At 39.0% G+C, this 115343-nt stretch carries 106 protein-coding genes, 5 pseudogenes and 1 riboswitch (1 of these 112 running past the window's edge); of the genes and pseudogenes, 42 read left to right on the plus strand and 69 right to left on the minus strand.

All coding sequences use genetic code 11. The features are described from left to right. On the plus strand, positions 1-322 hold a 322-nt coding region (locus AAHB12_RS03725), incomplete at its 5' end, for a hypothetical protein (protein ID WP_342044335.1). 443 nt (positions 323-765) lie between these two features. On the opposite strand, the gene AAHB12_RS03730 is transcribed toward AAHB12_RS03725, so the two are convergent. Together AAHB12_RS03730 and AAHB12_RS03735 are read right to left on the minus strand one after the other, a co-directional pair. Next, entirely contained in the window at positions 766-1380 is a 615-nt protein-coding gene (locus AAHB12_RS03730; RefSeq protein WP_342044336.1) for a recombinase family protein, read from the minus strand. Positions 1381-1800: 420 nt separating this feature from the next. Continuing rightward, positions 1801-2010 carry a DUF3903 domain-containing protein gene (locus tag AAHB12_RS03735; protein ID WP_342044337.1) on the minus strand — a complete coding sequence of 70 codons (210 nt, stop codon included), beginning with the start codon at positions 2008-2010 and terminating at the stop codon, positions 1801-1803. 585 nt (positions 2011-2595) lie between these two features. Here AAHB12_RS03735 and AAHB12_RS03740 point away from each other — a divergent pair. Next, a protein-coding gene (locus AAHB12_RS03740; protein WP_342044338.1) for an IS3 family transposase occupies positions 2596-3716 on the plus strand; the annotation gives its coding sequence in 2 pieces (ribosomal slippage) (positions 2596-2845 and positions 2845-3716; 1122 coding nt in all). Positions 3717-3972: 256 nt separating this feature from the next. Here the strand turns inward: AAHB12_RS03740 and AAHB12_RS03745 are convergent. The 5 genes and pseudogenes from AAHB12_RS03745 to AAHB12_RS03765 form a co-directional block, all read right to left on the minus strand. Continuing rightward, a complete protein-coding gene (locus AAHB12_RS03745; protein ID WP_342044339.1) occupies positions 3973-4809 on the minus strand; it encodes an alpha/beta fold hydrolase in 837 nt (278 codons plus the stop codon). A 406-nt stretch (positions 4810-5215) separates the two neighbouring features. Continuing rightward, positions 5216-5421: pseudogene (locus tag AAHB12_RS03750) on the minus strand (alpha/beta hydrolase); the annotation flags it as partial. 5 nt (positions 5422-5426) lie between these two features. Continuing rightward, entirely contained in the window at positions 5427-6368 is a 942-nt protein-coding gene (locus AAHB12_RS03755) for a ring-cleaving dioxygenase (protein WP_342044340.1), read from the minus strand. A 551-nt stretch (positions 6369-6919) separates the two neighbouring features. Further along, positions 6920-7366, minus strand: coding sequence for a MarR family winged helix-turn-helix transcriptional regulator (locus AAHB12_RS03760; RefSeq protein ID WP_342044341.1), 447 nt, complete (start codon positions 7364-7366; stop codon positions 6920-6922). A 129-nt stretch (positions 7367-7495) separates the two neighbouring features. Continuing rightward, positions 7496-8023 (minus strand): annotated as a pseudogene (locus AAHB12_RS03765) (low temperature requirement protein A); the annotation flags it as partial. A gap of 253 nt (positions 8024-8276) precedes the next feature. On the opposite strand from AAHB12_RS03765, the gene ycaC reads away from it, so the two are divergent. The 4 genes from ycaC to AAHB12_RS03785 all read left to right on the plus strand — a co-directional run bounded on the left by ycaC (position 8277) and on the right by AAHB12_RS03785 (position 12196). Further along, complete coding sequence (ycaC, locus tag AAHB12_RS03770) at positions 8277-8921, plus strand: isochorismate family cysteine hydrolase YcaC (RefSeq protein WP_342044342.1); 645 nt, start codon at positions 8277-8279, stop codon at positions 8919-8921. 191 nt (positions 8922-9112) lie between these two features. After that, positions 9113-9757: a hydrolase gene (locus AAHB12_RS03775; protein WP_342044343.1), complete on the plus strand. Its 645-nt coding sequence runs from the start codon at positions 9113-9115 to the stop codon at positions 9755-9757. After that, positions 9754-10347, plus strand: coding sequence for an antibiotic biosynthesis monooxygenase (locus AAHB12_RS03780; protein ID WP_342044344.1), 594 nt, complete (start codon positions 9754-9756; stop codon positions 10345-10347). The genes AAHB12_RS03775 and AAHB12_RS03780 overlap by 4 nt, the downstream gene beginning before the upstream one ends. Before the next feature lie 13 nt (positions 10348-10360). Further along, complete coding sequence (locus AAHB12_RS03785; RefSeq protein WP_342044345.1) at positions 10361-12196, plus strand: amidohydrolase; 1836 nt, start codon at positions 10361-10363, stop codon at positions 12194-12196. A 94-nt stretch (positions 12197-12290) separates the two neighbouring features. Here the strand turns inward: AAHB12_RS03785 and AAHB12_RS03790 are convergent. Continuing rightward, positions 12291-12374: pseudogene (locus AAHB12_RS03790) on the minus strand (IS6 family transposase); the annotation flags it as partial. A gap of 201 nt (positions 12375-12575) precedes the next feature. Between AAHB12_RS03790 and AAHB12_RS03795 the strand changes: the two are divergent. After that, on the plus strand, positions 12576-12896 hold the full coding sequence (locus AAHB12_RS03795) for a hypothetical protein (RefSeq protein WP_342044346.1): 321 nt from the start codon (positions 12576-12578) through the stop codon (positions 12894-12896). Positions 12897-13322: 426 nt separating this feature from the next. Here AAHB12_RS03795 and AAHB12_RS03800 read toward each other — a convergent pair whose 3' ends face one another. Together AAHB12_RS03800 and AAHB12_RS03805 are read right to left on the minus strand one after the other, a co-directional pair. Then, positions 13323-14324 carry a helix-turn-helix domain-containing protein gene (locus AAHB12_RS03800; RefSeq protein ID WP_342044347.1) on the minus strand — a complete coding sequence of 334 codons (1002 nt, stop codon included), beginning with the start codon at positions 14322-14324 and terminating at the stop codon, positions 13323-13325. A 345-nt stretch (positions 14325-14669) separates the two neighbouring features. Further along, positions 14670-15002, minus strand: coding sequence for a hypothetical protein (locus tag AAHB12_RS03805; RefSeq protein ID WP_342044348.1), 333 nt, complete (start codon positions 15000-15002; stop codon positions 14670-14672). Between the two features lie 965 nt (positions 15003-15967). Between AAHB12_RS03805 and AAHB12_RS03810 the strand changes: the two genes are divergently transcribed. From AAHB12_RS03810 to AAHB12_RS03820, 3 genes are all read left to right on the plus strand, one after another. Beyond that, entirely contained in the window at positions 15968-17368 is a 1401-nt protein-coding gene (locus tag AAHB12_RS03810) for a DUF1565 domain-containing protein (protein ID WP_342044349.1), read from the plus strand. Between the two features lie 320 nt (positions 17369-17688). Beyond that, positions 17689-18036: a PadR family transcriptional regulator gene (locus tag AAHB12_RS03815; protein WP_342044350.1), complete on the plus strand. Its 348-nt coding sequence runs from the start codon at positions 17689-17691 to the stop codon at positions 18034-18036. Next, complete coding sequence (locus tag AAHB12_RS03820; protein ID WP_342044481.1) at positions 18023-19048, plus strand: HAAS signaling domain-containing protein; 1026 nt, start codon at positions 18023-18025, stop codon at positions 19046-19048. Before AAHB12_RS03815 ends, AAHB12_RS03820 begins: the two co-directional genes overlap by 14 nt. 170 nt (positions 19049-19218) lie before the next feature. On the opposite strand, the gene AAHB12_RS03825 is transcribed toward AAHB12_RS03820, so the two are convergent. Together AAHB12_RS03825 and AAHB12_RS03830 are read right to left on the minus strand one after the other, a co-directional pair. Further along, entirely contained in the window at positions 19219-19596 is a 378-nt protein-coding gene (locus tag AAHB12_RS03825; protein WP_342044351.1) for a PH domain-containing protein, read from the minus strand. A gap of 481 nt (positions 19597-20077) precedes the next feature. Continuing rightward, entirely contained in the window at positions 20078-21406 is a 1329-nt protein-coding gene (locus tag AAHB12_RS03830; protein ID WP_342044352.1) for an RNA-guided endonuclease InsQ/TnpB family protein, read from the minus strand. A 716-nt stretch (positions 21407-22122) separates the two neighbouring features. Here AAHB12_RS03830 and AAHB12_RS03835 point away from each other — a divergent pair. Further along, complete coding sequence (locus AAHB12_RS03835; protein ID WP_342044353.1) at positions 22123-22278, plus strand: hypothetical protein; 156 nt, start codon at positions 22123-22125, stop codon at positions 22276-22278. A gap of 89 nt (positions 22279-22367) precedes the next feature. Here the strand turns inward: AAHB12_RS03835 and AAHB12_RS03840 are convergent, their stop codons facing one another. Next, a complete protein-coding gene (locus AAHB12_RS03840) occupies positions 22368-22538 on the minus strand; it encodes a hypothetical protein (protein ID WP_342044354.1) in 171 nt (56 codons plus the stop codon). 290 nt (positions 22539-22828) lie between these two features. Here AAHB12_RS03840 and AAHB12_RS03845 point away from each other — a divergent pair, with 290 nt between their 5' ends. After that, complete coding sequence (locus tag AAHB12_RS03845; protein WP_342044355.1) at positions 22829-23350, plus strand: hypothetical protein; 522 nt, start codon at positions 22829-22831, stop codon at positions 23348-23350. 193 nt (positions 23351-23543) lie between these two features. Here the strand turns inward: AAHB12_RS03845 and AAHB12_RS03850 are convergent, their stop codons facing one another. The 3 genes from AAHB12_RS03850 to AAHB12_RS03860 form a co-directional block, all read right to left on the minus strand. Further along, entirely contained in the window at positions 23544-23813 is a 270-nt protein-coding gene (locus AAHB12_RS03850) for a hydrolase (RefSeq protein WP_342044356.1), read from the minus strand. Positions 23814-24270: 457 nt separating this feature from the next. Beyond that, positions 24271-25986, minus strand: coding sequence for an IS200/IS605 family accessory protein TnpB-related protein (locus AAHB12_RS03855; RefSeq protein ID WP_342044357.1), 1716 nt, complete (start codon positions 25984-25986; stop codon positions 24271-24273). A 226-nt stretch (positions 25987-26212) separates the two neighbouring features. Beyond that, on the minus strand, positions 26213-26398 hold the full coding sequence (locus AAHB12_RS03860) for a hypothetical protein (RefSeq protein WP_342044358.1): 186 nt from the start codon (positions 26396-26398) through the stop codon (positions 26213-26215). Positions 26399-26540: 142 nt separating this feature from the next. On the opposite strand from AAHB12_RS03860, the gene AAHB12_RS03865 reads away from it, so the two are divergent. Further along, positions 26541-26717, plus strand: coding sequence for a hypothetical protein (locus tag AAHB12_RS03865; RefSeq protein ID WP_342044359.1), 177 nt, complete (start codon positions 26541-26543; stop codon positions 26715-26717). A 542-nt stretch (positions 26718-27259) separates the two neighbouring features. Here AAHB12_RS03865 and AAHB12_RS03870 read toward each other — a convergent pair. The 5 genes from AAHB12_RS03870 to AAHB12_RS03890 form a co-directional block, all read right to left on the minus strand. Beyond that, positions 27260-27724, minus strand: coding sequence for a VanZ family protein (locus AAHB12_RS03870; protein ID WP_342044360.1), 465 nt, complete (start codon positions 27722-27724; stop codon positions 27260-27262). A 678-nt stretch (positions 27725-28402) separates the two neighbouring features. Next, positions 28403-29758, minus strand: a complete 1356-nt coding sequence (locus tag AAHB12_RS03875; protein ID WP_342044361.1) for an FAD-binding oxidoreductase — start codon at positions 29756-29758, stop codon at positions 28403-28405. 376 nt (positions 29759-30134) lie between these two features. Further along, positions 30135-31214 (minus strand): nitric oxide synthase oxygenase, encoded by a 1080-nt coding sequence (locus AAHB12_RS03880; RefSeq protein ID WP_342044362.1) that lies wholly within the window; start codon positions 31212-31214, stop codon positions 30135-30137. Between the two features lie 153 nt (positions 31215-31367). Then, positions 31368-32219, minus strand: coding sequence for a GH25 family lysozyme (locus AAHB12_RS03885; RefSeq protein ID WP_342044363.1), 852 nt, complete (start codon positions 32217-32219; stop codon positions 31368-31370). Next, the gene (locus tag AAHB12_RS03890) at positions 32219-32428 is read right to left on the minus strand and encodes a hypothetical protein (RefSeq protein ID WP_129728727.1); all 210 of its coding nucleotides are present in this window, start codon (positions 32426-32428) and stop codon (positions 32219-32221) included. The genes AAHB12_RS03885 and AAHB12_RS03890 overlap by 1 nt, the downstream gene beginning before the upstream one ends. A gap of 174 nt (positions 32429-32602) precedes the next feature. On the opposite strand from AAHB12_RS03890, the gene AAHB12_RS03895 reads away from it, so the two are divergent. Beyond that, positions 32603-33124: a CBO0543 family protein gene (locus AAHB12_RS03895; RefSeq protein WP_342044364.1), complete on the plus strand. Its 522-nt coding sequence runs from the start codon at positions 32603-32605 to the stop codon at positions 33122-33124. A 484-nt stretch (positions 33125-33608) separates the two neighbouring features. Next, a complete protein-coding gene (locus AAHB12_RS03900; RefSeq protein WP_342044365.1) occupies positions 33609-34118 on the plus strand; it encodes a hypothetical protein in 510 nt (169 codons plus the stop codon). Positions 34119-34280: 162 nt separating this feature from the next. Here AAHB12_RS03900 and AAHB12_RS03905 read toward each other — a convergent pair whose 3' ends face one another. The 4 genes from AAHB12_RS03905 to AAHB12_RS03920 all read right to left on the minus strand — a co-directional run bounded on the left by AAHB12_RS03905 (position 34281) and on the right by AAHB12_RS03920 (position 40753). Next, positions 34281-34556: an ArsR/SmtB family transcription factor gene (locus AAHB12_RS03905; RefSeq protein WP_342044366.1), complete on the minus strand. Its 276-nt coding sequence runs from the start codon at positions 34554-34556 to the stop codon at positions 34281-34283. 383 nt (positions 34557-34939) lie between these two features. Continuing rightward, entirely contained in the window at positions 34940-35749 is an 810-nt protein-coding gene (locus tag AAHB12_RS03910; protein ID WP_342044367.1) for an N-acetylmuramoyl-L-alanine amidase family protein, read from the minus strand. Between the two features lie 364 nt (positions 35750-36113). Further along, positions 36114-37391, minus strand: a complete 1278-nt coding sequence (locus tag AAHB12_RS03915; RefSeq protein WP_342044368.1) for a glycosyl hydrolase family 18 protein — start codon at positions 37389-37391, stop codon at positions 36114-36116. Positions 37392-37666: 275 nt separating this feature from the next. Next, the gene (locus AAHB12_RS03920) at positions 37667-40753 is read right to left on the minus strand and encodes an efflux RND transporter permease subunit (protein WP_342044369.1); all 3087 of its coding nucleotides are present in this window, start codon (positions 40751-40753) and stop codon (positions 37667-37669) included. Between the two features lie 94 nt (positions 40754-40847). Between AAHB12_RS03920 and AAHB12_RS03925 the strand changes: the two genes are divergently transcribed. Further along, positions 40848-41681: a TetR/AcrR family transcriptional regulator gene (locus AAHB12_RS03925; protein ID WP_342044370.1), complete on the plus strand. Its 834-nt coding sequence runs from the start codon at positions 40848-40850 to the stop codon at positions 41679-41681. A gap of 378 nt (positions 41682-42059) precedes the next feature. Here the strand turns inward: AAHB12_RS03925 and AAHB12_RS03930 are convergent, their stop codons facing one another. Both AAHB12_RS03930 and AAHB12_RS03935 read right to left on the minus strand, forming a co-directional pair. Next, positions 42060-42668, minus strand: a complete 609-nt coding sequence (locus tag AAHB12_RS03930; protein WP_129728735.1) for a GH25 family lysozyme — start codon at positions 42666-42668, stop codon at positions 42060-42062. After that, positions 42668-42877 (minus strand): hypothetical protein, encoded by a 210-nt coding sequence (locus tag AAHB12_RS03935; RefSeq protein ID WP_342044371.1) that lies wholly within the window; start codon positions 42875-42877, stop codon positions 42668-42670. Before AAHB12_RS03935 ends, AAHB12_RS03930 begins: the two co-directional genes overlap by 1 nt. A gap of 245 nt (positions 42878-43122) precedes the next feature. Between AAHB12_RS03935 and AAHB12_RS03940 the strand changes: the two genes are divergently transcribed. Continuing rightward, the gene (locus tag AAHB12_RS03940) at positions 43123-43365 is read left to right on the plus strand and encodes a hypothetical protein (protein ID WP_342044372.1); all 243 of its coding nucleotides are present in this window, start codon (positions 43123-43125) and stop codon (positions 43363-43365) included. Between the two features lie 132 nt (positions 43366-43497). Then, positions 43498-44343, plus strand: coding sequence for an ion channel (locus AAHB12_RS03945; RefSeq protein WP_342044373.1), 846 nt, complete (start codon positions 43498-43500; stop codon positions 44341-44343). Between the two features lie 462 nt (positions 44344-44805). On the opposite strand, the gene AAHB12_RS03950 is transcribed toward AAHB12_RS03945, so the two are convergent. The 13 genes from AAHB12_RS03950 to AAHB12_RS04010 form a co-directional block, all read right to left on the minus strand. Next, positions 44806-45330, minus strand: coding sequence for a KdsC family phosphatase (locus AAHB12_RS03950; protein WP_342044374.1), 525 nt, complete (start codon positions 45328-45330; stop codon positions 44806-44808). 381 nt (positions 45331-45711) lie between these two features. Then, positions 45712-46629, minus strand: a complete 918-nt coding sequence (locus AAHB12_RS03955; protein ID WP_342044375.1) for an IS200/IS605 family accessory protein TnpB-related protein — start codon at positions 46627-46629, stop codon at positions 45712-45714. A 305-nt stretch (positions 46630-46934) separates the two neighbouring features. Then, positions 46935-47198: a 2-dehydropantoate 2-reductase N-terminal domain-containing protein gene (locus AAHB12_RS03960; RefSeq protein ID WP_446715513.1), complete on the minus strand. Its 264-nt coding sequence runs from the start codon at positions 47196-47198 to the stop codon at positions 46935-46937. Positions 47199-47231: 33 nt separating this feature from the next. Beyond that, entirely contained in the window at positions 47232-48260 is a 1029-nt protein-coding gene (locus AAHB12_RS03965; RefSeq protein ID WP_342044376.1) for an ABC transporter substrate-binding protein, read from the minus strand. A 121-nt stretch (positions 48261-48381) separates the two neighbouring features. Further along, on the minus strand, positions 48382-49149 hold the full coding sequence (locus tag AAHB12_RS03970) for a class II aldolase/adducin family protein (RefSeq protein WP_129728743.1): 768 nt from the start codon (positions 49147-49149) through the stop codon (positions 48382-48384). A gap of 314 nt (positions 49150-49463) precedes the next feature. Then, positions 49464-50438, minus strand: coding sequence for an aliphatic sulfonate ABC transporter substrate-binding protein (locus AAHB12_RS03975; protein ID WP_342044377.1), 975 nt, complete (start codon positions 50436-50438; stop codon positions 49464-49466). Positions 50439-50451: 13 nt separating this feature from the next. Beyond that, positions 50452-51207 carry an enoyl-CoA hydratase/isomerase family protein gene (locus AAHB12_RS03980; protein WP_342044378.1) on the minus strand — a complete coding sequence of 252 codons (756 nt, stop codon included), beginning with the start codon at positions 51205-51207 and terminating at the stop codon, positions 50452-50454. A gap of 49 nt (positions 51208-51256) precedes the next feature. Beyond that, positions 51257-51640, minus strand: a complete 384-nt coding sequence (locus AAHB12_RS03985) for a hypothetical protein (RefSeq protein ID WP_129728746.1) — start codon at positions 51638-51640, stop codon at positions 51257-51259. A 36-nt stretch (positions 51641-51676) separates the two neighbouring features. Then, on the minus strand, positions 51677-52447 hold the full coding sequence (locus AAHB12_RS03990; protein ID WP_129728747.1) for an ATP-binding cassette domain-containing protein: 771 nt from the start codon (positions 52445-52447) through the stop codon (positions 51677-51679). A gap of 17 nt (positions 52448-52464) precedes the next feature. Continuing rightward, a complete protein-coding gene (gene ssuC / locus AAHB12_RS03995; RefSeq protein WP_129728748.1) occupies positions 52465-53247 on the minus strand; it encodes an aliphatic sulfonate ABC transporter permease SsuC in 783 nt (260 codons plus the stop codon). Between the two features lie 42 nt (positions 53248-53289). Then, on the minus strand, positions 53290-54375 hold the full coding sequence (locus tag AAHB12_RS04000; RefSeq protein ID WP_342044379.1) for an LLM class flavin-dependent oxidoreductase: 1086 nt from the start codon (positions 54373-54375) through the stop codon (positions 53290-53292). 84 nt (positions 54376-54459) lie between these two features. Continuing rightward, complete coding sequence (locus AAHB12_RS04005; RefSeq protein WP_342044380.1) at positions 54460-55647, minus strand: CaiB/BaiF CoA transferase family protein; 1188 nt, start codon at positions 55645-55647, stop codon at positions 54460-54462. Positions 55648-55815: 168 nt separating this feature from the next. After that, positions 55816-56703 (minus strand): LysR family transcriptional regulator, encoded by an 888-nt coding sequence (locus AAHB12_RS04010; protein ID WP_129728751.1) that lies wholly within the window; start codon positions 56701-56703, stop codon positions 55816-55818. A 410-nt stretch (positions 56704-57113) separates the two neighbouring features. Here AAHB12_RS04010 and AAHB12_RS04015 point away from each other — a divergent pair, with 410 nt between their 5' ends. Together AAHB12_RS04015 and AAHB12_RS04020 are read left to right on the plus strand one after the other, a co-directional pair. Beyond that, complete coding sequence (locus tag AAHB12_RS04015) at positions 57114-58232, plus strand: LLM class flavin-dependent oxidoreductase (protein WP_342044381.1); 1119 nt, start codon at positions 57114-57116, stop codon at positions 58230-58232. Positions 58233-58370: 138 nt separating this feature from the next. Continuing rightward, on the plus strand, positions 58371-58955 hold the full coding sequence (locus tag AAHB12_RS04020) for a cysteine dioxygenase family protein (RefSeq protein ID WP_342044382.1): 585 nt from the start codon (positions 58371-58373) through the stop codon (positions 58953-58955). Between the two features lie 221 nt (positions 58956-59176). Here the strand turns inward: AAHB12_RS04020 and AAHB12_RS04025 are convergent, their stop codons facing one another. After that, positions 59177-59959 carry a TIM barrel protein gene (locus tag AAHB12_RS04025; protein ID WP_129728754.1) on the minus strand — a complete coding sequence of 261 codons (783 nt, stop codon included), beginning with the start codon at positions 59957-59959 and terminating at the stop codon, positions 59177-59179. Between the two features lie 266 nt (positions 59960-60225). Here AAHB12_RS04025 and AAHB12_RS04030 point away from each other — a divergent pair, with 266 nt between their 5' ends. Beyond that, complete coding sequence (locus AAHB12_RS04030; protein WP_129728755.1) at positions 60226-60474, plus strand: HPr family phosphocarrier protein; 249 nt, start codon at positions 60226-60228, stop codon at positions 60472-60474. A 157-nt stretch (positions 60475-60631) separates the two neighbouring features. Here the strand turns inward: AAHB12_RS04030 and AAHB12_RS04035 are convergent, their stop codons facing one another. Next, positions 60632-61828 carry a phosphoglycerate dehydrogenase gene (locus AAHB12_RS04035; RefSeq protein WP_129728756.1) on the minus strand — a complete coding sequence of 399 codons (1197 nt, stop codon included), beginning with the start codon at positions 61826-61828 and terminating at the stop codon, positions 60632-60634. A gap of 182 nt (positions 61829-62010) precedes the next feature. After that, positions 62011-62089: riboswitch (ZMP/ZTP riboswitch) on the minus strand. A gap of 220 nt (positions 62090-62309) precedes the next feature. Between AAHB12_RS04035 and AAHB12_RS04040 the strand changes: the two genes are divergently transcribed. Further along, the gene (locus tag AAHB12_RS04040) at positions 62310-62891 is read left to right on the plus strand and encodes a TetR/AcrR family transcriptional regulator (RefSeq protein ID WP_342044383.1); all 582 of its coding nucleotides are present in this window, start codon (positions 62310-62312) and stop codon (positions 62889-62891) included. 861 nt (positions 62892-63752) lie between these two features. Here the strand turns inward: AAHB12_RS04040 and AAHB12_RS04045 are convergent. Further along, positions 63753-63959 carry an aspartyl-phosphate phosphatase Spo0E family protein gene (locus AAHB12_RS04045; protein WP_342044384.1) on the minus strand — a complete coding sequence of 69 codons (207 nt, stop codon included), beginning with the start codon at positions 63957-63959 and terminating at the stop codon, positions 63753-63755. 836 nt (positions 63960-64795) lie between these two features. Further along, positions 64796-65722: a LysR family transcriptional regulator gene (locus tag AAHB12_RS04050; RefSeq protein ID WP_342044385.1), complete on the minus strand. Its 927-nt coding sequence runs from the start codon at positions 65720-65722 to the stop codon at positions 64796-64798. Between the two features lie 293 nt (positions 65723-66015). On the opposite strand from AAHB12_RS04050, the gene AAHB12_RS04055 reads away from it, so the two are divergent. From AAHB12_RS04055 to AAHB12_RS04070, 4 genes are all read left to right on the plus strand, one after another. Continuing rightward, positions 66016-66717 (plus strand): CoA transferase subunit A, encoded by a 702-nt coding sequence (locus AAHB12_RS04055; protein WP_342044386.1) that lies wholly within the window; start codon positions 66016-66018, stop codon positions 66715-66717. Between the two features lie 68 nt (positions 66718-66785). Then, positions 66786-67439, plus strand: a complete 654-nt coding sequence (locus AAHB12_RS04060; protein ID WP_342044387.1) for a 3-oxoacid CoA-transferase subunit B — start codon at positions 66786-66788, stop codon at positions 67437-67439. A gap of 73 nt (positions 67440-67512) precedes the next feature. After that, on the plus strand, positions 67513-68625 hold the full coding sequence (locus tag AAHB12_RS04065; protein WP_342044388.1) for a citrate synthase/methylcitrate synthase: 1113 nt from the start codon (positions 67513-67515) through the stop codon (positions 68623-68625). A 70-nt stretch (positions 68626-68695) separates the two neighbouring features. Next, positions 68696-68989, plus strand: coding sequence for a hypothetical protein (locus AAHB12_RS04070; RefSeq protein WP_129728763.1), 294 nt, complete (start codon positions 68696-68698; stop codon positions 68987-68989). 603 nt (positions 68990-69592) lie between these two features. Here the strand turns inward: AAHB12_RS04070 and AAHB12_RS04075 are convergent. The 8 genes from AAHB12_RS04075 to AAHB12_RS04110 form a co-directional block, all read right to left on the minus strand. Next, positions 69593-70540: an ABC transporter permease gene (locus AAHB12_RS04075; RefSeq protein WP_342044389.1), complete on the minus strand. Its 948-nt coding sequence runs from the start codon at positions 70538-70540 to the stop codon at positions 69593-69595. Further along, complete coding sequence (locus tag AAHB12_RS04080; RefSeq protein WP_246040267.1) at positions 70533-71450, minus strand: ABC transporter ATP-binding protein; 918 nt, start codon at positions 71448-71450, stop codon at positions 70533-70535. The genes AAHB12_RS04075 and AAHB12_RS04080 overlap by 8 nt, the downstream gene beginning before the upstream one ends. Positions 71451-71682: 232 nt before the next feature. After that, positions 71683-72828 carry an ABC transporter permease gene (locus tag AAHB12_RS04085; protein ID WP_342044390.1) on the minus strand — a complete coding sequence of 382 codons (1146 nt, stop codon included), beginning with the start codon at positions 72826-72828 and terminating at the stop codon, positions 71683-71685. A 1-nt stretch (position 72829) separates the two neighbouring features. Continuing rightward, on the minus strand, positions 72830-73954 hold the full coding sequence (locus AAHB12_RS04090) for an ABC transporter permease (protein ID WP_342044391.1): 1125 nt from the start codon (positions 73952-73954) through the stop codon (positions 72830-72832). A gap of 72 nt (positions 73955-74026) precedes the next feature. Continuing rightward, positions 74027-74962 (minus strand): ABC transporter ATP-binding protein, encoded by a 936-nt coding sequence (locus AAHB12_RS04095; protein ID WP_342044392.1) that lies wholly within the window; start codon positions 74960-74962, stop codon positions 74027-74029. A gap of 121 nt (positions 74963-75083) precedes the next feature. Continuing rightward, on the minus strand, positions 75084-76184 hold the full coding sequence (locus AAHB12_RS04100) for a sensor histidine kinase (protein WP_342044393.1): 1101 nt from the start codon (positions 76182-76184) through the stop codon (positions 75084-75086). A gap of 14 nt (positions 76185-76198) precedes the next feature. Beyond that, the gene (locus AAHB12_RS04105; protein WP_342044394.1) at positions 76199-76837 is read right to left on the minus strand and encodes a response regulator transcription factor; all 639 of its coding nucleotides are present in this window, start codon (positions 76835-76837) and stop codon (positions 76199-76201) included. 390 nt (positions 76838-77227) lie between these two features. Further along, positions 77228-78154, minus strand: a complete 927-nt coding sequence (locus AAHB12_RS04110) for a DMT family transporter (protein WP_342044395.1) — start codon at positions 78152-78154, stop codon at positions 77228-77230. A 469-nt stretch (positions 78155-78623) separates the two neighbouring features. Here AAHB12_RS04110 and AAHB12_RS04115 point away from each other — a divergent pair, with 469 nt between their 5' ends. The 4 genes and pseudogenes from AAHB12_RS04115 (at position 78624) to AAHB12_RS04130 (ending at position 81378) form a co-directional block, all read left to right on the plus strand. Continuing rightward, positions 78624-78827 (plus strand): DUF3311 domain-containing protein, encoded by a 204-nt coding sequence (locus tag AAHB12_RS04115; RefSeq protein ID WP_342044396.1) that lies wholly within the window; start codon positions 78624-78626, stop codon positions 78825-78827. Next, positions 78827-80322, plus strand: a pseudogene (locus AAHB12_RS04120) (sodium:solute symporter family protein); the annotation flags it as partial. The gene AAHB12_RS04115 and the pseudogene AAHB12_RS04120, both read left to right, overlap by 1 nt. 97 nt (positions 80323-80419) lie before the next feature. Further along, complete coding sequence (locus AAHB12_RS04125) at positions 80420-80626, plus strand: capping complex subunit for YIEGIA (protein ID WP_129728774.1); 207 nt, start codon at positions 80420-80422, stop codon at positions 80624-80626. 134 nt (positions 80627-80760) lie between these two features. Then, entirely contained in the window at positions 80761-81378 is a 618-nt protein-coding gene (locus AAHB12_RS04130; protein WP_342044398.1) for a YitT family protein, read from the plus strand. 11 nt (positions 81379-81389) lie between these two features. Here AAHB12_RS04130 and cysC read toward each other — a convergent pair whose 3' ends face one another. From cysC to AAHB12_RS04150, 4 genes are all read right to left on the minus strand, one after another. Continuing rightward, complete coding sequence (cysC, locus tag AAHB12_RS04135; RefSeq protein WP_342044399.1) at positions 81390-81980, minus strand: adenylyl-sulfate kinase; 591 nt, start codon at positions 81978-81980, stop codon at positions 81390-81392. Positions 81981-82001: 21 nt separating this feature from the next. Further along, a complete protein-coding gene (gene sat / locus AAHB12_RS04140) occupies positions 82002-83156 on the minus strand; it encodes a sulfate adenylyltransferase (RefSeq protein WP_129728777.1) in 1155 nt (384 codons plus the stop codon). A gap of 169 nt (positions 83157-83325) precedes the next feature. Next, positions 83326-83874 (minus strand): histidine phosphatase family protein, encoded by a 549-nt coding sequence (locus tag AAHB12_RS04145; protein WP_129728778.1) that lies wholly within the window; start codon positions 83872-83874, stop codon positions 83326-83328. Beyond that, entirely contained in the window at positions 83859-84626 is a 768-nt protein-coding gene (locus AAHB12_RS04150) for a phosphosulfolactate synthase (RefSeq protein ID WP_342044400.1), read from the minus strand. Before AAHB12_RS04150 ends, AAHB12_RS04145 begins: the two co-directional genes overlap by 16 nt. A 448-nt stretch (positions 84627-85074) precedes the next feature. Here AAHB12_RS04150 and AAHB12_RS04155 point away from each other — a divergent pair, with 448 nt between their 5' ends. The 6 genes and pseudogenes from AAHB12_RS04155 to AAHB12_RS04180 all read left to right on the plus strand — a co-directional run bounded on the left by AAHB12_RS04155 (position 85075) and on the right by AAHB12_RS04180 (position 89773). Then, positions 85075-86298 carry an MFS transporter gene (locus tag AAHB12_RS04155; RefSeq protein ID WP_342044482.1) on the plus strand — a complete coding sequence of 408 codons (1224 nt, stop codon included), beginning with the start codon at positions 85075-85077 and terminating at the stop codon, positions 86296-86298. Between the two features lie 14 nt (positions 86299-86312). After that, positions 86313-86591 carry a hypothetical protein gene (locus tag AAHB12_RS04160; RefSeq protein WP_342044401.1) on the plus strand — a complete coding sequence of 93 codons (279 nt, stop codon included), beginning with the start codon at positions 86313-86315 and terminating at the stop codon, positions 86589-86591. A gap of 22 nt (positions 86592-86613) precedes the next feature. After that, a complete protein-coding gene (locus AAHB12_RS04165; protein ID WP_342044402.1) occupies positions 86614-87525 on the plus strand; it encodes a YIEGIA domain-containing protein in 912 nt (303 codons plus the stop codon). Positions 87526-87976: 451 nt separating this feature from the next. Next, complete coding sequence (locus AAHB12_RS04170) at positions 87977-88744, plus strand: sulfite exporter TauE/SafE family protein (protein ID WP_342044403.1); 768 nt, start codon at positions 87977-87979, stop codon at positions 88742-88744. Positions 88745-88920: 176 nt separating this feature from the next. After that, positions 88921-89397: pseudogene (locus AAHB12_RS04175) on the plus strand (spore germination protein); the annotation flags it as partial. A gap of 91 nt (positions 89398-89488) precedes the next feature. Continuing rightward, on the plus strand, positions 89489-89773 hold the full coding sequence (locus AAHB12_RS04180) for a hypothetical protein (RefSeq protein ID WP_342044404.1): 285 nt from the start codon (positions 89489-89491) through the stop codon (positions 89771-89773). Between the two features lie 195 nt (positions 89774-89968). Here AAHB12_RS04180 and AAHB12_RS04185 read toward each other — a convergent pair whose 3' ends face one another. Next, positions 89969-90604, minus strand: a complete 636-nt coding sequence (locus AAHB12_RS04185; protein WP_342044405.1) for a FusB/FusC family EF-G-binding protein — start codon at positions 90602-90604, stop codon at positions 89969-89971. A 368-nt stretch (positions 90605-90972) separates the two neighbouring features. Beyond that, positions 90973-91236, minus strand: a complete 264-nt coding sequence (locus tag AAHB12_RS04190; RefSeq protein ID WP_342044406.1) for a CD3324 family protein — start codon at positions 91234-91236, stop codon at positions 90973-90975. Positions 91237-92109: 873 nt separating this feature from the next. Between AAHB12_RS04190 and AAHB12_RS04195 the strand changes: the two genes are divergently transcribed. Next, positions 92110-93279 (plus strand): glucose-1-phosphate adenylyltransferase, encoded by a 1170-nt coding sequence (locus AAHB12_RS04195; protein ID WP_342044483.1) that lies wholly within the window; start codon positions 92110-92112, stop codon positions 93277-93279. Positions 93280-93685: 406 nt separating this feature from the next. After that, positions 93686-95263: a phytoene desaturase family protein gene (locus AAHB12_RS04200; RefSeq protein ID WP_342044407.1), complete on the plus strand. Its 1578-nt coding sequence runs from the start codon at positions 93686-93688 to the stop codon at positions 95261-95263. A gap of 122 nt (positions 95264-95385) precedes the next feature. Here the strand turns inward: AAHB12_RS04200 and AAHB12_RS04205 are convergent, their stop codons facing one another. The 4 genes from AAHB12_RS04205 to thrC all read right to left on the minus strand — a co-directional run bounded on the left by AAHB12_RS04205 (position 95386) and on the right by thrC (position 100694). Continuing rightward, positions 95386-96510 carry a Ger(x)C family spore germination protein gene (locus tag AAHB12_RS04205; RefSeq protein WP_342044408.1) on the minus strand — a complete coding sequence of 375 codons (1125 nt, stop codon included), beginning with the start codon at positions 96508-96510 and terminating at the stop codon, positions 95386-95388. Continuing rightward, the gene (locus AAHB12_RS04210; protein ID WP_342044409.1) at positions 96507-97601 is read right to left on the minus strand and encodes a GerAB/ArcD/ProY family transporter; all 1095 of its coding nucleotides are present in this window, start codon (positions 97599-97601) and stop codon (positions 96507-96509) included. The genes AAHB12_RS04205 and AAHB12_RS04210 overlap by 4 nt, the downstream gene beginning before the upstream one ends. 2 nt (positions 97602-97603) lie before the next feature. Then, positions 97604-98944, minus strand: coding sequence for a spore germination protein (locus AAHB12_RS04215; protein ID WP_342044410.1), 1341 nt, complete (start codon positions 98942-98944; stop codon positions 97604-97606). A 346-nt stretch (positions 98945-99290) separates the two neighbouring features. After that, entirely contained in the window at positions 99291-100694 is a 1404-nt protein-coding gene (gene thrC / locus AAHB12_RS04220) for a threonine synthase (protein ID WP_342044411.1), read from the minus strand. A gap of 393 nt (positions 100695-101087) precedes the next feature. Here thrC and AAHB12_RS04225 point away from each other — a divergent pair, with 393 nt between their 5' ends. Together AAHB12_RS04225 and AAHB12_RS04230 are read left to right on the plus strand one after the other, a co-directional pair. After that, on the plus strand, positions 101088-101654 hold the full coding sequence (locus AAHB12_RS04225) for an NUDIX hydrolase (protein WP_342044412.1): 567 nt from the start codon (positions 101088-101090) through the stop codon (positions 101652-101654). 527 nt (positions 101655-102181) lie between these two features. After that, positions 102182-104452 carry a beta-glucosidase family protein gene (locus tag AAHB12_RS04230; protein WP_342044413.1) on the plus strand — a complete coding sequence of 757 codons (2271 nt, stop codon included), beginning with the start codon at positions 102182-102184 and terminating at the stop codon, positions 104450-104452. Between the two features lie 219 nt (positions 104453-104671). Here the strand turns inward: AAHB12_RS04230 and gndA are convergent, their stop codons facing one another. From gndA to tkt, 3 genes are all read right to left on the minus strand, one after another. Continuing rightward, on the minus strand, positions 104672-106081 hold the full coding sequence (gene gndA, locus AAHB12_RS04235) for an NADP-dependent phosphogluconate dehydrogenase (protein ID WP_129728794.1): 1410 nt from the start codon (positions 106079-106081) through the stop codon (positions 104672-104674). 117 nt (positions 106082-106198) lie between these two features. Then, positions 106199-106867 (minus strand): fructose-6-phosphate aldolase, encoded by a 669-nt coding sequence (fsa, locus tag AAHB12_RS04240; RefSeq protein ID WP_342044414.1) that lies wholly within the window; start codon positions 106865-106867, stop codon positions 106199-106201. A gap of 17 nt (positions 106868-106884) precedes the next feature. Continuing rightward, complete coding sequence (gene tkt, locus AAHB12_RS04245) at positions 106885-108900, minus strand: transketolase (protein ID WP_342044415.1); 2016 nt, start codon at positions 108898-108900, stop codon at positions 106885-106887. A gap of 307 nt (positions 108901-109207) precedes the next feature. On the opposite strand from tkt, the gene AAHB12_RS04250 reads away from it, so the two are divergent. Then, positions 109208-110053, plus strand: coding sequence for a MurR/RpiR family transcriptional regulator (locus tag AAHB12_RS04250; protein ID WP_129728797.1), 846 nt, complete (start codon positions 109208-109210; stop codon positions 110051-110053). A 103-nt stretch (positions 110054-110156) separates the two neighbouring features. Here the strand turns inward: AAHB12_RS04250 and AAHB12_RS04255 are convergent, their stop codons facing one another. From AAHB12_RS04255 to AAHB12_RS04270, 4 genes are all read right to left on the minus strand, one after another. Beyond that, positions 110157-111509 (minus strand): GntP family permease, encoded by a 1353-nt coding sequence (locus AAHB12_RS04255; protein ID WP_129728798.1) that lies wholly within the window; start codon positions 111507-111509, stop codon positions 110157-110159. A gap of 418 nt (positions 111510-111927) precedes the next feature. Further along, on the minus strand, positions 111928-112203 hold the full coding sequence (locus AAHB12_RS04260) for a hypothetical protein (protein WP_129728799.1): 276 nt from the start codon (positions 112201-112203) through the stop codon (positions 111928-111930). Positions 112204-112582: 379 nt separating this feature from the next. Further along, positions 112583-114217, minus strand: a complete 1635-nt coding sequence (locus tag AAHB12_RS04265) for a GMC family oxidoreductase (RefSeq protein WP_342044416.1) — start codon at positions 114215-114217, stop codon at positions 112583-112585. 306 nt (positions 114218-114523) lie between these two features. Then, positions 114524-115012, minus strand: coding sequence for a hypothetical protein (locus tag AAHB12_RS04270; protein ID WP_342044417.1), 489 nt, complete (start codon positions 115010-115012; stop codon positions 114524-114526). A 320-nt stretch (positions 115013-115332) separates the two neighbouring features. Between AAHB12_RS04270 and AAHB12_RS04275 the strand changes: the two genes are divergently transcribed. Further along, positions 115333-115343 carry the start of a DoxX family protein gene (locus AAHB12_RS04275; protein ID WP_342044418.1) on the plus strand. 397 nt of this gene lie beyond the right edge of the window, so only the first 11 of its 408 coding nucleotides appear in the window; its start codon is at positions 115333-115335; its stop codon lies beyond the right edge, outside the window.

Raw genomic sequence — 115343 nt, forward strand, 5'->3', positions numbered from 1 at the left:
TTCGGATGTTACGGATGTTTCGGTTGTTGCTGATGTTGCGGATGTTGCGGATGCTGCGGATGTTGCGGATATTGCGGATGTTGCGGATGTTGCGGATGTTGCGGATATTGCGGATGTTGCGGATATTGCGGATGTTGCGGATGATAACCCGTATGATACGGATAATAATGATGATATGGATGGTAACCAACTTGATATGGATATTGTTGGTACGGATAATGTGATTGATAACCGCCTTGGTAAGGATAGACCATTTATATCCCCCTTTCTCCAAGCTTCTCAATCAAGATATGTGCCCCTTATTAAAAAGGTACTAGGGTAAACGCCTGATGTATTTAAAGAACTTCCAATTAGCATCCTTATTAACACTATGTGGAATGCCTAGACGGCAATATAACGCCTGTCATTAACCCTTGCGTGAGTGACCGCAGTCCTCGCCTTAGGATGTCGAATCGTCCTAATTGACGATAAATACAACTAAGCTTTCAAGATTTCGGGTTCTCACTTGTTTTACGACGGTAGTGTCTTTGCATTTATTGGAAATCAGTAATGCCTATAGCCCCTCGCCAGTTGTTATTTAATCGTTACCAACATAAATTTAGGTAATAAGATTCATAGTATAGAAGATACTCATTAGGGTTGTGAGATTTGATACTCATGTGCACACTTCACTAGGCAAGTTTCAACATGGATATGGGATTGATTTTATGATAGGGTGCCCCCCTCTGATAACTACTAAGAATGGAAAAATGAAAGGCGAACCTTCTATAGGCACGCCAGTTGTTCCTCATATTCTTTTACTAACTTATAGAATGTTGTCCGCTTCAAATTAGCTCTTCTCATCGCTTCTGTCGCAGTGATCCGTTGTGCTTTCCATTCCTTATATACCATAATAAAAGCATCGGATATTTCGGCTTTTGGCCTACCGAACTTTATTCCATTTTTCAGGGCAACATCTATCCCCTCTCTCTGACGTTTCTTGATCCGTTCTCGCTCTTCTTCCGCCAACCACGATAATATCTGTAGCACTAAATCGGAAATAAACGTACCTAAGCTGTCCTGGTATTTCGTTGTGTCCAACAAAGGCATGTCTAGCACTACGATGTCCGCTTTGATATTCTTCGTAATGTCTGTCCATTCGTTCAAGATTTCCTCTTTGTTTCTGCCAAATCGATCTAAGGAATGAATGTATAGAACGTCTCCCACTCGTAGATGATGCTTTAGCGACTGGTACTGTTCCCGATTGAAGTCCTTACCGCTTTGCCTGTCGATAAAAATGTCTCTACGGCTGATACTAATCTCTTTCATTGCTTGCAACTGTCTCGCTTTGTTCTGATCCTTTGCGCTAACACGGATGTATCCGAATTTGCGATTTTCCATTTTCCGTTCTCCTCCCGATCATTGGTATGTATCCTCAGTATACCGGGAGTGTTCGTAAATGTATATTTAATTAACGAACATTCGTAAAATCCATTTGATATGTTTGTGAACAAAATAAAAAACGGTGGAATGCGTACTCAACCGTTAGTTGTAAACTGTTCGTTTAGGTATACCTTTTGGAACGGTTGAACATTTTATAAAACTATATACTCTCTATGATTCTTAAAGGTCCGGAATATATTTTAGAAACGTCCCAACCCTTAGAGACATCTCTCTTGCTGTAATACTGGTATAAAAAGGATAGAAGGTGTTAAAATCGATAAAACTGTGTTCCAACAAAAAGGAACACGGTCTTTTTTTGTTCAATGTAAACTAATGTGTAAAGGATAACTATTAAGAATATAAAAGAATCAAAATTACTTAGATCCCCATAATAATTGGTTCTGGAGCATTATCTACGCTTGAAGAAGAATTCAATTCAATGGATGTTGCAGAACCAAAACGACGATGAAGTTCCTGTTTAACTTTGTCTATAGCAAAGAATTCCGAAGAGGCATACACTGTAATACATTCACCTACAACTCGATTCCCAATGGCCATCGTGTATTCAACGTGATAGGGAGAAATCATTTGTTTCATCCTTCCTTCTACTTGTCTTTGCTACAGCATACGAAGGAAGAGTTTGAGATATTCCACTAGGTTGGTAGTTTCTATTACTCTCTTTCTTTCTTGATTCAAACGTTCTATTAAGTAATGTATGACCTTTGTTTCAAGAGGACTATCCTTTACCTCGTGCTATGTGTCGAGGATGGCCAGTCTTACTTTCATCTCGAAAGCCCCTTTTCTTATGCGGAAAGAGGGCATGACGGTATGACAGTCTTGTATGATAATCCTACTTCGTCCTTGGTTACATGGTCTTTAGCTACTACAAAGGGGATTCCCTATAAGTAACCACTAACAAGCAGGGGATGCCCTTATAGTCTCCTTTTTCTCAGGAGTAAGTGTTCGGGCATTGCTAAGAAGGCATCAATGGTGTGCTGGGAATCCCTACTTGTATATAGAAGTAAGCCATAAAAGAAAGGGGGGTATGACGGTATAACAATCGTGTATAAGAGTAGAGGAGTTATGAAGCTCTTAGTGGATAGGCTACACTTAGTTGGACAGAAAAGTTAAGGTCAAGTAGACTAAATCTAATACGAATTAGGAGAATCTACGATGACAAAAAGAGAAAGAAGAAAGTTTACAGATGAATTCAAACATCAGATGGTCCAGCTATATTTAAACGGCAAGCCAAGAAAAGATATTATTCGTGAGTATGACCTTACACCTTCTTCTCTAGATAAGTGGATCAGTCAGAGTCAAGCCACAGGATCCTTTAAGGAAAAGGACAACCTGACAGCGGAAGAAGCTGAGTTAATTCAACTTCGTAAGCAAATTAAGCAACTTCAAATGGAGAACGATATTTTAAAGCAAGCCGCGCTGATAATAGGACGAAAGTAAATGTGATCCGTAATAATCAACACAAATACTCGATATCAGCAATGTGCAAAGTCCTACAACTTCCAAGAAGCACGTACTATTATGAAGTGAAAGAACGGGTTTCAGAAGATAATGTGACCTCTGATATCATCGATATTTTTCAAAAGAGCCGTCAGAACTATGGAACACGCAAAGTCAAGGTGGAGCTAAAGAAGCGTGGACACATCGTTTCCAGACGGAGAATTGGGCGGATTATGAATGAACAAGGTCTCGTCTCTACTTATACGGTAGCTCAATTTAAGCCTCAAGCAACGGTTTGTAACGAATCCAATCAGGAGAACACACTGAACCGTAGGTTCCATCAAGAAGAGGAATTGACAGCGGTTGTGAGCGACTTAACATACGTAAGAGTCAATCAAAAATGGCACTATGTATGTGTATTTGTCGATCTCTTTAATCGTGAAATCATTGGTTACAGTGCTGGTCTTCATAAAAATGCCGACTTGGTTTATAGAGCATTTGCATCCATTCAAAAGGATCTCCGCCACATTCAACTGTTTCATACAGACCGTGGAAGTGAGTTTAAAAACAAGCTGATTGATGAAGCACTTGAAACGTTTGGAATCCAGCGTTCTCTTAGTATGAAAGGCTGCCCTTATGATAATGCCGTAGCTGAAGCTACCTTTAAGATTATTAAAACAGAGTTCGTGAAGGGTCACCATTTTGATAGTCTTGAGGATTTATCTAGAGAACTACAAGACTATGTACATTGGTTTAATCACATTCGAATTCATGGAACTCTTGGATATGTAAGCCCCATTCAATACAAACTTGAACACCTTAAGAAAACTGTCTAGTTTAGTGTTGACAATCCATAGATACTATGAAAGAAATGTATGCTCTGCCCTACTTTTTTGGGGAAGCTGGCTCGTCATGTGGGGACGAACCCCCACGTATTACGTGTATAGATATAGATTGAGGGAAGTACCTTATAAGGAAGGTCTCCCCAAAGATTGCGCATAGCGCTACTCTTTGGGGAAACCCTCTAATCGATAAATTTGTGTTATTATTCTTGATACTGCTGTTGAACCGCTTCCGGTAGTTTCTCAAAGATTAGTCTTTTAAAAATGTTAATAACGCTTCATTAAATTCTTTTGCATGAGTTGCGTTTAATCCATGAGGACCACCCTGTATTAGAGCGAGCTTACTACCAGGAATGGAATCATATGTGCGTTTTCCACTTAACTCAAAAGGTACAGTTGCATCAGAGTCACCGTGAATAATAAGAGTAGGTATATTGAACTTTTCCAAGTCCTTTCTAAAATCTGTCTTACTAAAGGCGGTAATACAATCGAGTGTTCCTTTAGGTGATGCACTAGCTGCAATATCCAGATTATATAAACGGAATGGCTCACTAACTAAATCTGTTCGATTACCAGCCGCGAAAAATCCCTTAGTAAATTCGTCAAGAAATGCAAGGCGGTCATTTATCACGCCACTTTTGAATTCCTCAATTGCTGCATCATCTAATGCCCCTTCAGGATGATCCTCTGATTTATATAAATAAGGCGGAACTGCTCCAGCAAAAACAGCCTTTTCAATACGATCTGTTCCATACGTACTAATGTATCGAGCTACCTCACCTCCACCCATAGAAAAACCAACAAGTGTGACAGTTTGAAGATCTAAATGTTCTAATAGTTGATGTAAATCAGAAGCAAAGGTATCATATTCATATCCTTCCCACGGCTGAGATGATTTTCCAAAGCCTCGACGATCATATGTTATAACTCTGTAACCTGCTTCAATAAGAGCTGGTACCTGATATTCCCAAGAACGTCCACTTAAAGGCCAACCATGTATTAAGACAACGGGTTTCCCTGAACCATGGTCCTCATAATAAAGTTCAACTGGATCTTGATTTTCATTACCTACAGTAACTTTTGCCATATAAATTTCCTCCCCATGAATTTTCATTATTAAACCTATATTCTTGCCTCTCTGACCAAAAAAACTCTTTACTCCAAAACATTTAAAATATTTTATTTTGCAAAATGTTTATAGGATTATAATATTCCACACTATCAAAATTGTAAAATTATGTAAAAATAAATATTAAATCAATCAATATATTAGATTATAATTTATTTGTAAATAACATTTAAATCAAGATGTGTAAATTATTGAAAAAGATTGAAGAACTTAAACTGGAAAATCGAATTAGAGATTTCTAAGCAACTCCAAAAAGTTGGAATGAGGAATCACAGCCCTGCCTAATTACATCAAGGCTTATTTGTCGATTTCACTCTGCAAATTTTAAGTTATTTACAAAAAATTCAATTTGTATTACTAAAGTTTAAAAGACCCTACGATACCAGTGAGCCGCAGCTTCAACTTCATCAGCAGTCAATTGATGCACCCTATTTTCCCAATGAATTTCAACTTTTGCATTAGCCTTCTCCAATAAAGATTGAAGTTCGGTAGATTCCATCGGCGAACATATGGGATCATTTTTACCGCAGCAATAAATACTGACTTCCCCGACAAATCAGGAAGAACAATTCAGCTCACAACTTTAATTCTCTTACCTCAAATGGTAATAAACTTTGTTTAATCTGCCCTCTAAACTGTTCATACTGCTCTGGCAACATTAATTTTTCTCCCATCGTCGCTTCGGATTCATCGTGGGCAAATCCTGGAGGATCTGTTGCAATCTCAAAGAGAATTTCCCCGTGTTCTCTAAAGTAAATCGCATTAAAATAGTTTCGATCTCGTACAGGAGTTACCCCATATCCGTTTTCCTCAACATATTTTTTCCATTCCAATTGGTCTTGATCATCCTTTGCTCGCCATGCAATGTGGTGTACAGTTCCAACACCCATTGTCCCGCGTCCTATTGGCGTTAACTTTAAGTCAATGACATTGCCAATTTCTGCTGAAGAACGGTAACGTGCAAAGTCGCCTTCCTTGCCGATTAATTCTAGTCCCAATATGTTTTCTAACAATACAGCCGTTTTGTCAGGATGGGTCGATAACAAAGTAGCACCGCCAAAGCCTTTAATAGCTACCTCAGGTGTTACCCCGCCAAAGGTCCATGTATTTACTTCCCCTTCTTCCCTTTCAACAATTTCCAAGTGTAGCCCATGAGGGTCATCAAATTCCAAGTATTCCTCGCTAAAGCGCTCCTTTACAGTAAAAGGAATATTGAAGGATTCCAGTCTTTTTTTCCAGAACTTCATAGCTCCTTTTGGAACAACATAAGATGTAACGCCTACTTGACCATCACCAATTTTTCCTTGACTAGCTCCTGCCCATGGAAAAAATGTCATGATTGTTCCTGGTTTTCCACCCTCATTACCAAAATAAAGATGGTAGGTACCTGGGTCATCAAAATTGACAGTTTTTTTCACTAAACGTAAACCTAATACACCTGCATAGAAATCAACATTCTCTTGAGGATGACCAACAATTGCAGTAATGTGGTGAATACCCATCGTTGTTTTACTCATTTTATTTTCACTCCTATTTTTATTTCTGGTTAGACATCTAATCTTAAAAAAAGCATCACCAAGTTGTCGATAATTGTATATACGACTCCGAGGATGCTTTTTCCTTTTTATGAAGTTTTTTCCTTTGTGTGAAGTTTTTTACTGTCTATAAATATTGGATCTCTAATTTTATTAAAAACAGAATCATGAAAATTATTCACAATATCTATTATTAATTAAGTTGATTATTATCCATTCGTAAAACATTAAGATAGTAAAGGGGGATATCGCCCAACATTTTGGATATCAAAGTGAGTATTAATGATACATGATTTCCAATTGTTCATTTGAAATAGGTCAGAAGAAGAAAAAAGCTATAGTTGAGGCTGATTATTGTAGTTTTTTACAAGGGAGCCATATCGAATTAGGTATTGCTATTGGAAATAGCAAAAAGATTCACCTTTATTCAATCAGAGAAGTAGATAACTTTGCAACAAAACTACTTTTTATCACTTACAAGACTTTTAGGTTTACAGGCTCTTTTACCATTAGTGCTGATATGTGATTACCTACTATGGTTTTTGAATTTTCCTAAGTAAACCTAGAAGCTGTTTTTTTTCCTTGTAAGTCAAGTTGGAAAATTGTGATGCTTGAAATTGTTCTTGTTTCGAAACAACTTCATAAAAAAACTCTTTTCCTTCCTCAGTCAATGAAAGGTATTTTGTTTTCCATTCCTGTTCCCGATTAATCAATCCCAACTCTTCCATTTTACTTAACAGTTGAGTAATATTGCCTTTCGTAACAAAAAGATTGTTTGCTAGTTCTTGTTGTGACAATCGTCCATGAGAACCCACTTGAACTAAGATATCGAATTGGGCTGCAGTTAGATTCCATTTTTTTAAATGTTGATTGGATTCTCGAATACCCTGGTTATATACTCGTGTTAGTCCGAACCATAACAATAAGCTTAGTCGTTCCTCTTTTTTAGTTGAGGAGCGATTCGTTATGTTTTCTTCCATGATTACCACCTCATTCTTATTTTGTTACAATCAATTTATGGATAAACAGATTTAATGTCAAATGTAAAAATTACTAATATATCCAAATAAACCAGTATTATAGTTTGATACTGGTTTATTTGATGCTTTTTATGTAGTTGTTAATTTAGCATAGATGATAAAAAATAGGGTTAATTGTCCTATTATCACAATATTTGGTACTACTACAATTAAATTAATAACAAAAAAGACTGCTAAAATCCCTAAAAACAAGCATAAATGATAAATTTTCAAACGGTGTTGTTCAAACCTGTATTGATGAAAAACAATTGTAGTTGACAGGAAATAGAGTAATACAGAACCGAAAACAAAATATAGGATAAAAGAATAATGGACCTCATGTAAAAATAATAGTCTAATGGATGCTGCAACCATACTCAAAGACATTAAAATAAACAGATGACCGTAAATAATAATTTGACCGGAAGTTTGTCTAGACTTGTCGAGTTTCTTCTCCATGTTATCGAAATATTGCCACCACATCGAAATAATGAGGATAAATGAAATGATCGCAAAGCTTATTGAATCCCAATTTCCTTGTTTAGGTTGAATGACCACAAGAGTGCTTATAAGAGCTTCCCCAAAGAGAATAATGGAAAATAGACCAAATCTCTCTATTTACAACAATTTATAAATTGGATAGATAAAACTCCTGTTTTAGATTAATAGAAGGAGACAAAGCATTTTTAAAAATTAGTCTAACTGTTTTTTCTGATTTTTAAGAAAACTATTGACCTGTCATAATTTTACAGATAAATTAATATTAACGATTAGTTTAGTTATAAACTGATTACTACAAACGAAGAAATTTATGCTAATTGTCCACTGTCTAAACTTTCTTCGATTACTTAATTTTTAGGAGGAATACATAATGTCTGATCTCTATTCTCGTATTAACAAAGATGATGCTGTCGTTCTTTTAGTGGATCATCAAACTGGCCTTATGTCCGGACTAGTACGTGACTATGGTGTTGATGAATTCAAGAACAATGTTTTGGCTCTTGCTCACACTGCTAAGTTTTTTGATTTACCAGTTATTTTAACAACAAGCTTTGAAAACGGACCTAATGGACCTTTAATGCAAGAATTAGTTGATCTCTTTCCTCACGCACCAAAAATAGCTCGACCTGGACAAATTAACGCATGGGATAATGATGATTTTGTAAAAGCAATCGAAGAAACTGGAAAAAAACAACTTATCATCGCGGGCGTAGTTACGGATGTTTGCGTTGCTTTCCCGGCACTTTCCGCTATAAAAGCTGGGTATGAAGTATTTGCTGTTACTGATGCTTCAGGAACTTTCAGTAAACAAGTTGCAGATGCTGCCAATACGCGTATGGCACATAGTGGCGTGCAACTTATGAACTGGTTCAGCGTAGCGTGCGAATTACAACGCGATTGGCGCAATGATGTCGAAGGTTTTGGCAATTTGCTTGCTAGTAATCTTCCAGGTTATCAAAATATAATTGGAAGCTATAGGGGAGCTCAGCGAGATCTTAGTAAACAAAATGCATAAATTTATTCCTAAGAAATAGATATTTTTTAAAAGTGGATAGCATAAATTTAGCGCTGATTTAATCAGCGCTCCTTTTTAAATAAGAAGTATAGCAAGGCTTTTATTTTTACGATTACAGCTGAAACTAATAGAAAATATAATTGTTTCAAAAAACTTTATTTGAAACAATTTTAAAAAAGGAGTGTTTTATTATGAGTAATTTAGAATTGTTAACTCCGGAGAATAGTGCATTAATTTTGATCGATTTTCAGCCTCAAATGACTTTTGGAGTTGCAAGCATTGACAGACAAACATTGCTTAATAACGTTATGCTGCTTGCTAAATCAGCAAAAGCTTTTAACGTACCTACTATTCTTACTACAGTGGAAACACGCAGCTTTTCTGGTTATTTTTGGCCACAAATTCTTGACATATTCCCAAACCATGAAATTATAGAACGTAGTTCAATGAACTCTTGGGAAGATTCAAAATTTGTTGAGGCAGTTAAAGCAACAGGTAGAAAGAAATTGATATTTGCAGCACTTTGGACTGAAGTTTGCCTTGCATTCCCTGTGCTTGAAGCAATTAAAGCTGGCTATGAAGTTTATGCAGTTGATGATGCTTCAGGTGGTACTAGTTTGACAGCGCATAACGCTGCTATGCGTCGTGTAGAACAAGCTGGAGCAATTCCAGTGACAGCAATTCAAGTTTTACTTGAATACCAACGTGACTGGGCACGCAAAGACACTTATGATGCTGTTATGGAAATTGTAAAAGAACACACTGGCGCTTATGGTCAAGGCGTGGAATACGCATATACTATGGTACATGGCGCGCTTCCAAGCAGGAAAATATGAAACAAGAAAGAGTAACTGTCGGAGAAACTCATACAGGGAACACTATGGATGCTGGCGGTCCAGTAACAACGATTGTTACATGGAAAATTCAAGAAGGTAGAGAAAAACAGTTTGAAACGTGGAGGCATGAAATCGAAGCTGCCGCTACTAAATTTCCAGGGCATTTAGGCGTAAATCTAATAGTCCCCAATAACGGATCCAGAGAGTATACTGTTATTTTTCGCTTTGATACGTATGAGCATCTACGTGCTTGGCAAGAATCAGATATTCGTCGAGATTTGTTAAAAAAGGCAGAACAATTTCAAGCTACTAATCCAACTTACAAAACTGAAAGCAGTTTGGCTTATTGGTTTGTTACTCCGAAAACGCCAGTTCCACCGCCAAAATGGAAAATGTCTATTGTTACCGTTCTTGGTGTATGGCCTCTTAGCTTGTTGGTTCCTAAAGTGATAGGACCTATTATAAAAAATATGCATCCTATTATGTCAGCTTTTTTTGTTTCTGTATGTATAGTGTCCTTGCTATCATGGGTAGTAATGCCGATTCTCGGTAAAATATTTCATCCATGGTTACAGAATAATAGGAAGTAGACGAGGTGTGAACATGAATTTACCGGATATGATCTTATATAACGGAAAAATCACTACCCTTGACCCATCTCAACCTGAGGTATCGGCTATCGCCATAACTGATGGTTTAGTCACTGCAGTAGGTGGAGATGAGCTTCTTGATAGTGCCACAGAAAAAACCAAAAAAATAGACCTTAAGAGAAAGAGAGCTATTCCGGGCTTGAATGACTCTCATATACACGTTATTCGTGGCGGTCTTCATTATAATATGGAATTGCGCTGGGAAGGTGTGCCATCACTTGCTATTGCTCTGGAAATGCTTAGAGAGCAGGCAAGGCGTACACCTGCTCCTCAGTGGGTAAGAGTAGTTGGAGGTTGGTCTGAATTTCAATTTAAAGAAAGACGGATGCCAACTTTGGAAGAGATTAATGCTGTTTCTGAAGACACGCCTGTCTTTGTGCTACATCTTTACGATAGAGCACTTGTAAATCATGCAGGGCTGCGTGCACTGGGATATACAAAAGATACCCCAGACCCTCCGGGCTGTTTAATTGAGCGGGATAAACGAGGTAATCCAACGGGTCTTTTAATTGCCAATCCTAACGCTTCTATTCTTTATTCAAGTTTGGGTAGAGCTCCAGTACTTAATTTTGACGACCAGATTAACTCAACTCGCCATTTTATGCGCGAATTAAATAGATTAGGTATCACAAGTGCCATTGACGCAGGTGGTGGATTCCAAAACTATCCTGATGATTACAAAGTTGTTGAACATTTAGCCGAGAAGAATCAATTAACTTTGCGTATTGCGTATAATCTATTTACGCAAAATCCAAATCATGAATATGAAGACTTTGCTTCATGGGCAAAAATTGTTTCTCCGGGTCAAGGAAATGATAAGTATAAAATGAATGGTGCCGGAGAAATGTTAGTATTCTCGGCAGCCGATTTTGAAAAATTTCAAATGCCGCGGCCCGAACTAGCTACGGTGATGGAAGCTGACTTAAAGAAAGTAATTTCTCTATTGGTGGAAAACCGTTGGCCATTCCGTTTACATGCAACTTATGACGAGTCAATAACACGTTTCTTAAATGTTTTTGAGGAAGTCAACAGAGAAATTCCTTTTAATGGTCTACGCTGGTGGTTTGACCATGCAGAAACAATCTCAGATCGTAGTATGGAACGTGTTAAGGCTTTAAATGGCGGTATTGCCATCCAAGACCGCATGGCTTTCCAAGGTGAATACTTTGTTGATTTATACGGAAAGGAAGCTGCAAAGCGTACTCCTCCGATTTATCGTATGCTAGACCTGGGTATACCTGTTGGCGCCGGTAGTGATGCAACCAGGGTTTCCAGCTATAACCCTTGGGTTGCTCTTTACTGGATGGTTGCCGGAAAAACCATTGGTGGTCTTTCGATATACGATGAAAAGAATAAACTTGACAGAAAAGTAGCCCTGGAGCTATATTCCAAAGGAAGTGCGTGGTTCTCTGGTGATGAAGGTAAAAAGGGAACCCTTGCAGTAGGTCAGTTTGCTGATATTGCTGTATTGTCTGCTGACTACTTTACTGTGCCAGAAGAAGAAATCAAAGACCTTGAATCATTACTCACCATTATGGGTGGGCAGGTTGTTTATGGAAATGATGAATTTAAAAATTTATCACCTGAATTGCCGCCAGCATCACCTGATTGGGCACCGACGGGAGTTTATGGTTATGGTGGTGCTAACCTAGCCCACAATATACTTTCTCACGATGCCCATGATCACAAGTTACATAGTTGCAGTAACCCTCTCCATCAACACACTCATACCGTAATAGGAAAAGATGGAACTAAATGGGGTATTGGTTGTACTTGCTTTGCTTTCTAATAAGGGTTTGGGGCCGAGGACGGACCCAAATAGTAATGGTATTAAGATCATAAGGGTGATATGGGTTCTGGTGCATTCCTAACGGAATCTACTACTATGCGGTAAGGCCGAAGAGTTGATTGATTAACTTGATTTGTTTTTTGACAGACTTCTCTCCTTGCAAAGTCTGTCTTTTTTTATATCCGCTATCTTAATCGCCTATTTTATACCAAGAGATGCAACTACAAAGGGATTCCCTATAAGCAACCACTAACAAGCAGGGGATGCCCTGTTTCCCAGAAGTAAGTGCTCGGGCACTGCTAATATGGCATAGATGACAGGCAGGAACCCCCTACTTACATATAGAAGGAATCCGTAGGAGAAAGGGGGATATGACGGCATGACAGGAAAAGAACTACAGGAGCAAGCCCTCCCAAATCCCCAAGACGCAAACAGTCATGACGTTATGACTCTTGTAGACTCCCTTCTTCGGGAGCAAGAGCAACGGTTTACCTCTCAAATCCAACAACTTATCCAGCAGCAAAAAGAAATGACAACGAAACAAGATGAAAAGCTGAATCAAATTTTGCTTCACTTGGATCGCATAGATCAACGTGAACAGGAACGAAATAGAATGATGCAAGAGGAAAAGGAAGCGCAGATGCAAATAGCGGCAGCCCAGGAAAAAAGGTCATGGTGGCATCGTTTTTTCGGTAAATGACTAGGGAATGGCTAGAGAATCCCTCTTGTTTTTGGCGAACGATTGGGGGATGCCCTTATAGTCCGCCAAACGTAAAAGGAGGTGCCAGTCTGTTGCATATTGAGTGAGAGAGAGCAGGGCCCCCCCTTGTTGTAAGAACGTGTGAGCCATACAGCCCTTCCGAATCGTATTGGCAGCGAATCCGACGGATATACAGGATACATAGGACAAGCAGCTTGGCATAGGATAGGCCTGCCTAGGATCCCCTACACATGACAAAAGGGCCTCTGGAGAAGTAGGAAGCCCTTTTGTCTGTACACCACTAAATTTGTATAGAGATTGCAAGGCATCCCTATGTGTGTATCTTGCTCAAATATCTATTTTTTATGCATCTGTTTGTATAATTAAACGTATGAGTATCGACACATGCAACAGGAACAAAGAATCCTACAGTAACCCTCGAGCCCTTAGTTCCTTTTCAATACAATATTTCACGAAATCCTCGATCGTCATCTCTTCTTCTCTCACCACTTGCGCTACTTTTTCTTTTACATGAGAAGGAATCACAGTGTGTATCGTTTCCAAATCACTGTCTATCATGACTCCTTTATGACGGACAGATACAGTTCCTTCTATTATATTGTGTTGCAGGAGATTGATTTCCACACCATGCTCTTCCCGATTGAATGGCAGTAAGAACGGTTTTACGAATACTTCAATCGTGGCGTCCTCCCGTTCCTTTACCTTCATATTATAAGGACCGACAAACAAGAATAATTGTTCCAGTACCTTATAAATGGGGGAATTCAGCTGACTCGGCTTGACGAACATAAACTGGGCATAGCCTCTTTTATTGATCGCTTTCATGCTCTTTACTTCACCAGATGCCACATACCCCTGTTCCAGTAACTCATCCAACGGTAAGAACGTTCCTCTTTCCGTCTTTGTCCGAACGATCCCCTCTTGTGTAATTTCCATCACCCGGGCGATTTCCTTTGTCGTCGCATGGATAAAGGATTGATAGAGGAACGTATTCGTTTCCTTATGATAGATGGGCGTTTTACTTTCAATCTGATGATGTTCCATATAATCGAGTAGATCTTCTTCTTGTACAAAAGAGATTTGTTTCCCTAAGTAAAACGCTGTAAACGAAGGAATTTTCCCGGTCTTAATCAACTTTTGCGCCGTTGATAGGGATACCCCGAGCATCTCCCCCACATCCTTGTTCGTAAGTCCCGGTTTCCGATACATCTCCCTCACTTTTTCCACCGTCTCTGGTGAAAAGTAATAGGTCCCATCAATGGTCCAGTCGTTCTTATTGATAGGTACAATCTCTTCCCTTTTCACTAAGCTGTAAATCGTTTGTTCGGAGATGTGTAGAAGCTTTGCCATCTCCTTTGTTGAAATGTCTTGGTCTAATGTTTCTTGCGTGTTTGCCTCGATTGTCATCGTACCCTTCCCCTCTCACATTCTCTACTGCTATGACATTTTATAAAATGATTCTCTCGTTTCTACCGTTCATGATCTACAAAACAAATTCGTTGATGTTTTCTATTTGTATAGATATGTAGGTAACACATATAGAATCATGACATCCTAACGGATCGTCTTTCCCTTGAATGAGATCCATTCCACTTCTATATATCTATTATACTACAAATCATTCACCTATCACTAAATACACGTAAAGTATCAGTTTATGTATCAGAAAAGAAATACTGAATGATAGCATGATTAAAATAGTAGAATCACTTTGTATAAGAGGAGTGCACATAATGGGGCGGTTAATTGCAATTATCTTGAAGTTTTTGCACCAGAACCAGAAATAGTTTGGGTAATAAGAATGAATGTTTGCTGTTTAACTTCTTGTTGCGGCTCCTTTTGCGAAAGAGGTATGAATACATCCTGCTTTGTTTCCAGCTGATTGACTGACTCTGGGTTAACTTGTTTTTTGTCTTTAGAGCTTTGTTTAGCTGCATTGGTATTTCCGCTCACAGTTCCACTTGTCCGTACTGTAGAGAAACGAGATTGAACACGTGTTTCATCCTTTGAAAGACAAGGGATTGGAATACCCTTGCATATTCGAATATAACCTCCATGACTTTTATGTCCAACTTGTCTACACAATATTGGATATTCCTTATAGTTTTACGACACGCTCAAAATCATTTAAAATGCTAGAAAATTAATTTTTCTAGCCCCTGTTTCGGAGAAGTCTGTCCTGAAAATAGAGGAATTCATACTAATATTTTACTATTTTCCTGATTTTTCAATACATCTCCATCCTATTATAATAAACACTAGTTAACCGGAACATGCCAATCAAACGGTTCATTACCATTTCCTCTTTATCCATACTATGAACCCATAAAAAATAAGGAGGTGCAGGTTACAAAACATCTTTTGAATAGACTAAATACAGAATCTGACTATAGTTGTCACACTGAGAAACATCCCTTAGGTTATACAACAAGTTTAGAAGCATTTAAGGATATCCACATATAAAGGAAAAGGAGAGAAAATATAAAATGAATAAACCACTATTAACTTTTTTTTGCATCGAAACATCGGCGTGCCATCCTTCCAACAATCGAAAATAAGGTCGTCTCACTAGAAAACAAACGCAAGGGCATGTTTACACTGTCTTACGAGCACGACGGCATCTACATTGTCCCTCTCCACACTGTGAGTCGCATAGCAGATAAACAATCTAAAACTGAGTGACTGCTTGAGATCTTTATGTTCTCTAATTTTCAGGATAAGGAATAGATTATGGAATATTTAGCTTATATGTGTCCCACACACATTTTCATGCACGTCAACCGTAAGCATTGCACCCAGTCGGGATCATTAGAAACCCTTGATATGACGCGGTTTCTCAAACATGAGGAATCGCGTTTTTGTTTAAAAGAGACATTGGGCAATGAGATTAAATCTAACGCTAAAGCATCCGACTTCTTAGGACTTGGATGCTGAACGGATGACAACCGTATAAATAGTTGCTTTAATGAACATATGCGAAAACAAAAAAATCATTGATAGAAGGTGAAAATAGTATTTCGAATCAAAACTAACAATAAGAGGGAATGATTATGAACAAAAAAGTAAGAGCAGTGATGTTACTTTTGATGGTATTTTCTATCGGGATGGTACTGCATGGGAATGTAGTATATAGCGCTCAGAAAAAAGAATTATATGTGTCTCCGATTGGGAACGACAAAAACGTGGGAAGCAAGAAAAAGCCTTTAAAAACTATACAAAAAGCAGTCAATGTAGCAAAACCCGGTACAATTGTTTATGTAAGAAAAGGTGTATACAAAGAACAAGTCGTCATAAAGAAATCTGGACAAAAAAATGCCCCCATCATAATTAAGGCCTATCCAAAAGAGAAGGCGACGATCGATGGGAGAGGTCTTAAGGTGTCATGGGACTATCAGGGCTTAGTATCAATGCATGATAAAAGCTATGTCACCATCGATGGATTTGAAATCAAAAATTACAAAACAAAGAAAGAAGGTTTAGTGCCAATCGGCATCTCAGTCAGCGGGAGTGGAAAAGGAATTCGTATTTTGCGGAATCATATTCATCACATCGAAACGCGTCATAAAAACGGGAATGCGCATGGAATTGCCATATACGGAACAAAAGCACCGCAAGCTATTGAAGATATTTTCATTTCAGGCAACAAACTAGAAGATATGAAACTGGGTGCGAGTGAAACGATGGTGTTAAACGGAAATGTATCGAATTTCAAGGTTACATATAACATCTTAAGACGAAACGATAACATCGGAATCGATATCATCGGATTTGAAGGCGTATCCCCTGTTGAAGCGTTTGATCAGGCAAGAGATGGAATCATCAGCAACAACACGGTCTATCAAATATCCAGTTACGGAAATCCAGCTTACGGAAACCAGTATTCAGCTGGCGGGATCTATGTGGACGGTGGAAAAGAGATCATTATCGAAAAGAATAAGGTGTATAAAAACGATATAGGAATAGAAGCGGCTAGCGAACATGCTGGCAAATCCACAAGTTCTATAACTATACGAAAAAATACGATTTATGAGAATAGAAGTGCAGGTATTGCAATAGGAGGATATGACACGAAAAGAGGAAGTACTATAAACAGCATCATTACCGACAACATCCTGTATAAAAATGATACAAAATATCAAGATGGTGGACAGTTGCTCCTCCAATATAATACAAAACAAAATAGAATCGAAAACAACATCATGGTCGCAGGAGATTCCAATCTCCTTATCAGCAGCCCATTCAAGCAAAACGAAGGCAACAAAATAGACAACAATGTTTATTACTTAGATAGAGGAGAGAAAGAGACGCGTTGGATATGGGAAGCGGAAGAAATTATAGGATTCTCTGCTTATAAAGAGAAAAGTCTCCAGGATGAAAGCAGTGTTTTTAGGAAGCCTGAGTTCGTGGATGAAAGGAAACGCGACTTTCGATTGAACACCAAAGCACAATGATTAAGAGAGCTTTTTGTAGATTCTTAGATACATTGAATTCCGACAATATGCGATCCTGTTAAACATGAATAGGCTATGCCCCGTCCCTTGTTCAGCTAATGGTGCAGATTTGTAGAAGAAAAACAAAAAGGAAACCACATTTTAGACATATCTAATTTGTGGTTTATTTTTATTTCAACTTTTTATGCATCCAACTTCCTAATTTTTTATTATCTTTAAATATTTACCAATTTAAATTGTTTTCATCACAACAATAGTGTATGATACATAGTATAAATCATATACTGTATGACATATAGTATCAAAAATGAGGTGGGTGAATGAGCAATTTATTGAATTCATTAACTACGGAGCTTAGGAGAGGAACGTTGACATTAGCGGTTTTAAGTCAATTACAAACCCCCCAGTATGGATATTCACTTGTTCAGTTATTGGAGGGATCAGGCATTGCCATGGATCAAAGTACCTTATACCCATTGCTTCGCCGATTGGAGAAGCAGGAGTTAGTGTCGAGTAGTTGGGATACATCTGAGAGCAGGCCCCGTAAGTACTATGTTTTAAGTGAATATGGGTTAGAAGTATTTTTGCAGTTAAAAAAGGAATGGATAAAGAGTTCGAAAGAGCTTTATAACTTATTACAAGGGGAGGAAAATGATGAACTTAATTGAGATTTATATTCAGGAAGTTGCTCAGAGGCTGCCCGAAAGGAGTCGTGAGGATATTATACTTGAGTTACGGTCAACCATAGAGGATATGCTGCCTGATGATTATAGTGAAGAAGATGTAAAGGCGGTTCTTGAAAAATTAGGGAGTCCAGTCACATTGGCTAGTGGTTATCGAGATCGGCCAATGCACTTGATTGGTCCACGCTATTTTGATGTCTATGTGACGCTGCTAAAAATGATTTTACCGATTGCCGCTGTCATTTCGTTAATCTCGATGATCGCCGAATATTTTATTGGGTATAGTGGAGAACAAGCGGTTATAAATATTGTTTTGAGTCTTATCGGTGAAGGAGTATGGAGAATCATTGAAGTAGGGATTCAAGTATTCTTTTGGCTAACACTTGTGTTTGCTACTTTAGAAAGAACAGATAAAGGAAAAGATGAGCAGCCATTAACAGCACGCCTTAAAAAATGGACTCCTGATGATTTGAAAAATATCCCTTATATCCCTAAGAAAAAAGCGATTTCAAAGTTTGAAGTATTTGGAGGTTTAATGTGGACTGCGATCTGGGCAACGCTTTATTTTTATGCGCACCGTCTTGTAGGTGTATATAGAGGAGATGGAAACGGACTTGAATTTGTGACTCCAACCTTCAGTCAAGATGTTTTGCTTCGGTATTGGCCAATCGTTGTTATTCTGATCGGTTTAGAAATAGCATTATCCCTTTATAAGTTAATAAAAGGACAATGGACGCAAAGAATGGCAATATGCAATGCTGTCCTCCAGCTAATTGGAACCATTGTATTTATTGTGATATTAGTAAATCCAAATGTGATGAGCGGAGATTTCATTATGTATATGACCGATTTATTTACTACTACCGCGAATCAATTTAAAACGTGGATAGTTGGCAGTGGCATTTTCATCTTTGTGCTATCTGCGGCAATCAATGTATTTGATGGCTTCTGTAAGGCTCGCATTCGTCAATCCAAATCAAACGGGTGCTCGAGTTGAAGAGGAAAATAAAGAAACGGATCATCAAATAATCCCTGATAAAACAATCTTATAGCACCTTTTGATAAAGAAAACTCGCCAATTTTGGCGAGTTTTCTTTATATCATGCTGAAGCCTTTTAGAACTCTAAAGCTAGCTCAGAGGTTTCTTTCCATCTTTTATTCTAATCCCTATTTTAGAACATACGCTGCTAAAACACTTTGCAGCTCATAAATGTTTAAGCTTTTGTTGAATTGCTTTTGAAGCGGTGTCTGGCTTCCAGACAGCCAAATCTTCAACTCTGCGTCTAGGTCAAAGTTCCCAGCTGTTTCAATGCTAAAATGCGTAATGCTACGGTAAGGGACAGAATGATACTCCGTTTTCTTCCCTGTTATCCCTTGTTTATCTACCAAAATCAAGCGCTTATCTGTGAATAAGAACATATCGCGAATCAGCCGATATGCTTTTTCGATTTTCTCGCTGGGAGCCAAAATTTTTTGGAATTCAGCTCGAACTTCTTCAATGTCTACTTCTGCTGCATTCCCCATTAACCCATCTAAAAATCCCATTTTCTATCTCCTCCCTATTCTGTACATTTTATATTATATCGTTATTTCCATATTTTTACAATTTCTTCATAGTCCACTTATAGATGTTCTGAATTATCATCAAACTGATATGAACGAAACTGTCAACAATCAACAGCTACACCCCAAATGTTTTTGTTTGGATTATGGATCCATTGATGGACAGAGTCATCCTTTTTTTAGCTTACCTACCCTAGATCCCTTCACGCTGTGGTAGCTTGGACGTATAGTTATTGAACGTATTCGGCTCGATCCCTAGAACGTTTACTAGCCCTTTCCCCACGTATTGCGTTTACTTGCGGTGAACTACCCACCACTTATCCGCTGCGCGTCTTGAAGTGGGGGCTTCGAAAGACAAACAACATCTTTCTCTTTTATTGCTACTTCACTCACAAACCTAACGGTTCATGTCCATAGCCTTAAATTTGCGGCGTCCCTACCGCTATTTGGAAACTGATACACATTATGCAGACAACACGCCCATTTCTTTCAAAACATGAGTACCGTATTGCTTGAGGTTAAGTGCTGCATTATAATCTCTATCAGTTTTTGTACCACATTCGGTACATCTGTATATCCTTTCGGATAATGTAAGTTTATCTTTCTTATGGCCACAACAATTACAGATTTTACTAGATGCAAAATACTTGTCAGCAATAATGTAATATTTTCCTTTTCTTTCACATTTATATTTTAGCATCGTACGGAACAGCCCAAATCCGTTGTCATGTAACTTTTTCCCTAAACGTAAGCATTGTGCCAGGTTTCGTAAATCGATATCTTCTACCACAACAGCCTGATAATCATTGGTTATCTGATTCGTCATCTTGTGGAGAGTATCTCTTCTTTTATTTTTTACCTTTGCCATAACCTTTTGGTATTTACGTACTTGTTTTTGATAATTCTTACTATATAGGATATTACCGTTTTCATCTGTTTTCGCATGGTTCTTCTTACGAGCAAAGGATTGATTCATACGCCGTTGACGCTTTTCAATGATCTTATGGTATCTTGTATAACCGGCAATGTGACCATTGCTATCTACATAGAGGTGTTCCTGACTATAATCTAAACCTATTACATCATCAGGAGATAGATCCCCTTGAGGTTGAGGTACCTTGAACGGATAATCGATGGACAAGGAGACCATATATCGAGTTCCCTCACGTTTTACCGTCGCCTTTTTAATGACACCATCAGCTGGAACATCTCGATGTAGAATCATAGAAATTCCTTCTTTGAATTTTGGAATACATAAGAAACATTCTCCGTTTTCTTGTCTTATTTTTATATTTCCGTTTGTTTGGTTTGTCGTGTAGCTTAACTTACCTTGCTTTTTACTATGGAATTTAGGTACACCTTTGATGTCTCGAAAAGTAGGAATATAACCCATGGTTTTCACTTTTTTACGTACAAACTTTTTATACTGCATAGGCTTTTTTGCATATTCCTCATTGTATTTCTGAATCGCTGCTTGAAACCTCATTTTTGCATCATTGTAGACAAAAGAATCATTGCTTGTATCTAAATAATCATACTGGGCAGTAATTGTTGTATAAGAAGGAACTTTATAACGAATAAAACCACCTGCAAATCCAATCCCTTCCAAATGTTCATACAAACCAGCTATATATATATTGTAAACCTTTCTCTCACACCCAAATGCTCGTTCTAGGCGTATCGCTTGTTCTTCAGTAGGAACAATAGAAAAACGAAAACCAGAAGTGATCCAACCATCTGGTAAGGATTTTTTTGTTCCTTTTATATGGGTTCCATCTTCCCTAGTTGCCATTTTCAACACCACCTTCCATGTCTTGGTAATCCTATTATAACAAACATGTGTTCGGTCTTCAATAACCAACTACAAAGAAGAGAAAAAAATAGGCTTACGCCTACTGAAAATTCATCCCCCACCTACTCATTTGGGCTACGCCCTTCGCATTCCTTGAGGAAGGGGACTTCTTTTCAGAAAATCTGTTAAATTCTCTTCATGCGGATTTTCTACAAGCACGTATACTTTGTAATGGATATACGATAGGCATCGAAAGATTACGCCTGCTTCGCTATCTGTTAGGCGTTTAAATAACTTTGTCGCTGTGCCCTTATAGATTTTCGTAAAATCCCCCTCTCCTTCACCCGCAGAGCTGCAAGGGATACAGCAATTTTTTGTATATCCTGGCTTCTGTTATCTGTGTTCCTTTCGTTCTTCTACACAGGAAATAACATGTCTTTTCAAATTGACGCTTGTACTAGCGGGCAAGCCCGACACTTGCCTAACGGCTTCGTGTATTTACATTCCCTAAATTTAATCGCTAATACTCGGCGCAGCAAATAGTAATGATCTATGAGCCGATGCGAATAAATCAAGGCAGCACTCCTTATAATATAGGTGCTTTCTCTCTTTTCTTATAGCGCTATGCGGTGCGCTTTTTTACATAATTCTTACGAAATCTTTACATTTAGATGCTAAAATTAGTTAACAGATTAAAAATATCGGGAGGGCTTTGTTTGAAATGTGGAGATATTGTTATTTACAAAGCAAAATGGTATCGGATTCTTTTCGTCTATCGTAACGGTTTGGCGGAAATAGAAGATATGAGCCGTAGGTTTACTGTCGAGCTTGTGTCGCTTTCATCCCTTGAGCCGTTAATGGGTACGCCCTGAGTTAAAGTAATAATGTGGCCGTCCGACTGCCCTTGTTTGGGAATCTCAACTTTTAACAATCCAATAACGCTCATGTATCTAGCTACTCTTTATGATCGATCCTCATTCGCCGCTTGCTTCGTTTCATTCATGATAAGAGAAAGAAGGACCGCTTCTCCATTTATTCTCTTCGCTAGCTTTGTAGCTTCTTCGTATTGTCTTTCGATTACACTTCGTATTGATCCTTGCACAGATTCGTAGACCAAAAGAAAGAAGAGCATGCTTAACTCTCGTATTCTTTACGACCCTACATGCTGTCGCTAGCTACTGCTGTATAACGCTAGGTTCCCGTAGTTCTTTCTGCATACCGCTAGATATGCGCCCCCCTGTTCCGTTGTACATGCGTTATTGTCAAGCGAATTAACTCCTGCTATCAATCAGCGTATGCTTATGTAAGCTTGTATACCGCTTTATATCTGATTACAAGTAATATTGTTTCAAAATATTCAAATTACTATTTATAATGGAAATATGTACACAACTTGGAAACTTGCATTAGGGGGAAGCGCTTATGACCATTATGAAAACTAAAACATTTTGGACAATATTTTGGATTTGTATTGGGGTCGTAATCCTTGGAAGTTTTTACGGGATAACGACTTTATCAAATAGCAAGGACACGGTGGCAGAAGCAACAACGCAAGAAGGAGCATATAAAGACACTCCGACTCAAACAAAGTCAACACCAACGATCGAAGCGGATATGCCAACGGGCTTTGTTTCTTCGAATCATAGTTCGTTGAATGACTTGACGGGTTGGGGTGCTATTGATTCGCCCGATTGGAAAGCCGTTCATGAAAGAGCAAAAGATATTGTTTTAGAACTAAATCAAATGAATTACAACGGGGACGCCGATTTGGTAGCGGATTTCAAAGACATTCGGAAATTGGCGGAAAATCTTAAAACCAACGAAGACAAAGGCGACCTTCGGAAACTTCACCGATATTTCCACGACCTTGACGTTGTAATGAACAATGCTGACGGTGACGGGGCATTTTACGGAATAACGGAATGGGGCGACGCCAACGATTAAAGGATGGAAAAATCCGTTCCTTTTCGTTTTTGATTTCATGAAAAGAAACGGCCTTTGTCCTTGCTTAACAAAAAGCGATATTCGCATATTAGAAGCGCTGCGAATCCTTACGCAAATCTATGTAATTAAGGACGTAGTTTAAGGAAAAATATTAAGGGGCTCCTTCCAAAAGCAAAGGAACCCCTTGGTGGTATTACTCGATACGGAGAGCTTGAATGTCTCGGCAATCTACAAAAATAATAGTACCTGGTTCTTCCTCTTCGTCTCTAAATCTAGCGCAACAAGTATTGTTGTTGAAGTTCTGGAAGATAACATCTTCCAGTACTCTTCCGCCTGATAAAAAAACGTCTACTTCTGTTCCGCGATCTAAATTTCTCAAAACATTACATGCACATTTATTACATCTGCTGCTAGAACCTGAAGAGGCACTATTTTGAGAGCCCCATGAATTATTGTTATACATTATCAAATCCCCCTTTCATATTAATAGAATATGAAAAGGAATATTAAAAAGATTGGACAAGGTGTTTAGGCTATAGCACATTTTTAACTGAAGCAAGTCTTTTATTAATAAAATAAAGGAGGTTCTTATAGCATGGTCAATTGAACTACCTCCACCTACTCGCTAATGCTCCTTGAGGTGGGGGATTCTGTATTTTCTTCCTAGGAAGCGAAATACAGAGCCGTTCAACAGGCTTCTCATAGGGCAAATAGGGAGAGCTCACACTTCCTTGTACGTGACAAAGCCACCAAGGCGACCTTGTCTCACACAAGTAGTTGATAGTTGCTTCTCTTTTTTCACCCTATACGTGTTGCGATGTTCTTGCACCAATGCACCCACCATTCTGGAGCTCAATCCTTCTGGCTTTTGCGGCAAAATGATGGTGATGCAAGAACAGATGATGCCATTCCAAACGAAGTCAGGCTTCCCTTTCTTCTAACCAAACTTTTGGTACATACTTCTGCAAAACATCACGTTCTGCTTGTGTCAGCCCATAATTACAAATCTCTTTGTTGAATAATGGATAAGATTGGCCCGATACATGATAGAATACGTGCGGACGAAGCGCTTTGAATGCTTTTGTCAACACACTCCATTGTTTCCAGTGATGCTTCCCATCCTTATATTCTGTATAAGCTTGCAGCACCTTTGGCACCTGTTCCTTCAGGTTCATGCCGCGTCTGCCAATGACATAAGAAGCTGCTTGATGGATGGAAATATGCATCTGTTTCATATACTTCATCTTCCCAATCTGGCTTGTGAAGGCAGGATTCACCTCAAACACAGCGACTCCCATTTTAGCAGCTCGGCTGTGAATGCTACCCTGCATCTTTTTATAGGCAAACAGGCTCATTCTTCGGTTTTGCTTCCGATTGCGGTAACGGCCGGCAGACTTTGATAGAGTTGTATCTAATACTTCTAAAACAATCGGTTTATTTCTTTGAACCGCGATATCCACCAAACGAATCGCTTCTGCTTCTAGGATTTTTGTCATTTGTCCGCTTCGTTTTCCTTCTAAGGAGAAATAGAGACAAGAGGAGGAAAGTAATTGTCCTTGTCCATTCACATGGGAGAAAGCAATATGATTGTAGTTGAGATCTACACCAATGACACCGTCTGCTTTTGAATAATTGATATGAGGATGTTCTGGTTCTTCTATCATGCATTTGATGATGTAGTACGTACCATGGTCTTCGATGGACCAACCCATTGACTGGCCATCCTTCTTTTTGTTCTGACAGGAAATCTGCGTGGCGATAGATTCTTGCACCTGATCTTGCCCATAAGGAAAATACACATAGGGAAGTACAAGCGCTTGTCCCGTAATACTTTTGACGTGTAAGGTTTGGCTTTGTTCATCATATTGGAACACAAAGTTCCCATACTTCGCATCCTTCCGTCCAGAGAGCGTCATCCTGGCGTTTCTTTTGTAACGGAATGCATGTCTCCACGCCACATGACTCTTTTGATCCTTACACATTGTATATTGCTTACGAAAGAAGGAACGAGAGCCGAACAAAGCCGAAGGAATCTCTCGTCTTAGTTTCTCCTTTTTCTGCTCCTGCCGAAGGAGACGGTGCCGGAGTTGTCCGATTCTTGCCTTGAGACGTTTGAGTTCTTTATCTATATGCCGATGTTCAAACAGGTAGAGGGAGAACCAAACCTGTGTCTCGTTCTTACGATGAAGCGCATATACCGCACCGGAAGCTGTTTGATGCACCCGATACCCCATTCTCTTATGCAATTTCGGTTTTCTATCCACAATCGTTTGCTTCATGTTTCGCAATGCCGTCAGCTTGCCGCGTTCATTTTTTAATTTCTTTTGAATCGATTGCATGACACTGTCTACCTGTTTGACATACAATGCTTGTAGTTCTTTTTGCGATGTACGAAGGGCGTTTGCTTGTTGGACTGCACTATTCGCATAATAGTCGTCCATTTGAAATTGTTTCTTAATCGCAAGATGAAGACTGCCTTCATACGATTTGTTCCCCGTGCGTAGATGTTTTGTCTGCCAAGCATAAGCCGTGCGCATGGCTCCGTTATAGAGACGGAGAGAATGAAAGAGTTCCCGATTCAAATCGTGGGGGATCGTGTGTTTATAGATTCGATTGGAAAAATAACACTTCTTCATTCCTTCCTCCTCCCTTCTGGTTCATTTTGGTAATTATATATTATCAAAGGAACATACGTTTGTCTAGTGGGGTTTTCCTATTCAAACATGCTAGGTGAATCGCCTAGCCGACATTCATCCTCCACTTACCACTGGGCTATGCCCATCACGTGCTTGAAGTGGGGGTCTTCTGTCGGAAAATGATAAAGAGAAACACAAGCTCTACACCTGCGCCGCTTTTTCCGTTCTATTCTTCTTCAATCTCTAAATCCCGCTCGCCTAGTACGTACATTACTCGGCTTTCGATTGTCTGCATCATTCCCGCATGATCCATTAGCGTTTGCAGCTCTTGGTGCGTGATTGTGTAGCCGTCCTTTATCTTCGCATTTATCACCTTAACTGCTACTCTTAATTCGTGAAAATTCTTCTTCATTGTCTCGCTCTCTTATCGTAAGCTACTCGGCTTTTATCCACTTTTTAGCTGGCGTACATCGTATTCGCTAATAGTTTTTCGCTCTTTATCGTCTCTATCGTGGAAGCCTATCGACGCATTGAATGATAAAGGGAATGCGGACTTGGAACAGGATTTAGAGGACATTCGCAAACTAGCGGGCGAACTATCTGAAGTAAACGATATGCAAAAACTTCGGGAACTTCACGAATACTTTCACGACATTGATGTTGTCATGAATGGAAATTACGGTGAAGGGGATTTTTTCGGAATTACAAAATGGGTGACCCCTAACAAATAAAGGACGGAAAAATCCGTTCCTTTTTGTTTTTGATTTCATGAAAAGAAACGGCTTTTGTCCTTGCTTATAGTTCGTCTAGCAGATTTTACTGAAAGAGTATCCCTGCTTCAATTTCCCTTCACATGATTGAGGAAGGGGTGTTCTCGCCTATTTTTTGATAAAACTTCACTCTAGGAGGCTTTTCCTATACGCTTCAGGGTCCCTCCCCGCTTCTTGTAATAGTACCTTCCGTCTTCCTGATCCTTAAAAACGGATATACCAAACCATTTTAGTGGAGTCCACACCGGTTTCAAGTACATGGTTGGCACTTTGATCACCCTTTCGTTCTTCTTTATCCAAAACTGTAATTCTATACTAACTACCTTCTGTGAACACGGTGTGTCTTTCCTGTAAATTTCTTTCAAAACTAGCAGATTGGTGAAGACAGAGGCGTAGTTGCACTTACACTGCTTCCGATTCCGTCGAGTAACCTTCTAGCTGGAAATTTATGCTTTCCTACAGTGTAAAAGAAAAAGAGCCCGATAATAATCGGACTCCTTCTTTTAAGCTGTGATACTCTGGGGCCTTGTCCCCCTCTTTGACTGCCATAAGAATATAATCGAAAGAAGCACGAAGGCTGCAGTCGAATCCAATACCACATCATGCACAGCCGCACCACGGCCTGGAACAAAAGATTGATGCCATTCATCTGAAGCTGCATACACAGCTACAAAAAGCCATGACAGGATGTATCGATTTTTCTTAAAACGAAGTGTGTTCCAGGTTAAGCAAGCTAACATCCCAAATAACACAACATGTGCTGATTTTCTCATAATCTGATTCAGATCATCTGTTGTTAGATAGAACTTCGTATCATTCGTATCTTTATGAGGTGCATGATACGAAGTCTGAACAGTCTCTTGAACTACATCTTTAGTATTTTTACTAGTAAATGATGGTGTAGCAGTAAACAAATAAATCGCCACACACCACAGTATGGTCATTAGCAGCCAAAATCTATTAACCATATAGATTCCCTCCTCTTTACCTTTAAGTTTCATAGCCTAGGCAGAGAAATGTAGTAAATTGTTAAGTGATCCACTTCCACTAAAGCTGTACTCTGTTCAGCTTTAGAACGCTGTCACCGATTGGAGAGCTCTGCCCTTGGAAGAAGACAGAGGCGTAGTTGCCTTATACTTTATTCCTAAAATTTCTCGCTATGTCGAAGTGTCTTTCTGCTAGAAATGTATACTTGCTGAAAGTGTGAAAAAAGCGCTCCTCCCATATTTAGTCACCGATGGCTTGGAACTTTTTATGATAATAAATGATCTTATTTTGAATTTTCTTCCTCAAATTATCATCCAAACACCCTTGTAGGATCAACTCGTTGTGGGCAAGGAGAACTCCGTAATAAATCTTCTTCCATTTCTTGAAATACTTCACGTTATCATCCCCCTAACTCAATGGTAGCATATTGTTTTCTATATAAGGAGGAGACCTTTCAAAAAAAGATTTACAGTTCCTTAACCTTTGTTACAAACCTATATCAGTGTCTTTTGACATCAAAACTCCTCCGCACGCTGATATTTCGGTTGGTGAACCAGAAATGTTCTGGCATCATGGGAGGGCTTTTTTAATACCACGCCCTAGCATAGGGCATAATAAAGCCTCTCTGTCGATAAGTTACAGAGAGGCTTTATGGATCATTAAAACCAAAACCATCTATTAAAAGGCGGGATACTTTGAGGGAATTTAAACACATTAAATGGATCATATTCAGTTTTCACTTCTCGAAGTCTATGAAAATTTTCTCCATAGTACGCTGTTGGCCAATCTCTAATGCACTGATCTGGCCAATTCACGTAATCACCCGTTGTATATGGCGACAAAGCATCCCTTAATGCTTCTATCCAGCGGACATTTTGCCGTTCCTCTGAAGGTTCGTTCCATGTAGCGAGGTATTCCTGGGCGATAATGGCATCTCGGTAATAGAAAGCTGTTTCATTTGGAGCGATCCGGCCTGCCACTCCTCCAAGAGATTGGTGCCAAATGCCAGACTTTTCATTTGGAGCGTTTGCTAAAAAGTCCTTCATTGTTAAGATCGCTTTCATTGGAAAAGGTTTATTCACAAAAGAGCCTGATCGCTTGCGGGGGGCTGGTATGTTTCCACTCGGATCATCAAAGAATCGCACAGCTTCAATGTATGGGACTTCCCTTATCAATATACTTGTTGGCGAACCGGTTGTCGTTAAAGGCCATAGAAGCTGTTCTAATCTTGATGACGTTCCAACAAATTCACCTTGAGCGATAATTTGGTTTGCTTCCTTTGATTTTAGTTCAATTTCTGAAGTAAGGAGTGCTTCCGTTTCAGGTGCCCAATGCTGCCATGCATCAAAGGCAGCTTCGAAATCCTCCCACTCCCATGTAATGGAGAAGATGGATACCGTCGAGATAGGATGAATCCTGAATGTAAAGGATGTAACAACGCCAAAGTTTCCGCCTCCGCCTCCGCGGCAAGCCCAAAATAGATCACTATTGAGATGTTTGTTGGCTTTAATCAGCTTAGCATCTCTATCTCCACACGCTCTTACCATTTCAATTTCAAGCAGATTGTCACAAGTCAGTCCAAACAATCGAGTTAACATACCGATTCCCCCGCCGAGCGTAAGGCCTGCAAGCCCAACGCTGCTTTCGGTTCCTGCAGGGATAGTCGTCCCGTATTCCCATAATATATTATATACCTGCCCCAAATTAGCGCCAGCTTCTATTTTGGCAGTCATTGTTTCAAGATCGACTTTGATTTTGTACATTTCACTGATATCAATTACAAGACCATCATTTACTAATGAAAAATTTTCATAGCTATGCCGGCCGCTCCTTACCCGAAATGGGACATGATTTTCCCTTGCCCATTTCAATGCATTTAATACATCCTCGATCTCCTGACAAAATACAATGATCCTTGGGAACTTTGGGCTGCTTAAGTCATTATTGATTCTTGCCAGCTCATATTCACGATCGTCAGGTGTAACGATTCTCCCGGTAAGCTTTGTCCTTTCCAAAATATAACCCCTTTCTCAGACGATGTAGAGAAGATGTTATATACTATGAAAAACCTTTCGAAAAGACACATGCTGTATAGGGGAGAAATAAGGGATTCGAAATGTCCCGAAGGTTTTGCGGCAGAAGTAATATCCCATGTGTATTTATCATTTGTCGTATGGTTCACCATAACAGGACTAACAGCACAGTTTATCTCCCAGAACAATTCTTCAAACATTTCAGTTGTTACCACTACTTTCTTGAACAGCAAGCACTGTAACTTTAGACAGTCCTACAATTCACCTTCACAAGGATTCTTTGCTTCTGCAAAATCAGGGCTTTGAAACAGTAAGTTACATGATAAAAACCAACATTTTTGTAGCAGGTATTCAAAAGTTAATAAGGTTTAGGCTGATAAAAATAGTTGGGTTTTATAATTTTATTATGATAGGGCTTATGAAAAATATGGGTTGTAGCTGGTGATAAGGGTGGGATGAGCCAAGTCCAATCACCTGAAACGGCCCTTTTATTTTCTATTTCTTTCTCTTCAAATTTTTTAAATTGTTGAGCTGCCGTGTGATGGTCGACGATACTAACACCATCTTCCTTAAAAGAATGCAAAACGGCTGTATTCAGTTCTAAGAGTGCTCTATCCTTCCACAAGGATGTATTAGTTTTCATATCCAATTCCATTAAATTTCCTATTTGGGGAAGCAGATTATATCGCAATTCATCTGCTAGGTTTCTTGCTCCTATCTCAGTGCCCATATACCAGCCATTGAAGGGGGCCGCTGTATATGTAATGCCGCCAATTTCTAGAATCATATCCGAAATCATCGGTACTGCATACCATTTCAAGTTTAAATCTTCAAACCATGTATAATGAGGATGACGAATGGAAACCTCAAGCAGAAGTTTTTCTGGAATCTCGACCAATTTTGGAGGATTCTCATTTATTTGAATGACTAACGGTAAGACATCAAATTTTCCATACTTCGGTTCCCAGCCTAACTTTATACATGTCTCGGTAAAGGCTAAGGAGTGAGGATCTCCTAAAACACCTTGTTCCGTTTGATAGCCTGCATAACGAACTAATTGGTGATTCCAGATACGCACCGTTTTATTAGGCGTTTTCTGTGAAAAAATTGTTATTGTCGGTCGTATACGACCTTGATTAGTTGCAGATTCGATGTGCTCAAATAAAGCTTCAATCATTTCCTCTTCTGAGTGTAAGTGCCTCTTATCAATAACATTTAAATGATCCCAAAATAACCTTCCGATACAACGGTTGCTATTACGCCAAGCTACTTTGGCACCATATTCTAGTTCTGCAGTTGTGTGTTCATAAAAGCCTTGGCTGAGTATCTGGTTATTAATTTCATTCAATCTAGCCTCTTGTTCCTGTTCCGTTTTATTCAATTCCTGATAACAAGAACTAATAAATTCTTTTGCTTCCTGAAGTAAATCGTTAATCAAAATAAATCCTCCTATGATAGATTATGTACTAATAGTATCTATCATAGAGGGATTGCATAAAATTAAACCCTATTTGTTGAAAATATGTTGATAAATTCATTCAACTCAAGTTCTAAATTAGACAAGAAGCCTCTGCGAGAAGGCTTCTTTCTTTTATCTCCAGTCTGCAGCTTCCTCCGGTGTTAGCAGTTTGTTGTAATGGCCATGACTATCTAAAAATGCTTTGCAATCTGCATAATTCTCCATGCCTGTATCGAAGGGACCAATCAGGAAAATGAGAGATCCGTCAGGGCCGCGTTTCACATCAAAATGATGCCCGGTTGTAAACAGATAATTATGCACTTCGCCAAGTGCAGCGCCAGCGAAGCCGCCTGTATAGATATAACGACTCTCTCCAGTTGGCTTGCCGCTAGTTCCGATAAACCATGCAAGAGTTTTATTTCCGACTAGCATATTTAGGTCTACATCTCCACTTACCCCAGCAAGCCTTCCCTTTGCAGTATATTGCCAAAGATCACAAGGCATGTCAGGCTTAAGTCCTGTAGGTTGTCCAATATCATTTGCAGCAAAACGAGGAATCCATAAAAAATCGGCTCTTACTCGATTCATTCCGTATTGTTGGTAAAAGGAATGACCTGTATATAATCCAACCTTCCAACCTGCGGCCTTGCAGGTATCAATGAAGGCTTGTGTAGCAGGGATAAGGTCTGCTGGATTCCTTGTTGTCATTTCTTCGACATCCGCTACTAAAAATTTTGCAGCTTTATCTGCACGAGATATAAAATCCTTCGCTTCTACAATCGCATCATTGATGCTCACGAATCGGCAATATGCATAGTGTCCAAAAGGAATATTATATGTCTTGCAGCCAGCTACAAACTCCTTATATTTTGTATCAATTGTGGTAGATCCGTACTGTACGCGAATAATGGCAAGATCTAGCTCATCCTTTGCCTTGCTCCAATCAACTGAATTATGGTGTGAGAAATCAGCTATTTTTCCCATTATGCAGCATCTCCTCTCGTTGTTTCATGATCAGTCCATACTCCTAACATGATACCTAATATATATACAATATCCTGAAGCTGCCCAAGTTGTCTCTCAAACTCCGCATAACCAAGAGATTTCGCAATCATCCCAACCAACGCAAATAGCGCAACCCATATTTTCCAGTTGCGAAGACGTTTGAACATATTTTCTTTTGTAAGTTTCATGGCAGTCCCCCTGTTTTTATTAGCTGTACATTAACGAAAGAAATGTACTAGCTTGTCCTATACTATGCAAGACAAGGCTAATAAGTTACAGGATAACCGCCCAAGTTCTATGATTAATAACCTTCCTTATTTGGCATAATTAAGTTATTCAAGTAAAGGGCAGGTAGATAGTAGATGCACTTTATATACACTATGTTATTTTTGGCTGCAGCAATAAAATGGGGGGATTGGCGGAACTGGAGAGCTTACTATCCAACAATCCTGTTCTTTATTGGCGGCGACCTCTTAAAGAATGCTGTCCTGTACACTCATCGTATGTGGGAGTATCAGGAAACCGTAATTGGAGAACACATTTTCTTTGGACATCTCGTCATTAACCTCATGGTTATGGCGATTGTATATCCAGCTACAATCTTAATATATCTCGGGAAATACCCGCATATTTGGTGGAAGAGGCTGTTGTGGCAGGCTTTCTGGATCCTTCTTTATGCTACGATCGAATGTATCGATCTTCACTTTGACTTGCTACATCATTATCACGGATGGAATATGTGGTGGTCATTAGCATTTGATGCTGTAATGTTTTCCATGCTGCGGCTTCATCATAAAAACCCGCTTTTAGCTTGGGGCCTTTCAATGATTTGGATGATTGTTTTATGGAATGTCTTTGATGTACCTATGAAAACATTGAAATAGGGTGAACGAAATGGTCTTCCCAATTTTTATAGCCATAACCTTACTACTTATGATTTCTTTTTGTGTTACTTCGAAACGAATGCATATATTTGAGATTTTTTTCCTTTGGATGATCTCTTGGTTAATTACTCACAGCATCGCTTGGATGGTTTTTGTCAATCTTAAATGGTTAAAGCTTTCAACGGATTTAGGAAACTTTTGGACCGAGACTCTTGGCCTGCTTATCCTTTATCCTTTACTCGTTATTTGGTTCTTTGATATTTCAATGCTTATTCATCATAAAGTAAAAAAGTACGCTCTCCTTTTATTAGCCATACTTATAATAGCTTCAGTTGAATTTTGTTTTATTTTGTTAGATACCATTATTGAAAAAAATTGGAATTTTTCTTATTCACTTATCAAGTGGTCTTTTATCGTATCTATGTCATACCTTTTATGGCAGTGGTATCGAAAAACATTATGTAAAGAGGGGCTCATTTAATCCATGTTTATTTTTCCAAAACACTTCGATGAAAATGAATGGTTTATAATCATTATCCTCCTTTTGAGTAGTATTTTATTTAAATTACCTAAAAGATTCCCTGCATCGATGACTATTCTTATCCTATTATTAAGTGTAGCAATCCCTAAGGTTCTTGATCACAGCATCGCTGCTATCTCACCTTATGACTTTTATCGTTTAAATGATTCGGAGAAATATGAAGTATTTGATTTACTGTTAGATGGAGTTTATCTTCCTTTTGGTTATTTATGCGTCTATTTTTATGATATTCTTCTTCCAAGAGGCGTTCAAATTGTCTTTTATATTGTAGTCTGGGCTATATTTGCGGTGTTTTTTGAATACATCAACATAAAATTAGGTGTATTTACCTACCATGGCTGGAAACTGATTTACTCATTCCCGACGTATATAACGGTTATCTCGCTATTCCTCTCCTTTTATGAATGTATCGATTACTGCTATAAGAAGACTAAGAAAACGATCGAGGCTTAATGTTGTTGTTTACAGCAGCTTGTTTCTTCCATCCCTTTCTAAACCAAAAGAGGACACTGAAACAAAAAGCAACTATCCTTTCTGAATCAACGCCCTCATGCTTTCGCTTTTGGCCTATATTAACATGTAAATCTTTCTTGAGAAATAGCTGGTAATGATGCCTTAAGCACCAGCTAACGCATTGAGAATGACTGCTACTCGCGCGTCCTTTATCTCGTAGTAAATCTCCAAGCCTTTACGCGTTCCTGATACGACATTAACAGCCTTTAATTTTGCTAGATGCTGGCTAATTGTACTTTGAGGCATGCCAAATTCTTCATAAAGAGAAGTTACATTTAATGGTCCTTTTTCAATCATAACTTTTATAAGTGCAAGGCGGGTAGGATGAGCTACTACTTTTAACATCTCTGCACTATCCCTAAATTCTTCAATGTTCATCTCGTTACCTCACTTCCCTTTTCATACCTTTCTATCATGATACAACAATATCAAAAAATAATTAAGCGTGTAAATGTTTCCAAACACTTTTTCTAAATATAGAGAAGATTCACTGATTGTCTTCGCCCTTTTCCCCGGACGAAGACAGAGGTGTAGATGCCCTCTAAAACAATAATCTATGAAAAAATAAGAAAAGGCCGCTCTAAAAGGCGGCTTCGCTTAGTTCACTTTAAGTATAACTTTTTGGGATATTTTCTCGCTCCCCCGGTTTGCCTCAGTCTCCAGAATAATCTTCGACACAAAAGGCAAAAAGCGACTTTTGTGTCGAAGAACACACGGAAAGCTTCCATGAATGGGCTTCGTCCGGACCGTGACCGCCTTTCTTATCGCCAGTCTGCAGCTTCTTCAGGCGACAGAAGTTTGTTGTAGTGTCCTTTTGAATCTAAGAAATTTTTGCAGTCCTTAAAATTCTGTTGCGACGTATCAAACGGACCGATTAAGAAGATAATGGAACCGTCTTCCCCGCGCTTGCAATCGAAGCCATCCCCTGTACGGAGCAAGTAATCATGCACTTCTACAAGTGCATTTCCAGCGTATCCCCCAGTATAAATATATACGATTTGAGGCTGTGTGGTTTTCTTCTTCAATCCGAAAAATGCTGCTACTCCCTCTGCGTGAGCACGGGCTGCCCCGATAAGGAAATTCAAATCATTAAACTTTGTAATCTCCACATTATCCATAAATAAGTTTTCTGTCAAAACAGCAATCATGTTTGTTTCACGAAGAACAGCATAGTTAGCAGACTTCTTGCCGCGGTCTACAATGCCATGTTGGCTGTAAAATCCCATCACATGATCGTGTACTGTATTTTGAAAAGCAATTGTACGTGAATCAGATGCACCGCTATAACGGTAAGACTCAAATCCTTTCCCGCCGCCACTATTACAGTGAATGGAAATAAAGGCATCCGCTCCCCATGCGTTCGCGCGACTTGCACGGTCTGATAAGGATACAAACGTATCATCCATGCGTGTCATAGCTGTTTGCACGTTTTCGTATTCTTTCACTAAAATTTGATTCATTTGGCGCGCGATTTCTAGCACAATATTCTTTTCCTGCAATCCATTTCCTACCGCTCCGCTATCTTGTCCTCCATGACCTGCATCGATATAAATCTTAACTATTGACACCATCTCCTATTCTCTTGTTTTACCAGCAATATGAAAAAAGCTCATAGACTGGCTTGTCTTATACTATGTAAAAGACAGCTAACGCGTGATAGGACAGATGGCCAAGTTTTCCAAACTACCAGCATTCATCTCATTTTAATGCGCCGGAAGCATGATAGAGTGTGTAGGATTGCTCTACACTAAAAGAGGACACCAAAGCAGAGAGCAAATATGCTCCCTGAATCAGTGCCCTACGCTTTCAAGCTTGAATTCTATTCATTTCCCGTAGCAAAATTACAGAGCTTTTGTTTCATTGTCTTCCTAAAATTTCCGACTGCATCGAATCATTTCTAGCTGGAAGTTTATCCTTTTCGATAGTGTAAGCACCTTATACCAATTTCTGTACTAAGAAATTCGCATCCTGAACTGCCCACTGTTGTGCAAACTGATTTTCTAGCTTCCAATAGCTGATACCCCGAAGGCCATATTGTCTAACTGTATCAAATTTAGCTTGTATGCTGCGTGCATCCTCAAACCATACTTCATGTTGTTGCCCTGTTTCGTCAGTATATTGAAAGTAGGGAGATTGATAGGTTTCATGGTAATAGATGGTGGCGCCGTACTTTGCGGCCAAGCGAATTGCTTCTTGATGACTAACTACCTTTGCTTGTGTTCCCTTCACCCACGGAATTTTCCAGTCTCTTCCGTATAGAGGGACCCCCATGAGGATTTTATTACGCGGAATGACTGTAATCGCAAAATTTAATATCCGTTGTACCTCGTTAATTGGAGCGATTGCTAATGGCGGCCCGCCAGCCCAGCCCCATTCATAAGTCATGAGGGTCACAAAGTCTAAGATATTCCCTTGAGAAGCATAGTTCTGTGCTTCGTATAGTAATCCCGTTTGCTGATCACTAAGTTTGGGCGGCATTGCTGCGGAAAGGAAGAGTCCTGCTTTGTGTAGTTCAGTTGCCATTTTTTTTAAGAAATCCTCATAGTTTTTACGATCTTCTGGATATACATTTTCAAAATCAAAGCTTAAACCCTTGTAGCCTTTAGCCTTTATTGTTTTAACTATATTTGTAATGAGCGTTTTTTGTAAGTTGGGCTTACGAAGGATCGTTGCTGCAAGATCAGAGCTGAATTTTCCACCTGTAAGATTTGCGAGAACAAGAAGAGGTGCTACATGTTGAGCTTTGGAAGCTGCTAAAATAGATGTATCTTTTATTGTGACAATAGTTCCGTTATCTGTAAAAGCATACGTAAATGGAGAAATATACGTAAGATACCGTCCTACATTTTTGATGTCTTTTCCTGTTTGATCACTAATACTAGTAGTATAAGCATTTACCTCAATCTTTGTCTGGATCCTTTTAGGAATAAGCAAGGTTTGCCCTATATAAATCGGCGAGTAGATAGTAAGGCTGTTTGTTTGTAAAATAGCTTGCACCGTGACCCCGTATCGCTGGGCGATTGCTGGAAGGGTATCGCCCACTTTAATGGTATATTGTATTAAACCAGGCGTAGGAATGACCAGTGATTGACCGACCACTAAATTCCCAGAGCTTCCTAGTTGATTTACCGCAAGTATTTGTTTTATATCAACATTGTAATACTTTGAAAGTGCCCATAAGGTATCTCCCTTTTGTACTACATGTATTTGCACGGACGCTCCTCCTGACATTTTGCTTTTATATACTTTATGATATCCGTAATATAGATATTTTGAATTCCTGCTAAATTCTTGCTTGCATCATTCCCATTATCCTTTTCTCTGTTAACATGAAAGCTGCCTAGGTTTATGGGAAATTCATAAAGAAAAACTCACCGATTGGCAAGCTCTGCCCTCTGGGCGAAGACAGAGACGTAGCTGCACTTACACTGTATTCCTAAAATGCAAGAAAAAGCCCTGCAAGATGCATTCCTTGCAGGGCTGAACAATTAGTTTTCTTCTATTTCTTTACGGTTTTTCTTGAATAGCTTAGATAAAACTTCATAAACGATAGGTACAATAATTAATGTTAATAACGTCGAACTTGTTAAACCACCAATTACTGTAATACCAAGACCTTTCGAGATTAAACCGCCACCGCCTGAGCCCGCTGCTAATGGGATTAACGCGCCAACCGTTGCGATTGCTGTCATTAGAATTGGACGTAGACGCGTTGCGCCAGCTTCCAGAATTGCTTCACGCATGCTCATTCCGTCACGCTCCATATGAATAATGCGGTCTACAAGGACAATGGCATTTGTTACGACAATACCAATTAACATTAATAGACCCATCATGACGGAGACAGAGATTGTTTCACGACCGATTAATAAGCCGACAAATGAACCAATAACCGCAAATGGTAACGAGAACAGGATCGCAAACGGAGCGACACCTTCACGGAATGTGACAACAAGGATAAAGTACACGATTGCCACAGCGGCAGCCATAGCTATACCAAGCTGTGTAAATGTTTCCTTCATGTCTGCCGTTACACCGGCAACATCAACTGTAACACCTTTAGGCAAGTCTAATTTATCGATTGCTTTATCTATCTTCGGTGTGACCTTTGAAACATCATTACCAATGATTGTTCCTGAAACAGTTGCGTAGTATTCACCTTTACTGCGTGCAAGTGTATTTAACGTTGTACCTTTTTCAACCTTCACAAGCTCCGAAAGCGGCATTGTTGCACCAGTTGCTGTCGGTACCTGTGTTGCTAACATATCATCAATTGATTTTGGCTGTGCAGATTGGTCCTGCTGTACAATGACATTTAATGTGTCGCCGTCTTTCTTAACCGTTGTTAACACATTTTGTGTTTTTGCAGGGCTTAACATCGCGGCGATTTGTCCTGTTGTTAAACCATACTTCAGCAATTCAGCTTGTGCTACTTTGAATGTATACTCAACGTAGGCATCTTCTACGCTAGAGGAAACATCTTTTAAACCTTTAACCTTCTTCATTTCTTTTTCTACCGTTTTTACAGATTGATTCAGTTTATCTAAATCTTCACTGTAAAATGTGTACTTAACCTCATTTGAAGAAGCGGACGTAGAAGAGAAGTTTTGGCTCTTCCATTCACCTGTTTGTCCTATGTTTTTTACATACTTTTCAATTTTATCACGAACTTCTGGGAAGTTTTTCATGTCAGGGTCAAAGATGAGATACATCAATGCACCGCCGCCTGCTCCGCCACCCATCATGGCCGCCGTCGAATCGCCATTTTTCGTTACGGATAATTGAACGATATCAATATCATCACGTTTTAGCATCTTTTCTTCGACCACTTTAATATTAGCTAATGTATCCTCCGGCAGCTCACCTGCTTTTGGTGTGTACGTTAAGTACATCACTTTTTCTTCTTCGCTTCCCATAAAGCTAAAACCGATTAATGGTGTTAATGCCAAACTGCCGACTAATAAAACAACAGCAAGCAATGAAGTAATGATTTTATGGTTAAGTGCCTTCTCTAGGACCCCTTTATACCAATTAGATAATGCACCAGCCTCTTTATGGCTGTTTGCTGCTTTTTCGCCGTATAACTTCTTCTTAAATAAGAAGTGAGACAATGCAGGAACAATCGTAATCGCAACAATTAACGAAGCTCCAAGTGCAAACGTCATTGTTAACGCGAATGGTGTGAATAGCTCACCGACCATACCGCCAACGAACATAAGCGGTGCGAATACGGCCACCGTTACTAATGTTGATGAGAGAATCGGCTTGAACATTTCAATTGTCGCTTCGCGTACAAGTGCTCGTCCTGTTAATTTCTCTTCTTTTAAATGCAAACGTCGGTAAATATTTTCAACTACTACGATGGAGTCATCAATTACACGACCAATGGCAACTGTAACCGCCCCGAGCGTCATAATATTTAGCGTAATATTCATCCAGTTTAACAGCATAAATGCCATGAAAATGGAAACTGGAATAGAGATAATGGAAATAATTGTTGATTTAAGATCGCGTAAGAATAGCAGAATAATTAATACAGCGATTAAACCGCCAAATACTGCTTTTTCCACCATCGTTGAAACGGATTTTTCAATTGGTGCACCTTGATCAAGTGTTACATCGATAACAAGATCATCATATTTTGCCTTTTCTTCTTTAACGAGCTTCTTCACTTTGTTTACAACATCAACAGTGTTAGCCTGCTGAGCTTTGACAATTTGAATCGCAATGGCTTCTTTACCATTTGTACGTGAAACCGATTCTACTTTACCAACCACATCAATTGTAGCGATGTCACTTAGCTTCACAAATGGTGATGGATTTGCTGCTGATGGTGTTACAGGAATAAGCATATTCTTTAATTCATCAGCCGTCATGAACTTACCATCGATAGCTACAGCTTGTTCACCTTCTTTAAATTTGTAAAGCCCTAACGAAACAGAGAGGTCACTCGCTTGAATCATTTGCTTTACTTTATCCTCGGTTAAGCCAAGCTCAGCCATTTTGGCTTTGTTATAAGTAAGATCCACTTCCTCAACATGCTGACCTGTCATAGTCGCAGACGCAACACCATCGATTTTCTCGATTTTTGGAAGTAAGCTTTCCTCTACGGTTGACGTTAATTCAACAATATCCTCTTTTGAACTGCTTACACTTAAGGCAACAACCGGCATCATGTTCATGCTAACTGCTGTAGTTTTCGGCTTTTGTGCTCCTTCTGGCAATTCCACGGCATCTAACGCAGATTGCAATGCGCGTTTTGCTTCATCCATATCTACGCCGTATTCATATTCCACTTGAATACTTGCCATGTTAGAATAGGAATTTGAATTAACTGATTTTACGTGTTCAAGATTCTCTGCTGCTTTCTCTAAGGGGATGGACACATCTTCCATTACCTTCCTAGGAGTTGCTCCTGGATAGACATCCGTCACAATTAAGTAAGGGATTGAAATATCCGGAATTGTTTCCATCTTCATGCGTGTACCTGAATAAATACCAGATACAGTGATAATGATTGTAAGTAACCAAACAGCTAGTTTATTCCTTAAGACAAAATTAACTAAGCCTTTCACTGCTACACCTACCTTTAATTGACTTATCTAGATCATTCATTTATAGTAATGACTAATCAGTCATTTGTCAACAATATAACCTGGGAGCGAGAAGATGATTAAAAAACAATTAATTATGGAAAAGGCGCTAGAGCTTTTTGCAAAGCAAGGCTTCGAAGCCACATCCGTTCAACAAATAACTGAGTATTGCGGTATTTCTAAAGGTGCTTTTTATTTATCTTTTAAGTCAAAGGATGAATTGATTTTAGCCCTAATCGATCATTTCATGATCCAACTCACAGCTGATATTGACTATGTGGTCAGAGATACGAGTGATGATCAAAAACTTTTATATGAGTTCTATTACACAGCATTTAATTCTTTTTATAAACATTCTGATTTCGCGAAAATTCTCATTAAAGAGCAAGCACAATCATTTAACCAAGAACTCATCCTCAAATTTCATTACTACGACAGATTGATTGAAAAAAATATCTTAGCGATGATTGAACGTTTATATAGTAAAGAGGCCGATCAGACAAAATATGATATTATGTATTGTATTAAAGGCTTCATGAGTATTTATTCCCATCTATTTTTATTCTATAACGTACCATTGGATTTGGAGCTATTGGCTCGATCGCTTGTGGAAAAAACAAATGTACTGGCAAGACATACAACGATACCATTCATTTCACAAGAGCTGCTCCAAATGTGTAAGCAACCGATGAATGAAGAGGTAACAAAGGAGCAAATTCTTGAAATTATGGAGCAAAAAATAGCAGAAATCGAAGAGGGTATTGAAAAAGAATCGGTAATCCTGCTCAAGCAACAGCTGCTTGAACCGAGCTTTGGACCCGCAATCGTGAAAGGGTTACTAGAAAATATTCGCAATCACCCCCATTGTAAATGGATTGCTTATTTACTTCGTAACCATTATGAATTGTAAGGAGCACTCTGCACATAGGTTGAGGTAGAATAAAGAAAACTCGCCGACTGGCGAGCCCTGCTCTTGGGCGAAGACAGAGGCGTAGTTGCCCTTATACTGTAGTGCTAAAATTTCCGACTACGCCGAATTCACTTCTAGCTGGAAATTTATACTTTCTTACAGTGTCAAAAAGCCCTTCCGTTTGAGGAAAGGGCTTCATTTCTTTATTTCGTTTACCGCATGCTATGGTTCTTTGGTTCTACGATAAATTTGCTTTGCTCTGCATGGCCTTAAGAGCAACTTCTTCATCCTTGAATACCTTTACTCTCAAATTCTTCAAGAGCCTTTGCTTATCAAAAAGCAGTGCTGGAAAGAATGGCTTTGTATAAGGTACTGCCATTAGCTCCCTAGCGGCGCACCAGTAAACCATTCGAGTGGTTTGTCTCCAATAAGTAAATTTAAGTCTACATTCCCGTTTACACCAGCGAGCCTTCCTTTTTCTGTATATTGCCATACATCGCATGCCATATCTGGCTTAGCTCCTGTAGGTTGTCCAATATCAATCGAGGAGTAACGAGGAATCCATAAAAAGTCAGCTATTACTTGGCTCATACCATACTTTTTATAAAAGAAATGTCCTGTATATAAGCCGACCTTCCAGCCGGCAGCCTTGCAAGTGTCAATGAATGCTTGCGTAGCAGGGATAAGATCTGTTGGATTTTTTACTCTCACTTCCTCTACATCTGCTACTAAGAACTTAGCGGCCTTATCTGCACGAGCTATAAAATCTTTCGCCTCTACCACTGCATCATTTACACTCACAAAGCGGCAATATGCATAATGCCCAAATGGTATATTGTAGCTTTTGCATCCAGCTACGAATTGTTTATATTTTGTATCAATGAAAGAAGAGCCATATTGCACACGAATAATAGCAAGATCTAGCTCGTCCTTTGCTTTGCTCCAATCAATCGAATTGTGATGTGAAAAATCAGCTATTTTTCCCATCAAGTATCCTCTCCCTGCACTGTTTCATGGTCAGTCCATAAACCCAGTATAACACCTACCGTATAGATAACCTCCTGAATTTGCCCAAGCTGCCCCTCAAAATCCGCATAGCCAAGGGACTTTGCAATCATCCCAATTAACGCAAATAGCGCAACCCATGCTTTCCAGTTGCGAAGACGTTTAAAAATATTTTCTTTTGTAAGTTTCATAGTGATCCTCCTATTTTGATTAGCGGCACGTTTGTGATATTAAAAAACGTACTAGCTTTGTTCTATATACTATGTCGCATAGGACTAGTGAGAGATAGGACAATCACCTAAGTTTACGATCCTCTTGTTATTTGAGCATGAGCATGTTATTTGTTAATTTCCTATTGAGCGGACGGAGCATATAGTGAATATAAACATATAATTTATAGATAGATACAGAAAGTTGGACAAAGGGGAGAACAAATATGGATTTCTTCTTGGTAGCTATTCTTTATTGGGTCTTGATTGGAGCTTCATTATTTTTACTGTTTTGGGGTGTATGGAAAAAATCGTGGAAGGCATTATTAGCGAGCGGCATTGCGCTTTTATTGCCAGCCCTATCTTTGTATTTCGGAAGTGCAGAGGGGTGGTTTAGATTGGCAGCACTTCCTCCTGTAATTATTGTTATACTTGCTTATTACACAAAAATAACATCAGGCACTGAATAAATATATTTTTAAAATGTCTACTAACGCCAAAACAGCTGTTACAATGCAGCTGTTTTTCCTTTAATAGTTATACTCAACTAAAAAAATTGGGAAGTATAAATATAATCGCTGATTTAGAAGTTAGGGGGAGCTATGATGGGGATTACAATGAAGAAATTATTATATTATCTAGTGAAGTCAAGGAACAAAATCTTTTTGCTTTTTGTCATCTTATACATATTAGTTGCTGCGTATATTGCTCTCTGGCTAGAGCCGCAAACATTCAAATCGTATTTAACCGCTGTTTACTGGGTCTTTACAACGCTTGCTACAGTTGGTTTTGGTGATTATGCCCCGGTTACTCATCTTGGAAAATTATTTACAATCCTTCTTTACATCACTGGTATTGCACTTGTTAGTTCTATTATTGGAAAAATCATTGAATCTGTATATCTTATCGAAAAACTTAAGGTTGGTGGAAATATGAAATATACAGGTAAAAACCATATCATTTTGATTGGATGGAGTGATAAATCTAAATTAGCTATCCAAGAAATTTTAAACTCTGATAAAACAACTGATATTGTGATCATCGATAATATAGAGAAAGCTCCTATAATAGAGGAGCGTCTATTTTATGTTCGAGGGGACGCCACCGATCAAGAAACCTTACTCCGCGCCAATTTCCCTAAGGCAAAAGGCGTTATCATTTTCGCAGATCAAACTACACAGGATAGCTATGCTACCAAAGACCCGTTGCTTGTCGATGGAAAAACATTATTAATCGCCACTGCGATGACCTCGATCGAAGAAAAAAATGGATCTATCAATTCATGTCACTGCCGAGGTAATCAATCAAAAGCATATCGATTTATTCAAGCACGTAAAGGTGGACGAATTTATCCCTACACAAGAAATGATTTCCCATGCAGCAGTAAGCTCTTTGTTTTTCCATGGAGTTACCCGCATGTATTCAGAGCTCATGAGCAGGCAGTGTAGGGAAGGGATGTATGAAGTTCCTAGACAAGCTGAATGGAGAACATATCGTGAGGCTTTCCTGGATCTTCTTAACAAAGGAGCTACACTAGTAGCGGATCACGGTGACCTCCATATAAACCAAAAATTAGATGAACAAATTCCTGATAACGCACAACTTTTTGTTATTTGTGATAAGGAGACCCTTTCTCGACTAAGCTCGTCTCATCCAAAGTAGGAGTTTGCTTTTAAATGTTAGAATCAAAACATACATGAAAAAATGAATTCGTCCAGCTGTCTTCACTTATCAAGAGTGGAGGTCTTTTTGTTGGAACAGATAATCCCACTCGCTTTCGCAGACATAGAATACGTGTGCTATGCAATGAAAAAAACCGCAAAACACAAGCAGAATGCAAGTGTTTTGCGGCTATGAGGCAACGACAGTGCAAGTTTTGTAAAAAACATTATCTTTTCCTTGGAACAGTATTATTGAGTAAAGGTAATCCTTCCATTAAAGTAATGATGTAACAAGGATTTATAATCATATCCTTCAGTTAAAATATGATCAATGAGCTCTCTCACTGCGCCTTCTCCTCCATTTGCTTTTGAAATGAAGCGAGCACTCTCCTTAACCAAAGGTACTGCGTTTTGCGGCGCTGCGGGGTATCCGACGATTTGAAGGATAGGAAGATCATTCAAATCATCTCCCATATAGCATACATTCTCCAAATTTATATTGAAGTCAGCCATAATTTCATTTAATACCTGCACCTTGTCATGAATACCTTGATAAAAAACATCTATTTTCAATTCTTCTGCTCGCTTCTTAACAGCATTGGAGCTTCTGCCGCTAATTAATGCAATCTTTATTCCGCTATGACGAGCAAGATTAATCCCTAACCCGTCCTGTGTATGAAAAGACTTATATTCTTCTCCAGAGCTGCCGTAGTAAAGCTTCCCATCAGTCAGGACACCATCTACATCTAAAACAAGTAATTTTACTTTTTTCATGGGATATCCTCCTACAATTATTATGTCGTTTCTTAGCATGAATTTCAGCATTTCCAGCTACGCAATTGAACTACCCCCACCTACTCACTAACGCTCCTTGAGGTGGGAGATTCTGTATTTTCTTCCTAGGAAGCGAAATACAGAGCCGTTCAACAAGCTTCTCATAGAGCAAATAGGGAGAGCTCACACTTTCTTGTACGTGACAAAATCACCGAGGTTGACCTTGTCTCATACAAGTAGTGATAGCTGCTGCTCTTTTTTCACCCTATACGTGTTGCGATGTTCTTGCACCAATGCACCCACCATTCTGGAGCTGGGTCCTCTGGCCTTTGCGGCAAAATGGTAGTGATACAAGAACAGGCTGTGCCATTCCAAACGAGGTCAGATTTCTGTTTCTTCTAACCAAACTTTTGGTACATACTTCTGCAAAACGTCACGTTCTACTTGGGTCAAGCCATACGCGCAAATTTCTTTGCTGAATAGTGGATCGGATTGGTCTGATACATGATAGAACAAATGCGGGCGAAGTGCTTTGAATCTCCTTGTTAACACACTCCATTGCTTCCAGTGGTGCTCCCCATCCTTACGTTCTGTATAGGCCCGCAATACCTTTGGCACTTGTTCCTTCAGGTTCATACCGCGTCTGCCAATGACATAGGATGCCGCTTGATGGATGGAAACATGCATTTGTTTCATATACTTCATCTTCCCGATCTGGCTTGTGAAGGCAGGATTCACCTCAAACACAGCGACTCCCATTTTGGCAGCCCGGCTGTGAATGCTATCCTGCATCTTTTTATAGGCAAACATGCTCATCCTTCGGTTTTGCTTCCGATTGCGGTAACGTCCCGCAGACTTGGAGAGGGTTGTATCCAATGCCTCTAACACAATCGGCTTATTCCTTTGAACCGCAATATCCACCAAACGAATTGCTTCTGCTTCTAGAAGTTTTGTAATTTGTCCGCTTCGTTTTCCTTCTAAGGAGAAATAGAGACAGGAGGAGGAAAGTAATTGTCCTTGTCCATTCACGTTGGAGAAGGCAATATGATTGTAGTTGACGTCCATACCGATGACACCGTCTACTTTTGAGTGATTGAGATGAGGATGTTCTGGCTCTTCTACGATACATTTGATGATATAGTATGTACCATGGTCCTCGATTGACCAACCCATTGACTGACCATACTTCTTTTTATTTTGACAGGAAAGCTGCGCAGCGATGGATTCCTGCACCCGGTCCTGTCCATAAGGAAAATACACATACGGAAGTACGAGCGCTTGTCCGTTGATGCTTCTCATATGTAAGGTTTTGCTCTGTGCATCATATTGGAACACTTCTGGTTCATTTTGGTAATTACATATTACCAAAAGAACGTACGTTTGTCTAGTTGCATTTCCCTATTCACCAAATATGCTAGGCGATTGCCTAGCCGACATTCATCCCCCACTTACCACTGGGCTACACCCATCACGTGCTTGAAGTGGGGGTCTTCTGTCGGAAAATGATAAAACAAACTCCGCCTATTACCGAATGGTATGAAAAGGCTTAGCGAAGCTTCGTGATCTGTTCAATCCCATTCAACATAGAAATCAGTACCGTATCTTTATGAACAAAGGCATATCACTTGTTCCAAATGATATGCCTTTGTGCCAATGAGAATTACATCAAATGCTCCTGTTTGACCACTGCGGATTGTCTTTGGCTGCAGGGTTACATCTCCATGTGCGCTGTGAACAACTAGCCCTCTTGCACGTAGTTGATCTTCTCTATTTTTTCGAACAAGAAACGTCACATCTTCTCCCTTTTCTGCTAATCTTGCGCCAAAATAGCCCCCTACCGCTCCAGCTCCCACAACTAAGAATTTCATGTGCTTATCACCTCTCCAGTATGTATCCAAATACTACTTATTCTTAAATATATCTTTATCAACTATTTCAGCTACCTTTACCGGCTTCGCAAGTACACCTTCATCCATAAACACATCTGCTACTTTCTGCACCGCGGTAATATCCTGATCTGTCACGTCTCTAACCTCAGCATTTACTCTTCCATTAATTGTTTCTGAGACATCTTTAGGCAATTTTGTTATGTCGGAGTAGATATTGATATATTCTTTTTTATGTTTATTTTCCCATTCCCATGCTTTAGAGATTCTTTTGATCACATCTTCTAAAGCGGCTCTTTTTCCAGGATCCTGTAAGGCTGCATCAGAAGCAGTAATAAATCCTAATCCAGTATTAATATTTTTCCCGCTGCGTAACAGTCTTCCGCCATTTTTCTCTGCAATTGCTAAGTAAGGGTCAAACGTAGCCCACACTTCGATTTCACCAGCCTGAAACGCTGCGGCCGCATCTGTTGGAAGAACAAATTTCACGTTAACATCCTTGGTGGATAGGCCAGCTTCTTTTAAAGCTTCAATGAGCAGATATTGCGCAATACTCCCTTTAGCAGAAGAAACAACAACTGTTTTTCCTTTTAAATCTTCGACCTTTTTAATTGAGGAACCTTTTTGTACTAGTATTCCGACTGCCTCTGGTGAAGACACACTTGTTGCAATAATTTTAATGGGAACATCTGAGGCCGCTGCAGCTAATACTGGTGTATCTCCAGCCGGTGCTGTGTCCACTGATCCTGCTTTCACAGCCTCAAATAAAGGTGCAGCACCTTGAAAACTAGCCCACCTAACCTTATAGGGTGTTCCTTCAAGGACTTTAGAAGCCTCTACTTTTGCTTTCGTCATGCCAGCTTGATCTCCTAACACTAAAGTTACCTTTGAAAGATCCACTGATTCTGTCTTAGCCGTTGTTTGATCAGCAGATCCACAACCAGCTAGTATCGCGATACTCCCGATTGAAGCAATACCGAGCAGCAAAGAACGCTGAACTATGTTTTTGCGCAAAAATTCTCCTAGCCAATGTAGCTTTTGCATATGTACCTTCCCCCTCCTACTACATTAATAGATTTATTGTTTCCTAATCACCGCTTAACTTAGGCATGAATAGGTTCGTATTCATGCCCAAGTTTCTCATATATCGTGTTCAATAAACGTTTTATTGTAAAACATCCGGCTCTTCTTCCAGCAATTTATACCATAATTGTTGGAAATTAAACCATCCGCTGTATGGGCTGCTAACTTGAGAGTGTGTCAATAGAGCCGTTTCATGATCAATGGCAATCGGTTTACCTGCAGCTTCTGCAAGCAATTGTGCATGGCACGCCCGGTCCATGGCGATAAACCAATAAGCGGCCTCATCTACACTATGTCCAACTGTTAGAAGGCCATGATTCCGTAATATGACCCCTTTGTACTGCTGAAGAGCATCTGCAATACGTTCTCCTTCAGTTTTATCAAGTACAACTCCTGTGAAATCATCGAATAATCCATGATCTTGATAAAATACGCATGAATCCTGAGTAAGCGGATCTAAAAGCCTTCCTAAAGCTGACCATGCTTTTCCGTAAAGGGAATGGGAATGAGCCGCTGCAATGACATCCGGTCTCGCTTGGTGTATTTGCGAGTGGATGGCGATAGCTGCTTTGTTAATTGGCCGATCACCAATTACGACATCCCCTTCATGATTTACCAAGTGAAGATCACTTACCTTCATTTTTCCAAAATGTACTCCTAATGGATTGACCCAATAGTGATCCGTCTTCTCCGGATCACGAACAGTAATATGTCCTGCGATACCTTCATTAAATCCAAACTGATTAAATATTCTAAATGCCCCTGCTAATCGCTCCTTGCGATGTTGACGTTCTTCCTCTACAGTATGAAATACTGGCTCTTGGTAAATCGAACTTGTTTTTGTTGGCATGCTTTTTTCCCCTTTTTTATAAGTTTAGTAGTTATCACAATTAAAGATTGAATATTCTGTATTCTTTAGTTATTGTTTTGTTATTTTTCTTACATCCTCGCTTGTATACTCCAAAAGCTTCTTCACACTTTAAGAAAGTATATATTTCTAGCCAGAAGCAAACTCGACGTAGCGGGAAATTTTAGGAACAAGGTGTAAGTGCAACTACGCCTCTGTCTTCGCTCAAAGGCAGGGCTCGCCAATCGGCGAGCTTTCTTTATCAATCCATTAAGTTTCACCTCCTTACATAGATTGTGTTAATATACAACTGCTTCTTATTTAGTTGGAGTCCAAGCAGATTTTGCAACTTGGATTTTCGTGTCAATTAACTTCATTTCAAGTAGATCATCAGCCTGAGTCTGAAGATCACGCACTGCCTGTTCATCCATAAACTGAATATCAGCCGGTTTTTTACTTAATATTTCTTTCCAGGTTGAAACTGGTATTTTTGTCGCTTCAGAAACTAGCTCTGCTGCTTCAGATGGATTTTCATTAATTTCCTTGCCAATCTTTTGAAGCTCTAATACTACTTGTTTAATAGCTTTTGGATGCTCCTTTGTAAAGGCATTACTGCTTATATAAAACGAACGTAACGATACAAAATTTGTTCCAGTCACTAAAACCCGGCCACCTTGGTTTGCGGTTGTTGTGAAATATGGTTCCCATGTAACCCATGCATCTACTTGTCCTTGAGAAAAAGCTATGCTGGCCTCTGGCGGATTGAGGTAAACAGGCTCAACGTCATCAATAGTCATTCCTTCAGATTTTAAAGCTTTTAATAGCAAGTATTGGGAAATTGAGGCTTTGTTGAAGGCTACCTTTTTTCCCTTCAAATCCTTAATTGTTTGTATGGAGGAGCTGTCTTTCACCAAAATCCCTTCAGATTGTGGGACAGAGGGCTCACTTGCAACATAGACAAAGTCCAAGCCTCTAGCTTTACCGAATAAAGAGGGAGAATCTCCTAGCCCTCCGAAATCGATACTTCCGGTACTTAATGCCTCTGCTACAGCAATGCCGGTATTAAATTCATACCACTTCACTTCATAACCTAATTTACCCAGATTTGTTTCTAAGAGCTTTTTCTTCTTTAATAGCAGCATTGGTGCAGATTTTTGATACCCAATCCGTAATACCCCTTTTTCAGCGGTATTACTTGCTCCAGCTGTTTGTTTACTCTCCCCGCAGCCACTTACCACTAGTACAAGAAGAATAAGAGTTGTTAATATATACACTACTCGTTTTTTTATCATCTCACTTTTCACCCTAACTCTTTTTTTTCGCTGTCTGTGTTATGTACGCATTGAATCGCCTATTAAAATCTCCTTCTAGAACGGATTCTCTGGTTAAATCGGTAGCTTCTTTTGGCTGTTCATTGCAAATCTTTTTCAATAATTGAACTGCATGTACTGGAACAGTCAGTACTGTTTCTGCTAGTTTTAGAGCATTTTCTTTTGCCGTTGCTTCATTTTCATACACCTCATGCACAAGTCCGTATTCATACGCTCTTTGCCCATCAATTCTGCTTCCTGATAAAGTTAAAAATCGAGCTCTAGAAGGTCCAATTTCGTGGATTAAACGTTGTGTACCTAGAATCAAACCAAATTGGGGGCCTGGAAATCGAAAGGTTGTTGACTTGCTAGCAATACGAAAATCACATGAAATGGCAAGATCGGCTCCAGCCCCAAATGTATACCCACTCAATACTGAGATTGTAGGAATGGGCAAATGTACAACTTTCTCTAATAAACTAGATATCTTGCTGAAAAATTCACTAGCCTCTTGATTGGTTAGATTTTGAACAAACTTCACATCTACACCAGCACTAAATGAGGTTGCCAATTCACTGCTGAAAATAAGAGCACCTACTTCTTTATCTGTAGAAATTGCATCTAAATAACCAGTTAATTCTTCATATAACTCTAAATGAATCGCGTTAAGATTATGAGGAGAGTTTAAAGATATATTGACAATTTTTTCAACTGAACGTTCGTTGTGAATTGTAACTTTTAAATATTTCATAGTCTCTCCTTAGCAAATGTGGATTGCATATATACCAAATAGATTCACTTTATTGCTTGGCTGGTGCTATAACACTTGGTTCAATTTCATTTAGCGGCAACGCTGCCACTAATTCCAAGCCGTTTTCCTTAATAAGACTTTGCAGTGCTGAAAAGCTTGTATGAGGTTTTACTCGGTAGTACTGAAACTGCTCTTGTCTTGCTAAATCATAGGATAATTCACACAGCATACTCGGCGGGGAGCATAATACTTTCACTCCCTTATTATTGGCCCACTTAATAACAGCGCTCCTTTTTCCAGTAGTTAAGTTATTAGCAGGATTTTCAAAGTCACTTACATGCTCCGTTTCTGTATCGTATAAACGAATAGTTTCTCCTTCAATAATAGGTACAATTGTTTCCTGGTCTCCTGTGATTGCCATTGCAATGATCATCTCGCTCTTCTCCTTTTCATTAAGAAATTTTAGTTTTTATACTGTAGTAACGTCTTCTAAAAGCGGCTGTTGATTTTTTTTCATAACTTGAGATAGTACCTTGCTTTCTAATTTCCCAAAAGCGTTACTTCCTCTTTCACGCGGTCTTGGTAACGTAACACGCATGTCCATAGACACCTGCCCATCCTCAATTAAGATAACGCGATCAGCAAGTGTAATTGCTTCTGCAACATCGTGTGTTACTAGCACAGCTGTAAATTGCTGCTCTTTCCATATTGTTTCTATTAATTCCTGCATCTCAATCCGTGTTAACGCATCAAGCGCACCTAGTGGTTCATCTAATAATAAAAGTTTAGGTTTAGTAGCTAGAGCTCTTGCAAGTGCTACGCGCTGGCGTTGTCCACCTGACAATACCGAAGGCCAATCACTCGCTCTTTCTTCAAGATGAACTTGCTTTAAAGATAATAAAGCTTGTTCCTTCCAGTTATCCTTTAAACCTAAGCCTACCCCGATATTCTCCAAAACCCTTTCCCAAGGAAGGAGACGGGCATCTTGAAACATAAATCGTGCATGTTTATTAATGGAACCTAATCTCTCGCCATTTTGAAATATTTCCCCATCACTTTCTTTTTCTAATCCGGCAATATGTCTTAGTAACGTGCTTTTTCCGCACCCGCTCTTCCCAACAATTGCTACAAATTCGCCGGAGGGTATACTTAAATTGATCCCTTTTAACACTTCAACATTCCCAAATGCTTTTTTTAAGTTTTTTATTTTTAGGTGAATTCCTTTGTCACTAGATTTCAATTTCTTCACCCCTCAGATTAGGATTTTCGATAATTTGGATTCCACTTTAACAACTTAAATTCTAATAACTTCGCCAAAGAGTCAGCGAGTTTTCCTAAAATGGCATATAACAAGATTGCTACAATAATAATGTCGGTCTGCATAAATTCTCGAGCATTCATTGCCATATATCCAATACCTGAATCAGCTGCCACTGTTTCTGCAACAATTAAAGTGAGCCACATAATGCCGAGGGAATAGCGAACTCCCACTAGAACAGAGGGAAGAGCTCCTTTAAAAATGACTCTTAATAGTAATTTATCTCTGCTTAATCCATACACTTTTCCCATTTCAATTAATGATTTGTCTACTGAGATAATACCGTGATAGGTATTTACGTAGATAGGAAAGAAAACGCCAATTGCAACGAGAAAGATTTTAGCTTCTTCTCCTATCCCCAGCCATAGGATTACAAGCGGGATTAAAGCTAAGTGCGGAATATTCCGAAACATCTGAATAGTGGTATCTAAATGCTTTTCGGCAACGGGGGATACCCCATTCACAATACCAAGTATGAGCCCCATGCTCCCTCCGATTGCAAAGCCTATAAATGCTCGATGGAAGCTTACTTTAATGTGTTCTAGTAATTCACCAGTTTGGATCAACTGAATCGCACTATATAAAATATCCACTGGTGCCGGTAAGGTTTTTTTGGAAATAAGTCCAACAGACGAGAACAATTGCCAAAGGACTATTAGTAGTACTGGTAACATCCAGGGTGCTATTCGGTTTTTATAGATATTGGTATTAGCCTTATCCATTCTCTGTCCCTCCCTTTTACTTTTTCATATCGCAGCAAAGCTCTACACCTGAACATGTGCATGACTTTCTTTCAACCTGCTTTGCACCCTTGGGATTACTTCCTTCCCGATTGATTCAATTACTTCTAAATGAGGAAAGCCCCTTAAAAGCACTTTTTCAAACCCTAAATTCACATATTCAACGATTCGATCTGCAATTTGGTCTGGTGTTCCTACTAACGCAATAGAATTGCCGCTTAGTACTTGTGTCAATCCTGCCCAAAGATTAGGTCCAATAACAAAATTATTATCTTTGGCATCCTTCATTAGCGTTTCTAACCTTTTATGTCCAACTGATTCATCTTTTACTCTATATCTTTCTCTTTGTGCGATACTCTCTTGACTTACTTTACTAATTAAACGATGAGCGCGCTCCCAGGCTAGCTCTTCTGTTTCTCCAAGGATGACTTGAAAGGATACAGAATATTTTAAGGTTCTTCCTTCCTCTGCAGCCAATTGATTCATTTCATCAATACGAGCTTTCGTATTTTCAAGCGTTTCTCCCCACAGCATATATATGTCTGCCAATTTTGCAGCAACCCTTTTACCGGCTGTAGATGCTCCTCCCATAAAAATTTCTGGTCGCGGCTGTTGAACTGGTTTAGGGAATAGTGATGTGTTTGTAAAAGAATAGTAGTCTCCTTTATGAGTGACAATTTCTTCAGTAAATAAGCGTTTTAGAATATGGACAAACTCTTCTGTTCTCTTATACCGCAAGTGATGAGGCAAGCTATCTCCATCTTTTCCTAAATCCTCTAATGAACCGCCCGTTACAACATTAATCATAGCGCGGCCGTTTGACAAATAATCCAATGTAGCAAATTGCTTGGCAAAGACAGTAGGACTAATAAAGCCAGGTCTTGCTGCATATAAAAACTTAAGCTTTTCAGTTGATTGAATTAAGGATGCCGCAACGATTGAAGCATCTAAGCATTCAGCTCCTACCGGCAATAGTAAAGATGAAAATCCTGTCTGTTCCGCTACCCTTGCAATTTGATGGTTATAGTGAAAAGAAGGCTCTATCTCCCATGGAACTCCAACATATTTCCCATCTCCAGCTGTAGGCGACATGGTAAGAAACTCAACCATTTAAACTCCTCCAATATTAATTATTTTTATCGAAATACTTGGTTTTAATCTAATATTTTCTACAATTGCAGCTGCATGAGCTGTTCAACTATTAATTGCAGGTTTTTCCAACCATTCTTGTAGCACTTCCTCATTATGTTCACCAATTAAAGGCGGTGTACGATATATTTCAAATTCATATCCTTCTATTTTCACAGGAAAGCCTACTGTTTTTAATTGTGTTCCATTAGGTAAAGGTAACTCCTTTACAACATCCAGCGATTGAGTGATAGGACTTGCCAAAGCTTCCTGGAAGTCATGGATTGGGGCTGATGGCACTCCTCTTCGATCAAATTCCTGAATCCAAGCTTCGGCAGTTTTTGTAACAAAAACCTTCTGTAAAATAGCTGCTAATTCCTTCTGATTTTTGGCACGCAGCGTCTGGGTAACAAACCTGGAGTCTATAAATAATTCTGCTAATCCGGTTGCTTCACACACCTCCTTCCACAATTTATCATTTCCTGCGGCAATGACAAAAGGTTTGTCACTCCCATAAAAGCCTTGATAAGGAGCGTTGCGAGGATGGGCAGTTCCTAAACGTTTAGGCGCTTTGTCATTACCAAAGTATTCGCTAGTTTGTAATGCTGAGATCCCTAGTACACTCCCTAACATGGAGCAGTCAATATATGTTCCCTTGCCATCCTGCTGAACCTTATGAATAGCTGCTGCAATTGTATATGCTGCATATAATCCAACAGAAAAATCAGCTACAGGAACACCGCACTTCACAGGTGAGCCTTCCTCTTCTCCAGTTACGCTCATTAACCCGCTAATGGCTTGAACAGTTACATCAAAGGCCCCTTTTTTTGCATATGGTCCTTGCTGGCCATAACCCGAGATCGAACAATAGACAAGTTTAGCATTCTCCTCAGCAAGGCTATGATAATCCAATCCAAATTTTCCTAAGACACCTGGTCTGAAATTTTCAATAATCACATCTGCTTCTAAACAAAGTTGCTTTAGTATTTGTAATTCATCCCTATTCTTAAAATCAATCACAACACTTCTCTTATTACGATTTAAAGACGAAAAATTAGCACTATAGCCTTCGTTTTCATTGTTGTAAATAAATGGCGGCCAAAGTCTCATGCCATCCCCGCCGTTGGGCCTTTCAATCTTTACCACATCTGCCCCTAAATCCGCCAACAGCATACCAGTGTAAGGTCCAGCTGCAATTTGGCCAAACTCTAGAACACGTATGCCAGTTAGTGGTCGTATATTGCTTTGATTCATCCTAACGCTCCTTCCTCTTACCTACAGCCATTCTTTTAGCAACTTTAGATAGTAATACCATCTAGTCAAGTGAACTAATCGGAATTCTATGTTTTAATACACTATAGCTTACTTTATCTAATTTGTATAATTGATAAATATGAATGAGAAATTCAAAAATATTGAATTCTACTTTAAAGCAAATGATTCCTTTATAGAAGTAATTAACCGGTCAATAGATGTCCCGCTTGTAATCGTAGCATTTGCCTTTCTTAAAATACCCGTCATTACCCCAACATTTAAGTCTGCTATCTTCCTTGCAATTGTCCCGCTAGGCGGAGAAGCAACCATAATATCGGGTACCACAGCAATCCCTAGACCAGCTTGGACGTACTCTTTCAAAGCAGCCATGCTATTTATCTCCAATCCTATATTAGGATTAACCCCAGCTTCTAGTAATGATTTTTCTAAACTAATTCGATAATTACAAACAAAAGCGCTTAATAACAGCTGCTCCTCTTTAAAATCAGACAAGTACACTCTGTCTTTATGTGCTAGCCTGTGATTCTCCGGTAGTAATAGGGACACTTCCTCAAGCAAAAGAGGCTCGAATAGAGTTGTATGATCCAAAATAGGAGTATTGCAAATTGCGATATCAATTTCACCTTCTTTAATCATTTTGGTTAAGGTTTGTGTATTGTTTACTTGAATACTTATTTGCACCTTTGGATAACGTTTACTGAAAGGCGCTAGTATGTTAGGCAATCGGTAAATAGCCATTGGCTCAATTGCCCCTATCCTAACCTTGCCAGCCTCACCGTGCAGCCATTCATGCATTGTATCTTTTACATAATCTAAATGTCTTAATAACACATCTGCCTTTTCATAGAATAGTCTACCGGCTTCTGTTAAATGAATTTTCTTGCCTCTTTCTATTAGTTTAATCCCGAGATCCGACTCAAGCTTTTGAATTTGCATTGTGACTGTTGATTGGACATACTTCAATTCTTCAGCTGCCTGCTGAAAACTTCCGAGCCGGGCGATCGTTTGAAATGTTTTAACTGTTCTTAAATCCATCTGCTCACCCCAATTATTCTATTATGAAATGCACGTAAAAAAGCCGATGATCCTTAGAATGAAAAGATCATAGGCTTTAGCAGCTTCTAAAAGAAGCTAGATAATCCTCCTAGACAAAGCCGGTGATACTTTTCACTGCTTTAAGGCCTCCAGTTGTCTAGTCAGCTTATATATTCTCTTACTTCAAAATGTTATTACCATTTTTCCGATAAGTCAAGTAAGAATTGGTAATTTTATTCTTAGATTAGATGCTCTCGAAATAATGAGTGCTTTATAGTCAGTTCAATTTAAATGAATTTACAGTTCCTTTTTTTCAATTATACAAAATAAATATTTGCCTTTATGATATTTATGAGCCCTCTATAACAAACTATTCTGATTGATTAACTTTAATTTAAGGAGGAAATAATATGGTTGAATTTATCACTGTCTTACCAACTCACGGTGACTCACAATCCATTTTTAGTAATACGGCACATTCCAATCGAGTAGATCCATGGAAAACAATCTCCGATAGAGAGCCTTCACTCGAATACTTAAAAACTGTTATTCAACAAGCTGAGAAAAAAGGGTTTGATACCGTTCTTTTGCCAACTGGCAATACATGCATCGATTCTATCGTTACTGCCTCTGCTTTGATTACAGCAACTGAAAAGATTAAATTTCTATTTGCTGCAAGACCTGGGTTTATTTCCCCGACGACCTTTGCTCGTCAATTCGCTTCGCTGGATTATTATTCTAACAAAAGAGCGCTAGTGAATATTGTGACAGGAGGATCCCCCCAAGAGTTAAATGCTGATGGCGACTTCTTAGACCATAGTACACGTTATAAACGAACCCAAGAGTTTATTCACGTTCTAAAACGGTTGTTTACAGAAGATAACTTTGATCATGACGGAGATTTTTATACTTTAAAGAATGCATCTTTATTTTATAAACCGTTGCAGCAGCCTCACCCAAAAATATTTTTCGGGGGATCTTCGGCAGCAGCAAAAAAAACAGCTGCCAAAGAAGCCGATGTGTATATGCTTTGGGGAGAGACACTAGAACTTACGCAGCAACAGCTCGAGGAGATCAAAGTTCTAGCTGTACAAGAAAAACGCCACTTGGATTATAGTGTCTCGCTGCAAGTTATTTTAGGTGATACTGAAGAAGAGGCTTGGGCAAAAGCCGATAAACTATTAAAAAGTGTAAGTCAAAACCATTTTGCTTATAAAGAAAAACAAACGAAATCCGGTGAATCCGAAGGGAATAAACGCTTGCAAAAACTTGTAAGCGCCTCTAGGGATAATGGTTTTCGTATCGGTCCAAACTTATGGGCAGGCGTAGCAAGTGTTGTAGGTGGAAATGGTATCTCATTAGTAGGGACACCTGACCAAGTAGCTGATCGCATTATAGAGTATGTTGATTTAGGATTCAGTAAGATTCTACTTCGTGGTTATCCGTTTCTTGAAACAATTCAGGAGGTTGGAGATTACGTAATACCAAGAGTGCATCAGAAGTTATCCGCTAGACAGTATTCTAGATAACCTTTCAAGAATTGGAGCTAAGGCTTATCCCTAGAATTAATTTCAACATAGTATATGAACGGTCTCACTTGCTACGCCAATTGAGGGATTAAGAGATTCAAAGTATCGAAAATGAACCTAATTTAAGGAGGAACCGCCATGGCAATCCGTGATCAGTTAATCAAATTTGAGGATTCAGTAAGAGAAATACTAAAGGATGCAATAACGGAAAAAGAGATCGTAGAACGTCTCAAGCCCCATTTCCAAACGCTTTTGCAAACAAAAGACCTACTGCCTGCAGAGTATAAAAAGCCCAGCTCAGATAAATATAGTCAATTTCTGTTATATAAGCCTGAAGATGAAGTATTTTCGATTGTTGGATTTGTTTGGGGCCCCGGACAAACAGCCCCTATTCACGACCATTTAGTTTGGGGACTTGTGGGGATATATGAGGGTGCTATTGAAGAAACCAGATATCGTAAAGTTCCTAGTGCAGCAGGTGAACAAGACTATACATTAGAAATAATTGACGTAGTACATGTAAACCGTAATGATATTTCATTTGTATACCCGCCTAATGCGGATATACATAGTGTCCGTAATCTATCCGAACAGCCCGCTATTACTATTCATGTTTATGGAACAGATATAGGCAAACAACAAAGGCATATTTATCATCAGGACACCCACGCAACGAGCGATGTGATTACAGTACATAAAAACAGTAGCCCGATTTACAGCTAAATCGTTCATAATAATCATAACATCATGTCATCTCCCCCCTAAGTGCACTTAGATCATAAGCATAAAACACTCCCCAAGATCCATAGATGGGGAGTATTTTATGCTTTTTTCGCACTTTAAGAAAGCGTAAATTTCTAGCTGGAAGACTATTCGACGTAGTGAGAAATTTTAGGAATACAGTATAAGTGCAACTACGCTTCTGTCTTCGCCTAAGGGCAGCTTTATTCTATCCACTGAAAATACTCCGCGCTCACAACCATTGGAGTACAGTCAGTAAAATTAGAAGATCTTAAATCAACTTCAAAAATAAAATCTTTATCGTTCACGTAAGGTTTAACCATTCTCCAGTTAATTCGGCCTGTACCTAACGGCAGTGCATCATGAATGATTCCCATACTATCTGCAAGATGAAAGTATGTCGCAAAAACATGAAATTTCTCTAGGTGTCTTTCTAAACCTTGATTATCTCCTTGTAATGCTATAAAAGAGTGACTGACATCAATAGTTAAAGGTAAATTCAATGGTTCCACTATTTCTGAGAATAGGAATGGATTTTCAGCCGAGAAAATGCCTTTTACCGAGTCTTCCCAAAGAAAAGCTGTATGACAAATATGTAATACCTCTTCAATTCGTTTTCTAGTTTCCTTCCTTTTCATTGCATTCTGATAATCCGTGTTTTCTGATGCTGTATAGTGACAGTGAATGACGCATTGAATATCCTCCTGATTACAAATGGCTGCTAGTGCTTTGCAGGACCAGTTATAATGATCGCGCATATCTTGGTTTGAGCTGATAATATCCAAGTACTGTCCCTTATAGGTCATTGGTTGGTGCAGGTACACACGAATTCCTTGAGATTTTAATAATTGTATACGTTGTGTAATGATTTCCGGCTCATATAAATCATGCTCTGTTAAATGCAGCTCGATAATTTCTGGATTGTATTGTACTCTATCTTCAATATCCTGAATATTAAGTCCTGTCTTCAAACGAATATAATTCATTATTGCACACTCCCCCTTATTCAGACCTATCTCAATAGTTTACTCGTCCTTTTTCTCTCGTTAGAACCAAGATTTTTAATTGCTTCAGTCATACTTTCTTAAAAGCGCAAAAAATACTGTAGGATTATCTCACAAAAATCCTGTCAGAAATTCTCATCACGTTTATACTAAATAAAATCCTACATTTACCATTTTAGGGGTTTTTCAATGTTTTTCCACTTTTAAATCCGCTACACTAATCAAAATTTTGATAAGGGGGGATACTTATGGTGAAACAAACCATATTGTTGCAAGGAGACTATCACCATCTAAAGCGAATTTCAGAAATTGTCCGAGAGGCAAGTAAATTCCAAAGTGAAATGACCTTATACACCCCTGTCTATAACAAAACGATTAATTTAAAAAGTATACTCAGGTTATTATCTCTACCGTTACAAAAAGGAGCAGAGGTAACAGTAGTAGCTATGGGGACCGATGAGCAAGAAGCGATTACAGCTGTTGTTAACAAATTATAAGCTAAAATCTAAGATCGATAACACATCCAATATATCAAAGAAACGCTCTAGAAACTAACAAAGCCACCCCAAAAGGAGCGGCTTTGTTAGTTGATAACATCTAGCAGAAATAAAAAACAAGACTGAGATGTTTTATAAACTATATAATAATCTTTACTTAAATAATACGAGCTGTAACGATACCTGCAATTTGTTTGATTTTGTTTTCCAAGCTAGGAAGGATATCGCTGTTTACTTCGTTATCAATGTCAATCATTGTATATGCATAGTCTCCGCGGCTTCTGTTAACCATATCAGCAATGTTCAAATCATAGCTTGAGATAGCTGATGTAATCTGTCCTACCATGTTAGGAACATTTTTATGGAAAGCTGCCACACGTTGCTTTCCTACATAAGGAAGGGAAGCGTTAGGGAAATTCACTGAGTTTTTAATATTTCCTGTTTCTAAGAATTCCTTTACTTGACGAGCTGCCATAATCGCGCAGTTTTCCTCTGATTCTGCTGTAGAAGCACCAAGATGCGGAACTGGAATTGTATTTTTCATTTTCAATACTGCTTCATTCGGGAAATCTGTAATATACTTACCAACTTTTCCGTTCTCAAGCGCCAATTCCATATCTGCCTCATTCACAAGCTCACCGCGTGAGAAGTTCAAAATATAAACATCTTGCTTCATGATGCCAAATGTTTCTTGATTAAACATTGCTTTTGTATCAGCAGTTAATGGAACGTGTACAGTAATATAATCAGCATTAGCAAACAATTGTTCAATCTTCATAGCACGTTGTACATTACGGGATAAGTTCCAAGCTACGTCAACAGAGATAAACGGATCGAACGCAATTACATCCATGCCTAAATCAAGCGCGCTATTTGCTACAAGAGCACCGATCGCTCCTAAACCAACGACACCTAAAGTTTTTCCTTTAATTTCTTTTCCGACGAATTGTTTTTTTCCTGCTTCTACAAGCTTTGGAATTTGTTCGCCTTCTACTTCCAGCGTCTTTGTCCATGCCACACCGTCAAAAAGGTTACGGGATGCCGCCAGCATTGAAGCTAATACCATTTCTTTTACAGCATTAGCATTAGCACCAGGTGTATTAAAAACAACGATACCTTGCTCTGTGCATTTATCAAGCGGAATATTATTAACACCTGCTCCAGCCCGTGCAATTGCTTTTAAATCATTACCGAACTCTATTGCATGCATATTAAAGCTGCGGACAAGAATAGCATCTGGATTGTCACTGTCATTGTCGATAGCGAAGCCATCTTGAAATACATTTAATCCGCTCTCGGCAATATTATTCAAAGTTTTAATTGTTTTTACCTTTTCTAAAGTAAGTGTGCTCATATTGTTCTCTCCTCTGTTTAACAAATAATAGTTTGTAAATCCCTAAATTAACAAACAAGATTTTAAGCAAAGAAACTTATCACTATTCAAAGCTGCTGAAACCTGAATCCTGAAGCTTAAAAATTACAATTGCTGTCAATATCCTCCCCTTATAAGCAGAAAGAGGCAAGGGATATTTCCCTTACCTCTGCCCAGGCGAACGGCTACGATACTATGTGCTCCCCCACGGTTCTCCGCGTTTCGCCAGTTACACATAGCCCTTTAATTTCTTTTATCTTAGCAAATTCTTCAGCAATCCTCAACCTTTTATTTAAAAATTGTTTTCTTTCCAAATACTACCTGAATCAGTCTCCTCTCTTAGCGCCTTTAAGAAGAGGCTCATTTATTTGGATAAGAAACATTTACAGACCGTCAGTCGGTATGTTAAGATGCGTATAATATACTAAAGGTCAGTTTACATACTGTAGGGAGGAAAAAGTACATGACAGCTGCCAACACGAGTTTTCAAATTATCTTGGATGCCACCGAGGCGCTTATTCAAGAAAAGGGCTGCAGACAGACGACTCTGCAGGATATCATTCGGAGCACAGGATTATCCAAGGGTGCTATTTACCATTATGTATCAGGGAAAGACGAACTTCTCGGCTTAGTGCTCAAATCACGTGTTGAAAAAATGAATGCACGCTTTACTGACGTGGTAACGAGTCCGAACACATCGGGACTGGATGATCCACTGCGGCTTATTTCCGAAGGTATGCTCCAATCGACGAATCACCAAGATGTTACGAATAAAATTTTCATTTACCTGCTGAGCCAAATGGATAACCCGAAGGTAGCAGCAATGGTTCAGGATGCGTACAAGTTCACCTTGGAGACGTGCACGAGATGGATCGATGTTGGAAAGATGCACAAAGTGATTCCCGCAGAGGTTCACAGCGCGAAGGTTGCAGAAACTCTTGTTATGTTCATGTATGGGATGCGGGTACAAAACACGATCATGCAAGAGCCAAGCCAAATGACAGTGCAGGATTTAATTGCATTTATGACACGTTCGTTAGGATGAGGGGTCATTTATTATACTCATTGAGATTCGATCTTAAAACATTCAGTTGATAAGTTGTAACCTCATATATCCAAACTCATACTTTTTTAATCAAAAAAGAACACTGATTCAAGGAACAGATATATCTTCTGAATCAGTGTCTTCACGCTTTTCATTCTGTAATATATAAAGCTAAAAACGCTTGTTTGGCCAATTGCTGCATATGCGCAGAAATGGCTTGTCCGCCTGCTGTGAATGTATGAGTTGAATGCAATACATGAGACGCATCTGCTTGCACCTAGCTTTGGCTAACAGCTAACTCCTTTGACAGAAAAAGGGGAATTATGAAACGCTCTTCAAAAACATAAGTATCAAAATTACCCTATAAGGCTTTTCCAAAACGCTTTAGATTCCCACCCTGTTTTTTGTAATAATACCTTCCGTCTTCTTGGTCCTTAAAAAAGGATATACCAAACCATTCTAAAGGCGTCCAAATCCGTTTTAGGTACATAGCTGGCACTTTCATCACCACCCGCTGGGAACTTTTAAAATTTAAACCTTTCCCCTTTTCAATACCTTTAGAATAATTGGCCTTTATTAAAAATGGGTGTGTGTTTTATAAGATTAAAATGAAAACAATATAAAATTTTTATCATACATTCCTATCTATACATTTGTTGCATGAAAGAGTACGCTATTATATTTTTAACTAAAAAAGATGTGATAAAAATCCTCTCGAAAAACTTTGCAAAACATACCTAAAAAAGTTTCTGATCTTGAATAGGAAGAATCAATATCTATCTCAAAAGAGGTTCTGCTGCATGCCCACCAAGCTAAGGATAAGGCGGAAGAGCCTCTTTTGGCATTTTTACGAAAATGTTTTCAACGGAAATCATATATAGGTGGATAGTTACGAGGTAAATTTGCGTGTGCAACTGTGTTCTGTTCTTTCATATATAAATTTAATAGCTGATCTAGCTCTTGGCTGCATTGAATTGTCTTACGATGATTGAGTCCATAGCGTTCACCTATATTTAAGAGCTGGGCCTTTTTCTCTTTAATTAAGTTTTCGAGTGTGAAAATATCCATGTCATTGTCACATCCCCTTTTGCAAGTCAAAGGTTGTTAACGATTAAGAGAAAATGGAAATGAAATCCACGAATATTGTATGAATAAGTACTATTAAAAGATTATGGAACTGGATAAATTCAAAACTAAGAAAAAATGGATTATTTCTCATATATATAAGTAAGCGACCTTGATCATCCACCTAGGAGTCACAAGGTCGCTTATACTATTTCGTCTTCCATTAATCTGAAACCCTTTCAGTTATTTTCATTTTATCACGTATTCGGACAGGGGATTGTGGGATAAAAGAGATTCTTCACAAAATCCTATGATTTCTTGTACTTAATGTTACCTTATACACCTCCGCCTCATGTAAGCAGTTGAACGCACCGTGTCTTTAAATAATTTTAGTCTTGTCCCATGCACATGCTTATGTACATTTCGCCTTTCTCTATCCCATTGGAATCACCTCCCTTTCTAATGTTTTTGATGTGTATCTATTTCTTGTTCTTATAATACAAAGAAAGTCGAATCTTGTAAATACTAAAAATTATAAATTTTTAAAAAAGTCTAAACAATCTGAAATATAACAAAAAAAGGAAAGTTTTTTACATAATGAACGGCTTCTTTCCTTATTTTTATAAGGCACTATTTTGATGCTGCACTCTCGTTTTTTATTTTATTTTTTTGTGTCGTTTTCACTAATACACCTTGTAAAAAACTAAAGCAGCCCCTCTCGCTCTCTCGGCAAGCTGGACTGCTTTAGTTTTCCTTATGTATCTACACTCCTTATAAACGAAGCAATCTTTTGGCATTGATAGGGGAAATCGATTGAGAACATGATACGTTCTGTAACTTCATTTGTCAGGTATATTCTTTACATTCGAGCTCGAGGACGAACCATATACAGTCCCTTTCGTAAGCTGCTTTAATAACTCTCTTAAAGCAAATGAATGATAGGAGTCTTTTTTTGTTATAATCCCAACTTCCCAAATTAGAGTTGGATTTCTTAATGGAATAATCCTAATGTTAGGATTGTTTTGTTTGTAATAAATAGATTTAGGAAGAATGGCAATCCCCAATTGTGAGGCGACAAGCTCAATAATCAAATCCCATTGTGAGCTTTGATAAGAGACGGTGGGTGTAAAACCAGAGGCTATGCACTCTCGCCTAATATAGTCATGTAACGCAAATTCCCGTGAAAAAAGGATAAATTTTTCATCCTGTAGTTGATGGAGAGATACAAAAGGCTGCTGTGCTAGATCGTGGTCTTTATGAATGTATAAAACGAATTCATCTTTTACAAAAGGACTGATATTAAATTTGGATTTGTCGCTTGGCAAGACGATAATCCCTACGTCTATTTGCCCTTCCTCCACTAAATCCTCGATAAGCTTTGCCCCAAGCTCCACTAATTCTAAGACGACCTTTGGGTACTGCTCACTGAAGCTTCTAGCAATCGAAGGGAAAAATAAGGTTCCGATCAAGGGGGGAATACCAATTTTGATTTCGCCCGCCTCTATGTTTATTAACTCATCTAAAAGCGTTGTTAATTCAGACAAGGATGATAATGCTTTTATTCCTTGTTGGTACACAATTTTACCGGCATCGGTTAATTTTAATTGTCGCCTAGACCGATCAAACAGTTCTACATGAAGCTCCTCTTCCAGCTTCTTAACCGCTTTGCTTAATGCAGGCTGAGACAAATAGGAATGCGATGCAGCTTTCGTAAAACTTTTGTAGTTTGCTACCTCAATAAAGGACTTTAAATCTCTTAACTCCATCTTCATCTCCTGTTTATTCGAATTAGTCATACAAAGTATTCTTTTTATTCATTTTACTTATAGAAACACCAAATGTAAACTCTTACATATAGAAGAGTTTGAACTTTCAGAAAAAGTAACAGCCGTATGAAATACGATTTGTATATCCCATTACTACCCTTCTGCTTCAGCTTAAGCAACTATGGATGCCTCATTGTAAAACGAACATATTTAAAGTACAAAGCTGTTGAGGATCATATATTTAAAAACGAAATTCTCGCTGCTCAATCATAATTCGAAAGGAAGATTGTTTAATGAAGAAAGGTAAAGTTATGACTTCTTTTACTGAAGCTGTTCAGGATATTCAGGATGGAGCAACCTTAATTGTTGGAGGATTTGGTCTTTCCGGCATTCCGGAAAAGTTAATTCACGTACTAAAAGAACGAGGAACAAAGGATTTAACAGTCGTCAGCAACAACTGCGGGGTCGATGACTGGGGACTTGGTCTGCTGTTAGCTAACAACCAAATTAAAAAAATGGTATCTTCCTATGTAGGAGAGAATAAAATTTTTGAACAGCAGTTTCTGAGCGGGGAATTAGAGGTTGAATTGGTTCCTCAAGGTACGTTAGCTGAACGAATTCGTGCAGGCGGAGCTGGAATTCCTGGTTTTTACACAGCAACAGGGGTTGGAACTCCTATTGCTGAGGGAAAAGAACATAAAGAATTTAATGGTAAAACATATATTTTGGAAGAGGGCATTGTAGGAGATTTTGCTTTTGTAAAGGCATGGAAGGCTGATAAGCTGGGAAACCTCATATACCGCAAAACAGCAAGAAATTTCAATCCCCTAGCTGCAATGTCAGGGAAAATTACCATCGCAGAGGTGGAAGAAATTGTGGAAGTGGGAGAACTGGATCCTGATGAAATTCATACTCCAGGGATTTATGTTCAACGTATCTTACTTGGTTCAAATTACAACAAACGAATTGAACGCCGTACGGTTAGAGCGCTTTAAGTTTTTTGATGCTTCATATTAGCTAATTAAGTTCAGGATTAAAAATGACTGTAACTGGAGGAAAATGTATGAACGACATTCGTTTAAAAATTGTGACACGCGCTGTACAAGAGATTCAGGATGGAATGAATGTTAACTTAGGTATAGGAATGCCAACCCTTGTAGCAAATGAAATTCCAAGTGATTTTAATGTACTGCTTCAATCAGAAAATGGATTGCTAGGAATAGGCCCTTACCCTGTAGAGGGACAGGAAGATCCAGACTTAATTAATGCAGGAAAAGAAACGATCACTACAGTTCCCGGTTCCTCCTTCTTTGATAGCGCAGAATCCTTTGCCATGATTCGCGGCGGACATATTGATCTTGCTATCCTTGGCGGGATGGAGGTTTCCGAAAAAGGAGATTTGGCGAATTGGATGATTCCCGGAAAAATGGTTAAAGGCATGGGCGGAGCTATGGATCTTGTAAATGGAGCAAAACGAGTTGTTGTCATTATGGAGCATGTCAACAAGCATGGAGAATCCAAGATCAAAAAAGAATGTACCCTTCCGTTAACAGGAAAGCAGGTTGTACATCGTTTAATTACAGACTTAGCGGTCTTTGACTTTACAGCTGCCGGCATGGTTCTTGTAGAAACGCAGGAAGGGATTACAGTAGAGGAAGTACAGGAAAAAACGGAAGCATCCTTTACTGTTTTACCAGAATTGTTACTAGCAAACTAATTGATAGACATTCGAAACCCGCACTAGACAGCATGCAGTGGAAACAAAGATCTATATGAGAGGAAGATTATAGATGTTTCAAAAAGGCTTAAAAAATGTAGTCGCCGCGGAAACTGCCATAAGCTTAGTCGATGGAGAACAAGGAAGATTAATTTACAGGGGTTATGCTGCGAAGGAACTAGCTTTAAATTTTTCCTTTGAAGAAATAGCATATTTAATATGGTACGGATACTTGCCAGGAGATCATGAGAAGCAACGTATTTCTGAGCTATTAAAAAACAATCGCGCTTTACCATCACACGTCTCTGAATGCATTCAACTACTTCCGTGTAATATGGAGATGATGAGTCAAATTCGCACAGCTATATCGGCTTTAGGAACGGAGGAATTTGGCTGGAAGCCTACTGTTGAGCAAGCCATTCGATTAACAGCTGCGATTCCTACGATTACAGCTATGATTTATCGGAAAATAAATGGTGAAGAGATGATTGAACCGAACATGGAATTCAGTCATGTTGAAAACTATTTATATATGTTAACAGGGAAGCGCCCTTCTCCCTCTCATACAAAAGCGCTTGAAGCGTATATGATTTTAACGATGGAGCATGGAATGAACGCCTCTACATTTGCAGCAAGGGTAGTAGCCTCTACAGAGTCCGATATGGTATCTGCGGTAACAGGAGCGATCGGGGCTATGAAAGGACCTTTGCATGGCGGCGCACCTACAGGAGTCATCGATATGTTAAATGGGATTACCAAAAAGGAAGAAGCAGAAACATGGATTCGGCAAAAATTAGAGAAAAAAGAATATCTCATGGGCTTTGGACACCGTGTCTACAGAACACGAGACCCACGGGCCGAGGCACTTAGTGAGATTACGAAACGGATTGGGGCAGATGATCCATGGCTTGAGCTAGCAAGCTATGTTGAAACACTTGCTGTTCAATTGCTTGATGAATATAAACCTGGGAGAAGGCTCAATACAAATGTTGAATTTTATGCAGCTGCTGTAATGAGAGCTGTTAATATGGCTCCTTCCTTGTTTACACCTACCTTTACTGTAAGCAGAATGGTGGGCTGGACCGCACATACAATAGAACAGTCCATGGACAATACTATTTTTCGCCCGGAAGCAAAATATGTTGGCAAGCAACCGACGGAGAATGAAGGCTCTCTTAAAGCATGAAAAAAGTTTGAACTGCATTTCGCAAGCAGTGTTTAAGTAGGAGATTCAAATAATCAGGAGTGACAACGTCTTGAATATAATAGGCGAGGTATTTAAGAAACGATTATATCAGGATTGGGAAAATGGAACAATCAATTTCATTTTCTTTATGAATGTCTATGAAGGGGTTATGATAAAAGGAGATCGTGTTAGCACAATTCCAATGCTTATTGCAGATGAAATAATCGATTATAAGATTGGTGATAAAATTAAAATAAAGGGAATAGTTGAATTTCGGCGCATTATTACTCCTTCGGGGAAATTGAGCTTTTCTCCCCTGCCTATTATTATTCCATATTCCCACTATCAATTAAGCTACCAGTAAGACCACGGTGAGACAGCAGCATGTTCTCCCCGTGGTTTTCGTTTATACTTTAAGAAAGTATAAATCTCTAGCTGGATGCCAATTCGAAGTAGCGAGACATTTTAGGAATATGGCTATTCCAGCAATCACATTTGCTACCATTGAAACATTCTTTAGACAGTATCTAAATGATACCAATCTGTAAGCTGTAACCCGTTTGAAGTTTCGTAACATCTTAGACATAAGAGTGTAACTTCTATAAAATCTCCCTCCTTTTGACATTTAGATAGACTTTTCCTATATTTATATAAGTCGGTCTTCATAACAATTAGGGGGAATAGTTTTAATGACAAATAAAGTGGATTCACGTGAAAAAATTCTACAAACCGCCTCACGCCTTTTCCAATTGCAAGGCTTTAGAAATAAAAAACGCAACGCTTCAGCTCAATCCCTTTTTACTTAAGCACGAAAGCCTGAATTACAGCAATATTTATGCGGCGTTAGCTATTCTGATAGTAATCGTATTTATTATTTATTCAAGCAATTTTAAAAAGCGCCCTATTTAAAAAACTGCTTTACCTACTAGAGCTAGCTAACAAAAAGCAGTACCGATTGTCGGTACTGCTAGGCAATATCACGCTTTTGAAATGCAAAAAACGCAATAAGAAAGAACAGTGCGGTATAAAAAAGCAGAACTGCAATAGAAAACATTGTTTCAGTCAGTCCCCCAAGTCCTCCTATGTTCATTCTAAGATTTGTATGCATAACAAACACATATTTACTCCACTCGTACTTGCTTAATAACTGCGCTAACGATCCTTTCGATAGAAACAAAAGCAGAGTTGTAATCAAAGCTGGTCCGCTAGAACGCAGCAAAACAGATAGGCATAAAGCAATTGCAGCAAACAACAACATTGGTAGAAAATCAAGCATATATGCCTTTATCGTTGCCATCATCATGCTTTCTGTAACTGCTATGTTACCTACGGCAGTTACCACTACCGAGTCAAAAGCAATCTTTCCATATAAAAATACTCCTTGTATAAACGAATAAAGCATAAGAACTGCACTGAGTATCACATATAGCATGGCAAGTGCCGCAAATTTAGCCCATAGAATACTAGTTCGGGATACCGAGCGCACTAAGAGAAAGTGGATTGTTCCCATACTGTACTCCTTTGAAACAATAGAGCTTGCGTAAAAAATCAACAAAACACCAATGATGCTTGTTAAAGCCACAGCACTATTCATAAAACCAAATACACTGTGTTCACTGTACGGCGAGATGTTGTGCGCTAATTGATATTCACCCACGGCAATTTCTTGACGCAATATGTCCGCTGTCGGACTATCTGCCTGTCCAAACGCCCTCAGCTCCTCCTGCTTGCGGGCGATATCAAGTTTCATATTTTCTTTCCAGTCCCCTGTCTGTAACGCCTGCTGATATTCAATATAATCCCAGTTTCCCAGAATAAGCACCGGCACAAAAAGCAGAAGGAGCGGCACGAGAAATCCTTTGCGTTTCACAATCTTTAATAGCTCGTTATATACAAGCAACCCCCATTTAAACAATAATATTCCCTCCTGTCATCTCTAGGAACATATCCTCCAGATTTTTTTTGACAGGCATAATGCCATACACATTTATCTCATGCTGTACAAGCAGCCGGACGATTGCCGGGATTTGCTCCTCTGACACAGGCACTATCAATGTTCTCTCTTCTATGTGGAGATCTTCCGATTTTAACTGAAACGATTCTGCCAATATAGCGGACGCCCGCTCTGCATTTTGCACCTGAAAGGCAGTGTATTTTGGCATATCAGATAGACTATACTGCTCAATGCAGGTCCCGTTCTGAATAATGATAACCCGCTCACACATCAGTTCAATTTCTGCCAACAAGTGACTGGAAACGAGGATAGCAGTCCCTTCCTCTTTTGCAATATGCTTTACATAATTTCGCATCTCCCGAATTCCGGCTGGATCTAATCCGTTTGTCGGTTCATCTAAAATAAGAACAGACGGCTTATGCAGGAGCGCTTGTGCAATGCCAAGACGCTGCTTCATTCCGAGAGAATACGTTTTCACCCTTTTATGAATAGCCTGTGTTAGTCCAACAAGATGTACTACCTCATCAATGCGAGCTGCGTCAACATCTTCTGCCATCCGGGCGTAATAGGCTAAATTATCATAGCCGCTGAAGAATGGATAAAATGAGGGGGCCTCCACCATCACACCAGCTCTCGCAAGTGCCTGCTGCAGCTCGCTTTTCACACTATAGCCTGCTATAAAAGCATCTCCCTCTGTTATATGCATCAAGCCCACAAGCATCTTCATCGTAGTTGTTTTCCCCGCTCCGTTTGGTCCGAGTAATCCAACAATCTCACCCTTCTTCATCTGAAACGATAAATTTTGAACAAGCACATCATTCTTTATTTTCTTTGTTATGCCCCGGACATCAAGCACAATTTCTGGTTCCATCTGATAATCCCCCCTTTTTTCTATCATACCTTGTCTATGCAAACTCGTCTAATACACAAAATTCACTCGGCTCTTCGCCATAAAGAAAAATGTAAATAGCGTTAACTCAGAAGCGGGCAAAGTATGCCACTGCTGAGTTAACGCTCCTTAATCCATTTCTATGATCATGTAATCTTGCAAAGCCAAGAGTGTATTTGAAATCATGAAACCTAGTCCAGGCTCACAAGATCGATTACACAAAATCCCTTGTATGATTATTTCTTCCGAATTTATAGATGGCAATTAAGAAAAAAGCAATGGCAAAAGCAAATAAAATGATCACATTCAAATATAAGCTTCCCACATGCTTACCTTCCTGCAGCTTAGTTAATATATCTAGCGCCCATCTCTGTGGAAGGAAATCAGCGATCCTTTGAACAGCTTTTGGCATAATCTCGATCGGAAAGAAACAGCCTGCAAGCAAGCAGGTTGGAGTAACAAATAAATTCTGCATAGCTCCTGCCGCACTAGAACTACTTGCAAAGGCTACTATCATCAATGACAATCCAATTGCTACTAACGCAAAGATCATCAATACAGCTGCCATTTGCCAAAAGGAAACATACATGTTTATGTGAAATACTTGTGTGATTAATATTAAAGTAAGGATGATTTGACTTGTCATTACAATCATGTTGACTATTATATTGGATAACACATAGGTTTTCGCATCAATCGGTGTGGATAATAACCTAAAATACGTTTTTCTTTCTTTTTCTTTAATAATAATTTCTGATAAATTCCCGGCAGATAAAAGCATAATCATAAGCAAATATCCGATTGTTCCATATGTTATTCCTTTGTTTTTTGATGTATCTTTTAATACAGCCTCTGATAACTGAAAATGAGCCTGTTGGTAATTCGTATACATTGTGTCAAAAGCGTCCTTATCACCTTTTGTAATTTTACTGATTGAAATAAGATTGTCTATATAATTATATAAATAAGATTTGATAAATCCTGTTGTTTCTGCACCTTTAATAGAGGTAATCTCAATATGATTCGGTTTTCCCTCTTGAATGCTTTGAGAAAATCCAGCGTCAAAGGTAATAACACAATCTAGCTTGCCTGCTGTGATAGCCTCATCTATTTCAGATTTGCTAATTTTGCTTACTTTGACATTTTTTAAGCCTTCGATAAATTTTATCGTGTCTGTTGTAATATAGCTGCTGTCATTATTGACAATCCCCACCTGCAACATCGTTTGCCCGGAACCCCCATAGGATAGAAATGAAATAAAGATCCCGATTAGAGGTGTGCAAAGGTACAAAAGTATATTTTTCTTATTTTTGAAGGTAATACGTAAAGTGTTCCGTATTAACCAAATGACATCCTTCATTTTACAGCCCCTCCCGCCTTTGGAATGATATAATTGCAATCAGTAAAAATATCCCGGCGCCTCCAATATTCAAAAGTACAGCAGGCATAACTGCCGATACATCGTTTGCGTAAATCATTTTGGTAATGGCGGCGTTTTCCCATGTAAGCGGAGAAAGCTTTGTAATGATATGCAGGATTCCTTCACCAGTATTCTCTATTTTAAAATAAGCTCCCCCGAAGAAAGAAGCGAACTGTACGACAACCATGACAATCGTTCTTGAGGCTTCCCCTGTCTTCGCCATATAACTAATGCCGAGTCCAAAACTAATTGCTAACAGAACTTCTGTCAGTAATACAAGGAACATAAACCCAAGATGATTTCCCCAGTTTACTTTAAAAACAAATTTACTAAATAGGATAACTGCTAATACACAAAGAGAATTACGTACAGTGCTCCCTAGTATTTTTCCAAGGAAAATTTCTCCCTTTCTGATAGGAGAGGCAACTAATCTGTCGGCTGTTCCTCTTATTCTTTCACCGCGTATTAAATAACTGGCACCCATAGCTCCATAAAGAACAATCATCGTTGTCATGGTGATGGCATAATAATCCATAGCACTAGGCTGTTTAGCAGAATGCAAAGACGTTTCTTTAATATAGTCGTCATGCTGACCGCTTGCAATTACAGTGCTTACTTGCTCAGGATCTACTTTTGCTACCTCAGCTGCAACATTATACTTACTTACAAAAGAGGTCAGCATCCCTTCCATAATATTATTTTCAATACCGCTTCTATCACTTTCATACAGCTTGATTCCATCATTGTTTATCTCAACATATCCATCATAATGATTTTGCTTAACTTCTTCTTTCCCATCTGTATGATTAGAAATCTTTTTAAAATGAATGCCCGACTTACTCACTTCTTTTGTGAATGCCTCAAAATATTGAGACAGCGTATCAGTTGTTGTATCCTTATATAAGACTTGAATATCAGGAATGGAAGTTTTAGTATTAAATGCGTTAGAAAGTGCCGTTCCGAGCACTAACATCAAAACGATAGGAAATGCCAGCATAAAAATCAATGTTCTCACATCTCGAAAATCTCGTTTGATTTCATTTATAGCAATGCTCAGTATATTCAATTGATTGTACCCTCCCTTTTCATCAGGCTCTGAGAAACCAAAGCGAATTTGCCGTCAATTACGTGATTCGTGTTAATCTCGCAAGTTTCTTCCTGTTAATGTGAGGAATACGGTTTCTAAATTTGGCTCCTGTTCCTCTAATGAACGAATTTCAATATCATTGGAAATGAAATAATGAATCACTTTATTTAGATTATTGACCCCTGTATCCGAGTTGATTTTAACTATGTTATCTTCAAAATGAATGGCCTGCACGCCGCTAATTTCTTTTATTTTGCTTATCTCAATATCCTCTGTAGATTTGACCTCAATCCAAATATCTTTCGTGTTTGTGATGATGGATTTTAATTCTTCCTTTGTGCCTTCTGCAATTACTTTTCCATGGTCCATAATAGCGATTCTAGAACAAATTTCTTCAACTTCCTCCATATAGTGACTCGTATAAATGATAGTGCTTCCCATTTCATTCAGCTTTCTAACAGATGTAAGGATATAGTTTCTGGACTGCGGATCGATTCCTACTGTCGGTTCATCCATGATGATAAGCTTAGGTCTATGCGCGATCGCACAGGCGATATTTAATCTTCTTTTCATTCCACCTGAAAAATCCCTTGGATAATTCTTATGTTTATCACCAAGTCCGACAAACTGCAGCGCTTCTTCCACTTGTTCATTCAGCTTAGTACCGCGCAGCCCATATAGACCCGCAAAGAACTTCACGTTTTCATATGCTGTTAAATCGTCGTATATTGCTAGATCTTGAGGAACAATTCCAATATTCATTTTTGCAAACCTTCTGTTTTTGATACTGTTCTTGCCGAGTATGTTGATCTCACCATCATTGCTCCGCAAAAGTCCAGCAATTATATTAATAGTCGTGCTTTTGCCAGCACCGTTTGCTCCTAAAAATCCAAATATCTCTCCATCTTGAATGGATAAAGAGATATTATCTACAGCGATAAAGTCCCCAAACTTCTTCGTCAAGTTTTTAATTTCTAATACGTTCATGGTTTCACCCCTAAACTATCTTGATGTCGTTATTGTAAGCAAAAAGGATGAACTTTGTTAGTGCATAAGTTCATCCTTTTTGCATGAGAATATTCATTTTTTTGCGCATGAGATCATTCACTCATTGTATCGGCAATAACGTTGTAACAGAAAAACCATTTGTGCCATCAGCAATAATTGTACCGTTCATAGACGCTGTTCGTTCCTCCATTCCGGTAATTCCAAGCCCCTTTCTAATTCTTTGTGAGCCTTTTCCATTATCCTTTACCTCGACTTTAATAAATGTGTTTAGTACATGTATTTCAATAGAAACAACAGTTGCATTGGCATATTTCATCGTATTGGTCAGAGCTTCTGTTACATTCTGATGAATGATTGTCCAATGGATAGGCGAAATCACCTCTAAATTTCCTTTGTGCCGGAAAATGGTTTTCATATCATGTTTAGCAGCAAACTCATCTACCAGTAATTTGATGCGGTTCATACCCATTTGTTCAGTTGGCGGTTTGATGTTTTTTAAAGTGATTCTTATTTTTTCTATTCCTTCTTTTAGGATATTAATGGCATTTTGCAGCAATTCCTTTGCTTTATCCGTATCTTTTTCCACCAATCGCTTTGCTGCTTCCATTTGAATTAATGCACCTGTCATGGAATGCCCAATTTGATCGTGGATTGTTTGCGACAGCCGATTCCGTTCCTCTAATTTAAAGGTGTACTCGGACTGTCGCATGTATTCGTTGTTTTCGTTCAAGCTTCTTGTTAGTTTCTGGATATCCTTTCTCATTTCATCCATGTGATTTTCAAGCTTCCTCAACTTACTCGTGTATATACTTGCCATCGTAAAAATGGTAAAGCTAAACGCAGCAACTAAGATATATAAGGAATATACGCTTTCCATGATGAATAGGACAGGAAAAAAGGCCATAGTAAATATTAGCCATTTTTTATCTATGTAATAAGAAACCAATTCATACAGGTTCAGGGGGAAAAACAAGATAAATAAAGAATCGGCATCATAATAAAAAAGGATTGTAAGTATGATGGATAGAAGCAGACCAGATTTTTTTGCTGCAGCTTGTTTCACGATGTAAATACTAATATTCAGACAAAGGTATAAAAGAAGAGCGAATACAATCCAGGGCTTATGTATATTGCCATGAACATAATGGAGCACAAGATAGATTAGTATAATAAGCTTATTTATGATAATCCACGATTCCATCTCTTTCGCTCCACTTAGTTTACTTTTCCCGTTAAATAGTAAATCGCTATTTGCGTTCGGTGCCCTAATCCTGTCTTCCCTAAGATAGAAGTAATATAGTTGGCAATTGTTCCTTCTGATATAAAAAGTTGCTTTGAAATTTCTTTATTAGAAAACCCTCTTGCAATGAAGGACATGATGTCAAGCTCTCTTTCTGTGAAACGACTCGTATCTATCTTCATTTCTATCGCTTTGTTTTCTTTCAAGTTTGATTTTAGTTTATCCATTACAACATCCTGCATAACATTGTTCCCATTGTATACACTTTTTATAGCATCTCGTATTCGTTCCGGGTCATTGTTTTTTAATAAATATCCTTTTGCTCCATTTTTGATTGCATCAAGAACATATTCGTCATCATCAAACGTTGTTAAGATTAACGGCTTTGCCTTTGTTTGTTCGGATATAAGCTTCGTTGCTTCGACACCGTTCATGTTCGGCATACGCACATCTAAAAGCACTACGTCCACCTCGTAATGCTTGCAATAATCAAACGCTTCTTTTCCATCACTTACTGTTTCCAATACTTCAAATTCATCATACGTGCTTAAGATAATTTTCATACCTTCCCTAATAAATGAATTATCGTCGGCAATCAGTACTTTTATTTTCATGCTTCTTTAGTGAGAAAAGAATCTATTTCCCTCACCTAAGTTCACATCCTTCCGTCTCTCTATCGTGCTATATAATGCCTTTATAGAAATATTATACATGATATATTCCAAAGACATTCAATTTTTCCATTATTATCCTTACTTGAAAGGATTTCTGAACTTCCTCTGTAAACATAAAAATCAAACAGTCGCAAAGCTTCTCTAAACAGTCCTTGCGGCTTTCTGATTGCTACGGAACTTGCACGCTATCAGTTTGTTCTAAGACATTTCAAATCTTGGGAAGAATAGTCACGCAAAAAGGCAGGTGGAATACACCTGCTCTTGTATCAATCTTTGCCCTGTCCGCCATTATCTAGTTACTTAAATAGCATTTAAAGCTTGGTTTGTACGTTAACGTAAAGCTCTTTGTTGAACCGTTTTTGGTGCTGTTGTTGAAGAAAGCAAAACACCAAAAATAACAATTATTCCACCAATAATTTGGTACCATAATAAGGACTCGTTTGTAAATACTGTAGCAAAGATAGTCGCGAAGACGGGTAGTAGATTTAAGAAAATGCCTGACTTCGCCGCTCCCACTCTCGGTACACCTGTATTCCATGAGAGAAAAGCAATGATAGAAGCTAAAATCCCTACATAGAACAAGATAAAAATAGACACCGGAGTAAATATAACATGGACATCCGGTCGATTTAACTCGAGCATACTGAATGGAAGCAACATGACAGCTCCCATAAAAGAGGTAACATACAATGTTGTCTGAGCTGGCAGTATCATTGCATACTTTTTAACTACAACCGAGTACAAACTCCAGCAAACAACAGCGATTAAGACAAATAAGTCTCCTATATTAAACGAGAAAGCTTGTAATGCTCCTAGAGATCCTTTTGATAGGATAAAAATAATACCCGTAATAGATAAACTGATTCCTATTACTTGTACAAGTGTAAGTCGCTCCTTAAGAACAAAAATCGAAAAAATAGCAATAAACAATGGAGTGATCGAATTCACAACAGCTGCATTAATAGACGTTGTAAAATGCAAAGAAAAATAAATGATAGTATTATACCCTGCAATACCTGTAACCGTTAAAAGAAGCAGGATCCACTTGTGACTCCATAAAATGGGCCAATCTGCTTTTAGACGCTTCACCATAAATGGTGTCAATATAAGGAAAGCAACTAACCATCTTAGTAATGAAAATGTAAATGGCGGAAAATAGTCTGCTCCAATCCGTCCTATTACAAAATTACCACCCCATATCATATTCGCTAAAATCAAAAGGAAATATGCATATCTAGTTTTTGCTATAGTTGCCATAGAAATAAAGCTAACCTCTTTTCTTTTATTATCTTGTAATCTCTTACTTCAGTCTAATCCGATGTCCATTTTACACTATAGGAAAGCATAAATTTCCCCTTATTTTCCATCTTCTCCATGCTCATGATAGCAAACTAAATGAACCAAAAGCAATACATTATGTAATTTTAATAAAGTTTATTAAATATATCATAATCTAGATTACTTTATTCTAAAAATCTACTCAGCGATTATTCATATCAAACTCCCCCCTCTATTTATCCCTTTTTGTTCATATCGACTGATTTTTTACGTTATTTAAGCATGAATCTTATAAATTTTCAAAATTTTACTTGTAATTAGATTCTATAATTGTTATTATGGTGAACATTGAAAGTTATTTAATAATATTAATTATTCAGATAATAAGTCTCCTAGAATAATTATTCTATTATTAAATCCAAGTATTTATCAAGCAGGAGGTTTTGAAATGAGTAAAAAATTTGCAGTATTTCTATTGGCGATTATTCCCCTTATTTCCCAGTTAGTGGTATTGCCCTTTGTAAATCGGATCGATCCTATTGTGTTAGGATTACCCTTTCTTCAATTTTGGTTATTTTTATGGATTATTTTAACACCTTTATGCACATTTGGAATTTATCGAATTCAAAAATCGGAAGGGAGCATTGACTAATGCAAGGAAATTTGACAGCTTTGTTGATTACTGTATGTATTGTCCTGATGGTCGTTTTCATTGGATTTTTAGCAGGACGAGATAAATCTGCGAGAAGTTCTGTAGAAGAATGGTCTGTCGGCGGAAGACGCTTTGGCGGATTGCTAGTTTGGTTCTTGGTAGGGGCTGATTTATATACCGCTTATACATTTTTAGGGTTAACAAGCTCAGCCTATGCAGGTGGGAGTCTTGCGTTCTTTGCAATTCCTTACTGCATCATCGCTTATTCTGTTTCTTACTTTTATCTTCCGAAACTATGGAAAGTAGCTAACCGATATAAACTAACAACACTGGCTGATTATGCGAGAGAACGTTTTAATAGTAAACTCCTTTCCTCTCTGGTCGCTATTGTCGGTGTATTAATGCTTATCCCTTATATTGATTTACAGCTAGCTGGGATTCAAGATACGCTTCAAGTAGCTGGAACAGGTTATATTAATGTCAAAGTAGTCGTTATTACTTCATTCCTGTTAGTTGCACTTTATACATTTTTCAGTGGAATCAAAGGCCCTACCTATACAGCAATTATTAAAGATGTTCTCGTTTGGGTGATTATGTTATTCCTAGTAATTTCTTTGCCGAGTATCCATTTTGGCGGCTGGAGTCCGATGATTGATACATTTGTTAAGGAATCACCGCAATTGCTGACGATCCCTGAATCGGGTCCAAAAGGTATTCCGTGGTTTATCACAGCATCTCTTATTTCTGCTTTGGCATTATTTATGTGGGCACATGGAGCAACAGGGGTATTTACAGCCAAAAGTGCTGATGCAGTTCGCAAAAATGCCATGTTCCTGCCGTTATACAATATAGTTCTAATTTTGGTTATTTTCCTTGGATTCGTGGCTTACCATGTATTGCCTCAAGGAAGCGACCCGCGTTTTGCGTTATTAAATCTCATTCAAGTTTCCTACGGGGGTGTAGCACAAGGGTTAGCTTATGCAACAATTGCTTTGGCCTCCTTGATCCCTTGCTCCATTATGGCGATTGGTGCTTCCAACTTGTTTGCAAACAACATTTATCGTGATCTCATAAATCCAAGCGTAAATGGTACTAAATTAACGCTCGTAACTCGTTCTATGGTATTTGTCGTAATCGGACTTGCGTTATTGTTTGGACTATTATTCCCTTCAGCTCTAGTATCCTTGCAGCTTTTAGGCGTGTCAGGAATGGTTCAGATTTTCCCTGCTATTGTTGTTAGCTTGTTCTGGAAAAACCAAACGAAGGAAGCAACAATAATTGGACTGCTTATTGGCTTGACAACAACATTTACTGTATACGGAACAGGCAGTTCATTTGGTATTTATGAAGGCTTCTGGGGATTAGCCGCAAACATGTTAACGATTATTATTTTGAATCCTTTCTTCGCGGCAAAAGCAAAATATCAAACGAATGCTGTTAAAGAGTATCTTTTTAGCACATCAAAAAGCATGAAAACCAAAATCGGAAAGGGAGCATAACTACGTGTTTGCTCCCTCTAATAGACACCTCCGTGAATAAGGTTGAAAATAAATGGAAACATAATACAAAAAATGAGGAGGGCAAGGATACATATGGGAAGAGAAGCTTCCATTGCACCAAACTATAAAATTGTGGCTTACTTAACAGCAAATGAAAATCGAAAGGTTACAGGAGCTCCTTTGTTTATGACTTTAAAGGATGAGGAAGAACTTAAGGAAACAACTGCAGATCTTGCACATGCATTAAAAGCTGATGTCGTTAAATTAAAAAACAATGACTACTTGATTATCCAAGCTTGAGGGCGGTGATTCAGAAAAAGAAGCCCACATATTCTTGTATCCTGTCTCATAAAATGGACAAGGAAGGCAAGCATTTAGGGAGGAATGAATGTGGAGGGTATACATGCTCAGCTGAGGAATCGTTTTAGTTTACTATGAAGAGAACCTTATTAACTTATGCTTGCACAGTATTTGGCGCCTTTTTACAAGGCATGTCCATGTCCCTATTTTTGTTTCCACACTCTATCCCTTCCGGAGGAGCAGCAGGCTTAGCACTTCTGATGAATCACTGGTTTCATTTATCCCTTGGTTTTTCGTTATGGTTAGCCAATATTGTGTTCTTATTTTTCGCTTTAAATTATTTTGGATATTCCTGGACGATTCGCACTATTATTTCAGTTGCAACTACCTCAACAACTATTAGTATCCTAACTCCCATGATTGCTCTTCCCCATGTACATATTGCGCTAGATATTTTGGGAGGAAGCATTCTGTTTGGTATTGGTGTAGGTTTACTCATTCGGGTGGGATCCTCAAGCGGCGGTATGGTCATCCCGGCACTCATGATTGCCTCCTATAAAAATTGGAGTCCTGGAAAGGTTATGATGGGCATCAATCTTTTAATTTTTCTATTAACCGCCCTTGTTATAGATTATAAAATTGTGATTTACGCGATAATTTGCCAGCTGTTATCGACTAATATCATCGATTTTATTTACGCCTTTAAATTTCAAAGAATCGGTCCCTTATCTGCAAATTTACGAAAAAAATGAGAAGACCCTGTTTAAAGGATCTTCTTTTCTCCTAGAAAGGATATTATTTTTGTTACGGACTGCTCAATTGTTACTTTATGGGTTTCGATGATTACTTCTGGTTTATACGGAATCTCATAGGGAGAATCAATTCCCGTAAAATCAGGAATTTCTCCTTTCCTTGCTTTTTTATATAAACCTTTCGGGTCTCGATTTTCACAAACTTGAATAGGACATTTTAAAAAGATCTCAATAAATTCATCTTTTTCAAACATGCTTCGTACTAGATCTCGATCCTCAACAAAAGGAGAGATAAAAGCTGAGGAAACAATTTGACCGCTATCCACAAATAACTTTGCCACTTCCCCGATTCTGCGGATATTTTCTTTTCGATCCTGGGCGCCAAAACGTAAATCGCTATTTAATCCATGGCGGATATTGTCCCCATCTAAAACATAACTCCTAAAGCCTCGCTTAAACAATTCATGGTCTACTGCATTTGCTAAGGTTGATTTCCCTGATCCCGATAGCCCTGTAAACCAAAGCACACAGCTTTTATGGCCATTCATAAGCTGGCGGCTTTTTTTGGTGATAGTTGAATGATGCCAAATAATGTTGCTCATTTCCCCACTTCCTATATCCTTTTAGTTGCTTGTATCGGTCTCTTTCATGCCTTGAATGAGAATTTCCACTACCTCTGGACGACTAAATTCTTTAGGAGGCTGTTCTCCGTTTTTCAACATTTCTCTCACTTTTGTTCCTGATAAAATAACATGATCCTCCGAATCATGAGGACACGTTTTGGAGGATGCCATATTTTCGCACTTGTTACAATAAAAGCTATGTTCAAAAAATAATGGTTTAATTCCTAATTCATCTTCTGTAAAATTGTCAAAGATTTTTTGGGCATCATAAGTTCCGTAATAATCGCCTACTCCCGCATGGTCCCTTCCGACAATAAAGTGCGTACACCCAAAATTTTTACGTACGATTGCATGGAAAATAGCCTCCCTAGGTCCCGCATAGCGCATGGCTGCTGGAAAAACAGATAAAAATACGCGGTCCTGCGGATAGTAATTTTTAAGCAAGGCCTGATAGCTTTTCATTCGAATGTCACTTGGAATATCATCTGATTTTGTTTCTCCTACGAGCGGATTTAAAAACAAACCGTCTACAATTTCTAGGGCTGCTTTTTGAATATATTCATGTGCCCGATGAACAGGATTGCGAGTTTGGAAACCAACGATTGTACTCCAACCTAATGTTTTAAACATTTCCCTTGTTTCATGAGGATCTAAGTAATAAGAGGCAAACTTGCTTTTTTTGGGTCTTTTTACAAGAGTAATAGGGCCGGCTACATACACATCAGATCGGCCAAATAGCTTGCTTACACCTGCGTGGTCCATATCCATCGTTCTATACACCATCTCAGCTTCTACACGCTTATCAGGCAAAAACTTTTCCTGTACATCCATTACACCATAGATTTTACCTTTGTGAACAAGATTGATCGTTTCACCTATATTAAGTTCTGTCGCTTTCTCGTGATCGACCGCCAATGTAATCGGTAAAGACCAAGGAAGTCCATTTGCCAGTCTCATATTTTGAACAACAGAGTCATAATCTGCTTTCCCCATAAATCCTTCTAATGGACTATAACCTCCATTTGCGATTAACTCTAAATCACTTAGCTCTGCATAATCTAGTTCAACTGTAGGTAGTGATAGAGAAAAATCTTCCATAGAATCCAAGCTCGCTCGATTCACTAATTTTCCGCCATGCGGCATATTTTGGCTCACAGTGTTTCCTCCCCAAACTAACTTTTCTTGGCTTGGTGGCGTCCATACTCTGTTTGAGAATAATTTGCCTATCAGCCTGTGCGAAAGTTTTCTTCTTTAAAAATACGATTGTTATAGAGAGTGCAACCGGTTTTCCCCATACGTTAACCTGTTACATCATGCTCCGTTCTCATCTCGATTCTTTTCTAGAAGCCATTGATAATGTAATACATTCATTGTTACCAACAGTAACTTTGTTCATATAGTTAACATGCCCGTATTGCGAATACGATAGAATCGCTCGGATCCATGAGCCATGCCCAAACACTAACAAATTCTCATAATCCTTATATTTATCTAAAAATAAAACAATTCGTTTTTCTAAGTTCTGAATGCTTTCTCCTAAAACCAACTCTTTTGGATTTTCTATCCATTTCTCTCCATATACTTCAATGAGTCTTTCCTTCGGCTGCCCTTCAAAGGGACCGAAATCTAATTCGTCCAATAAACCTTCTGTTTCTGCTTGATAACCATATAGCTGTGCAGTTTGATGGGTTCGTTTTAATGTACTCGCTAATACTAAATCAAATGGGAGCAACTTTTTTAGGAGCTGCTGATTCTCAGCAATGCCTTTATGAAAATCCTCTGTAAGCAGGGCCAATTCGATATTTCTTCTGCCTTGAAGCCATGTTTTCTGATTCCATTTTGTCGGAAGATGTCTAATTAAGGTAATTGGCATTCGTGCTCCTCCAAATAAAATGTTTCACTTCTCAATCCGCAGCGTTGAGCCTCTAACGCTAATACATCCTGTAATTTCACATTTGCTAAATTCACGTTTGGACCAACTTCTCTAATAAAATACATTTGGTGTTTAGAGGTAGGGGCTTCGAAGATGATTTTTTTACTATCGATTGCTTGGATTAATTGTTGGATCAAATCAGATTTAATACTGCCGCATTTTTCATAAATACCGGCAGTACCTGAATCCCTGCCTTCTGTAAGAACATAATCGCATCCTGCGTCTAAAAAAAGCTGTATCTCTTCCACCCATTCAGAAATGGACATTTCCTGATTTGGATCCTTTGAGCCAACCTCCCCTACCACATGAAAATCTTTTTTTAAATGAGAAACAAGCTGAAGGCGTTCCTGAAGAGGTATGTCTAACGTTCCATTTGAAATTTCCACCCATTCAATTCCCAGCTCGCGCAAATACGTTAGGTATTCGGGAATTTTATTTTGATAATAGCATTTTTCAAAAAGTGTTCCCCCGCAATATGGTGTAATATGATGTTCCTTGTACAAATCAATTTTTTTCTTTAAGTTGGGAGTCACATAGGCCGAGCCAATTGCGATTTTGGCAATATCAATAATATGACTGTAATCGGACAAAATATTTTTTAGTTCTCCCATAGATACTCCGAAATCGGCAACTGAAGTCAAGCCATATGTTCTAGTTCTTGTTGTCCTCTTCGGCAATCGTAAAAAATCCATCAAAAAACGCCTCCTTTTTTACACTGCAGGAAAGTGCAAATTTCCAGCTAGAGGCCATTCGACATAGCCGGAAATTTTGGAATACAGTGTAAGGGCAACTACGCCTCTGTCTTCGCCCAAGAGCAGGGCTCGCCAATCGGCGAGTTTTCTTTACACTGTAGGAAAGTATAAATTTCCGGCTAGAAGTGAATTCGACGTAGTCAGAAACTTTAGGAATACAGTGTAAGGGCAACTACACCTCTGTCTTCGCCCAAGAACAGGGCTCGCCAATCGGCGAGTTTTCTTTACGATACATTATTCAAAAATTGGGTGAATGTGTAAATATTAGGCATTTTTCTTATAAATTGGGTGTTTGCCTTGTATAAACTATTATCTTCCTTCAAACAATAGAAAAGCTAATTCCAACAGTTAGGGGGTACATGCATTGCCAAAGCAAAAACATAAAGGCATGACGATTTTTGCTATCGGTTCAATCCCGATGATCCTTGTTCTGGGTAATTCGATGTTGATTCCAGTTCTTCCGGAAATGAAAACAGAACTCGGTATTTCTCATTTCAAAGTCAGCCTAATTATTTCAGTATTTTCGATTGCCGCTGCGATATCCATTCCTGTTTTAGGATATTTATCTGACCGTTTTTCACGGAAGGCTGTGATTATCCCATCCCTCATTTTATATGGAAGCGGCGGGCTTCTGGCAGGTGCAGCCGCTGCATGGTTTTCTAATGCCTATATGTGGATTATTGTAGGTAGGGTTTTGCAAGGGGCTGGAGCTGCTGGAACAGCACCGATTGCAATGGCATTAACAGGAGATTTATTTAAGGGAGGAGAACAAAGCCGTGTTTTAGGCTTAGTTGAGGCTTCTAACGGCTTCGGAAAAGTTATTAGTCCCATTATCGGTTCTCTATTAGCTATTCTCTTCTGGTATGCTGCATTTTTTGCTTTCCCAATTTTCTGTTTAATTTCTGTCCTATTAACAATATTTTTTGTTAAGGAGAAAAAGGAAAAACACGCACCTCATACACCTGTAGGGAAATATACAAAAGGTCTTATATCTGTTTTTAAAACCGAAGGGCGTTGGTTATTTGCTGCTTATTTGACCGGTGCAACTTGCTTATTTACTTTATTTGGAATATTGTTTTATATTTCCAATATCCTTGAAAAGGATCATGGCATTAACGGTGTCTTAAAAGGGTGTATCTTGGCTATTCCTCTTTTATTTATGACAACTACTTCGTATATAACCGGCAGTAAAATTGGAAAAAGAATGTCCCTAATGAAAACCTTGATTATTTTGGGTTTGCTGCTTATGACTGCTTCTTTTTCCGCACTAGTGTTGTTTAAAAATTTAATTCCTTTTTTTAGCGTGCTTGTGATTAGCAGTATCGGCACCGGGCTTGTACTTCCTTGTATTAACAGCTTTATTACCGGTTCAGTTCCTGCTGATCGAAGAGGCTTCGTGACAGCTTTATACGGATCTGTTCGATTTTTAGGAGTTGCCATCGGTCCTCCTATTTACAGCGCTTTAATGGCATGGTCTCGCACAGGCATGTTCCTCGTAACGGCTGGCCTTACGTTATTTGCTGGCTTGCTCTGTATGATGCTCATCCATATAAAGAAGAAGGATCCATCGAAAGAAAGTGATACTCTGTTTGAGAAATTACAGCTTACATAAAGGAGTAGATCGAATTGCAAATTTATTTTTCACCAGAGGTAATAACTCCGGAATATCAGGTTTTAAATGTAGTAGATGCAACGAACAAAGGTGTAGGAAACGTAGCTTTTTTATTTGGTGAAAAAAAGCTGTATGTCTATGGAATTTTAGAAGCAGAGGAAGTAGGGGCAGATTTTAAAGATTTAGTTACCCCTTATTTGAAGGGATTAGCTAAAGCAAAGCCTGATGTAGATATTTTTTCTTGCTTGTATGTAGGCGGTAGAAAACTAAAGCTGCATGAGGAAGAAGAATAAATTCCTTTCTTGGAGTGAATCAATGAACGCACAATGGATTTCTCATGAACATATCGTCATGATTGTTACAGCTCTTATTGTTGGTACACTAGCTAGAATTCTTAATATTAAAGAGGATTTTCGGCAATACCCGAGTTATCCAAATGGCTATATGATTCATCTTGTAACGGGCTTTATCGCTGCTGCCCTAGGAGCAGTTGCGATCCCCGCTCTGATGACAAAGAACTTTATAGCTGTTACATTCTTATCCCTTGCAATCCAACAATTTAGAGATGTACGAAAAGCGGAAAGAGATAGTTTAAAGGATTTGGAAAAGAGTGAATACACGTATCGCGGGGAGGCCTACATTGACGGTATTGCGAAAACCTTCGAAGCCCGAAATTATCTCTCCTTAATTGTTTCGCTGGCGACCGCAATCACCATCCAATTGATAGATACGAATAACGATGGGCTGCATGTGTTAGCTGGAGTATTGGTGGGCTTCATCGTTTTGTATATTCTGAAGAGATTCTCCAAGGGGAAAACCATCGGAGATATTGCCGAAGTGGAACAAGGAACGATTGAAATTAAGGACACCGAACTTTTTGTAGATGGAGTCTTTGTATCAAATCTTTTAGGTACAGAACACACATCCAATAGATTTGAGAAGGAAGGACTAGCTGTTATTATTACTCCCCATGAGGAGCGTTTTCGGATAGCCTTGGATCATTTTGGTCAAAGACAGGCAGCTCTGTTTGAAGCAACGAAAGCAATAGGTCTGAAGCGATACCACTTTACAAGAAGAGATTTTGAAAAAGGAAGATTTATTATTGCTCTGATCCCTATTATAAAGGACCGAGATCGTCTAATTGAAGCAGTCAAGAAAACGCCATTGCTCGAAAGCGTCAAGAAAAGCAAATCTATCATGAATACGAACTTGGTGGGCAAAGCATAACTACAATGAAGGTCCGGTCAGCAGCCGGGCTTATTCACGCTTTTAGAAGGATAAAGTTCCAGCTAGAAGCGAATTCAACGTAGTCAGAAATTTTAGCAATACAGTATAAGTAGGGCTACGCCCCGGGGGGCAGAACTCGCCAATCGGCGAGTTTTCTGTAGCATAAATACGGTAGCAAACTGCATTCTTATACAATTAGCGAAGTTCGCCATACAAAAAGAAACGTGAAAGTGATTTGGAAAAATGGGCAAATAAAAATCAGCCTGCATCCTCCTGCTCACTGGGGGGATCTTTAAAGGAACTTATCCTTTCTGCGAATGATATGGATTACGGCAGCCTATTGATTTAGAGCATATATCCTTAGTGCAGTCTGTAACAAGGCGCATAACCATTTCATAAATTGTCGGTATGAATTCACTTTTTATAAAGCTATGTTTGGAGTGTGCATCGAATGAGCATTGGCATCATTGTCATGGGACTTTTAGTCGGTTTCTTAGTCGGACTAACAGGTGTGGGAGGTGCGTCTTTGTTAACTCCTGTTTTAGTATTAATCGGAATCAGTCCCTCTATTGCTGTGGGAACGGATCTTGTTTATAATTCCATCACAAAATTTTTCGGTTCTATGCAGCATTGGAGACAAAAAACGATTGATTTTACACTAGTAAAATATCTTGCAATCGGAAGTATTCCAAGTGCAATTTGTGCAGTTGGAGTTCTTCGTTTATTTGACTCTTTTTTTCATAATCAGGAGTTAATCATTAGACATGCATTAGGATACGTTTTGATTATAGTAGCCTTAATGACATTAGTTAAAACGTTCCTTAAGGAGCAATTTGAATGGAATGATGTTCAAATGAAGCCCATACATGAAAAAAAGCGGTTAACCATTGCAATTGGGGCAATTGGCGGATTTGTTGTCGGTTTGACCTCAATTGGTTCGGGCTCATTATTTGCTCTAGCTATGCTTTATCTTTATAAAATGAACCCTTCAAAATTAGTGGGAACAGATATTGCCCATGCTTTTCTGCTAGCCACTTCAGCAGGGATTGTACATGCTGGAATTGGTAATGTCGATTATGTATTAATGTTTAATCTGTTGTTAGGATCTATACCAGGTGTGATGCTAGGAAGCGCCTTATCATCAAAGCTCCCTACAAAGCCTTTAAGAGCCATAATGGCCGTAATTATCTTAATTAGCGGATTTAAGCTCATATATTGAGTGCACTTCATAAAAGGTTATCCGGCTGCAAAGAAGCTAGATTTCTTCGGATATAGAATGTAAGAAGATAGTATTATTTTTCACCTCGGTGTCAATTGTAAAAATAACCTATTGGAAATGTATGGGGATAATGTGGGCTGATTGTCTTCGAGGTGAGCTATGGAAAAAACAACAAGGAGGGGCAGGTGCCTTTACTTCTGCAATTTTTATTGATCGAAGTCGGAATAGACATGCTGCGGATGGCCACCATTCATACACCGACATCGCTTGCAACTGCACTTGGGCTTGTCGCGGCTTTCATGATTGGACAAGTTGCTGTCGAGGTTGGCTTATTTACAAACGAAGTAATCTTATACTTTTCAATTGCAGCAATTGGCACATTTGCTACACCAAGCTATGAATTAAGCCTGGCGAACCGACTTGCTCGCATTGCTTTATTACTGATAACCGCCGTATTCCATACATCTGGCTATGTGATTAGTGCCACTTTATTTATTATTATGCTGGCTAGGATGCAATCCTTTGGGGTTCCGTACCTTTGGCCATTTATTCCATTTAGTTACCGCCCATTTCGCGATGTGCTTGTGCGCGCACCTATTCCATTAAAAAACCGGCGCCCGCGTATTTTGCATTCTCAAGATCCAGATAGATAAAGAAAACTCATAAATAAGGGAGCAAACGAGAATGAATGTTACACACTTCTGGAACGATATATATATCATGTGAAAAAGGGGTGGATTTCGATTGTATACATACAGCTTATACGATTCAGGAGATTCTTTTGGTATCAATAAGTCTTATCACATCAAATGCGACATTCCTCCTCATAGATTTCGGTCCATTATGATGGAATTTCGCCGTAATGAAGAAGTAGGAGAAAGCATTAAAGAATTTGTTAGCTTCATGAAACAGGAGTTTGGTGAAGAGTTCCAGCTGTTTGAGTATGATGATATTGTGCAATACGATGCAGACCAAGAAAATAGCATGATACTGGAAAATTTGCTCGATCAGGCTGATAAGCATGTATAACACATCACGTCCCATACTATCATGTAAAGGACACAATTTATCCAAAGTAAAAAAAGGTCATGGATGACACCATGACCTCTTTTGCTTTTTACTTACTGTAAGAAAGCCAAAGAGCTGTCATTTTCATAGCAGCTAGAGAACATTCTTGCGCAAGAGGAGAGACAATTATATTTACTTTTCTTAATCCCAGTGATTTTATTGAAGCCGTTCAATAAAATCATGCAATTTATCAAGCGTAGTTAGGTTGTGGTTGCATGTATAGCTATCTTGGCAAATATAGTTCCCTCTTGTTGTAAAGGTGTCTATTCCGGAACCTTTTGTTTTAGACATAAACATCCCCACTTCCCCATGACGGTTGCACAATGCACAAATTCCTTTTTGATTAATAATGTTAAATGTGCCCTGTAAACCAATAAGCCTGTTATGATACGGGGCTACAAGATATTTTTTATTTGAACCTTGATCGTTCCAGCCCAAATAAGAAATCTCTCTCTCATCGATATGTTCTAATGAAGGCACTTTGAGCTTTTTCACTTTTGGAAAGAGCTTTTTGATTGTTTGTTCTGTTATCTCTTGAAACGGAATCACATACGGCTTTATTTGTGATAAAAACACTTCCGCATCTTCCTTATTTTTGATGTTCACAATCGGTTGCAGCAACTGGGTTTGCTCTTCGCTAACATCCACAAACAAATGTAGCACCTTCTCTTTCGCAAGAGATTTTAGCGCATTAAGAACACCTATGTCGTTCGCGGATGCATGACCATTAATAAGGATTTGTGTTTGTGCTTTTATAAAATGATACTGGTCACTTCTGATAAAGGGTTTCATTTCCATCACTCCTATTCATCCCGCATGAACGGGCACGGCTCGCCAATCGGCGAGTTTTCTTTACACTGTAAGAAGGTATAAACTTCCAGATAAAAGTCAATTCGACGTATTTGGAAATTTTAGGAATACAGTATAAGGGCAACTACGCCTCTGTCTTCGCCCAAATGTAGGGCTCGCCAATCGGTGAGTTTTCTTTAACAAACCATTCGTAGAGCGATCCTCACGATTTTACATTGTTTGTTTATCCCTTTTTATTGTAAAAGAGCATTCTGTTCTACACAATGTCGAAATTGATTCTGAATCAAACTCGGCATACAAAAAGCACTGATAATGTACATGATTATCAGTGCTATAGCTATCATTTTTATTTACTTGGAATACACAATTTTTTTAATTGTTTCCGTAGAGAGAAAATATTCTTCTGCCAATTGGCCGATGCTCTTGCCGCCTTGGAATTCGTTTTTAATGGAGTTATTTCTGCCCTTAATTAATGCTCTTGTTCCAGAACGTGCTCCCCATTTTTGATAGGATTGTTTAGGCTTAGGAATATAAATTGTTTCTCCTTGCACATACTTCTGAATTTCTGCGATAAGCTCCTCAGGCAAAATAGCCGTCGCTTTTACATATTTCACTTCTGCCAGCCCCTTATTTTTTAGTGAAAATGAAAATAAGGTGCAAAGCCAAGTAGTGTGAGGAGAGACAGAGACTCATTTGGGCGATTGTATCTTACAGTAAAGTCCACCCCATGCAAAGTATCGCCTCTCCTATACTAGGCTTTGCATGAGACGTTGCAGATTTTGGCAATACAATTGTATATGCCATTTTTACACCCCCAGAAAATGTTTTGAAATTGCATTCCCTAATGATTATACAATGATTGTGCTCTTCATACATCTCTCTGTTTTAACTACTTTACCCACAATATTATTCCTGTAGTAAATCAGCATAACGAGCAAGCTCTTGGCTTTCACTGTTCATATTCGATGAAGCAGCAGCTTTGTGGTGTTAAAGGGATATATTTAAAAAAATGTTTATTTTTGTAAATAACTATTCGGGTTATAACTTCCAAAATATTTAAAAATAAGGAAACTAATGAACATATTATGAATCTTTTTACAGAAATCCCAAAAAACTTTCGACAATTTCACAAAAAATAACTTATGTTTCAACAGTAATTAGTTTCAAACTACCCGATATCCCCTATAAGCGTTACTATTTTTGTCGATATTCACCTAAAAACGTCATACTGTTGTGACTAGTTAAATAAACATATTTTGTTAAAATAAAGCTTGTTACGTTATCGTACTTGAGACAACTTAGAGGAGGATTGTAATGGAAGAGATACTGAATTTCGTCAATTCTGAAGAAGATACTACAGAAGTCCCAATTTATACCGATGAGGAGCAGGAATATTTTTATAAGCTATGGGAAGAAGACCGGTTATAACACACCCCTATATACAAAACCCTATATCCAAAACCACGAAATCGCTTTCAGGAGGGAACATATTGAAAAAACAATGTATTGCTATGCTTTTGGCTGGCGGAAGAGGAACAAGATTACAAGCATTAACGGATAACTTGGCAAAACCTGCGGTGCCCTTTGGCGGAAAATATCGAATCATTGATTTCACATTAAGCAATTGCAGGAACTCAGGCATTGATACAGTTGGAATATTGACCCAATATCACCCTCATGTTTTACAAAACTATATTGGAGACGGAAAAGAATGGGATCTGAGCAGAAGAGATGGCGGTGTAAGCATTCTTCCTCCGTACCAATGCGAGAACGGTGCACGTTGGTATGATGGCACTGCACATGCGATTTACCAAAATGCCCATTTTATCGAACAATATGACCCTGAGTACGTGCTTGTCATTTCTGGAGATCATATTTATAAAATGGATTACGATAAAATGCTGCAGCAGCATATTCATTCATCAGCGGATGCTACTATTTCTGTCATCGAGGTTCCATGGAACGAAGCAAATAGATTCGGTATCATGGAGATTGATAAAGATACAAACCGAATCGTGAATTTTGAAGAAAAGCCAAAAAACCCTTCCTCCAATTTAGCCTCCATGGGAGTGTATATTTTTAACTGGAAAACTCTAAAACACTATTTAGAACAAGAAGAACAAAATGACGCTTCTTCCAAAGATTTTGGAAAAGACATTATACCTGCTATGCTACAGGACAAGCTTAACCTATTTGCTTATGAATTTAACGGGTATTGGAAGGATGTCGGAACCGTTGATAGCTTCTGGGAAGCAAATATGGATTTGCTTAAAAAAGAAACAAACGTTTTGTTAAATGACTCTGATTGGAAAGTATATACCGTTGAACAAACATACCCTCCCCAGTATCTTGATTATGATGCTACGGTAAAACAGTCCCTTATTAGTGAAGGCTGTGAAATCTACGGAACGGTTGAAAATTCTGTTCTTTTCAGCGGAGTAAAAGTGGGTAAAGGAACAGTGATAAAGGATTCTGTCATCTTACCGAATGCAGTAATTGGCGAGAATGCAATCATTGAAAAAGCGGTCGTTGGCCCTGGAATTTTTATAGGGGACCATGCTGTCGTTGCTTCTAAGGATTCATTTAAAGGTATTACGTTAGTAGGAGAGAACATCCAGGATCAGCCTAGAAAACCTGTGTTAACCAATGTTATTTAATAAATTTTAGAAGGATTGCCCCTTGGTATTCAAGGGGCAATCCTCTATGTATATTTTTTGGCGCCAACTGTCTACTGTTAAGCATGCAGCTTAATGTATTCCCTAGTTGTCCCAAGCATTCTTATTAACTATAGCAGCCTCATCCCTCAGAAGATTACAGCTTCTAGGGTATCCGTGAAATTGTATCTCCTAGCTTTAAAAAGGAACAGCGATTGAAAATGAATTAAGCTTTCCTCCTCTTGCACAATAATCTGTTTTAAGGTTTGCCGAACAGATAAAGAAGATCTCAACTCAGTCAAGCGCACCAGGCTCAGCAAAAATAACTAATCTTAATCATTCATTTTTCATGATATACAAAAAATATACACAATACTTCTTATATTTGATACATAAGGAGAGTGAACCAATGACGAAAACTTACGATATTATCATAATTGGGAGCGGTCATAATGCTCTGATTACGGCCGCCTACTTAACCCGTGCTGGTCGCAGCGTATTAGTGTTGGAGAAGAATGATCGCCCAGGAGGGTTTTTACGTACGGAGGAGTTAACTGTACCAGGGTTTAAGCATGATGTATATGCCGCAGCCCATCCGCTCTTTTTGACTGGGCAGGCCTATGTGGATCTCGGAAAATCTTTAGAAGCTCGTGGGTTACGCTATGTAAATACCGATTTGCCTACCGGCGTTTCTATGGAGGATGGACAAACAGCGATACTCCCTCGATCGTTTGAGGATTTCGTTGCAGAAGCCGAACGATTATCTCCAAATGACGGAGCCGCGGTGATGCAGATGTTTGAAGAGTTTAATCCTTATGCTAACGATGTTTTCACGTTATTCAATCAAGATCTGTCCCGCCCTCCCGCAAACGAAATAATTACAAAACTGCTTCATGAAAGCGGACGTCCGGGCTATTCGGAATTTGCCGCTTCATTGTTCTCAACGGCGCGAAATGCTGTAAAATCCTTTCAATCTCCGGTGTTGCGCGCGATGCTCGCATCTTGGGTTACTCATCTGGGGCGTACGCCAGATGAAATCGGCAGCGGGATTTGGGTTCCGCTCACTACGATGGCACTGATGGGCGGCGGGATGCCGATACCGGAAGGCGGCAGTGAAATGTTAGCACAAACATTAGCTCAATTAGTGCAAGATCAAGGTGGAGTGATTCGTGTACAAACACATGTACAACGTATTATAGTGAAGAACAATCGAGCTGTTGGAGTGCAAACATCAGATGGCGAAGAGTTTTGCGCTACGCAGGCTGTAGTTGCCTCTACTACTCCCGATCAACTGTATCTTTCACTTTTGGCGGAAGCGGATATTAGTGCTCCTTTACGCAAGCAAGCAAAGCAATATCGCTACGGGCGTGGCTGCGTACAAATTCATCTTGCGCTGAGTGAGCCGCCGCGATGGCCTGATGCACGTTTTTCCAAGGTTGGCCAACCGCATCTTACAGATGGATTGGATGGCTTTACACTGGCGATCGCACAAGGAATGGCAGATCTCCTGCCGGCTAAACCAACATTCACTGTGGACTGCTCGACCAATCTTGATCCTACGCGAGCACCGGCTGGTAAAGCTGTCATGCGAATTCAAGTGCTAGAGGTACCGTGCCGTCCTCGCGGCGATGCTGCCGGTCAGATTGAAGTCGGTGACGGCACTTGGACTCCTGATCTTACTCAGCGCTTTACTGAACGTGTACTTTCGGTCGTGAGTAAGCATATTCCTAATATCCCAAGTGCCATTATTGGACAAGCCGTTGTCACACCTAAGACCATTGCACAGTATAATCCAAATGCAGGTCCGGGTGATCCATACGGCGGGGCACATGATTTGTCACAGAGTTATTTGTTCCGCCCTCTTCCTGGACAACCGAGTCATCAAACAGCGGTGTCCAATCTTTATATGGTAGGTGCAGCGACTTGGCCAGGACACGGAATTAACGGCGGCTCGGGATATATTGTTGCACAGCAGCTTTTATCATAAGCTGATTCGTAAATCTTTTTGTGTGCTAACTAGCTAACGGTATTACATCTTAATCATTTTCTCTTACACGATCCTCACTTGCTGAATTTTTCACTTGAAGTGAGGATCATTCCTTGTCTAGATTACTCAACGGTCCCGACACTCTTCACTGTAGTTTTAACAGATACATCAAACTTCAAGTGGGGATAAATTTGTTTCCACTCTGCGTATGTATCCCTTGTGTGAAGGTGGGTTGCCTGATAGCGAAGACCAAACCCTAAGGGGTCTACCTGGTTTTTCTGAAGCATTTTCAAGAAAGCAGTAAGTCGCTTTTTGGATAATTCACCTGCATATTTACTGTAGGTATCCATGTTGCTAGGTGGAAGGCGATCTTTGGATTCCTCGACAATCCCTTCCATTTTAATGTCCATCTTCAGGACCGGTGTTTTGTTGGCCGGGGTTAAAATTTTATACTTTACCTTCACCGTATCTACAGACAATGCAAAGTCTAATCCCTTCTTTTTAACCTTCACATCTACCTTTTCAGCATTTCCAGAAAGTGTATTATAATCTTTTGTCTGATCAGCTGTTAACTCCACCTTTTCTTTATGATCTTTAAATACAACCGCTTTGTTGATAATAAACTTCGTTTTTTTCTTATTTGTCTCAATGATAGGTACAATTGCATCCATGCCCGGTTCTAACAATCTTCTTCTAAAATCAAATAGGTAGGTTGTTACAATATATCCGCTTTCTGTTCCGATTCCAGAAAAAATATTAAATAAGGCATTAGAGCCTGCCATTTCTGAGGAAGGTTCTGTTTTCAGTACCTTTTCCGCTGTCGGTCTGCCAATAGCCATCCATGAAATAAATTGAATATCCCTTCTTCTCAGGAAAAAATCAATATCTTTTTCCATATCCCGATGAAGCAAATTTTCACCTAACACAATCATTTTGGCCTGACCAAAATCCAATTCCTTATCAATATGTGTCTTCAAAATACGTACAGCCTCCGCTAAGGTTGCTGATTCCTTTGTTAAATATGTATAGCGTGGACCTGTAGAATCTTTAGCTGTACCAGATGGAATGGCTAATTTTAAAATAACACGATAGGGTTTTGTTTCGTTTTTTGTATAGTCAAGGCCAATCGCCACAATAAAGATCCGTTTATCAATATCCTTAAACCCGCAGCCTGCTGATAAAATAACAGAGCACAGCATGACCATGACAAAGAAAAGGATTTTTCCTCTTTTCAAGAATACCTTCATGTTTTTGCTCTCCTTTTTATAACCCAAAGCATTGTCAGCACAACTATAAAGAAGAATGGTAATGTGTTAAAAAAACTTATTGTATATGTGGTAACGTCTTGTTCCGTTACATATGGGATTATTATCAAACTGATAAACCAAAACAAACTAACAAACAGATAAGGTGTCAGATTACGCCCTTTCCATTGGAATCGTTTCAACCAAAACAAACTTTTTAAAAGTTCTACTGTCACATGCCAGTGAATTAAAATGCTAAGAAAGGAAATTGCCAAATATAAAACTAAGAAAATGAATAGAACTCGCTCGACGAAACCAAATTCAATCCGCATCGAATCACTTGTAAGAATCCAAGGATAAACTAGTCTGTCAATCTGATCAAATCCATTGTATCCAATAGGAATAAAATACGTGGTAGCTAGGTTACCTCCCGCAACAAAGAGTGTAATTCCTAATTGAAGCCAGCTCATCTTCTGTTTTTTCGTGAATACACGATTGAAAATAATTAAGTTGGCTGCACCTAAAAATACATATGAGCATGCAGAAAATGCAGGATAATCGGGAATATGATATATATACATAACTGACTTCTTCACAAAATCCCATTTCATCCCTTCACCCGTATATGCCTTTATCATGATTAAAACTACCAAAGGAATGTTAAAAACCACAATTGCTTCAATCGTATATAATACACTTTTAGTATTCATTAACACACCGAATGAAATAAAACATAGAAAAATGCAAACAATCCATGTGACCGGCATGTCTGGCGTCAAAAATCGTTTCAATAAGAAGGAATAGGTAATGAGCGTCACAAGTCCGGCTAAAAACCATGCAACTATAAGATACAGAATGAATGGAATATATATCCATTTGGAGATGTATTCCTTTAGCAATTCAGGTAGTCCCTTACCAGGAAATGAATGAAAAAATCTTGCCATTATATATATAAATGCACAACCAAGAAACAAGGCAAGAACCATAGAAGCAATGGCTCCTTTTGCTCTAGCCTCAATTAAAATTCTCGGGACGGATGCGACAATATTGGCAATCATATTTACAATTACTAAGTAATAAAAATATCGATTCACCTCTACATTCCTCTATTTTCATCAGGTTTTTTCTGAAGAAACAGCTTAAAATACGGTTCTCCAAAGCTGTTCATATGTGTCAAATACATAATGAATCCAATAAACGATAATATCAGCCCTGCGATTCCAGAAACAGACGCAAAGAACAATAGCAAGTATTTTGTCACTCGTACCGCGAAGCTCATCTCATTTATGGGAATAGCAAAGTTCGAAATGGCTACCGCGGATACAATAATAATCATAATATTAGATGCTAAGGCTGCCTCTGTTGCAGCAGTACCTAAAATCAAGCCGCCAACGGTTGTAGCTGTTCCGCTTATCGATTTGGGCAGCCGAATGCTTGCTTCAATTAACAATTCCATAATAAGCAGCAGAAATAATACTTCTAAATAGGAAGGATACGGAACACCGACACGGCTCCCTGCTACTGACAGCGCAAGCTGCACCCGAAATATCTCCGGATTAAAGGAAGTAACCGCGACATATGTTCCCGGTAAAATCAAGCTGATTAACAATCCTGTATAACGTAATATCTTTGTGGATTTCGTGATCCAATAGGAACGATAGTTATCCTCCATTGAATTCATAAAATCATAAAAAACACTAGGCGCCATAATCGCAAACGGATTGCCATCTAACAATAGAATAACTTTTCCGCCTGTTAGGTTATAAATAATTCGATCTGTCCGCTCTGTAACCATCATAGTAGGAAAGAGAGAATACTTCTTTCCGTTCATCATGCGCCCTAATTCCCCAGTGGATTGAATAATAGGTTCTCCTAATTTCTCGATTCTTTTTTTTATATCTTCAAGAACTGCTTGATTGACAAGCTCTCGATCATATAAAACAGCAAGTGATTGATGAGACTTCGTTCCTACTTCAAACATTTCTATCGAGAGGGAAGGTTGATGATAGCGTTGTCGAATTAAGTTCAGATTTGTTTGTATATCCTCACTTAATGAGGTTTGTGGCCCCTGAATGGTCGTTTCAACAGAAGTTTGTAATACGCTATTCGAACTTACCTTCTTGATATCGAACATAAGCAGACTGCCTCGAATCATGACCACAGCGCTTCCTTTTGTCAGCTCCAAAAGAACCTGCTCTCTTGATGTAATCTCCTGTTGATTAGGAAGTGACTGCAAGTATGCATCAAAATGCTGCTCGGTAGGCATTTCAAAGAAAGGCTTAATGATATTTTGTTGAAGCTGCGTACTATCCACTACTGTTTTGACAAACAAAAGCACAGCGGTTTTTTCATCAACTTGTAGCTTTTTATGGGTCATATCAAAACAGTTTTTCAATTGTTCAGTTAGCCAACACATGGTTTGAGTTGCATTTAACATCCTTTCACCTGCATTTTCTTGTATTTAGATTTCATCCATTCCCCCATCATAGCTTTCATTTTTGTTCCCCATTTCTTAAATAATTATGCTAACTTTTGCGACAGACAAGTCCTACAATGGATACTCACATCATCTTTCCTTTGTCTAGCTGTAAGCTCTTAATGTATAAACTTCCTACATATGTCATTTTTTATTCAAGCGAGCCTATTGTACGAATTTTTGCACACTCTGATACAAATAGATCCTTTTGATTCCCCAGCTCTTTCCTCAGCCTGTCCTATCTGATTGCAAAACAAAAAGGAGTAGATTCTCTACTCCTTTTTGTTTGACGAATTGATTTTACATATTAGGAATTTGAGAAACTAAACAGCTTCTCAAGCTGACGAACGATTTCATCGTTGTCCGCGTCAACAACTTCCTGATATTGCGGTTTATCGAATAATGCACTAATTTGCTCAGGGAATGTTTGCTCAATATCGCAGCGTTCAATCGATTCATTGAATTTTGCCGGGTGAGCTGTTGCCAGCGTTACGCAAACCTCACTCGGTTCATTACATGTTTCATATGCAGCAACACCGCATGCAGTGTGCGGATCAAGTAAATATTTGGATTCCGCATAGTATTTGCTGATTGTTTGCAAGCATTCTTCACCTGCTACTCCATGCGCTGCGAAATCCTTTTTCACTTGGCGAAGCTGCTCTTCATTCACGACAATTTTGCCTTCGGACTTAAATTGATCCATTAAAGCAGAAGCTGCGCTTGGATTTTCAGCAAGCAAATAGTATAGATAACGCTCAAAATTGCTTGCTACCTGGATGTCCATAGAAGGGCTGTATGTGCTGCGGAATTCACCAGGCTGGTACACTCCATCTTGGATAAAACGTTCTAGAATATTATTTTCGTTCGTTGCCACAATAAGCTTACCTACTGGAAGACCCATTTTCTTCGCAAGGTAGCCGGCAAAGATATCTCCAAAATTACCAGTCGGAACACTGAAGTTTACTTTCTGTTCTCCTGTCTCTTTCGTTACTTGGAAGTAGGCATAGAAATAGTAAACTGTTTGAGCTAAAATACGAACAAAGTTAATGGAATTAATTGCGCGCAGATGATATTTGTTTTTGAAATCTACATCAGCGAACAATTCCTTGATGATTCTTTGGCCATCGTCAAACGTTCCTCTGATTGCTAAGTTCAAGACATTCTCGTCATGTACAGTTGTCATTTGTAATTCTTGCACCTTACTTACTTTTCCATGCGGATGCAAAATACAAATGCGAATGCCTTCTTTTCCTCTTACGCCTTCAATAGCTGATGCACCTGTATCACCTGAAGTAGCGCCAAGAATATGAATTGTTTCACCTGTTTTCTTTGAGACATAGGAATATAAGTTTCCTAAGAATTGTAGGGCAATATCCTTAAACGCAAAGGTTGGGCCGTGGAACAGCTCCAGTACGTACATATTGTCCTTCACCTTTTGAACAGGAGTTACCTCTGGGTGGCGGAAAGTTGCATAGCTTTTCTCGATTAATTCCTTTAGCTCGTTGCCTGGAATCTCACCATCAACATAATAGGAAAAGATTTCGTATGCTAATTCCTGATACGTAAGCTGAGACATTGCTTGCAGCTTTTCTGCAGGGATTTGCGGAATTTTTTCTGGAACTAAAAGACCTCCATCATTCGCTAATCCCATTAAGACTGTATCAATAAAACCAATTTCACTTACATTTCCTCTTGTGCTAACAAAGTTCATAGTTATCCTCCAAGTAAAATTTAAATGTATTACTATCGTTACCTAAAATTAGATGTAAGTCAATATAATCAATATGGTAAATAGAGAAAAATTCAAAATTTTTAAACTGCTAAGGTCATATTTCCATTATTTACATCAATTTTGGTCGCCTCATTACTCATAAGAGTGTTGAAATTCAAACGGGCAATTCCTTCTTCATTTTATAATTATACTATAATATTCAATGCTAGGAACCAATTCATATAAAATAAAAAGCAGTTTTGATAAGGTTAAGAATCTTATATAATTTTTATTGCATCATAATTTTAACTGTGAGTATGCACTATGTTATTTTTCACACAAAATAGCAGAGAACAAAAAGTTAACTATCTGCTGCATCAAAGGAGAATGAATATGGAAAAGGTGAATTTTTGTCTTTCATGCGGACAAAGATTAGAAGTAAGAAGTATAGGGGGAGAAAATCGGAAAGCTTGCCCAAGCTGTGAATTTGTCCATTGGGGAGATTACAGCATCGGGGTAGGAGCTTGTGTATTTAAAGATGGAAAGGTATTACTAATAAGACGAGCGCAAAACCCTGGAAAAGGAAGATGGACTATACCTGGGGGCTATATTGAACAGTTCGAGCATATTGAGAAGACGATTGAAAGAGAAGTTGAGGAAGAAACAGGGATACACGCAAAAACGCAAAGAATGATTGCCCTATGTGACTTGCCGCGAGAAATCCACAATGTGTATATTGTGTTCTCAATGGATTATATCGATGGGGAGCCTCAAGCAGACGGGGTAGAAGTAGATGGTGCAGGCTTCTTTAGCTGGGAAGAAATGCAGGAGATGAATGTTGCTCCTTTAACGACATGGATTGTCAATGGTGCCCTGCATAACAAGAACTCGAATGGATTAGTGATCGATCAAAAGCCGATTGTACAGCTAGACAGGTACGGATTGTTTCATTCCGTTTAAGAAAGCTTCCCTACAAGCAATCAAACTGCAATTGTTCCTAAAATTTCCTCCTGCGTCGAATTCACTTCTAGCTGGAAATTTATTCTTCCTTAAAATGTAAGAAAATCTCTAAGGATACTTCCTTAGGGATTTTTGTGTAGAAAATAGCGTTTAGAATTTCATCACAAACTTAACCTCCAAAGCAAGTCCTGCCGCTACAATTATTGGTTCCCCGCTAGTCGAATCCATAACGATCTATAACATAAGCTCTTGTAAATGATCCTTTAAGATTTCTCTAATTTTAAAATACTGGTGTGTTAGGCTAGCTTCTTAAATATTTATAAATAGCGAAGTAATAAAAGCATTTTTGCTATGGAATTATATTTTTTCTTTTTCCCCTATTCGCTAATAAAAATAGGAAAAAAAGAAAAAAGCTACAGTAACAGGATCTTTATAAAATGAAGATCATTCCCATACGAGTACGAATGAAGCAATAGTCAGCTGGAGCATAACTACCTTCAATCGCTGCCACCTAGGAGGAACATACCATGAACAACAGGTTGAACAAAATGATCAGTTTGAGTATGATTGCCATTTTGCTGCTGATTATTAATACGAACGTCACAGCTGCAAATGGAACAGATCAGCCCCCAAAACTAGTAAATGAAGCTTCTATCGAAAAGGTACTAAAAGCTATGACACTGGATGAAAAAGCTCATCTCGTTATTGGGGCAGGTTACCCAGGACCAAATGGGATAGCTGGTGCCACCTATGCAATCCCGCGTTTAGGCATCCCGTCCATTACTCTTTCGGATGGTCCCGCGGGCGTGAGAATCGGTGGTTTGTTTGCTGGTGCTGCCCCGCGATATGCAACTGCATTCCCTATTCCATCATCGCTGTCTGCAACATGGGATACAGAGCAAGCTGCAAAGGTTGCAAAAGCTATGGGGAAAGAATCTAGAGAGTATGGAATTGATATTCTATTAGCACCTGCTGTTAATATTCAGCGTGACCCTTTAGGCGGAAGAAACTTTGAATACTACTCTGAAGATCCTTTCTTAGCTGGCACTATCGCTACAGCGTTTATCACTGGGGTTCAATCCGTTGGCGTCGGCACATCTATTAAGCACTTTGCTGTTAATAATCAGGAAACAAACCGAACAACAATGAATGCGGTTCTATCCGAACGGGCATTGAGGGAGATTTATCTTCCTGCTTTTGAAATGGCGGTCAAGCAAGTAAAGCCGTGGACAGTAATGAGTGCGTATAATGCGGTGAATGGTACGTTTGCTACTCAGAACAAATATCTTTTGACAAATATTCTAAGGAATGAATGGGACTTTGATGGATTTGTAATGTCAGATTGGTGGGCTGTAAAGGATCCTTTTGCTGCTTTGGCGGCCGGAAATGATTTAATCATGCCAGGCGCATACAATGGGCCTTTGCCTATGCCTCCTTTGATTAAAGATGTGTACGACCAGGCATCAGCATCTTCGCCAAGTGCCATTAAAGCCGCAGTGCAAAATGGTACTCTTAGTAAAAGGGCTCTTGATGAGTGCGTTCGCAATCTTTTGAGGATTATTGTTAAGACACCTACATTCAAGGGTGAATATAAAAATGTAGATTATAACCATAAAACGTCCCTGACGAAACAGGTCGCTGAAGAAGGTGCTCGGATAGATAGAGAAGCGGCTGCTGAAGGAATGGTTCTGCTGAAAAATGAAAATCATACCTTGCCGTTCAAGGGAATCCACACAATTGCGGTAGCGGGCCAAAACGCAGTTGTAGACCTTGCCCATAACAAACTAGGAATCATCATTGGCGGAGGCGGAAGCTCTCAAGTAAATGTGGAACCTAAGGATGTTGTTTCACTTATACAAGGATTACAAAACGCCAATTATACAGTAGTCAGCTCTATGGATGAAAACAAGCTGGTAGAGGGCTTACGCGCAGGTGATGCTGTTTACTTGGCGCAACATACAGATATCGGTTTAGTTTCAATAGGAAGAGCATCAACAGAAGGTGCAGATCGATCTGATATGGATATGAGGCCAGAAGAAGTGCAGCTCATAAAAGATTTGTCCAATGCCTATCATGCTGAAGGTAAAAAGTTAGTTGTTATCTTAAATATAGGTGCACCTATAGAGGTTGCGAGCTGGAGAGACTATGCGGACGCGATTCTGCTAGCCTGGCAGCCTGGACAAGAGGGAGGAAACGCAATCGCTGACGTCCTATCAGGGAAAACCAATCCTTCTGGAAAGCTTCCTGCAACCTTTCCATTACAGTACAGTGATGTTCCTTCCTACGGTAATTTTCCTGGTGATATTGCCGCCAACACAGTTCTTTATGCTGAAGGAATCTATGTTGGCTATCGTTACTACGATACAAAAGATATACAACCTGCGTATGCATTCGGTCACGGTCTTTCTTATACAAACTTTATGTACAAGAATCTTACTTTAAATTCCGCTCAGATGGACCTTAATCAGAATCAGCCAATCGTTGTATCAGTAGATGTTTCAAACACAGGGAACGTATCCGGCAAAGAAGTTGTCCAGCTTTATATTCGTAATAAGCAGACAACAATTGAAAGACCTTACAAAGAACTGAAAGGCTTCGAAAAGATTGCATTACAACCAGGGCAGACCAAAACAGTAACATTCACAGTAGATAAAAGAGCTATTTCGGCTTATGACGAAACGCTGAAGGACTGGGTTTCTAAAGCGGGCTTATTTCAAGTTCTCGTTGGAAGCTCTTCACGGGATATTAGGCAGCAAGGCGAATTTAGAGCGATCAGAAATGATACGCGGGCAAAATAACATTATTATCACCGTCTAACGTTAAGAAAAGCGGACAAGGCCCGCCTTTTATGGCAGCGTAGGGGTGGGCCGGAGTAAAAGTCGCTTTTTGCCTTTTGCGGAGGTTCAGCCCGGAGTCTGCCATTTTGAGCCTTGGGAGCTAGACATCCCCCCGAAAAGCTATCCTTTCTTACAGTGTAAAAAGAACAAGGGAGCAGGCCTACAGCCTCTCCCCTTATCTTATACCCATTCTGTATGGAATGTACCTTCTTTATCAATCCGTTTATACGTATGTGCCCCGAAATAATCCCGCTGCGCTTGCAGTAAGTTTGCAGGCAGGGTTGCCGTACGATAGCTATCATAATATGATAAAGCTGCTGAAAAAGCAGGAACTGGGATTCCTTGCTGTGCAGCTATTGCGATAATTTCTCGCAGCCCGCCCTGATAAGAACCTACAATTTCTGTAAAGTATGGGTCAAGCAGAAGGTTTGGTAAACTCGCATTACAGTCATACGCTTCCTTAATATTTTGTAAAAAGCCTGCACGTATAATGCATCCGCCTCTCCACAGCATGGCGATACTTCCTAAATCAAGGTTCCAATCATATGTTTCTGAAGCATCCTTCAATTGAGTAAGCCCTTGAGCATACGAACAAATTTTACTCATATATAAAGCCTGGCGTACCGCTTCAATCAATTGTTCCTTTTTAATTGCAAGTGCTGCTTTTCCTGTAGGACCAGATAATACCTCGCTTGCATACACCCGCTCTTCTTTTACTGCAGACATATAACGCGCAAAGACGGATTCTGTAATAATCGGAAGCGCGGCACCTAAGTCAAGTGCATTTTGACTTGTCCATTTTCCTGTTCCTTTTTGTTCTGCCGTATCCAAAATCAAATCTACTAAAGGCTTACCTGTTTCTTTATCCCTCTTTGTGAAAATGTCAGCTGTAATCTCAATGAGATAGCTTTCCAGCTCACCTTGATTCCACTCTGTAAAGATTTCATGAAACTCCGCTGCGCTTAAATCTAGGGTTTGTTTTAAGAAAAAGTACGCTTCGCAAATTAACTGCATATCTCCATACTCAATCCCGTTATGAACCATTTTTACATAGTGGCCTGCACCATCTGGCCCTACATAGGCACAGCATGGCTCGCCATCTACCTTTGCAGAAATGCCCTCAAGCATCTCCTTCACATGTTCATATGCTTCCTTCTGCCCCCCTGGCATAATTGACGGTCCCTTTAATGCGCCCTCCTGTCCACCGGAAACACCTGCACCGATAAAATGGATACCTTTTTCAGCAAGACGTTTGTTTCTGCGAACTGTATCGACAAAATACGTATTGCCGCCATCAATTAAAATATCTCCTTTATCTAGGTAAGGAAATAAGGAATCAATTGCTTTGTCTGTAATTTCTCCTGCATTTACCATAAGGAGGATTTTACGAGGGGACTCAAGGGAGTTGATGAAATCTTCAATGTTATGAGTGCCGATAAGGTTTTTATCATGATGTTCCTGGATGATTTCATTTACTTTTTCTTCTGAAATATCATAGAGAGCAACGGAATGCCCCTTACTCTCAAAATTTAGTGCAAGGCTTTTTCCCATTACGCCTACACCTACGACTCCAATTTGTTGCTTCGGCATATATAATCCTTCCTTCTGATAGCTCGATTTAAATTTTCTTATCGTTAGAAATATAGGAGAGCGTTAGTACTGCACGCAGAACCTAACGCTCTCTGAAGAATAGTGAGATGGTTTCTCTTAATTTTTAGGAGCTGCCAGCCAATCAGCAGCAAATTTTTCTATACCCTGATCTGTTAGCGGATGCTTAGAAATTTGCTCAATTACCGTATAAGGAATTGTTGCAATATGAGCACCTGCCATAGCTACGCGAGTCACATGATCTGGATGACGAACAGACGCGGCAATAATTTGTGTATCAAAATTATGAATACGGAATAGTTCAGCTACTTTTGACACTAGTTGTACGCCGTCCTCAGAAATATCATCTAAACGGCCTAAGAATGGAGATACATACGTTGCCCCTGCACGAGCTGCCAACAATGCTTGATTCACTGTAAAGATAAGGGTAACGTTCGTTTTCACACCTTTATCTGCCAGATAACGACAAGCCTCCAAACCAGCTAATGTCATAGGAAGCTTGATTGTAACCTTGTCATCCCCACCGTTAATTTTAATCAGCTCTTCAGCTTGTGCGATCATTTCATCAGCAGTAATCGCATCTGGCGTTACCTCAGCTGATACAGACTCCACACGTGGAACTGCTTGGCAGATTTCTGCAATGCGATCTTCAAATTTAACGCCTTCTTTAGCTACTAAGGAAGGGTTTGTCGTTACCCCAGCTAGCACTCCTAGCTTATATGCCTTTTTGATGTCTTCTAGGTTTGCAGTATCGATAAAAAATTTCATAATCCATTTCCCCCATTTTATGAATGTAGTACACTTTTTGCCGTTTGAAGTAGACCTTTTGCAGTTTGAACAACATTTGCTGTTGTAAAGCCAAACAGCTCCATAACTTCAGCCCCTGTTCCAGAAGCACCGAATGTTTCGATAGATAAGATTTTCCCTTCGAATCCTACATAGCGTTCCCAGCCAAGGGAGATTCCCATCTCAAGTGCTACACGCTTCGTAACAGCCGCTGACAGAACAAGCTCCTTGTACTCTTTTGATTGACGATCGAACAGTTCCCAGCTTGGCATAGCTACAACACGAACGGATACATCCTCTTTTTCCAGTTCAGCTTTCGCATTCACAGCCAGGGACACTTCTGAACCCGTCGCAATCAAGATCACGTTTGGATGTTCATCCGTTTGTGTTAGTACATAGGCCCCTTTAGAAAGATTCTCCAGATTCGCTTCTGTCTCATGGAACACAGGCAGGTTTTGACGGCTCAATACTAAAGCAACCGGACCATCTGTTTGCTGCAGAGCATACGCCCAAGCACTCGCTGTTTCATTTGCGTCTGATGGACGAATCACTGTAAGGCCAGGAATCGCACGAAGAGCTGCCAGTTGTTCGATTGGCTCATGAGTTGGACCATCTTCTCCAACTGCAATCGAATCGTGAGTAAAGACATACGTAACCGGCAGCTTTTGCAAGGCTGCTAGACGAATAGACGGTCTAAGATAATCATTGAACACAAAGAAGGTACTTACAAAAGGCTTCACCCCGCCATGAAGAGCCATTCCATTGCCAGCCGCTCCCATCGCGTGCTCACGAACACCAAAGTACACATTACGTCCACCAAAGGATTCTACTGCGTATGCTGCTTCTCCCTTGATATCGGTCATAGTAGAGTGGGAAAGGTCTGCGCTTCCTCCAAAGATAGAAGGAATCGATTTTACAAAGTGATTCATCGCCTCTCCGCTCGCTACACGAGTGGAAATAGATTTTTCTGTATCAAACGTCAAAATATCTTTCGCTTCGATAAGAACCTCCCCTGTAATAGCTTGTTCTAGTTCATTCGCTAATGCAGGATACGCTTCTCGATATGAATGGAACAATTCCTTCCATTGCTCTTCTTTGCCGATCCCTCTTTGTTTTAGTTCTTCAAAATGGGCTTGTACTTCTTCTGGCACAAAGAAATTTTCTTCATAGTGCCAGCCGTACGCTTGCTTTGTTGCTTTCGCTTCTTCTGCTCCAAGCGGATTCCCATGTGCCTTGTTTGTTCCGGCAACTTTTGGGCTGCCGTAGCCGATAATCGTTCTAATTTCGATCAAGGTTGGCTGATCCGGATTTTGTTTCGCTAATTCAATTGCTTTTGCAATATCCGCGACATTATTTCCATCTTCCACACGCAAATATTGCCAATGAGCAGATTCAGCTCGTTTTTGAATATCTTCTGAAAAGGAAAGGTTTAAGGAACCGTCCAAGGAGATGTCGTTTGAATCATATAAAGCAATTAATTTTCCGAGTTTCATATGACCAGCCATCGACATAGCTTCATAAGCGACACCTTCCATTAAATCGCCATCACCCACTAACGCATATGTGTAATGGTCAATCACAGGAAATCCAGCTTGATTAAATTTCGCAGCTAAATGCGCTTCAGCCATCGCCATCCCGACCGCATTCGCAATCCCTTGTCCTAAAGGACCCGTTGTTGCTTCAACACCATCTGTATGACCAAACTCCGGATGACCTGGTGTTTTACTGTTTAATTTTCGGAAGCTTTTTAAATCGTCTAGGGATACATCATAGCCAGCCAAGTGAAGCAAACTATATAACAAGCTGGAACCATGGCCTGCCGAAAGAACAAATCGGTCTCGGTTAAACCATTTTGCATTTGCAGGGTTATGATCCAGATGATGCGCCCATAATGCATACGCCATGGGAGCAGCTCCCATCGGAAGGCCTGGATGACCGGAATTGGCCTGATTAATAGCGTCAATTGATAAAGTACGAATCGTATTGATAGCTAATGTTTCAATGTTATGACTCATAGTGTTTTCCTCCTGACATCTCTCAAACTGTGAGTTAGTGTGTACCATTCACGTACAGGTAACCGTTTGCAGCAAAAACAATACCGAAGAGCGGTTCAGGAATTTCTTCTGCCTTCTAAATAGCTCTAATTCCAACACTCTTCTGAAAAATTTTTTCTTCCATGATTCAAATCATACAAAAAAAATTTCCTAATTACAAGATTAAAGAAAAAAATTTTTTTCTGGTTATTGTTTTTTTCGAAATTTATTTCTCGCCTGTACTTTATGTTATACTTGCTATAGTAACCTTACAGAAGGGAAGTTTCTTATGACAGGGAATTGTTTAGGAAAAATACGTTCCTATTACCCAAGATTGAGCGAAAAGGAAAAGAAGATTGCTGGGTATATTCTAGAGAATCCAGAAAAAATAATTCATAGTACCATTAATACAGTAGCTGAGGACTTAAGCGTTGCAGAGGCGACCGTCTTTCGTTTTTGTAAACGCATAGGCTTTAAAGGCTATCAAGCGATGAAAATTGCATTGGCATCAGAAGTGATGAATCCTATTCAGCAGATTCATGAAGAAATTAGTGAACAGGACAATGAAAAAACAGTGGCTGAAAAAATATTTAAATCCAATATCAGAACACTAGAAAATACATTACAAATCTTAGATAGCAACTCTCTCAAAAAGGCGATAGAGCTTATTCTTCATGCCAATCGGATAGAGTTTTATGGAACAGGCGGCTCAGCGGTCATTGCAATGGATGCTTATCACAAGTTTCTACGGGCGGGAATAAAAGCCTTTGTCTTCTCCGATTCGCATTTTCAATTAATGTCTGCCTCCCAATTAACAGAAAATGATGTTGCTGTTGTCATTTCTCACTCTGGCACAAACAAGGATACACTTCGTATCTTACAAACAGCGAATGAAAATGGTGCTAAAACAATTGGAATTACAAGTTTTCCAAAATCTCCAATCAGTCAAAATGTAGATGTTGCCCTGTATACAACCTCGGAGGAAACGGAGTATCGATCCGAAGCATTAGCTTCACGAATTGGCCAACTATGCCTAATCGATGCCCTATATATAAACATCGCGATTTTAAATAAAGAGAATGCCAAAAAATCACTCGAGAGAATACGAAATGCTATTTCAGAAACCAGAATATAATAGTAATAATTTGTAAAGCAAAACGCCTCTCCCTTCCCTAAGCTATTGATGCAATCAGAAAAGGTGAGCTCTTCTATAAAAGGAGCTCACCTTTTCTGATTCATTAGACAAATACATTAAGTACTAGAATAAATATAAATGCTGCTACAGATATAATTGTTTCTAAAGCTGTCCATGTTAGCAATGTTTCTTTTACAGTCATTCCAAAATATTCTTTGATCATCCAGAATCCAGAGTCATTTACATGAGAAAGAATAAGTGATCCTGCACCTGTCGCTAACACAAGAAGCTCTAGGTTTGTACCAGGCATCGCAGCTGCAATAGGAGAAACGATACCAGCTGCCGTCATCATCGAAACAGTTGCAGAACCTGTTGCCACACGAATCATTGCAGCAATACCCCAGCCTAATACAATTGGTGAAACATGTGATTGTTGTGCTAACTCAGCGATATATTGGCCAATCCCTGAATCCAGTAACACTTTGTTAAATGCTCCACCCGCTCCGATAACTAAAAGAATAGTAGCTGTTGGAGCTAAGCAGTCGTTCGTAAATTTTAAAACAGTATCACGGTTTAAGCCACGGAAGAACCCTAAGCTAAAGAAAGAGTAAACGGTTGCAATTAAAAGAGCAACAACTGGGTCTCCTAAAAATTTAAATACTTTAAATGCTGCGCTATCCTTTGCCAAGGATAATTCAGCGATAGAAGCAGCTAACATTAAAATAACCGGTACGAGAACTGTAAATACTGTATTGAAAAAGCCTGGAAGTTCCTTTGCTTCTTTATGCTCTGTAAGCTGTTCACCGATTTCTTTTGGGATTTCTTTATGAATGCGTTTTCCGATCCATTTTCCGTAAAGCGGACCTGCAAGAATTGCAGTTGGAAGACCTACAATAATAGAGTACAAGATTGTTAAACCTACATCAGCTTTAAAAATGCCTACTGCAGCCATTGCAGCCGGGTGTGGCGGCACAAGTCCATGAACTACTGAAAGACCTGCTACTAACGGAACCCCTATCGTTACTAATGAAACTCCTGTTTGACGTGCAATTGTAAATACTAATGGAACTAAAAGAACAAAGCCTACTTGGAAAAATACAGGTATACCAACGATAAATGCTACAAACATCATCGCCCAATGAACGTTCTTTTGTCCAAAGCGAGCAATCAATGTTTGTGCAATACGCTCAGCCCCGCCGGACTCTGCCATCATCTTTCCAAGCATTGTTCCAAGTGCAAGAACAATAGCGAGGAATCCTAGCGTATTTCCCATACCTGCTTTAAGAGAATCGATAATACCAGGAACCTTTGTTGGATCAGGTGATATAAGCGGCATGCCTGTGGCAAGACCTACACCAATAGCAGTAATAATAAGAGCAACAAATGGATTGAGCTTTGCCCAAGTAATAAGCAGCAAAAGAGCAACAATCGCTGCTAAGACGATGAGTAATAACATGATGAATCCTCCTTTAATTCTATGAAGCGTTTTCTTGTAACCACTTTCATTTCTTGAGTTGATTATAAAGAAAAAAATTTTTTTAATCAATACATTTAAGAAAAAAATTTTTATTTTAATGAAATCAAATGTAGTCCTATACTTTCCTACAGTGCGATAAAAAACGCTAGGTTACCTTTGTAGCCTAGCGTTTTACAGAGACCAGAAAGAAAAAAATTTCTTTTCAAGGATTTGTTTTATATGCTTTGCGGGACGGACAGTACTATTTGAAGTTAGATGAGGATTAGCTGATTAAAGACATTGTGGACATAAAATGATACAGCTTACATTCTATTTTTACATTTTAAGAACAAAGTGTAAGTGCAACTACGCCTCTGTCTTTGCCCAAGAGCCGGGCTCGCCAATCGGCGAGTTTTCTTTATTTTATATAAGCATCTACAACCTGGGCTACATAATCATCAAGTCCTGATTTGGCTAAAATGACAATGGACTGCGACTGCTCCTGATCTCCTAAAATTGTAGCGCTATATGCCTGTGCCTCGTTTTGATCAAATCTTTTATCGCGACTTACCATCAATTTATCTCCGTTTGCTACTCCATACTCCTCTAATATTCCCTTCACTCGTTGTTCCAAGTCTCCGGTTGGGCATTCCAATATTTTGATTCGCTGAACTGCATCCTCTAGAATTGCCATATACTTATCCTCCTAATTATACTTGTCCATTTTCCGAATTGACTTGCAAGGCACAGCTCTGATTCTTACCGTTATTCTACACACCGAACTAGCGCCTTGAACACATCACCATATGTTAATTTATACAGATTTTTACTTCTTATTCCTATATGAACTAGACTTTTATGATATAAGTCAAAACCACCGGTATAGTTGCATTCATACCTTGTCGCGAAAATTTTCTGATTGCATCGAATCCGCTTTTGTATAGAAATGTATATCTAAAGCGTAAAAAAACCATCTTTGAAAGATGGTATGTTACATATTTTTAATTCTCCCACTCTCAATGTCTCTATACACAGAAAACATTATCATTCTTTACTTACGCTTTTATAAACTTCTATTTGCGGGTAATATAATCTGCAGTATGAAAAGCTAAGGCAATTGTGGTAAGTGTTGGGTTGGCAGCACCGCTATGAGGCAATACACTATTATCTGCGACAAATAGACCTGAAATATTATGCACCTGTCCGTACTTATTTGTAACCGATGTTTCAGGGTCCTCTCCCATTCGACAGGTACCCATTTCATGATAATCAAGTCCTGGAGGGCGTAGACAAATCTCCGTTCCTGGTTGGATACTCACTCTCATGCCTTGTAACGCTTGCTTCATTTTTTCTTGAATATAGTTAATTAATTCAAGATCCTTTTGGCTGTAGGAAAAATTAACATGTATTTTTGGTATTCCAAAAATATCACGTTTCATAGGATGCAAGGTTACCTTATTTTCATAACGGGATTCAACCCTACCAAAGCCTTGTAAATAAACAGGTATTTTTTCACGCAATGGCACTTGTCTTTCGTGATAAAAGAAGGATCCCCCTCTTCCATACATTTGAAGCTGATAAGGAACTTCTGCAGTTTGTGGGACTAGAATGCCGAGATTCCCTAAATTTTCCGGAAACTCGAAACGGTTTAACTCTCCATTTACCTCTAAGAAGGAATGGTTTACTAAGTAATGACCAATCGCTTTCCCCTCTATTCCTGAATTCAGTAGAATTCTAGGAGTTTCAAGGGCACTAGTTGATAAAATAACATTTTTCGCCCGTATGATATAGGCTTTCCCGCCCCAGGTTAACACCTTTACTCCTGTCACTCTGTTATTTTCAACAATAACCTGAACAGCGCGGGAATAGATCGATAAATCAAAGGGATGTATATTGAGGGATTTCGCCAAGAATGAGATGGAGCTAAAAAAAACATCCGAATGAACTTTTCCGAATTTTGCTTGTGAAACATCTGTTGCAATCGGAACATGCATAGCCTGTGGGAACCCACTTTTGTGAAGACGATCAATGATAATCTCAGTTAGCAAGGAATCCTCTGTAAACTCCTGAGTAACCTTTAAAACTTCCTCAGCTTTATTATAGTATTCAAGCAAATCCTCAAAAGAAATTGGCCAATCCTTAAATTCTGCTTCATTCATTCTTGGACAAACTGCTGACCAAAATAGCGTTCTTCCTCCTAATGCAAATACAAGTCTTGCCCCAGGGAATTCGGGAAGCTCCCAACCTATGGGTGTAGAGATATTAGGGCTTAAAAAATATTGTTGAAAGCGTTCTACTTCTAAGGTAGGAACATTTTGTGCATGCGTTGGTAATAATAGCCCTCCTGCTTCGATCATTCCAACTTTTTTTCCTTTATTCTGCCACTGTTCACATAAACGATACAGAGCAGCACTTCCCCCAGCTCCGCTCCCTACTACCAGAGCGTCGTACTCCTCTGCTGCCATTTTTTCAAGAGGAGTAAGGGGAATCCAATGATCTAAATATGAAGCAGGCATTTCCGGATAACATACTGGGGGTGTTTGAGGAGATGTTAGCTGTACAGGAATCCGCACTTCCATATCAGTGATTTCTTGGTCTGGAAATTCAATGTGGGAATTAGCATCTAACAATGCTTGAAGCTCTATATGATACTGATCGGCCAGCGTTCTTAATGTATCATTTTTTTGAGCGATTATAATTTCCAGCATGCTCACCACGCTTTAAGTTATTTTCTTTTTTAAATATTTACTGTCTTTTTGTTAGATATATAACTTTTTCATACAGAAATGTTTGAGGACTGTATAGAAGCTAAAATCTACGCTGATTGGCGAGCCCTGCTCTTGGGCGAAGACAGAGGCGTAGTTGCCCTTATACTTTATTCCTAAAATTTCTCGCTACGTCGAATGATCTCCCAGCTAGAAATTTATAATTTCTTAAAGTGTAAAGAAACAAAAACAAGCCTGTTTTGGGCTGCTTGTTTACATAGAATTTGTTCTCGGAAGCGGGCAAATAGTTCAAGAAGATATTTTAACTAAATCCTTTGAAATTATTTTCAAAAACCACGGAAAGAAGAATCTATAGGCTATAAAGTAAACAGGTAACCCATACCATGTTTCCCAGCCTTTATTTCTCATGTACCCAGATGTGACCAATCCTAATTCTAAGAAAGAAGACAATAATGTAAAAATAAATGCAAAAGTCCATCTTGCCCGGGAGCTATAAAAATTAACATAAATAACAGCTATACAGGCAGGAACAAAGCTAAGTAAAAAAGAATCGCTAAGCTCTGTAGTATTGCTCTTTGCCAGATCAAATGTATCAAATACAGAGCCCGCAATAGAATCAGCAATCCAAGTCAAATGTCCGGCCACCCCTAAAGTAATAAATACTCCTATCCATGTTAAATTTTTTTTGGGCATAAGCAGCACGATTAGTATTGAAGTAATCACTAGCAGCCAAACATACCATTCACCTTGGTACTTCATAAGTTGTTGCAATTGCATTAAATCACCCCATTCCTATAGGATCCTCTAGATTCAAGACATAATTTTCTTTGATTTATCTTGAGTAAAATAATTTAAAAATATACTTATCTTCATTAAGACAAATCTCTAGGGTTACTTAAACATGTAGAACTCCAAAGAGTCGGAACATAAGGTTTTCAGTTCATAAATAAACTCTTCTCTTTAGATAAGTTACTTGACATAAATTAGTTACAAAAATATAATAACTTACATAAAGTAACTAACTGAAAAGTTAAGTATCGAATTACAGTTTGTTGTCATTACGAGCAAAATAATTATGAAAGAGGAGTGTTAGAGAAATGATAAGAAG

The sequence above is a fragment of the Bacillus sp. OTU530 genome (assembly GCF_038440375.1).

Bases quoted from the DNA above. Each gene is read 5' to 3' on its own strand.
- AAHB12_RS03730 (WP_342044336.1), bottom strand. From the start codon at position 1,380: ATGGAAAATCGCAAATTCGGATACATCCGTGTTAGCGCAAAGGATCAG.
- AAHB12_RS03735 (WP_342044337.1), bottom strand. From the start codon at position 2,010: ATGATTTCTCCCTATCACGTTGAATACACGATGGCCATTGGGAATCGA.
- AAHB12_RS03745 (WP_342044339.1), bottom strand. From the start codon at position 4,809: ATGGCAAAAGTTACTGTAGGTAATGAAAATCAAGATCCAGTTGAACTT.
- AAHB12_RS03755 (WP_342044340.1), bottom strand. From the start codon at position 6,368: ATGAGTAAAACAACGATGGGTATTCACCACATTACTGCAATTGTTGGT.
- AAHB12_RS03760 (WP_342044341.1), bottom strand. From the start codon at position 7,366: ATGGAAGAAAACATAACGAATCGCTCCTCAACTAAAAAAGAGGAACGA.
- ycaC (WP_342044342.1), top strand. From the start codon at position 8,277: ATGTCTGATCTCTATTCTCGTATTAACAAAGATGATGCTGTCGTTCTT.
- AAHB12_RS03775 (WP_342044343.1), top strand. From the start codon at position 9,113: ATGAGTAATTTAGAATTGTTAACTCCGGAGAATAGTGCATTAATTTTG.
- AAHB12_RS03780 (WP_342044344.1), top strand. From the start codon at position 9,754: ATGAAACAAGAAAGAGTAACTGTCGGAGAAACTCATACAGGGAACACT.
- AAHB12_RS03785 (WP_342044345.1), top strand. From the start codon at position 10,361: ATGAATTTACCGGATATGATCTTATATAACGGAAAAATCACTACCCTT.
- AAHB12_RS03795 (WP_342044346.1), top strand. From the start codon at position 12,576: ATGACAGGAAAAGAACTACAGGAGCAAGCCCTCCCAAATCCCCAAGAC.
- AAHB12_RS03800 (WP_342044347.1), bottom strand. From the start codon at position 14,324: ATGACAATCGAGGCAAACACGCAAGAAACATTAGACCAAGACATTTCA.
- AAHB12_RS03810 (WP_342044349.1), top strand. From the start codon at position 15,968: ATGAACAAAAAAGTAAGAGCAGTGATGTTACTTTTGATGGTATTTTCT.
- AAHB12_RS03815 (WP_342044350.1), top strand. From the start codon at position 17,689: ATGAGCAATTTATTGAATTCATTAACTACGGAGCTTAGGAGAGGAACG.
- AAHB12_RS03820 (WP_342044481.1), top strand. From the start codon at position 18,023: ATGAACTTAATTGAGATTTATATTCAGGAAGTTGCTCAGAGGCTGCCC.
- AAHB12_RS03825 (WP_342044351.1), bottom strand. From the start codon at position 19,596: ATGGGATTTTTAGATGGGTTAATGGGGAATGCAGCAGAAGTAGACATT.
- AAHB12_RS03830 (WP_342044352.1), bottom strand. From the start codon at position 21,406: ATGGCAACTAGGGAAGATGGAACCCATATAAAAGGAACAAAAAAATCC.
- AAHB12_RS03840 (WP_342044354.1), bottom strand. From the start codon at position 22,538: ATGCTCTTCTTTCTTTTGGTCTACGAATCTGTGCAAGGATCAATACGA.
- AAHB12_RS03845 (WP_342044355.1), top strand. From the start codon at position 22,829: ATGACCATTATGAAAACTAAAACATTTTGGACAATATTTTGGATTTGT.
- AAHB12_RS03850 (WP_342044356.1), bottom strand. From the start codon at position 23,813: ATGTATAACAATAATTCATGGGGCTCTCAAAATAGTGCCTCTTCAGGT.
- AAHB12_RS03855 (WP_342044357.1), bottom strand. From the start codon at position 25,986: ATGAAGAAGTGTTATTTTTCCAATCGAATCTATAAACACACGATCCCC.
- AAHB12_RS03860 (WP_342044358.1), bottom strand. From the start codon at position 26,398: ATGAAGAAGAATTTTCACGAATTAAGAGTAGCAGTTAAGGTGATAAAT.
- AAHB12_RS03870 (WP_342044360.1), bottom strand. From the start codon at position 27,724: ATGGTTAATAGATTTTGGCTGCTAATGACCATACTGTGGTGTGTGGCG.
- AAHB12_RS03885 (WP_342044363.1), bottom strand. From the start codon at position 32,219: ATGGGAAAAATAGCTGATTTCTCACACCATAATTCAGTTGATTGGAGC.
- AAHB12_RS03890 (WP_129728727.1), bottom strand. From the start codon at position 32,428: ATGAAACTTACAAAAGAAAATATGTTCAAACGTCTTCGCAACTGGAAA.
- AAHB12_RS03895 (WP_342044364.1), top strand. From the start codon at position 32,603: ATGCACTTTATATACACTATGTTATTTTTGGCTGCAGCAATAAAATGG.
- AAHB12_RS03900 (WP_342044365.1), top strand. From the start codon at position 33,609: ATGTTTATTTTTCCAAAACACTTCGATGAAAATGAATGGTTTATAATC.
- AAHB12_RS03905 (WP_342044366.1), bottom strand. From the start codon at position 34,556: ATGAACATTGAAGAATTTAGGGATAGTGCAGAGATGTTAAAAGTAGTA.
- AAHB12_RS03910 (WP_342044367.1), bottom strand. From the start codon at position 35,749: ATGGTGTCAATAGTTAAGATTTATATCGATGCAGGTCATGGAGGACAA.
- AAHB12_RS03925 (WP_342044370.1), top strand. From the start codon at position 40,848: ATGATTAAAAAACAATTAATTATGGAAAAGGCGCTAGAGCTTTTTGCA.
- AAHB12_RS03930 (WP_129728735.1), bottom strand. From the start codon at position 42,668: ATGGGAAAAATAGCTGATTTTTCACATCACAATTCGATTGATTGGAGC.
- AAHB12_RS03935 (WP_342044371.1), bottom strand. From the start codon at position 42,877: ATGAAACTTACAAAAGAAAATATTTTTAAACGTCTTCGCAACTGGAAA.
- AAHB12_RS03940 (WP_342044372.1), top strand. From the start codon at position 43,123: ATGGATTTCTTCTTGGTAGCTATTCTTTATTGGGTCTTGATTGGAGCT.
- AAHB12_RS03945 (WP_342044373.1), top strand. From the start codon at position 43,498: ATGATGGGGATTACAATGAAGAAATTATTATATTATCTAGTGAAGTCA.
- AAHB12_RS03950 (WP_342044374.1), bottom strand. From the start codon at position 45,330: ATGAAAAAAGTAAAATTACTTGTTTTAGATGTAGATGGTGTCCTGACT.
- AAHB12_RS03955 (WP_342044375.1), bottom strand. From the start codon at position 46,629: ATGAGAAGCATCAACGGACAAGCGCTCGTACTTCCGTATGTGTATTTT.
- AAHB12_RS03960 (WP_446715513.1), bottom strand. From the start codon at position 47,198: ATGAAATTCTTAGTTGTGGGAGCTGGAGCGGTAGGGGGCTATTTTGGC.
- AAHB12_RS03965 (WP_342044376.1), bottom strand. From the start codon at position 48,260: ATGCAAAAGCTACATTGGCTAGGAGAATTTTTGCGCAAAAACATAGTT.
- AAHB12_RS03970 (WP_129728743.1), bottom strand. From the start codon at position 49,149: ATGCCAACAAAAACAAGTTCGATTTACCAAGAGCCAGTATTTCATACT.
- AAHB12_RS03975 (WP_342044377.1), bottom strand. From the start codon at position 50,438: ATGATAAAAAAACGAGTAGTGTATATATTAACAACTCTTATTCTTCTT.
- AAHB12_RS03980 (WP_342044378.1), bottom strand. From the start codon at position 51,207: ATGAAATATTTAAAAGTTACAATTCACAACGAACGTTCAGTTGAAAAA.
- AAHB12_RS03985 (WP_129728746.1), bottom strand. From the start codon at position 51,640: ATGATCATTGCAATGGCAATCACAGGAGACCAGGAAACAATTGTACCT.
- ssuC (WP_129728748.1), bottom strand. From the start codon at position 53,247: ATGGATAAGGCTAATACCAATATCTATAAAAACCGAATAGCACCCTGG.
- AAHB12_RS04000 (WP_342044379.1), bottom strand. From the start codon at position 54,375: ATGGTTGAGTTTCTTACCATGTCGCCTACAGCTGGAGATGGGAAATAT.
- AAHB12_RS04005 (WP_342044380.1), bottom strand. From the start codon at position 55,647: ATGAATCAAAGCAATATACGACCACTAACTGGCATACGTGTTCTAGAG.
- AAHB12_RS04010 (WP_129728751.1), bottom strand. From the start codon at position 56,703: ATGGATTTAAGAACAGTTAAAACATTTCAAACGATCGCCCGGCTCGGA.
- AAHB12_RS04015 (WP_342044381.1), top strand. From the start codon at position 57,114: ATGGTTGAATTTATCACTGTCTTACCAACTCACGGTGACTCACAATCC.
- AAHB12_RS04020 (WP_342044382.1), top strand. From the start codon at position 58,371: ATGGCAATCCGTGATCAGTTAATCAAATTTGAGGATTCAGTAAGAGAA.
- AAHB12_RS04025 (WP_129728754.1), bottom strand. From the start codon at position 59,959: ATGAATTATATTCGTTTGAAGACAGGACTTAATATTCAGGATATTGAA.
- AAHB12_RS04030 (WP_129728755.1), top strand. From the start codon at position 60,226: ATGGTGAAACAAACCATATTGTTGCAAGGAGACTATCACCATCTAAAG.
- AAHB12_RS04035 (WP_129728756.1), bottom strand. From the start codon at position 61,828: ATGAGCACACTTACTTTAGAAAAGGTAAAAACAATTAAAACTTTGAAT.
- AAHB12_RS04040 (WP_342044383.1), top strand. From the start codon at position 62,310: ATGACAGCTGCCAACACGAGTTTTCAAATTATCTTGGATGCCACCGAG.
- AAHB12_RS04045 (WP_342044384.1), bottom strand. From the start codon at position 63,959: ATGGATATTTTCACACTCGAAAACTTAATTAAAGAGAAAAAGGCCCAG.
- AAHB12_RS04050 (WP_342044385.1), bottom strand. From the start codon at position 65,722: ATGGAGTTAAGAGATTTAAAGTCCTTTATTGAGGTAGCAAACTACAAA.
- AAHB12_RS04055 (WP_342044386.1), top strand. From the start codon at position 66,016: ATGAAGAAAGGTAAAGTTATGACTTCTTTTACTGAAGCTGTTCAGGAT.
- AAHB12_RS04060 (WP_342044387.1), top strand. From the start codon at position 66,786: ATGAACGACATTCGTTTAAAAATTGTGACACGCGCTGTACAAGAGATT.
- AAHB12_RS04065 (WP_342044388.1), top strand. From the start codon at position 67,513: ATGTTTCAAAAAGGCTTAAAAAATGTAGTCGCCGCGGAAACTGCCATA.
- AAHB12_RS04080 (WP_246040267.1), bottom strand. From the start codon at position 71,450: ATGGAACCAGAAATTGTGCTTGATGTCCGGGGCATAACAAAGAAAATA.
- AAHB12_RS04085 (WP_342044390.1), bottom strand. From the start codon at position 72,828: ATGAAGGATGTCATTTGGTTAATACGGAACACTTTACGTATTACCTTC.
- AAHB12_RS04095 (WP_342044392.1), bottom strand. From the start codon at position 74,962: ATGAACGTATTAGAAATTAAAAACTTGACGAAGAAGTTTGGGGACTTT.
- AAHB12_RS04100 (WP_342044393.1), bottom strand. From the start codon at position 76,184: ATGGAATCGTGGATTATCATAAATAAGCTTATTATACTAATCTATCTT.
- AAHB12_RS04105 (WP_342044394.1), bottom strand. From the start codon at position 76,837: ATGAAAATAAAAGTACTGATTGCCGACGATAATTCATTTATTAGGGAA.
- AAHB12_RS04110 (WP_342044395.1), bottom strand. From the start codon at position 78,154: ATGGCAACTATAGCAAAAACTAGATATGCATATTTCCTTTTGATTTTA.
- AAHB12_RS04115 (WP_342044396.1), top strand. From the start codon at position 78,624: ATGAGTAAAAAATTTGCAGTATTTCTATTGGCGATTATTCCCCTTATT.
- AAHB12_RS04125 (WP_129728774.1), top strand. From the start codon at position 80,420: ATGGGAAGAGAAGCTTCCATTGCACCAAACTATAAAATTGTGGCTTAC.
- AAHB12_RS04130 (WP_342044398.1), top strand. From the start codon at position 80,761: ATGAAGAGAACCTTATTAACTTATGCTTGCACAGTATTTGGCGCCTTT.
- cysC (WP_342044399.1), bottom strand. From the start codon at position 81,980: ATGAGCAACATTATTTGGCATCATTCAACTATCACCAAAAAAAGCCGC.
- AAHB12_RS04145 (WP_129728778.1), bottom strand. From the start codon at position 83,874: ATGCCAATTACCTTAATTAGACATCTTCCGACAAAATGGAATCAGAAA.
- AAHB12_RS04150 (WP_342044400.1), bottom strand. From the start codon at position 84,626: ATGGATTTTTTACGATTGCCGAAGAGGACAACAAGAACTAGAACATAT.
- AAHB12_RS04155 (WP_342044482.1), top strand. From the start codon at position 85,075: ATGACGATTTTTGCTATCGGTTCAATCCCGATGATCCTTGTTCTGGGT.
- AAHB12_RS04165 (WP_342044402.1), top strand. From the start codon at position 86,614: ATGAACGCACAATGGATTTCTCATGAACATATCGTCATGATTGTTACA.
- AAHB12_RS04170 (WP_342044403.1), top strand. From the start codon at position 87,977: ATGAGCATTGGCATCATTGTCATGGGACTTTTAGTCGGTTTCTTAGTC.
- AAHB12_RS04185 (WP_342044405.1), bottom strand. From the start codon at position 90,604: ATGAAACCCTTTATCAGAAGTGACCAGTATCATTTTATAAAAGCACAA.
- AAHB12_RS04200 (WP_342044407.1), top strand. From the start codon at position 93,686: ATGACGAAAACTTACGATATTATCATAATTGGGAGCGGTCATAATGCT.
- AAHB12_RS04205 (WP_342044408.1), bottom strand. From the start codon at position 96,510: ATGAAGGTATTCTTGAAAAGAGGAAAAATCCTTTTCTTTGTCATGGTC.
- AAHB12_RS04215 (WP_342044410.1), bottom strand. From the start codon at position 98,944: ATGTTAAATGCAACTCAAACCATGTGTTGGCTAACTGAACAATTGAAA.
- thrC (WP_342044411.1), bottom strand. From the start codon at position 100,694: ATGAACTTTGTTAGCACAAGAGGAAATGTAAGTGAAATTGGTTTTATT.
- AAHB12_RS04225 (WP_342044412.1), top strand. From the start codon at position 101,088: ATGGAAAAGGTGAATTTTTGTCTTTCATGCGGACAAAGATTAGAAGTA.
- AAHB12_RS04230 (WP_342044413.1), top strand. From the start codon at position 102,182: ATGAACAACAGGTTGAACAAAATGATCAGTTTGAGTATGATTGCCATT.
- gndA (WP_129728794.1), bottom strand. From the start codon at position 106,081: ATGCCGAAGCAACAAATTGGAGTCGTAGGTGTAGGCGTAATGGGAAAA.
- fsa (WP_342044414.1), bottom strand. From the start codon at position 106,867: ATGAAATTTTTTATCGATACTGCAAACCTAGAAGACATCAAAAAGGCA.
- tkt (WP_342044415.1), bottom strand. From the start codon at position 108,900: ATGAGTCATAACATTGAAACATTAGCTATCAATACGATTCGTACTTTA.
- AAHB12_RS04250 (WP_129728797.1), top strand. From the start codon at position 109,208: ATGACAGGGAATTGTTTAGGAAAAATACGTTCCTATTACCCAAGATTG.
- AAHB12_RS04255 (WP_129728798.1), bottom strand. From the start codon at position 111,509: ATGTTATTACTCATCGTCTTAGCAGCGATTGTTGCTCTTTTGCTGCTT.
- AAHB12_RS04260 (WP_129728799.1), bottom strand. From the start codon at position 112,203: ATGGCAATTCTAGAGGATGCAGTTCAGCGAATCAAAATATTGGAATGC.
- AAHB12_RS04265 (WP_342044416.1), bottom strand. From the start codon at position 114,217: ATGCTGGAAATTATAATCGCTCAAAAAAATGATACATTAAGAACGCTG.
- AAHB12_RS04270 (WP_342044417.1), bottom strand. From the start codon at position 115,012: ATGCAATTGCAACAACTTATGAAGTACCAAGGTGAATGGTATGTTTGG.